The sequence below is a fragment of the Fenollaria massiliensis genome (genome assembly GCF_023347705.1).
Classification (GTDB): domain Bacteria; phylum Bacillota; class Clostridia; order Tissierellales; family Peptoniphilaceae; genus Fenollaria; species Fenollaria massiliensis.
Genome location: NZ_CP096649.1, coordinates 115,343 through 230,685 on the forward strand (window position 1 = coordinate 115,343; position 115,343 = coordinate 230,685).

118 protein-coding genes, 2 pseudogenes and 1 riboswitch (2 of these 121 running past the window's edge) are annotated in these 115,343 nt (G+C 35.0%); of the genes and pseudogenes, 105 read left to right on the forward strand and 15 right to left on the reverse strand.

From position 1 onward, the window contains the following. The 5 genes from M1R53_RS00480 to M1R53_RS00500 all read left to right on the forward strand — a co-directional run. Positions 1-140, forward strand: partial view of a Crp/Fnr family transcriptional regulator gene (locus M1R53_RS00480; protein WP_019214183.1) — the end only. It extends 553 nt beyond the left edge of the window; the window shows 140 of its 693 coding nt (coding positions 554-693); its start codon lies beyond the left edge, outside the window; its stop codon occupies positions 138-140. 64 nt (positions 141-204) lie between these two features. Continuing rightward, a complete protein-coding gene (locus M1R53_RS00485) occupies positions 205-1,641 on the forward strand; it encodes an MBOAT family O-acyltransferase (protein ID WP_249242684.1) in 1,437 nt (478 codons plus the stop codon). A 12-nt stretch (positions 1,642-1,653) separates the two neighbouring features. Beyond that, positions 1,654-2,598, forward strand: coding sequence for a hypothetical protein (locus tag M1R53_RS00490; protein WP_249242685.1), 945 nt, complete (start codon positions 1,654-1,656; stop codon positions 2,596-2,598). A gap of 12 nt (positions 2,599-2,610) precedes the next feature. Further along, on the forward strand, positions 2,611-2,886 hold the full coding sequence (locus M1R53_RS00495; RefSeq protein WP_249242686.1) for a hypothetical protein: 276 nt from the start codon (positions 2,611-2,613) through the stop codon (positions 2,884-2,886). 30 nt (positions 2,887-2,916) lie between these two features. Then, positions 2,917-3,345: a hypothetical protein gene (locus M1R53_RS00500; RefSeq protein ID WP_249242687.1), complete on the forward strand. Its 429-nt coding sequence runs from the start codon at positions 2,917-2,919 to the stop codon at positions 3,343-3,345. A 21-nt stretch (positions 3,346-3,366) separates the two neighbouring features. On the opposite strand, the gene M1R53_RS00505 is transcribed toward M1R53_RS00500, so the two are convergent. Further along, positions 3,367-3,624, reverse strand: a complete 258-nt coding sequence (locus M1R53_RS00505; RefSeq protein WP_019214188.1) for an AbrB/MazE/SpoVT family DNA-binding domain-containing protein — start codon at positions 3,622-3,624, stop codon at positions 3,367-3,369. A gap of 125 nt (positions 3,625-3,749) precedes the next feature. On the opposite strand from M1R53_RS00505, the gene M1R53_RS00510 reads away from it, so the two are divergent. From M1R53_RS00510 to M1R53_RS00580, 15 genes are all read left to right on the forward strand, one after another. Further along, complete coding sequence (locus M1R53_RS00510; protein WP_346428867.1) at positions 3,750-4,634, forward strand: radical SAM protein; 885 nt, start codon at positions 3,750-3,752, stop codon at positions 4,632-4,634. After that, positions 4,634-5,635: a [FeFe] hydrogenase H-cluster radical SAM maturase HydE gene (hydE, locus tag M1R53_RS00515; RefSeq protein ID WP_249242689.1), complete on the forward strand. Its 1,002-nt coding sequence runs from the start codon at positions 4,634-4,636 to the stop codon at positions 5,633-5,635. The genes M1R53_RS00510 and hydE overlap by 1 nt, the downstream gene beginning before the upstream one ends. Continuing rightward, on the forward strand, positions 5,628-7,055 hold the full coding sequence (gene hydG / locus M1R53_RS00520) for a [FeFe] hydrogenase H-cluster radical SAM maturase HydG (RefSeq protein ID WP_249242690.1): 1,428 nt from the start codon (positions 5,628-5,630) through the stop codon (positions 7,053-7,055). The genes hydE and hydG overlap by 8 nt, the downstream gene beginning before the upstream one ends. Continuing rightward, a complete protein-coding gene (gene hydF / locus M1R53_RS00525; RefSeq protein WP_249242691.1) occupies positions 7,052-8,170 on the forward strand; it encodes a [FeFe] hydrogenase H-cluster maturation GTPase HydF in 1,119 nt (372 codons plus the stop codon). Before hydG ends, hydF begins: the two co-directional genes overlap by 4 nt. Before the next feature lie 97 nt (positions 8,171-8,267). Beyond that, a riboswitch (adenosylcobalamin (AdoCbl) riboswitch) is annotated at positions 8,268-8,387 on the forward strand. A gap of 48 nt (positions 8,388-8,435) precedes the next feature. Further along, entirely contained in the window at positions 8,436-9,980 is a 1,545-nt protein-coding gene (locus M1R53_RS00530; protein ID WP_249242692.1) for an ABC transporter substrate-binding protein, read from the forward strand. A 33-nt stretch (positions 9,981-10,013) separates the two neighbouring features. Further along, positions 10,014-10,898 (forward strand): ABC transporter permease, encoded by an 885-nt coding sequence (locus M1R53_RS00535; RefSeq protein ID WP_249242693.1) that lies wholly within the window; start codon positions 10,014-10,016, stop codon positions 10,896-10,898. Beyond that, complete coding sequence (locus M1R53_RS00540) at positions 10,898-11,665, forward strand: ABC transporter permease (protein ID WP_019214195.1); 768 nt, start codon at positions 10,898-10,900, stop codon at positions 11,663-11,665. Before M1R53_RS00535 ends, M1R53_RS00540 begins: the two co-directional genes overlap by 1 nt. Further along, the gene (locus tag M1R53_RS00545) at positions 11,662-12,417 is read left to right on the forward strand and encodes an ATP-binding cassette domain-containing protein (protein ID WP_249242694.1); all 756 of its coding nucleotides are present in this window, start codon (positions 11,662-11,664) and stop codon (positions 12,415-12,417) included. Before M1R53_RS00540 ends, M1R53_RS00545 begins: the two co-directional genes overlap by 4 nt. Then, a complete protein-coding gene (locus tag M1R53_RS00550) occupies positions 12,395-13,069 on the forward strand; it encodes an ABC transporter ATP-binding protein (protein ID WP_249242695.1) in 675 nt (224 codons plus the stop codon). The genes M1R53_RS00545 and M1R53_RS00550 overlap by 23 nt, the downstream gene beginning before the upstream one ends. Before the next feature lie 566 nt (positions 13,070-13,635). Beyond that, a complete protein-coding gene (locus M1R53_RS00555) occupies positions 13,636-15,411 on the forward strand; it encodes an ABC transporter ATP-binding protein (RefSeq protein WP_249242696.1) in 1,776 nt (591 codons plus the stop codon). Beyond that, a complete protein-coding gene (locus M1R53_RS00560; protein ID WP_249242697.1) occupies positions 15,412-17,181 on the forward strand; it encodes an ABC transporter ATP-binding protein in 1,770 nt (589 codons plus the stop codon). A 479-nt stretch (positions 17,182-17,660) separates the two neighbouring features. Then, the gene (locus tag M1R53_RS00565) at positions 17,661-18,626 is read left to right on the forward strand and encodes a hypothetical protein (protein ID WP_249242698.1); all 966 of its coding nucleotides are present in this window, start codon (positions 17,661-17,663) and stop codon (positions 18,624-18,626) included. After that, on the forward strand, positions 18,616-20,010 hold the full coding sequence (locus M1R53_RS00570; RefSeq protein WP_249242699.1) for an SH3 domain-containing protein: 1,395 nt from the start codon (positions 18,616-18,618) through the stop codon (positions 20,008-20,010). Before M1R53_RS00565 ends, M1R53_RS00570 begins: the two co-directional genes overlap by 11 nt. 275 nt (positions 20,011-20,285) lie before the next feature. After that, positions 20,286-20,462, forward strand: a complete 177-nt coding sequence (locus tag M1R53_RS00575) for a type II toxin-antitoxin system HicA family toxin (protein WP_249242700.1) — start codon at positions 20,286-20,288, stop codon at positions 20,460-20,462. Between the two features lie 9 nt (positions 20,463-20,471). After that, positions 20,472-20,846: a type II toxin-antitoxin system HicB family antitoxin gene (locus tag M1R53_RS00580; RefSeq protein WP_249242701.1), complete on the forward strand. Its 375-nt coding sequence runs from the start codon at positions 20,472-20,474 to the stop codon at positions 20,844-20,846. 288 nt (positions 20,847-21,134) lie between these two features. Here M1R53_RS00580 and M1R53_RS00585 read toward each other — a convergent pair whose 3' ends face one another. The 3 genes from M1R53_RS00585 to M1R53_RS00595 all read right to left on the reverse strand — a co-directional run bounded on the left by M1R53_RS00585 (position 21,135) and on the right by M1R53_RS00595 (position 24,390). Continuing rightward, complete coding sequence (locus tag M1R53_RS00585) at positions 21,135-21,737, reverse strand: PH domain-containing protein (RefSeq protein WP_106018269.1); 603 nt, start codon at positions 21,735-21,737, stop codon at positions 21,135-21,137. Between the two features lie 202 nt (positions 21,738-21,939). Next, positions 21,940-22,284: a hypothetical protein gene (locus M1R53_RS00590; RefSeq protein WP_249242702.1), complete on the reverse strand. Its 345-nt coding sequence runs from the start codon at positions 22,282-22,284 to the stop codon at positions 21,940-21,942. Positions 22,285-22,488: 204 nt separating this feature from the next. Further along, positions 22,489-24,390, reverse strand: a complete 1,902-nt coding sequence (locus M1R53_RS00595; protein ID WP_249242703.1) for a sensor histidine kinase — start codon at positions 24,388-24,390, stop codon at positions 22,489-22,491. Positions 24,391-24,680: 290 nt separating this feature from the next. On the opposite strand from M1R53_RS00595, the gene kdpF reads away from it, so the two are divergent. From kdpF to M1R53_RS00625, 7 genes are all read left to right on the forward strand, one after another. Further along, the gene (kdpF, locus tag M1R53_RS07610; RefSeq protein ID WP_099321785.1) at positions 24,681-24,758 is read left to right on the forward strand and encodes a K(+)-transporting ATPase subunit F; all 78 of its coding nucleotides are present in this window, start codon (positions 24,681-24,683) and stop codon (positions 24,756-24,758) included. Positions 24,759-24,791: 33 nt separating this feature from the next. Then, positions 24,792-25,097 (forward strand): hypothetical protein, encoded by a 306-nt coding sequence (locus M1R53_RS00600; RefSeq protein ID WP_249242704.1) that lies wholly within the window; start codon positions 24,792-24,794, stop codon positions 25,095-25,097. A 25-nt stretch (positions 25,098-25,122) separates the two neighbouring features. Beyond that, positions 25,123-26,865, forward strand: a complete 1,743-nt coding sequence (locus tag M1R53_RS00605) for a potassium-transporting ATPase subunit KdpA (protein ID WP_249242705.1) — start codon at positions 25,123-25,125, stop codon at positions 26,863-26,865. A gap of 8 nt (positions 26,866-26,873) precedes the next feature. Further along, positions 26,874-28,928 carry a potassium-transporting ATPase subunit KdpB gene (gene kdpB, locus M1R53_RS00610; RefSeq protein ID WP_249242706.1) on the forward strand — a complete coding sequence of 685 codons (2,055 nt, stop codon included), beginning with the start codon at positions 26,874-26,876 and terminating at the stop codon, positions 28,926-28,928. An 18-nt stretch (positions 28,929-28,946) separates the two neighbouring features. After that, on the forward strand, positions 28,947-29,552 hold the full coding sequence (kdpC, locus tag M1R53_RS00615; RefSeq protein ID WP_249242707.1) for a potassium-transporting ATPase subunit KdpC: 606 nt from the start codon (positions 28,947-28,949) through the stop codon (positions 29,550-29,552). An 85-nt stretch (positions 29,553-29,637) separates the two neighbouring features. Beyond that, complete coding sequence (locus M1R53_RS00620; protein ID WP_249242708.1) at positions 29,638-30,372, forward strand: response regulator transcription factor; 735 nt, start codon at positions 29,638-29,640, stop codon at positions 30,370-30,372. After that, positions 30,359-32,284 carry an ATP-binding protein gene (locus M1R53_RS00625; RefSeq protein WP_249242709.1) on the forward strand — a complete coding sequence of 642 codons (1,926 nt, stop codon included), beginning with the start codon at positions 30,359-30,361 and terminating at the stop codon, positions 32,282-32,284. Before M1R53_RS00620 ends, M1R53_RS00625 begins: the two co-directional genes overlap by 14 nt. 214 nt (positions 32,285-32,498) lie before the next feature. On the opposite strand, the pseudogene M1R53_RS00630 reads toward M1R53_RS00625, so the two are convergent. Then, a pseudogene (locus M1R53_RS00630) lies at positions 32,499-33,017 on the reverse strand (IS30 family transposase); the annotation flags it as partial. 119 nt (positions 33,018-33,136) lie between these two features. Between M1R53_RS00630 and M1R53_RS00635 the strand changes: the two are divergent. The 12 genes and pseudogenes from M1R53_RS00635 (at position 33,137) to M1R53_RS00690 (ending at position 42,990) form a co-directional block, all read left to right on the forward strand. Then, complete coding sequence (locus M1R53_RS00635; protein ID WP_249242711.1) at positions 33,137-33,832, forward strand: ABC transporter ATP-binding protein; 696 nt, start codon at positions 33,137-33,139, stop codon at positions 33,830-33,832. Further along, positions 33,833-36,073, forward strand: coding sequence for an FtsX-like permease family protein (locus M1R53_RS00640; RefSeq protein ID WP_249242712.1), 2,241 nt, complete (start codon positions 33,833-33,835; stop codon positions 36,071-36,073). 308 nt (positions 36,074-36,381) lie between these two features. Next, positions 36,382-36,825 (forward strand): hypothetical protein, encoded by a 444-nt coding sequence (locus M1R53_RS00645; RefSeq protein WP_249242713.1) that lies wholly within the window; start codon positions 36,382-36,384, stop codon positions 36,823-36,825. A 14-nt stretch (positions 36,826-36,839) separates the two neighbouring features. Beyond that, complete coding sequence (locus tag M1R53_RS00650) at positions 36,840-37,283, forward strand: hypothetical protein (RefSeq protein ID WP_249242714.1); 444 nt, start codon at positions 36,840-36,842, stop codon at positions 37,281-37,283. A gap of 196 nt (positions 37,284-37,479) precedes the next feature. Continuing rightward, positions 37,480-37,605 (forward strand): annotated as a pseudogene (locus M1R53_RS07615) (type II toxin-antitoxin system HicB family antitoxin); the annotation flags it as partial. A 380-nt stretch (positions 37,606-37,985) separates the two neighbouring features. Further along, positions 37,986-38,417, forward strand: a complete 432-nt coding sequence (locus M1R53_RS00660) for a hypothetical protein (protein WP_249242715.1) — start codon at positions 37,986-37,988, stop codon at positions 38,415-38,417. Next, positions 38,357-38,704, forward strand: coding sequence for a nucleoside recognition domain-containing protein (locus M1R53_RS00665; RefSeq protein ID WP_249242716.1), 348 nt, complete (start codon positions 38,357-38,359; stop codon positions 38,702-38,704). The genes M1R53_RS00660 and M1R53_RS00665 overlap by 61 nt, the downstream gene beginning before the upstream one ends. 22 nt (positions 38,705-38,726) lie before the next feature. Then, positions 38,727-39,380 (forward strand): nucleoside recognition domain-containing protein, encoded by a 654-nt coding sequence (locus M1R53_RS00670; RefSeq protein ID WP_249242717.1) that lies wholly within the window; start codon positions 38,727-38,729, stop codon positions 39,378-39,380. A gap of 65 nt (positions 39,381-39,445) precedes the next feature. Next, positions 39,446-39,592: a hypothetical protein gene (locus M1R53_RS00675; protein ID WP_249242718.1), complete on the forward strand. Its 147-nt coding sequence runs from the start codon at positions 39,446-39,448 to the stop codon at positions 39,590-39,592. Positions 39,593-39,679: 87 nt separating this feature from the next. Further along, entirely contained in the window at positions 39,680-40,162 is a 483-nt protein-coding gene (locus M1R53_RS00680; protein WP_249242719.1) for a ferritin, read from the forward strand. Between the two features lie 163 nt (positions 40,163-40,325). Next, the gene (locus M1R53_RS00685) at positions 40,326-41,636 is read left to right on the forward strand and encodes a C1 family peptidase (protein WP_249242720.1); all 1,311 of its coding nucleotides are present in this window, start codon (positions 40,326-40,328) and stop codon (positions 41,634-41,636) included. Positions 41,637-41,646: 10 nt separating this feature from the next. Further along, positions 41,647-42,990, forward strand: coding sequence for a C1 family peptidase (locus M1R53_RS00690; RefSeq protein WP_249242721.1), 1,344 nt, complete (start codon positions 41,647-41,649; stop codon positions 42,988-42,990). A 671-nt stretch (positions 42,991-43,661) separates the two neighbouring features. On the opposite strand, the gene M1R53_RS00695 is transcribed toward M1R53_RS00690, so the two are convergent. From M1R53_RS00695 to M1R53_RS00710, 4 genes are read right to left on the reverse strand one after another with little or no spacing between them, the layout of a single operon-like run. Further along, positions 43,662-44,765 carry a helix-turn-helix domain-containing protein gene (locus M1R53_RS00695; protein WP_249242722.1) on the reverse strand — a complete coding sequence of 368 codons (1,104 nt, stop codon included), beginning with the start codon at positions 44,763-44,765 and terminating at the stop codon, positions 43,662-43,664. 13 nt (positions 44,766-44,778) lie between these two features. Next, the gene (locus M1R53_RS00700; protein WP_249242723.1) at positions 44,779-45,546 is read right to left on the reverse strand and encodes an ABC transporter permease; all 768 of its coding nucleotides are present in this window, start codon (positions 45,544-45,546) and stop codon (positions 44,779-44,781) included. Continuing rightward, positions 45,543-46,457 carry an ABC transporter ATP-binding protein gene (locus M1R53_RS00705; RefSeq protein WP_249242724.1) on the reverse strand — a complete coding sequence of 305 codons (915 nt, stop codon included), beginning with the start codon at positions 46,455-46,457 and terminating at the stop codon, positions 45,543-45,545. The genes M1R53_RS00700 and M1R53_RS00705 overlap by 4 nt, the downstream gene beginning before the upstream one ends. Next, complete coding sequence (locus M1R53_RS00710; RefSeq protein WP_249242725.1) at positions 46,457-46,660, reverse strand: PLDc N-terminal domain-containing protein; 204 nt, start codon at positions 46,658-46,660, stop codon at positions 46,457-46,459. Before M1R53_RS00710 ends, M1R53_RS00705 begins: the two co-directional genes overlap by 1 nt. A 1,203-nt stretch (positions 46,661-47,863) precedes the next feature. On the opposite strand from M1R53_RS00710, the gene M1R53_RS00715 reads away from it, so the two are divergent. The 4 genes from M1R53_RS00715 (at position 47,864) to M1R53_RS00730 (ending at position 50,044) form a co-directional block, all read left to right on the forward strand. Then, on the forward strand, positions 47,864-48,469 hold the full coding sequence (locus M1R53_RS00715) for a CadD family cadmium resistance transporter (RefSeq protein WP_019214217.1): 606 nt from the start codon (positions 47,864-47,866) through the stop codon (positions 48,467-48,469). Between the two features lie 246 nt (positions 48,470-48,715). Continuing rightward, entirely contained in the window at positions 48,716-49,033 is a 318-nt protein-coding gene (locus M1R53_RS00720; RefSeq protein ID WP_249242726.1) for a DUF6442 family protein, read from the forward strand. An 8-nt stretch (positions 49,034-49,041) separates the two neighbouring features. Then, positions 49,042-49,248: a helix-turn-helix transcriptional regulator gene (locus M1R53_RS00725; RefSeq protein ID WP_085839719.1), complete on the forward strand. Its 207-nt coding sequence runs from the start codon at positions 49,042-49,044 to the stop codon at positions 49,246-49,248. Positions 49,249-49,390: 142 nt separating this feature from the next. Further along, positions 49,391-50,044 (forward strand): Crp/Fnr family transcriptional regulator, encoded by a 654-nt coding sequence (locus M1R53_RS00730; RefSeq protein ID WP_249242727.1) that lies wholly within the window; start codon positions 49,391-49,393, stop codon positions 50,042-50,044. A gap of 57 nt (positions 50,045-50,101) precedes the next feature. On the opposite strand, the gene hcp is transcribed toward M1R53_RS00730, so the two are convergent. Then, positions 50,102-51,727: a hydroxylamine reductase gene (gene hcp, locus M1R53_RS00735; RefSeq protein ID WP_249242728.1), complete on the reverse strand. Its 1,626-nt coding sequence runs from the start codon at positions 51,725-51,727 to the stop codon at positions 50,102-50,104. Between the two features lie 489 nt (positions 51,728-52,216). Between hcp and M1R53_RS00740 the strand changes: the two genes are divergently transcribed. From M1R53_RS00740 to M1R53_RS00810, 15 genes are all read left to right on the forward strand, one after another. Next, positions 52,217-53,695 carry an amino acid adenylation domain-containing protein gene (locus tag M1R53_RS00740; protein WP_249242729.1) on the forward strand — a complete coding sequence of 493 codons (1,479 nt, stop codon included), beginning with the start codon at positions 52,217-52,219 and terminating at the stop codon, positions 53,693-53,695. Then, positions 53,676-54,404 (forward strand): GNAT family N-acetyltransferase, encoded by a 729-nt coding sequence (locus M1R53_RS00745; RefSeq protein ID WP_249242730.1) that lies wholly within the window; start codon positions 53,676-53,678, stop codon positions 54,402-54,404. The genes M1R53_RS00740 and M1R53_RS00745 overlap by 20 nt, the downstream gene beginning before the upstream one ends. Then, complete coding sequence (locus M1R53_RS00750; RefSeq protein ID WP_070599521.1) at positions 54,401-54,622, forward strand: acyl carrier protein; 222 nt, start codon at positions 54,401-54,403, stop codon at positions 54,620-54,622. The genes M1R53_RS00745 and M1R53_RS00750 overlap by 4 nt, the downstream gene beginning before the upstream one ends. A gap of 47 nt (positions 54,623-54,669) precedes the next feature. Then, positions 54,670-56,049, forward strand: coding sequence for an MBOAT family O-acyltransferase (locus tag M1R53_RS00755; protein WP_249242731.1), 1,380 nt, complete (start codon positions 54,670-54,672; stop codon positions 56,047-56,049). 8 nt (positions 56,050-56,057) lie between these two features. After that, positions 56,058-57,806: a polysaccharide deacetylase family protein gene (locus M1R53_RS00760; protein ID WP_249242732.1), complete on the forward strand. Its 1,749-nt coding sequence runs from the start codon at positions 56,058-56,060 to the stop codon at positions 57,804-57,806. Positions 57,807-57,819: 13 nt separating this feature from the next. Then, positions 57,820-58,449 (forward strand): 4'-phosphopantetheinyl transferase family protein, encoded by a 630-nt coding sequence (locus tag M1R53_RS00765; RefSeq protein ID WP_249242733.1) that lies wholly within the window; start codon positions 57,820-57,822, stop codon positions 58,447-58,449. A 102-nt stretch (positions 58,450-58,551) separates the two neighbouring features. Continuing rightward, a complete protein-coding gene (locus M1R53_RS00770) occupies positions 58,552-59,013 on the forward strand; it encodes a hypothetical protein (protein ID WP_249242734.1) in 462 nt (153 codons plus the stop codon). Positions 59,014-59,104: 91 nt separating this feature from the next. After that, the gene (locus tag M1R53_RS00775; protein WP_249242735.1) at positions 59,105-59,923 is read left to right on the forward strand and encodes a coiled-coil domain-containing protein; all 819 of its coding nucleotides are present in this window, start codon (positions 59,105-59,107) and stop codon (positions 59,921-59,923) included. After that, the gene (locus tag M1R53_RS00780) at positions 59,916-60,311 is read left to right on the forward strand and encodes an HIRAN domain-containing protein (protein WP_249242736.1); all 396 of its coding nucleotides are present in this window, start codon (positions 59,916-59,918) and stop codon (positions 60,309-60,311) included. The genes M1R53_RS00775 and M1R53_RS00780 overlap by 8 nt, the downstream gene beginning before the upstream one ends. Positions 60,312-60,336: 25 nt before the next feature. After that, positions 60,337-60,828: a methyltransferase family protein gene (locus tag M1R53_RS00785; RefSeq protein WP_249242737.1), complete on the forward strand. Its 492-nt coding sequence runs from the start codon at positions 60,337-60,339 to the stop codon at positions 60,826-60,828. Positions 60,829-61,085: 257 nt separating this feature from the next. Next, positions 61,086-61,619: a cysteine hydrolase family protein gene (locus tag M1R53_RS00790; RefSeq protein ID WP_249242738.1), complete on the forward strand. Its 534-nt coding sequence runs from the start codon at positions 61,086-61,088 to the stop codon at positions 61,617-61,619. Positions 61,620-61,742: 123 nt separating this feature from the next. Then, positions 61,743-63,437, forward strand: a complete 1,695-nt coding sequence (locus M1R53_RS00795) for a site-specific DNA-methyltransferase (protein WP_249242739.1) — start codon at positions 61,743-61,745, stop codon at positions 63,435-63,437. Then, positions 63,434-65,431 (forward strand): DEAD/DEAH box helicase, encoded by a 1,998-nt coding sequence (locus M1R53_RS00800; RefSeq protein WP_249242740.1) that lies wholly within the window; start codon positions 63,434-63,436, stop codon positions 65,429-65,431. Before M1R53_RS00795 ends, M1R53_RS00800 begins: the two co-directional genes overlap by 4 nt. Positions 65,432-65,732: 301 nt before the next feature. Continuing rightward, complete coding sequence (locus tag M1R53_RS00805; protein WP_249242741.1) at positions 65,733-66,647, forward strand: HamA C-terminal domain-containing protein; 915 nt, start codon at positions 65,733-65,735, stop codon at positions 66,645-66,647. Further along, complete coding sequence (locus tag M1R53_RS00810) at positions 66,644-69,217, forward strand: DEAD/DEAH box helicase (RefSeq protein ID WP_249242742.1); 2,574 nt, start codon at positions 66,644-66,646, stop codon at positions 69,215-69,217. The genes M1R53_RS00805 and M1R53_RS00810 overlap by 4 nt, the downstream gene beginning before the upstream one ends. A 60-nt stretch (positions 69,218-69,277) precedes the next feature. On the opposite strand, the gene M1R53_RS00815 is transcribed toward M1R53_RS00810, so the two are convergent. Then, positions 69,278-69,964 (reverse strand): phosphoribosylaminoimidazolesuccinocarboxamide synthase, encoded by a 687-nt coding sequence (locus M1R53_RS00815; protein WP_249242743.1) that lies wholly within the window; start codon positions 69,962-69,964, stop codon positions 69,278-69,280. A gap of 181 nt (positions 69,965-70,145) precedes the next feature. Here M1R53_RS00815 and M1R53_RS00820 point away from each other — a divergent pair, with 181 nt between their 5' ends. The 35 genes from M1R53_RS00820 to M1R53_RS00990 all read left to right on the forward strand — a co-directional run bounded on the left by M1R53_RS00820 (position 70,146) and on the right by M1R53_RS00990 (position 104,669). Then, the gene (locus tag M1R53_RS00820) at positions 70,146-71,084 is read left to right on the forward strand and encodes an ABC transporter ATP-binding protein (RefSeq protein WP_249242744.1); all 939 of its coding nucleotides are present in this window, start codon (positions 70,146-70,148) and stop codon (positions 71,082-71,084) included. 55 nt (positions 71,085-71,139) lie between these two features. Next, positions 71,140-72,183, forward strand: coding sequence for an ABC transporter permease (locus M1R53_RS00825; protein WP_249242745.1), 1,044 nt, complete (start codon positions 71,140-71,142; stop codon positions 72,181-72,183). Beyond that, a complete protein-coding gene (locus tag M1R53_RS00830; RefSeq protein ID WP_249242746.1) occupies positions 72,170-73,279 on the forward strand; it encodes an ABC transporter permease in 1,110 nt (369 codons plus the stop codon). The genes M1R53_RS00825 and M1R53_RS00830 overlap by 14 nt, the downstream gene beginning before the upstream one ends. A gap of 256 nt (positions 73,280-73,535) precedes the next feature. Further along, the gene (locus M1R53_RS00835) at positions 73,536-74,189 is read left to right on the forward strand and encodes an SIMPL domain-containing protein (RefSeq protein ID WP_249242747.1); all 654 of its coding nucleotides are present in this window, start codon (positions 73,536-73,538) and stop codon (positions 74,187-74,189) included. After that, the gene (locus M1R53_RS00840; protein WP_249242748.1) at positions 74,189-74,590 is read left to right on the forward strand and encodes a GNAT family N-acetyltransferase; all 402 of its coding nucleotides are present in this window, start codon (positions 74,189-74,191) and stop codon (positions 74,588-74,590) included. Before M1R53_RS00835 ends, M1R53_RS00840 begins: the two co-directional genes overlap by 1 nt. Positions 74,591-74,599: 9 nt before the next feature. Next, entirely contained in the window at positions 74,600-74,860 is a 261-nt protein-coding gene (locus tag M1R53_RS00845; RefSeq protein WP_249242749.1) for a hypothetical protein, read from the forward strand. Between the two features lie 200 nt (positions 74,861-75,060). Beyond that, a complete protein-coding gene (locus tag M1R53_RS00850) occupies positions 75,061-76,185 on the forward strand; it encodes an acyl-CoA dehydrogenase family protein (protein WP_249242750.1) in 1,125 nt (374 codons plus the stop codon). A gap of 8 nt (positions 76,186-76,193) precedes the next feature. Then, positions 76,194-77,018: a phosphate/phosphite/phosphonate ABC transporter substrate-binding protein gene (locus tag M1R53_RS00855; protein ID WP_249242751.1), complete on the forward strand. Its 825-nt coding sequence runs from the start codon at positions 76,194-76,196 to the stop codon at positions 77,016-77,018. Next, the gene (locus M1R53_RS00860) at positions 76,975-78,183 is read left to right on the forward strand and encodes a cobalamin-independent methionine synthase II family protein (RefSeq protein WP_283162602.1); all 1,209 of its coding nucleotides are present in this window, start codon (positions 76,975-76,977) and stop codon (positions 78,181-78,183) included. The genes M1R53_RS00855 and M1R53_RS00860 overlap by 44 nt, the downstream gene beginning before the upstream one ends. After that, positions 78,176-78,664: an OsmC family protein gene (locus M1R53_RS00865; protein WP_249242752.1), complete on the forward strand. Its 489-nt coding sequence runs from the start codon at positions 78,176-78,178 to the stop codon at positions 78,662-78,664. The genes M1R53_RS00860 and M1R53_RS00865 overlap by 8 nt, the downstream gene beginning before the upstream one ends. A gap of 149 nt (positions 78,665-78,813) precedes the next feature. Continuing rightward, positions 78,814-79,146: a carboxymuconolactone decarboxylase family protein gene (locus tag M1R53_RS00870; RefSeq protein WP_070599483.1), complete on the forward strand. Its 333-nt coding sequence runs from the start codon at positions 78,814-78,816 to the stop codon at positions 79,144-79,146. 289 nt (positions 79,147-79,435) lie between these two features. Further along, a complete protein-coding gene (locus M1R53_RS00875; RefSeq protein ID WP_249242753.1) occupies positions 79,436-79,906 on the forward strand; it encodes a glutathione peroxidase in 471 nt (156 codons plus the stop codon). A 403-nt stretch (positions 79,907-80,309) separates the two neighbouring features. Next, positions 80,310-81,623, forward strand: coding sequence for a DUF3798 domain-containing protein (locus M1R53_RS00880; RefSeq protein ID WP_249242754.1), 1,314 nt, complete (start codon positions 80,310-80,312; stop codon positions 81,621-81,623). Positions 81,624-81,694: 71 nt separating this feature from the next. Beyond that, positions 81,695-83,275: a sugar ABC transporter ATP-binding protein gene (locus tag M1R53_RS00885; RefSeq protein WP_249242755.1), complete on the forward strand. Its 1,581-nt coding sequence runs from the start codon at positions 81,695-81,697 to the stop codon at positions 83,273-83,275. 3 nt (positions 83,276-83,278) lie between these two features. Beyond that, positions 83,279-84,334: an ABC transporter permease subunit gene (locus tag M1R53_RS00890; RefSeq protein ID WP_249242756.1), complete on the forward strand. Its 1,056-nt coding sequence runs from the start codon at positions 83,279-83,281 to the stop codon at positions 84,332-84,334. Beyond that, positions 84,334-85,446: an ABC transporter permease subunit gene (locus M1R53_RS00895; protein WP_249242757.1), complete on the forward strand. Its 1,113-nt coding sequence runs from the start codon at positions 84,334-84,336 to the stop codon at positions 85,444-85,446. Before M1R53_RS00890 ends, M1R53_RS00895 begins: the two co-directional genes overlap by 1 nt. Before the next feature lie 309 nt (positions 85,447-85,755). After that, entirely contained in the window at positions 85,756-87,012 is a 1,257-nt protein-coding gene (locus tag M1R53_RS00900; protein WP_249242758.1) for an MFS transporter, read from the forward strand. Positions 87,013-87,099: 87 nt separating this feature from the next. Then, on the forward strand, positions 87,100-87,702 hold the full coding sequence (locus M1R53_RS00905; protein ID WP_249242759.1) for a DUF3793 family protein: 603 nt from the start codon (positions 87,100-87,102) through the stop codon (positions 87,700-87,702). Between the two features lie 79 nt (positions 87,703-87,781). After that, the gene (locus M1R53_RS00910) at positions 87,782-88,453 is read left to right on the forward strand and encodes a response regulator transcription factor (protein ID WP_249242760.1); all 672 of its coding nucleotides are present in this window, start codon (positions 87,782-87,784) and stop codon (positions 88,451-88,453) included. Beyond that, positions 88,450-89,739, forward strand: a complete 1,290-nt coding sequence (locus tag M1R53_RS00915) for a bifunctional folylpolyglutamate synthase/dihydrofolate synthase (RefSeq protein WP_249242761.1) — start codon at positions 88,450-88,452, stop codon at positions 89,737-89,739. Before M1R53_RS00910 ends, M1R53_RS00915 begins: the two co-directional genes overlap by 4 nt. Positions 89,740-89,775: 36 nt before the next feature. Then, a complete protein-coding gene (locus M1R53_RS00920; protein ID WP_249242762.1) occupies positions 89,776-90,300 on the forward strand; it encodes an NADPH-dependent FMN reductase in 525 nt (174 codons plus the stop codon). A gap of 141 nt (positions 90,301-90,441) precedes the next feature. Continuing rightward, positions 90,442-91,431 (forward strand): LCP family protein, encoded by a 990-nt coding sequence (locus M1R53_RS00925; RefSeq protein ID WP_249242763.1) that lies wholly within the window; start codon positions 90,442-90,444, stop codon positions 91,429-91,431. A gap of 351 nt (positions 91,432-91,782) precedes the next feature. After that, complete coding sequence (locus tag M1R53_RS00930) at positions 91,783-92,307, forward strand: ImmA/IrrE family metallo-endopeptidase (RefSeq protein WP_249242764.1); 525 nt, start codon at positions 91,783-91,785, stop codon at positions 92,305-92,307. Between the two features lie 56 nt (positions 92,308-92,363). Next, complete coding sequence (locus M1R53_RS00935; RefSeq protein ID WP_249242765.1) at positions 92,364-93,335, forward strand: helix-turn-helix transcriptional regulator; 972 nt, start codon at positions 92,364-92,366, stop codon at positions 93,333-93,335. A 14-nt stretch (positions 93,336-93,349) separates the two neighbouring features. Beyond that, positions 93,350-94,600, forward strand: a complete 1,251-nt coding sequence (locus tag M1R53_RS00940) for a PDDEXK-like family protein (protein ID WP_249242766.1) — start codon at positions 93,350-93,352, stop codon at positions 94,598-94,600. Positions 94,601-94,703: 103 nt separating this feature from the next. Further along, positions 94,704-96,407: a hypothetical protein gene (locus M1R53_RS00945; protein WP_249242767.1), complete on the forward strand. Its 1,704-nt coding sequence runs from the start codon at positions 94,704-94,706 to the stop codon at positions 96,405-96,407. A 108-nt stretch (positions 96,408-96,515) separates the two neighbouring features. Then, positions 96,516-98,636: an anaerobic ribonucleoside-triphosphate reductase gene (nrdD, locus tag M1R53_RS00950; protein ID WP_249242768.1), complete on the forward strand. Its 2,121-nt coding sequence runs from the start codon at positions 96,516-96,518 to the stop codon at positions 98,634-98,636. Next, a complete protein-coding gene (nrdG, locus tag M1R53_RS00955) occupies positions 98,636-99,145 on the forward strand; it encodes an anaerobic ribonucleoside-triphosphate reductase activating protein (RefSeq protein ID WP_249242769.1) in 510 nt (169 codons plus the stop codon). The genes nrdD and nrdG overlap by 1 nt, the downstream gene beginning before the upstream one ends. 90 nt (positions 99,146-99,235) lie before the next feature. Further along, positions 99,236-100,411, forward strand: a complete 1,176-nt coding sequence (locus M1R53_RS00960; RefSeq protein ID WP_249242770.1) for a carboxylate--amine ligase — start codon at positions 99,236-99,238, stop codon at positions 100,409-100,411. Positions 100,412-100,516: 105 nt separating this feature from the next. After that, positions 100,517-100,807, forward strand: coding sequence for a 30S ribosomal protein S6 (gene rpsF / locus M1R53_RS00965; protein WP_019214268.1), 291 nt, complete (start codon positions 100,517-100,519; stop codon positions 100,805-100,807). A gap of 11 nt (positions 100,808-100,818) precedes the next feature. Continuing rightward, entirely contained in the window at positions 100,819-101,274 is a 456-nt protein-coding gene (locus M1R53_RS00970) for a single-stranded DNA-binding protein (protein WP_019214269.1), read from the forward strand. A gap of 17 nt (positions 101,275-101,291) precedes the next feature. Further along, a complete protein-coding gene (gene rpsR / locus M1R53_RS00975) occupies positions 101,292-101,516 on the forward strand; it encodes a 30S ribosomal protein S18 (RefSeq protein ID WP_019214270.1) in 225 nt (74 codons plus the stop codon). Positions 101,517-102,184: 668 nt separating this feature from the next. Next, on the forward strand, positions 102,185-103,123 hold the full coding sequence (locus M1R53_RS00980) for a stalk domain-containing protein (protein WP_249242771.1): 939 nt from the start codon (positions 102,185-102,187) through the stop codon (positions 103,121-103,123). 180 nt (positions 103,124-103,303) lie between these two features. Continuing rightward, complete coding sequence (locus M1R53_RS00985) at positions 103,304-104,191, forward strand: stalk domain-containing protein (protein ID WP_249242772.1); 888 nt, start codon at positions 103,304-103,306, stop codon at positions 104,189-104,191. Between the two features lie 109 nt (positions 104,192-104,300). Beyond that, positions 104,301-104,669, forward strand: a complete 369-nt coding sequence (locus M1R53_RS00990) for a hypothetical protein (RefSeq protein WP_249242773.1) — start codon at positions 104,301-104,303, stop codon at positions 104,667-104,669. 55 nt (positions 104,670-104,724) lie between these two features. Here the strand turns inward: M1R53_RS00990 and M1R53_RS00995 are convergent, their stop codons facing one another. The 4 genes from M1R53_RS00995 to M1R53_RS01010 form a co-directional block, all read right to left on the reverse strand. Then, the gene (locus M1R53_RS00995) at positions 104,725-105,465 is read right to left on the reverse strand and encodes a hypothetical protein (RefSeq protein WP_249242774.1); all 741 of its coding nucleotides are present in this window, start codon (positions 105,463-105,465) and stop codon (positions 104,725-104,727) included. 128 nt (positions 105,466-105,593) lie between these two features. After that, positions 105,594-107,339: an NADH-dependent [FeFe] hydrogenase, group A6 gene (locus tag M1R53_RS01000; RefSeq protein ID WP_249242775.1), complete on the reverse strand. Its 1,746-nt coding sequence runs from the start codon at positions 107,337-107,339 to the stop codon at positions 105,594-105,596. Positions 107,340-107,348: 9 nt separating this feature from the next. Beyond that, positions 107,349-108,926 carry an NADH-ubiquinone oxidoreductase-F iron-sulfur binding region domain-containing protein gene (locus tag M1R53_RS01005; RefSeq protein WP_249242776.1) on the reverse strand — a complete coding sequence of 526 codons (1,578 nt, stop codon included), beginning with the start codon at positions 108,924-108,926 and terminating at the stop codon, positions 107,349-107,351. Between the two features lie 3 nt (positions 108,927-108,929). Beyond that, positions 108,930-109,412 carry an NADH-quinone oxidoreductase subunit NuoE family protein gene (locus M1R53_RS01010; RefSeq protein ID WP_249242777.1) on the reverse strand — a complete coding sequence of 161 codons (483 nt, stop codon included), beginning with the start codon at positions 109,410-109,412 and terminating at the stop codon, positions 108,930-108,932. Positions 109,413-109,982: 570 nt separating this feature from the next. Between M1R53_RS01010 and rpsJ the strand changes: the two genes are divergently transcribed. The 12 genes in view from rpsJ to rplN are tightly spaced (at most 49 nt apart) and all read left to right on the forward strand, a layout consistent with a single transcriptional unit that may run on beyond the window. Beyond that, entirely contained in the window at positions 109,983-110,297 is a 315-nt protein-coding gene (gene rpsJ / locus M1R53_RS01015; RefSeq protein ID WP_019214284.1) for a 30S ribosomal protein S10, read from the forward strand. A gap of 49 nt (positions 110,298-110,346) precedes the next feature. After that, entirely contained in the window at positions 110,347-110,973 is a 627-nt protein-coding gene (gene rplC / locus M1R53_RS01020) for a 50S ribosomal protein L3 (RefSeq protein WP_249242778.1), read from the forward strand. Positions 110,974-110,991: 18 nt separating this feature from the next. After that, positions 110,992-111,612, forward strand: coding sequence for a 50S ribosomal protein L4 (gene rplD / locus M1R53_RS01025; RefSeq protein WP_019214286.1), 621 nt, complete (start codon positions 110,992-110,994; stop codon positions 111,610-111,612). Beyond that, positions 111,609-111,908: a 50S ribosomal protein L23 gene (rplW, locus tag M1R53_RS01030; protein ID WP_242824751.1), complete on the forward strand. Its 300-nt coding sequence runs from the start codon at positions 111,609-111,611 to the stop codon at positions 111,906-111,908. Before rplD ends, rplW begins: the two co-directional genes overlap by 4 nt. A gap of 18 nt (positions 111,909-111,926) precedes the next feature. Further along, positions 111,927-112,760: a 50S ribosomal protein L2 gene (gene rplB / locus M1R53_RS01035; protein WP_019214288.1), complete on the forward strand. Its 834-nt coding sequence runs from the start codon at positions 111,927-111,929 to the stop codon at positions 112,758-112,760. Between the two features lie 10 nt (positions 112,761-112,770). Next, complete coding sequence (rpsS, locus tag M1R53_RS01040; protein ID WP_085839437.1) at positions 112,771-113,055, forward strand: 30S ribosomal protein S19; 285 nt, start codon at positions 112,771-112,773, stop codon at positions 113,053-113,055. 16 nt (positions 113,056-113,071) lie between these two features. Then, a complete protein-coding gene (gene rplV / locus M1R53_RS01045) occupies positions 113,072-113,407 on the forward strand; it encodes a 50S ribosomal protein L22 (RefSeq protein WP_019214290.1) in 336 nt (111 codons plus the stop codon). An 11-nt stretch (positions 113,408-113,418) separates the two neighbouring features. Further along, a complete protein-coding gene (gene rpsC, locus M1R53_RS01050) occupies positions 113,419-114,231 on the forward strand; it encodes a 30S ribosomal protein S3 (protein WP_019214291.1) in 813 nt (270 codons plus the stop codon). Between the two features lie 18 nt (positions 114,232-114,249). Continuing rightward, complete coding sequence (gene rplP, locus M1R53_RS01055) at positions 114,250-114,681, forward strand: 50S ribosomal protein L16 (protein ID WP_019214292.1); 432 nt, start codon at positions 114,250-114,252, stop codon at positions 114,679-114,681. Next, on the forward strand, positions 114,671-114,877 hold the full coding sequence (rpmC, locus tag M1R53_RS01060) for a 50S ribosomal protein L29 (protein ID WP_019214293.1): 207 nt from the start codon (positions 114,671-114,673) through the stop codon (positions 114,875-114,877). Before rplP ends, rpmC begins: the two co-directional genes overlap by 11 nt. 4 nt (positions 114,878-114,881) lie before the next feature. Beyond that, complete coding sequence (gene rpsQ / locus M1R53_RS01065; protein ID WP_019214294.1) at positions 114,882-115,136, forward strand: 30S ribosomal protein S17; 255 nt, start codon at positions 114,882-114,884, stop codon at positions 115,134-115,136. Between the two features lie 28 nt (positions 115,137-115,164). Then, on the forward strand, positions 115,165-115,343 hold the beginning of the coding sequence (gene rplN, locus M1R53_RS01070) for a 50S ribosomal protein L14 (RefSeq protein WP_019214295.1). The gene runs 190 nt beyond the window's last position; 179 of the gene's 369 nt are visible here — the first part of the coding sequence; its start codon is at positions 115,165-115,167; its stop codon lies off the right edge, out of view.

Sequence of the window (115,343 nt, forward strand, 5' to 3'; positions counted from 1 at the left end):
AGATGGGCTCTTTCACAGGACTTACGCGCGAAACTATCTCGAGAAAGCTTAGCCAATTTCAAGATGAGGGCATAATCACGCTCGAACGTAACAAGATTATTATTAACGATATTAGAAAACTTTCAGACAAAACTATATGATGAACTTGGACAAAGGCGCGTAAATAGAGGTCTTTGTCCATTTTAAATATTTAGGAGAATATATATGCTATTTAATTCAGCTGGCTACCTTGTGTTTTTCACAATCGTTTGCCTAGTTTATTTCATATTGCCAAAGAAAGTCAAGAGAGGCTTTTTGCTCTTGGCAAGCTATTTCTTTTATTCGTGCTGGAACCTTAAGTACTCACTACTAATGCTCTTTAGCACAGTAGCGACATACTTAACAGCCATCGCCATGGACATGGCAGGAGCGAAACAAAAGAAAAAGCTCTATCTCGGTCTTTGTTTCTTTGTCAATTTGGCGATACTCTTCGTCTTTAAGTACTACGGCTTTACAGTTAATTTTTTAAATAAAATACTTGGCCTTGTTGGCGCGAGTGTCAATCTGCCCGTAATAAACGTTTTACTTCCAGTCGGCATTTCATTCTACACATTTCAAGCGCTTGGCTACATCGTCGATGTTTATAGAGGCGAGATCAAGGCTGAGAGAAATTTTATCAATTACGCTCTCTTCGTCTCATTCTTCCCGCAATTAGTCGCTGGACCTATAGAGAGATCAAAAAATCTTTTAACGCAAATAGATAACTTAGGACACAGACGTTATGAAAACCTATCAAAAGGACTTTTATACATACTTTGGGGCTTTTTCCTAAAGCTTGTCATTGCAGATAGGGCAGCAATCTTTGTAAATCAAGTCTACGACAGCTACCAAGGCTACTCATACGTATTTTTATGCTACGCCGCTTTACTCTTCGCGGTGCAAATTTATTGCGATTTTTATTCATATTCAATCATCGCAAAGGGCTCTGCCAAAATTTTGGGCTACGATCTTATGGATAATTTTAAAGCGCCATATCTTTCAAAATCAATCACAGAATTTTGGAGACGCTGGCACATCTCGCTATCTACTTGGTTTAAGGACTATTTATACATCCCTTTAGGGGGGAATAGAAAAGGCACTTTCAGAAAGCATTTAAACGTTTTGATAGTTTTTTTGGTGAGCGGTCTTTGGCACGGAGCGAACTACACCTTTGTTCTTTGGGGGCTGATTCATGGCATTTTCAACATTTTGGAAGATAGTTTTAAAGGCATCACAAAAAATATTAGCAATAATTTAATTTATAAAAATATTCGCAGGCTTATAACTTTTGTCGTTGCAGTCATAAGTTTTGTAATTTTCAGAAGCAAAAATATTGGTGCGGCAAAGGCCTTTATACTTGGCATACTTAAGAGGCAGGCAGGGACTTTGGATGCGTCCATCGCCTTTCCATACGAAGACACAGTCATCTTGCTCATTGCGATAGCCATGCTTATAGTAATTGACATACTTATTTACAATAAAGTGAACATGGTTGAAAGAATTGAAAAGAGAAGCCTGATTATAAGATGGCCGATATATATATTTTTACTAGTAGTAATACTAATTTTTGGCATATATGGACCGGGCTACAGCGAAGCGCAGTTCATTTATTTCCAATTCTAAAAGGTGAGAGAGATGAAATACATTAAGAGAATTTTAAAAATCGCGGGCTTTGTCATAATTCTGAGCCTTGTGCTTTCAAAATTAAATATCATCTTCATCAGAAAATCCGATGTGAAGCCTTGGGACATGATTAACAAGATTTCGGGATATTTCAACGAGGACAAGCCTTATGACGTCATCTTCTTTGGTACTTCACACGCGTATTGCTCTTTTGATACAGAAGATTTGGCGGAACATGTCGTTAGCTCATACATTTTAGCAAGCCAAAAGCAGCCACTTGAGGCGACATACTACTACATCAAAGAAGCGATTAAGAGGTCAAAGCCAAAGGCCATCTACGTTGACGTGCTCGATGCCTTGGCGATGAATGATGTAGATGAAGGAAGCGTCCACACTTACACTGACTACTTCCCCATGGGTATAAATAAGGCGCTGATGATTAAAGACAGCCTTCCTCCTGAGGAATGGGCGGAGAATGTGATGCCTTTAATCAAGTATCACACAAGATGGAGGGCGCTTGAAGAAAAAGATTACAAGGCCAAGTGGAAGGACTATCACGATGACTTAAATGGTTTTGTGAAGCTCGAGCGTCAGAGCAAAGAATTTGTTAAAAATCCTGAGCTAAGCAAGGAAAACCTTGATAATATCACAAAAGCACGCGATAAGGACTTTAGAGAGAAAAAGTACGCCGTAATAAAAAGGATAAATGATCTTGCAAAGAAAAATGGCGTTGAAGTGCATTTTATAAAGACGCCGATTTTTACAAAGGATGTCTACGATGAGAACATCGCTGCACTTGAGAGCTACGCTCATAGTATAGGCGCGGACTTTATAGATTTTACCAAAGTGATGGGTGAGGAGCTAGGCTTTGATGATTATTATGATGCGTCGCATTTGAATAGTGAGGGAGCAAAAAAGTTTACTGGATACTTTATTAAAAATGTTCTGAATAAATAGGAGGTTTTATCTATGTGGTTCGCATTTGGAATTTTGGCAGTAATATTTGCCATATTAAATTTAGTTTTTGCATTTAAGGGGAAAGAGGCAAAATATTTTAGATTTATGAGCATGGCCCTAACTATACTTACTTTGTGGGTGGCTCTTAAAGAGGAGCTTAATCTATTCTTTATAAAGGATTTAACTGCACTTGAAGACACTGCTCCAACATTGATAAATGGCCTTTTTGTTTGTGCAGCAGGATCGATTATTATCAACAGCGTATCTTTATTTAAAGAGAAGAAATAATTTGGGTAAATATATATAGAGGTGAAAACCATGGATAAGGAAAAGGAAATAAAAGAAGCAAAGGCCGCTGCGGTCGAGGTCTTGTTAAGGCTTGATGAGGCGGTGAAGTCTCTTGATGGTGCGTCAAAGATGAGCATGATTGATATCTTTGGAGGCGCCTTCTTCAGCGTGATTAAGAGAAAGCACATACAAGAAGCGAACCTTAGTATAAAGGAAGCTGGCATATATCTAAAGAGCCTTAATAAGGAGCTCGGCGACATTGGCATGAGGCTTCCTGAAGAGATAAGCGACACCTTGGGAGATAATATTGCGGACATATACTTTGATAATATCTTTACCGATGTAAGAGTTGCAAAAGAGATAAAAGATAAGCTTGTTGAGGTCAAGAGCTTTAGAACAATGATAGAAAATTTAATAATGAAGCTTGATAAGGAGCTTGATGAAATAAAAGAATGCTAGAGATGTCTCTAGCATTTTATATTACTTGTCAAGTTCTTCAAACAAGGCATCTATCGAGTCAAAGACAGGCCTTTCACCATTATCAATACTTGCCTTTATCTCTTCAACTGAGGCCTTTAGTTCATCTATTACATTTTTTGGGTAGACTTCAAGCGGGATCAAAACTATTCTGCCACTTTCTTCGATAATTTCAAATTTATCTCCTTGATTTAAATTCATCAAACTCACTATTTCCTTAGGTATAGTCACTTGCGACTTAGCTTTTAACTCAACTAACATAGTCTTACCTCCTTAGTTAGAATTTCTTACTTTCTGATTATATTATATATTTTTACAAAGCTTATGTCAATACATATTTATTGACAATAATCCTTCATTAGTTATATAATATTCATGGTGATATGATGTATATATGTAATTTATGTCCGCGCAAGTGCGGCATAGACAGAGACGAAAAACTTGGTGTTTGCAAAATGAAGAATGAACTTGCAGTTTCAAAGGCAAGTGTTCATGTCTTTGAAGAGCCTGTCATCTCGGGCACACGCGGTTCGGGAACAGTTTTTTTCGCAGGATGCAATCTATCTTGCGTCTTCTGCCAAAATTATGAAATTTCTCAAAATAAGGACGCTATATTTAAGTACATAAGCAAAGAAAGGCTCGTAGAAATATTTTTCGAGCTAAAAGCAAAGGGTGTTCACAATATCAATTTGGTCTCGCCAATGCACTTTAGTCATCTTATCAAGGACGCCATCATTCTGGCGAAGGAAAAGGGCTTTGATCTGCCATTCGTCTACAACACAAACAGCTACGAGCTTAAAGAGGCAATCAAAAATCTGGATGGTCTCATCGACATCTACTTAGCAGATTTCAAATACTTTTCAGACACTTATGCCAATGAGTTTTCACACGCGCCTAATTATAGGAAGTATGCTCTTGAGGCCATTGACGAGATGCACAGACAAGTCCCTGAAGTAATTATCGAGGACGGGATAATGAAGAAAGGAGTCATTATAAGACTACTTTTGCTACCAAATTTATATTTCGATGCAAAAAAGATAGTTCGTCTTCTTTATGGTAAATATGGCGATAGCGTGATATTTTCACTGATGAATCAATATCAACCCATGCACATGGCGAAAAATTATAAGAAGATCAATAGGACTGTTAGCGACCTAGAGTACGATAGCTTCGTAGACTATGCGGCGGACCTTGGCATATCGAAGGCCTTCGTTCAAGATAAGCAAGATGGCAAGAATTACACGCCAAACTTTGATTTGGAGGGGGTTTAATGCTTTTTTCTGATAAGGAGCTTAGAGAAATACTTTTTTGTGAGGATGAAAAATTTTTAGAAGAGCTTTATGAAAAGGCACGTGAAACGTCCAAAGCCACTTTCTCGAACAAGATTTACATAAGGGCTTTGATCGAATTTTCAAACTATTGCAAGGAAGGCTGCTACTACTGCGGCATAAACAGGAATAAATCTTCTGTTCACAGATTTCGCTTAACTAAGGAAGAGATATATTCTGCTGCTGAGTCGGCTTATGAAGCAGGTTTTAGAACCTTTGTTCTACAAGGCGGGGAAGATACTCATTTCACGGACGAAATTTTTTCTGAAATTATTTCTCATTTAAAGAAAAACTATGATGCAGCCATCACTTTATCCTTAGGAGTGAGAAGCTATGAGTCTTACAAGATGTTTAAAGACGCTGGTGCAGATAGATTTTTATTAAGGCATGAAACAGCCGATAGCGATATATTTCAAAAACTTCATCCAGCTGATCAAAGTTTAGAGCGTAGACTCAAAGCCATCTACGACTTAAAGGCGCTTGGCTACCAAGTAGGAACGGGTTTTATGGTCGGAGCGCCATTTACAAATATAGAGAGCTTTATAAAAGATATAAAATTAATTAGAGAGATAGACCCAGCCATGATAGGCATGGGGCCCTTCATCCCATCTAAGGAAACGCGCTTTGAGTCTTGTCCAGCCGGAACGCTTGAAATGACACGCAAACTACTCGCAATACTTAGACTTGAGCATCCTAAAGCACTAATACCATCGACGACAGCTTTAAATACTATTGTTGAAAATGGCAGAAAATTGGGTATATTATCAGGGGCGAATGTAATCATGCCAAACGTGTCACCAAAGTTTGCTCGCGAGAGCTATAACCTATATGACGGCAAGAAGTCATCAGGCCTTGAGGCAATCGAGGGCGTTCGCGAACTAAACGAGTATTTGAAAGAATTTGGATATGAGATTGAATTTACGAGAGGAGACTATAATGTATAAATACGATGTTAATTCTGAAAAAGCAGATGAATTTATAAATCACGAGGAAATTCTTGCCTCTCTTGAGTACGGCAGAAAAAATAAGCACAACAGAGAGCTGATAAAGGCTGCGATTGAGAAGGCGAAGGAAGTCAAAGGACTTTCGCACAGAGAAGCATTTCTTTTGTTATCATCTGAAGAAGAGGACTTAAACGAAGAAGTTTACAAGCTTGCAAATGATATCAAGCGTAAATTTTATGGCAATAGGATAGTTCTATTCGCACCGCTATATTTGTCAAACTACTGTGTCAATGGCTGTGTTTATTGCCCATATCATCTAAAGAACAAAACTATTCACAGAAGAAAATTGACTCAAGAAGAGATAAAAAATGAAGTAATCGCTCTTCAAGACATGGGTCACAAGAGACTTGCGCTTGAAACAGGCGAGGACCCTGTCAATAACCCAATCGAGTACATACTTGAGTCTATCAAGACCATTTACTCCGTTCATCACAAAGCTGGAGACATAAGAAGGGTCAATGTTAATATTGCAGCGACTACCATTGAAAATTACAAAAAATTAAAGGATGTCGGCATAGGAACATATATTTTATTTCAAGAGACATATCATAGAAAAAATTATGAAGCACTTCACCCAACAGGACCAAAGCATGACTACGCTTATCACACAGAGGCCATGGACAGGGCGCAATTAGGCGGCATCGACGATGTTGGCTGCGGCGTTTTATTTGGACTAAATAATTACGAATACGATTTCGTGGGTCTTTTGATGCATGCAGAGCACCTTGAAGCGCGCTTTGGCGTTGGACCGCACACAATTAGCGTGCCAAGAATCAGACCAGCGGACGACATAGATCCAGAATCTTTTGAAAATGGAATTTCAGACGATATATTTAAGAAGATAGTTGCCTGCATCAGAGTATCAGTACCATACACAGGCATGATTATCTCAACGAGAGAGTCAGTAGAGACTAGAGCAAGGATTATCGATTTTGGTATAAGCCAAATTAGTGGTGGCTCAAAAACATCAGTTGGCGGTTACGCACACGAAGAGGAAGAGTCCTCAGCTGATACAGAGCAGTTCTTCACATCAGACCAAAGAACACTTGATGAAGTAGTTTCATGGCTGATGGATACAAATCACATACCATCATTCTGCACAGCTTGTTACAGAGCAGGCAGAACAGGCGATAGATTCATGAGCCTTGTTAAAGCCGGACAAATCGGCAACATTTGCCAACCAAACGCGCTTATGACACTTAAAGAATATTTAATAGATTACGCATCGCCAGAGACAAGAAAAAAAGGCGAAGCACTTATCGAAAGAGAAATAAATAACATTGGCAAGGAAAAAGTTAAAGAGATAGTTAGAGACAATCTTAAAAAGATTGAAAATGGCGAGAGAGACTTCAGACTATGATGGCGCGTTCATTGCAAAAGCACATTGTCATCGCAGGCAGAGTAAATGCAGGCAAATCAACGCTTTTTAACTCCATCATGGGCTCAGATGCTGCCATAGTCTCAAGCAAACGAGGCACGACGACAGATGCAGTTCGTAAATCCATCGAAGTGCCGGGACTTGGACCAGTCGTATTCATTGATACAGCTGGATTTGGCGATGACACAGACCTTTCAGATGAGAGACTAAAAAAGACACGCGCCGAATTTTCTAAAGCCGATGCCTTTATATATATCGATGATAATGATGATGAGGCTATTTTAAAAGAGCTAGAAAAGTACAATAAGCCAGTCATCAAAGTTATTATGGCGATCGATAGAGACGTAAGCTATGATAATGAAGATGCAATCGTTTATAGAGATGATAGCTCACGCGAAGAAATTTTTACAGCGCTTAAAAAAGTTTTAGATACAAAAGAAGAATCATTATTAGATGGCGTTGTAGATGGCAAAGCGACCATCATCATGGTTATGCCGCAAGATGCAGCAGCACCAAAGGGAAGACTGATAAAAGCGCAAGTTGAAGCCATAAGAGAAGCACTCGACAAGGGCATGACAAGCATAGTCGTGGGTGATGAAGACCTTGAGAGCGTGAGAGATAGATTTCACGGCGCAGACCTTGTGATCTGCGACTCAAGAGTTTTTAAAAAAGTTTATGACGTTTTTGGCGGAATAACAAAAGTCACTTCATTTTCGGTACTTTTTTCAAAAATGAAAGGCGATATAGATTATTTCATCGAATCAGTGAAAAAATTCGATAATTTTAAGGGCGACGAAAAGATTTTAATAGCCGAGGCTTGTACACATCCACCCATTAACGAAGATATCGGAACCGTGAAAATACCTGCCATGCTTAAGAAACGCTTCGGCGATGGCTTGAAATTTACATTTACAAGAGCCGACGATTTTGAAGATATAGATGATTTTGACATGATCATACATTGCGGAGCTTGTATGTTTAACAGGGCACATGTAATGAGCAGGGTGGCTATGGCTAAAGAAAAAAATGTGCCGATGACGAATTATGGGGTTACGATTGCTTACCTAAACGATATTTTGGATAAAATACAATATTAATTTTAAATAGATACATTTCGTTTGCGATGTATCTATTTCTATTTATACAATCACATTTTAATTGACTAAATGCGTGAAATGTAGTACAATTGATACAGATAGAATATAACAAGGAAGTGGGTTAGAGTCCTACACAGTGCCGCTACGGTATTTGCGATTAGCATAAGTCCGATACTTGTACTTTAGTTTTGCTCCGGTTCAGAGCAAGGCTAGTTTTTTAGCACAGTTATTTCTATACTATAGTATATTAAAGGAGAAAGATTTTATGAAAAAACTTATTTTCTTAGTAGTCATATTGTCACTAGTGTTCACATATGGCTGCAAATCAAATGAAAAGCCAGCTGAAGTTAGCGACAATGCTAACGCTAGCGAAAAAACAGAAACAACTGAAAAGTCTGATGTTAAAGAGATAACTGTTGGTCAAACTTGGGTTATTACAAGTGATGACCCACTTGATGGAGCAAACGGTTGGAGCATCACAAACCATGGTATCAGCGAGTACGTTTACACTCTTCAAGCTGATGGTACCTTAAAATCAAGATTTGTTAAATCAATCGAGGCTCAAGACGAGACTCACTTTACTGCTGAATTAAACGAAGGCGTTAAGTTCGCTGATGGCAGTGAGGTTGATGCTAAGGCATTTTGTGAAGCAATGAATATGATCATGGAAAACAATGAATTTGCTCGCGCTTCTGCTGGTAAGATCGTTTTCACTCCAGTTGAAGACTACAAAGTAGAGATACTTACTGAGCTACCTACAGTTAATCTTGAATCAATTTTCGCTGAGTGGACTAACGTTATGTTCAAGAAAGATGGTGACAAATACATCTTCACAGGCGCTTACAAGATTAAAGAGCTTAAACCAGGCGCTGAAGTAGTTTTAGAGAGAAACGAATATTACGACGGTTTTGAAAATAGACCTGAAACAGTTATTATCAAGGCTTTTAAGGACGGAAACGCACTTAAGCTTGCTTATGAAAGCGGTGAAGTGGACCTAGCTTTCGGCCTTACAAACGATGTGGCTGTCGGTTTAAAGGACAAGGGCTTCAAAGCGCTTGATTACAATGCTGGATACCAATACTACTGCTTCTTAAATCTTAAGAGAGATCACTTAAACGACCTTCACTTCAGAAAGGCACTTGACCTTCTTGTTAATAGACAAGAGATCATAGATGCACTTGGCGGAGGAGACATGCCTACAGGACTATTTGCCAAGAACTTCAGCTTTAACGGCGATCAAAAATTAACTTTTGATGTAGACAAGGCTAAGGAAGAATTTAAGGCTGCTGGCTACACTTATGAAGGCGACAAGCTTATGGATAAAAACGGTAATCCTGTTAAATTAACTATATTAACATACTCTGCTAAACCAGATTTACCAGTTATTGGCCAAGTACTTGTATCTGATCTAGAACAAGTGGGCATAGAAGCAAGCGTTTCACTAGCTGACAGCATCGACGAAGAAGCTGCTAAGGGCAATCACGATATATTATTATACGCTCAAAACCCAACAGCAAGCGGCAACCCACACTATTTCTTCGCTCAACACTTTAAGACAGATGCTGTTAAGAACCACAGCTACTATGCTAATGCTGAAGTTGATAAATTAATCGACGAACTTGGAGTAACAGCTGATATTGCTAAGAGAGACGAGCTTTCAAAAGAAATTCAAACAAAGATCTATGAAGATCTTCCAATACTATACACAGTTGATCCGCACTGGTTTGTAATGCTTTCTGATAATATTAAGAATTATGAAATCTGGAACGGAGACTTTTTTGTAACAAACCCAACACTAACAGTTAGATAAATGAAAGTCATAAACTTTTTTTGCAAATGGCTTTTGATATTCATAGTAGGTTCACTGATCGCCTTTGGCATCGTTAGGCTTATGAGCGGCGATCCAGTTATGATGGCGCTTAGCGAGAGAAACCTCCCTGCGACTGAAGAAAATATTAGCTATTTGAAAAAAGAATTTGGCCTTGATAAATCACTTAGCATGCAGTATTTTGAGTGGATAAGTGATTTTATCAAAGGCGATTGGGGCAAGAGCTACATGACAGACGTCGATTTGAAGCCTGAAATATTAAGGAGAGCTCCTGTTTCACTTATGCTTGGCTTATTAGGGCTAATATATGCGAGTATATTAGCCTTTTGGCTAGGCTATTTGTCGAGCCTTAAAGATGGCTTTTTTGATAAATTCACAAGGGCACTTGCTCTTTTCACTCAAACCGTTCCAGTTTTTATACTTATTATTCTCTTTGTGTACTTCTTTGGCGTGAAATACAGATTCATCAGGTTCTTCAAAACTGGCTCAATCGCAAGCCTAGCAGTTGGAACGTTTTTTGTAGGTCTTCCACTTATTGGACCTATGTCCAGAACGGTTAGGATATATTTTTTAGAAGTGATGAAAAAACCATTCTTCCGTTTTTATATTGAAAGAGGCTACAAAAGAGAAAAGGCTCTTTTAAAGTACTGCTACCACGAGCCCTTACAAGGCCTTTCCGGTTTACTTATCAGTCAAAGTGCTTACGTGATAGGCGCCAGCTCAGTTGTAGAGTTTGCTTTATCAATACAAGGACTATCGACATTCTTGATCGAGTCCATCGCCCACAGAGATTATCTAATCATACAAACATATATCATGATGATAATTATATGGATGTTCTTTGTACACTTAATTTTTAGTGTATTTTCGAAATTTGTGATAAAGAGGGGAAGCGCATAATGAAAAAGATGATAATATCAGTAGTCATAATACTTTTGGTAGCGATAGTCCTCACAATAATCCCGACACAAAACCCAAAATTCGTTGACATCAAAAATAAATTCTTGCCGCCATCGGCTGAACACTTCATGGGCACAGACCACTTGGGTAGAGATATATTCTCGCTTATGGCACAAGGCTTTTTAAGAACCTTATGCGTTGTTTTGATAGCGAGCGCCGTCTCATACGCAGCTGGACTTGCACTTGGCATAGTAGCTGGCTTTTATGGCGGAGCTGCTTTAAGCGTCATACGTTTTTTAACGGACTTAACCTTAATCATACCAACCTTTATAGTTGCTTTGATCGCGTCAATCATCTTCTCGGACACGGTTCTAGCCGTTGGTCTTGCACTAGGCTTTTCAAATATAGGTTTCTTCGCAAACCAAAGCTATAAACTTAGCGAAATTATTCTTAGAGACCCTTATGTTGATACGCTTAGAATGCTGCAAGCACCAAACTCATACATCATGAGAAAGTTTTTGCTGCCAGAGCTTCTAGCGCCAAGCTTAAATCTTATGGGCAACAAAGCCTCAAATCATATACTAGCTTACGCTTCACTAACATTTATCGGTTTAGGCGCAGATATCACAGCGCCGGATTTTGGAACCATGCTATATCAGTACAGAGGCTACATCATTGACAAACCGCTTATAGTTTTGTGGCCAGCACTTGGCATATTTTTCCTAAGCTTAATTTTTCACTACACATTTGATGAGGTGAACGTATGATTGAGCTAAGAAATTATTCAGTGAGCATAGCTGGCAAATCCATAATCAAAGATATAAACCTTTTAATTGAAGATGGCAAGTCCATGAGCGTGATTGGTGTTTCAGGAGCAGGTAAGAGCGTGACCTTCAGGTCAGCACTTGGCTTGATTTATAATGCGCAAATAGATGGCGAGATATATTACAAAGGTGAAAGAGTAAAAACTTTAAAAGATAAACTCAAAAATGAAATCGGTTATATCACGCAAGACGTACAAAACTCGCTAAATCCATACATCAAAGTCATTGATCAGATGACGAGCGATTTAGTTTTTGCGAAAGGAATTTCAAAAGCAGAGGCAAAAGAGAAGGCACTTGAGTCCTTGGAAGCGATTGGAATCAGTAAAGACAAGGCAAAGAAGTACCCAGATGAGTTTTCAGGCGGCATGCAGCAAAGAGTTGTCATCGCCATGATATTAAACAGAGGGCCAGAGCTTTTGATTGCGGACGAAATTTCGAGCGCGCTTGACAGAGAATCGACCGATATGGCCATAAATATGATTAAAAATCACATGGACAAAAACAAGATGAGCCTTATCTATATCACACATAACCCTTTTGACGGCATAGCGCTAACAGATAGGATCTGTGTTTTTAAAGATGGTAGAATCATTGAGAATAGAGCGTCAGACGAGATTTTTGAAAGCGAAGAAGAGAATACGAAATTACTTTTAGATGCGGCAGGGAAAATATATGGAAAAAATTTTAGAGATTAAAAATTTAAAAAAGACATTTAAAATGTCAGACGCACCGACCATTTCCGATTTAAATTTAGATTTATATGAGAATGAATTTTTAGGCATCATCGGCCCATCAGGTAGCGGCAAGACAACCCTTCTTAGGCTCATAGCTGGTCTCATAGTTCTTGACAAAGGTGAAATTCTCTACAAGGGACGCGATTTGCCCATAGTTGGCGATAAAAGAAGGAACCTCGATGATTTTCCAGTACAGCTAATATTTCAAAACGCCGTCTCATCCTTCGATGCGAAAAAAACTATACTAGCTAGCTTTAAAGAGGCGCTTCACTTTTCTAAAAAAGATTTTAACGAAGAAGAGCTTGAAAAACTCATGGATGACTTCGAACTTGATAGAAGCTCTTTACAAAAGCTTCCAAATGAATTATCAGGCGGCATGATTAGCCGTGCTCAAATAATTAGGGCACTACTAACACAGCCAAAGGTTTTACTAGCAGACGAGATTACATCGCCACTTGATGTTAATCTGAAGCTCAAGATCACAGAGCTACTTGATGCGTATAGAAAAACACATGGGATGAGCATTATACTTGTGAGTCATGATGTGGAGCTATTGGAACATGTCTGCGACCGAATTGTGGATATCAACAATATAATGGTTAGAGCTAATTAATTCTTATCAAAATCGCGACTGAGGCTCGTTCGTTTTGTTGACAATGCTCGAGTATTACATATACACTCCGCTTGTCAAAAAACTCCACTTCGCCTCATTCATCGATTTTGCTTGAAGAATGACTTAAGCTTAAAACTTATGTTTTAAGCTTAAGTCTTAATTGACACGGAGTAAAAAAGTTCTTTTAAATTATAAATTCTGTAGATGAGAAGAGAAAAAACACTTTATTAGTCCAATCATCGCATTTTATCTGCGAAATTTAGTTTGAGCGATTTTGTGTAATCTTACAAAAACCGCTTCGCCTTATCCATCATAGCGCAAAGGTTCTCGTCCGTATGGACGAGGTTCTTCTTCTGCTTGAAGAATGACTTAAACTTAAAATTGAAATTTTAAGCTTAAGTCTTAGTTGACACGTGGTAAAAATTTAATTTTATAAATATTTTAGTGGATATATATCGTTTGATGTGTATCCATTTTTTTATTGCGCCGTTCGAATGCGAATCATTTTGACAAGTGTGATAATAAGTAGTATAATAAATATTATTGTGGCAAAATGAGGTGATACAATGAAAAAATATTCTCTAGTTAAAAAATACATACAGCCATACATATTTATTTATTTTTTAGCATTTTTATTTGAAATTCTATCGAGCGCACTGCAAATGCTTATACCTATAATCTTAGGTACAACTATTGACAGCATCATAGGCAGTGAAGAGCCGACTAATAAAATCATGATGGGCTTTATAAAACTTTTAGGCGGCAGAGACTTAGTGAGGGAGCGTCTTGGACTCATTGCCGCGGCCTTCATTGCAGTTAGTTTTTTAATTGCTCTACTAAATTTCTTAAGGCCATACATTAGTGGCAAGGCGACTTACACTATCAGTAAAGGCATTCGTGACAATATCTTCAAGAAGATTTCGTCACTAAGCATTAAGGACATGGCATCGATCACAACTGGTGACATGCTTCAAAGGGCGTCGAGCGACATCACTCAATTCGAAATAATTATCTCAACTACCATGATGGCACTACTAGGAAATATCTCCTACATCGTCATCTCTTTAATCACGCTATTTACAATTAATGCGAAGCTTGCACTTGCATCCATATCCTTGATGCCCTTCCTTCTCATAGGAACATATCTTTTTGATAGAAGCGTGGTCAAGGTCTTCGACGAGTTCGAGCAGTCGGAGGCGAGACTAACTTCGACTGTGCAAGAAAATTTATCCTCATACAAAGTTGTTAGAGCATTTTTCAAGCAAAAGCACGAGATTGAGAAATTTGAAGATGCCAGCATGGATCTTGCGAACAAGGACTACAAGATCATGAAGTATTTCGCATACTTTTGGTCAGTAGCTGAATTTCTTTGCTTCTTGCAAATAGCTTTGATTGCGATATTTGGGGTTCTTATGCACAAAAATGGAGCTGTTTCCGTTGGTGAGTTTACAGCAGTCTTTGCTGTTGCCTTGAATATGGTTTGGGTTGTCTTAGGAACAGGCAGAATGCTTTCAAGATTTACAAGAGTAACTGTTGCCATCAGACGTTTCGACGAAGTTTTACAGATGGACTCTGAAGACCTTGACAAGGGCATCAAAGACATGAACATCAAGGGAGCTATAGACTTTGACAAGGTGTCTTTCACTTATGATGGGGTACATGATGCAGTTAAGGACCTATCCTTTAGCATAGGTGCTGGCAAGACACTTGGAGTGCTTGGGCTTACTGGTTCTGGCAAGTCTACTCTAGTTTCGCTTATACCAAGGCTTATGGAATACGATGGATCCATTAAGGTGGATGGAATAGAGCTAAATACTATATCTAAGCGCAAGATAAGAGAGAATATTTCTATAATTCTTCAAGAACCATATCTATTTAACAAGACCATAAAAGAAAATATTGCATATAGATGGCCAGATGCGAGCGACGAAGAAATCATCAAAGCGGCTAAAATTGCTGATATTCACGATGACATCATGAATTTTCCTGATGGCTACGACACAATTGTCGGAGAGAGGGGCGTGAGCCTATCGGGCGGACAAAAGCAAAGGCTTGCCATAGCAAGAACCATACTTGTTCACACGCCTATAATCATCTTTGATGACGCGCTTTCTGCAGTTGACACGCAAACAGACATCAACATAAGGACTGCACTTAGTCAAAGCGAAGAGACTCAAACGAAGATCATCATCTCGCACAGAATCTCAACTCTTATGAACGCTGACAAGATCATCGTTATGAAGAGGGGCGAGAAGGTCCAAGAGGGCACTCATGATGAACTTATACGTGAGGATGGCCTTTACAAAACTATCTATGAGATACAAAACATCGAGGTGGACTAGATGAAGATAAGTTTATTTAATTTAGTGAAAAAATTTAAGATTGAAGCTGCCATAGTTTCGGTGCTTAACTTAATTTATGCAGTGCTTCTTGCGTTTTGGCCACTTTTAACAAAGTTTATCATCGATAACTACATCTACAAAAGTGATATGGAAAGCTTTCCGAAATTTATCGTCATCATGCTGCTTTTTGTTGTGATGATATCATTAACCGAGCTATCATATTGCTTTATGGCAGGAAAATTTGAAAAAAAGATTATACTTTACTTAAGAAGTGAGACATTTTTGAAGACGCAAAAACTATCAGCCAAGTACATGGATACGCACCAAGTTGGTTGGATGGTCTCAAGACTTGTTCATGACACGATGTCAATCAAGGAATCGGTTGCGTGGAACCTCTTCGATATGGCAGATGGTTTATCGAGGCTAGTCATCATATTTATAACTATGTACTTACTTAATGCAAGGCTAAGTCTTTATGTTCTAGCAAGTATGCCATTCATAGCCATATTTACCTACATTTTCCAAGATAAGATGATGAAGGCACAAAAGGAGATAAAGGCAGCATCGTCAGACCTTACAAGCAAGCTAAATGAAGACATACAAGGACAAAAAACTATCAAGACCCTTCTTAGAGAAAAGGAAAATCTTGAAGAGTTCAAAGAAATATCAAAAAGATACGAAAGACGCAGCAAACACTCAGTTACGCTTCAAAGTCTATATATTCCGTCCTTAACATTCTTAGGCTCAATCGCCACAGCTTTTATTCTTAAAGATGGTGGGGTAGCAGCCATAGCAGGCACTTTGACAGTGGGTACGCTCTTTGCTATGGTTCAGTACTCAACTGAGATTTACGAGCCCATTAGGCAAGTTGCCTCGGTTTTGAAAGAGCTTATATCGATGCAAGCGTCAATGGACAGGGTCAACAGCATTTTAGAAGCAGATGTCGATGTCTACGACACGAAAGAGATAGAGGCCATCTATGGCGATGCGCTTGATGCGCCTAAAAAGTCGCTTCCTGCGATGAAGGGCGAGATTGAGTTTAAAGATGTGTATTTTGCATATAAAGATGATGACTATATATTAAAGGATTTTTCTCTAAAAATAAAAGATGGCGAAAGACTTGCTCTAGTTGGAGAAACTGGAGGAGGTAAGTCGACCATCATTAACATAGCATCAAGATTTTACGAACCAACAAAGGGCGAGGTTTTTATCGATGGCATTAATTATAAAGAGATGCCGCTTAAGTGGGTGCAAATGAATTTGGGCTATGTTTTGCAAACGCCGTACCTTTTTAGAGGAAGTATACGCGATAATATTTTATATGGCAGAGATGATGCGACAGAAGAGGAGATGCTAAGGGCAGCTGAAGTTGTTGGGCTAGATGAGATTGTAAAGTCATTCAAAGACGGCTACGATACAGACGTCGGTGAAGGCGGAGGAAAATTATCACAAGGCGAAAAGCAATTAGTGAGCTTTGCAAGAGCCTTGATCAAGGACCCAGCAATACTCATACTAGATGAGGCGACATCATCAGTCGATACTTATCAAGAAAAAAGAATACAAGACGCAATCGAAAAACTTCTTGAGGGAAGAACCTCAATCACCGTTGCTCATAGATTATCGACCATAGTTACTAGCGATAGAATTTTATATATACATCAAGGACGTATAGCTGAGATGGGTACGCATAAAGAGCTAATCGCAAAAAAAGGTATGTATTATCAGTTGTATAGGAATCAATACATCGAATCTCAATTGGAAAATATATAATTTTTTGTTCAAATGTGCCCTTGGGCTCGTTCTTTCCTCAGCAATGCTCACGTACCATTAGTACGCTGCGCTTGCTTCGTCAGTCCACTTCGCCCAATCATCACATTTGCTCCAAAAAATTTGTTTGTGCAGATACATTGACGAGGATAAATATTCTATGACAATAGTGAGAAAAGTGATTTTCACGAGCGCAGTCCTCGGAATAAACTGAATTAATTTCGTAATTTGCAGAGAAATCAAGATGATTTTGCGTTGTACAGAATTTTTTGGAGTGAGGTGTGCAATCGCACTCCGCAGCGACAAAATAATTCGAAACTAGCAAAAGGGCTTGATTTAATGCAAATTTAATGCAGCTACTTAAATAGTAGCTGCATTTTTTATAATTATCATACCATAATCAAAAATTCAAATACAATTGCAATATTTATCTAAATATTGTATAATTAAGATGTAGAAAAATATTTTAAGGAGGACTTATTATGGAAGGAAGAAGAAGACCTAGAAAGTCATTATTAATGTACGACAAAGTGCTATTTTTCAGCGCACTTTTATTATTCGCCTTCACTTTAATTTTTGCACTTGATTGGATTATTAGTGGAGCAGCTATGAACAATGCAGATGGTTTTGACGTTTTAGATAAGGTAGCCGGCTTTGGAAAAAGAACAGGTATATACTTTATATTTATCGTTATAACATTTGTAACAACTACACTTGCATTCATTTACACTATGCTTTTAAGAAGAGGTATGAGAAGAAATGCCAAGACACTTGACAACGTTATGATAGGTTTTGGACTATTATTCACATTCATAGACTTCTTCGCAATGAGCAAAATGAGAAAGATTTTAAAAGTATTTGCAGATCCATTGAAATCATGGAGCGATATCGCTAGAATGGGTCTAGGCGATACTGATATTGAAAACTACAAGCCTATATTTGGAGTTATCATCGGCATTTTAGCCTTAATTACACTTTGCATAGGATGTATACTTCTTTATAGAAAGATATTCTTAAGAGTTAGACCAAAAGATGTATCAAGACAAATCAATGCAGTTGGTAGAGGTGTTTCAAACGCTGCCAACGCTGTAAAAGAAACAGCTCAAAACGCAGCAGAAGACTTAAGAAATCCTGACAATGTTGAAGATTATAATACAAGAAGACCAGCTCCAAAGGAATACATTGACGACGACTACGGTGTATACGATGAAGCGCCAAGAGCACCAAGAAGACCTAGACCACAACGTGATGCTGAGTATGATGATTACTACGATGAAAGACCAGCTAGACCGCAAAGACCTGTAAGACAACAAAGACCAGATGCACCTCAAAGACCACAAAGACCAGCTAGACCAGATGCGCCTCAAAGACCACAAAGACCAGATGCACCAAGAAGACCAAGACCACAAAACGAAAATCTTGATGAAGGTAACGGCTATGACGAATAAAGATAATAATAGAGAGTACAGGGAAAATAGAGGCCCTAGAAAAATAAATAAAAAAGATAATTACGACGAGTATAACGATTATAACGAGTATAACGACAACAACGAGTATAACGATAACAATTATAATGATAATTATGATGATGGATATGATGATAATTATGATTATGATGACAATTATGACGACAACTACGACGACGGCTATGACGATGGCTACGATGATTACGATGACTATGGACCAGCATACAGAGCAAAACCTGTCAATAAAAAGCCTATAATCCTAGGCGTAGCAGCACTAGTACTTGTTCTTATCGCGATATTTGTAGTTCCAAAGATAATTTATGCACTAAAACCAGATGCTCTTGTCTCAAGCAAAAACATGGACATAAGTATTGAAGTTAAAGGCTTTGACGGCCACGCTGTAGCGACTGGCTCACTTAACGGCATGCCTGAAATTACTGAGTCTAAGCTAAAAGACAAGGATTATGAAATTTTAGATAGCATCAGCTATGGCGAAATTACATTTGATAAGAGTGAAAATCTTAAGAATGGCGATAAAATCATTGCCAAAGTTAAACTTGCTTCTGATAAATTCAAAATTAAATTTGATAATGACACTATAGAAAAAGAAATGACTGTTGAAGGACTTGCTGAACTTGTTAATAGTTTTGGCGAGCTTCCAAGCGATTTTCTTGATAGACTTGACAAGAGAGCTAATAAGAGCATCTACGATTCACTATATAAGCCAGATGGACTTAAGATAGAAAGACTTGCTCTAATGGAAAAAGCTATGGACGAGGCTGAAATTTATGAAGTAAGTAATTCTTACGATGCCAAATCAAAATACAGATTACTAGGAATTTATCAAGCAAGTTTCAATGAAAGCGACTGGTGGAGTGGCACTAAGACAAGAAAGACTCGTTACTACATCATGGATAGCTACGATTTTGAAAAAGCTAACGGAAAAGTTATATCAGAATTCTATTTCGATGGTTACTATGACAATTACGATGAACTAGTTAACAATCTTGGCTTTAAAGGCTATGCGCTTTTAGACGAAAAACAAGCAAATGCTGAGCCAAAAAAGAGTGATGATAAAGATGAAGATGCTGACGAAGATAAAGATAAAGATGATGAAAAAGACGACGAAAAAGACGAGGAAGAAACAAGCGATATCGGAAAAACATTTCACGTTAAAAACGAAGGCAATCTAAGAGAAGATTATTCGCTAGATGCAGATGTTATAGTTAAGCTTTCAGACGGAGCAGAAGTAACTGTCAAAGATGAAAAGCATACTGATGACGGAAGAACTTGGTATTTAGTTGATGCGGTTGACGTGGATGGAGCTTCTTACTCGGGATGGATTAGTAGCCGTGTTCTAAAGTAATTTTAATTTTGCGTTAAAGTCGCGCCTAAGGCTCGTTCGCTCTTCTGCAATGCTCGAGTACTTGTACGTACACTCCGCTTGCCTCAGAGCTCCACATCGCCTTATCCATCGACTTTTCCAGCAAAATCTGTGAATAAACAAATTTTGTGAGTAAATCGAATCGATTAAAATACAATAAACAATTTATTGAAGAGACCTTAATTGGTCTCTTTTTTTGTGAAAACTATTGACAAGTATGCGCATACACGTACACAATATAAGTAAGGGAGGATTACATGAAAGATAGAGAGCTTTTAAACAAATTTTTAAAGAATGGCTGGGAACTTAGACGAATAACTGGAAGTTACCACCATTTATTTAAAGATGGCAAGAGAGAAACACTGTCTGTTCATAACAGAGAGATCAACCCAAAGCTAGCCAAGAAGATTATTGATATGTATGATTTAAAATAGGAGGTAAATATGATTTTTTATTATCCATTGCTTATACACGACGATGATGGTTATTGGGGAGAGTTTCCAGACGTAGAGGGCTGTCATGCGCAAGGAGATACTATAGATGAAATTATTGAAGATGCAACTTTAGCTTTAGAACTGCATTTGTCTGAGATGCTTAAAGATGGCGAAAAACTTAATTCGCCAAGCGATATTAAATCTATCAAGACTGATAAAAATACTTTTTTAAGTTTAATTAGAGCGGATGTTAATCTTAATAAAGACAATAAATCTGTTAGAAAAACACTAACCATACCATCTTGGTTAAATGATAGAGCTGTTGAGATGAATATTAATTTTTCGAAGACATTACAGGAAGCACTAACAAGAAAAATCATTTAATTTATTAAAGAGACCTTAATTGGTCTCTTTTTTGTGTGATAATTTGTCAAAATACAATTTAGAAATCAAACTAAAAATAGTAAAAGAATATTTAGAAGGTAACATAGGATACGCATCACCTGTCAACTCTTTCTTATAACCTATTATTTATTCTTATTTATTAATAAAATAACACAAAGAAGGCTCTATTAAAATATAATATTACAGAAATTTCCCTCATTAATCAAAAGTCACTGAAAAAATTCTGAAATGAAAATTTTCTCAGTGACCTTTTTGTTGTCTTTTAAGTTATCTTTTATATTTTGTGTTGTAGCCTTCATTCTCTTTTGGCCTATAGGCGTTAGGATAGGCTTGATCTGTTGCAACATCGAGAGATACTTTTTTAAGAAGTTTGTAGACATCGTAGGGATCTTCAATGGAAATAAATTTATTTGCGTCAGCCTTAAAGCTGTAAGATGAATTTCCCCCTTCGCCATTATAAACTAAGATAATTGTGCCAAGTCCCTTGATGTTTTCCATAAAGTTTACATCTACTTTTAAGTTTGTAAGCTCTCTGTGCTCATAATTATTTACATCTCTTCCAAAAATGCCCTGACTGATGTAAACTCTCTTATCTGTAATTGCATATTCTATAGTCCCATAATTTAAAACCCTGTAAATCGGCATTAAAATCGCAAACCAGACAGGAAAAAGATGAATTATAAAGAAAATTATAAAAAATCCTTGTATAAAATTAAATTCTCTTAGAAAAGTAGAAATAAAAAAGAAGTCAAAGATCCCCCAGATTAATGCAATTAAATAAATGCTTGGGTTGCCTACAATATAAAGAAAGGCATTGGGTTTTCCTCGCCACAATATATTTTCATTGTCGTCAATAATTTTTTCAATCATAATTTCCTCCATTGCTTTCTATTTATAAAGATAAAGCATTCTTGTCTAATATTTTATCACAAATATACCTGTGAAAAAATATTTGAATGGCTGAATCTCCACTCATATCTGTAAATTTTTCTTTACATTTATTTGAATTAAAATTTTAAAAATCTATAAAAATTTAGTAACATAATTTTTGCTAATACCAAGCAACTACACGTTAATCTTTGTAATTATTAGTTTCAAGAAATTCTTCAAGTTTAGATAGAGCTTTTTCTGCATATACATAACCACCATAATCTTTATCAGGATTACAAATGTACAATTCTTCAGTATACGGCTCTTCGCCATTTTCAACTCGCATCTTATTAATACTATACCTCGTACCATTAAGTTCTGATCCAATTATTTCTCTATAGAAATCATTTTCCGAGCTTTCTTTAAGGAAAACTTTTCTTTCTTTTAAATCTGCGACGATTACACCCAGAAATTCAGTTTTCCCTTCCGGGTAATACTCATAAACAACTTCCTCATTTGAAAATGAAATCTTCTTTAAAATAACCATTGTATACCTCTATTTATATTATAATCAAAATTACCAGCTGAGCTGGTAGTTTTGATTTGCCCATTTATATATTGATTATGAAATGATCTTAATACTTTATTATTTGTTCATTAGTTCGGACATAAAAATACCCCCATAATATAGCAAAGTATTCAATAGAAAGATTATGAAGTTATAATATTAAATTTTATTAAGGTTTATATATCAAGACTTATTTTCCAATGAATCAATTGCCAGAGCGATCTCGTTTAGCATGGCTATAAGCAGAGATTTATCATTTACTGACAATTGACTACCGATACTTTTATCTGACATATCTATGCCGACAACGCCATAGACTGCACTATTTTTTCTAATGGCAAAATATAAGCCATTAGCATTAGTTAGAGTATTTGTGCCTGCACCAGCACTATCATTATTTAAAAATACCCATTTTGCTACAGTTTTCTCGGAGTCTTGCAAATATATTTCTTTCATATTTGCGACGTTTTTTGGGTTATAAATTATTGGCGACAAAAGCGAGCTTTTGAAAACAGGATAAAATATTATTACCTTGTTTAGGAGCTTATATAGTTGATAGCAGGTTTCATACATTACTTCATCATAGTTTTTGCTTAGCTGTAATCTCTGGCTTGTTTTAAGCAGAACTTCTAAGCTGTGTGACTGCTGAGTTGTTAGTATATTTTCTTTTTTTAGTCTATTTTGCATTAGACTTATGAAAAAAGAAACTATGCTCATTATTATAAATATCATTAGATATTCTTTTGAGTAAATCCTCAAAGAATAATATGGTGGTATAAATATAAAATCTATAATAAATATATTTAGCAAGAGAGCAAGCATATTGTATATAGGGTGTTTTGTTGTGTATCCAACTATGCAGGATGATAATGTATAAAGCAAAACTATGTTAGTTGTATTAAAATCGAAAATAAATAAGGCATAAGATAGTATAGTTGTAGCTAACAGTATGAGCAAAGTTACTATCAGATCTTCTCTATCAAAATGCACAAATTCATCTAGCCTTATATTTTTTTTCTTATACTCACTGTTAGCATCAGGAATTATGAATATATCAAGATTTGGAGCATACTTAGTAATCTCATCAATTATAGTTGTTTTATTCAAAAATGATATTTTCTGTGAGGATCTTCCCAAGACAAGCTTTGATACTCCACTAAGTTTTGCATATTGGCTAATTTGAAATGATATATCATCACCATAAGAAGAAACGATATTAGCTTTTAGATGTTTAGCCAAGTCTATATTTTTTTGTAAGTTATTTTTTTCTGTATTAGAAAAATTTTTGCTTTCAGATGTTTCTACATATAGGGCACTAAACTCTGCATGGAAAGAGTTAGCCATCCTATAAGCAGTTCTGATTGCTTTTTGGTTAGTAGGTGATGGGCTAAGACACACTAGTATATGTTCTTTTAAAAATGGTTTATTTTTATCGTCAGAATACAAATTTATTTTGTCAGCACATCTTCTTAAGGCTATCTCCCTAAGTGATACCAGGTTATCAATTGTAAAAAAATTTTCCAAAGCTTTTTTTGACTGCGCATTCTTATATATTTTTCCTTCTTTCAATCTTTCGATAAGCTGTTCTACTTCGATATCAATTATTTTTATATGATCAGCATTATCAAATACATAATCAGGTACACGTTCATTTACTTTTATTCTTGAAATTGACTCAACTATATCATGAAGACTTTCTAGATGCTGAACGTTCAAAGTTGTATATACATCTATTCCGGCTCTTAGCAATTCTTCTACATCTTGGTATCTTTTTTTGTGTCTGCTTCCTGGTGCATTTGTATGGGCAAGCTCATCTACTAATATGATGTCAGGTTTTCTATCTAGGGCCTTATCTATATCCAGTTCATTAAAAATATGATCTTTATAGTTTATTTTTTTATAGTCTATTATATCTAGACCATTCATTAATGCTAGAGTATCTTTTCTATCATGAAGTTCTACATAACCAACAACCACATCTATGCCTTCTAGGTACTTTTCGTGGGCAACTTCTAGCATATTGTATGTCTTGCCGACACCTGCACAGTATCCGAAGAAGATTGTCAATTCACCTTTTTTTTCCATAAAATTATCCTTCTTTATTTATTTATTTCTGATTTTATTTTACTATATATATTTAAAAAAAAGTCAAAATTAGTGAATTTTAATACAATTTTAATATCTATGGTGTATATTTTAAAACCATTTTAAGGTAAAAGCTGGTATATTATACATATAGTTAGAGAATAGGAGGAGTGATTAATGTTAGACCTTATTATGATAGCTATAATTATCATTTCATTTTTAATATTAAAATTATTTGTCCATTGGATAGATAAAAAAATTACAAGTAATTAATTATTGTGGAGGTTTATATGTTACTATTATTAATTGTTATTTTGGGGGTTTTATGCTATTTGTTTTATGCACTGATTAACCCTGAGAAATTTTAAATATAGTTTTGGGAGATAAGTATGGAGGAAATTATGAATTTAACTAAATGTGATTTTAATAATTGTTTGAATGATTTTTGTTCCTTAATAAAATTAGAAATTGATTTGGGAAACCTTGACGAATGTTTAGAATTGGTAAAAGATAAAATGAAAGAATATCCACATAGTCCAGTTCCTCACAATTTGTTAGGTATTTTGATGGAAATAAGAGGAGACCATGAATTGGCTATGAACCACTTCAGGGCTGCTTGGGCATTAGACCCTTGCTATGAACCTGCTAGTAAAAATTTGGAAAATTTAGCAATATATGGCACAAATAAAAAATATATATTTTCGTAAGAAAATTGTGTAAGTAGGAGAGATTATGTTACAAATATTATTAACATTACTAATATTCTTAGTCATTATATTTCCATGTGGAAATTACTTATATAAAATGACTAACAATAAAAAAACATTCGCTGATCCTTTATTTGATAAAGTGGATTCAGGAATTTTTAAAATTTTAAAGATTGAAAAAAGTGATATGGACTGGAAAGAATATGCATTGTCATTGATTCTTTTAAATGCGTGTTTGGTTCTACTTTCATATCTAGTTCTTAGAATTCAATCTATAGGGATATTTAATCCAAATAAAATAGGCCCTATGGAGGAAACTTTAACTTTTAATACAATTATTTCTTTTATGACTAATACTAACTTGCAACACTATGCTGGTGAATCAGGCTTGTCATATTTTTCTCAAATGTTTGTGATTATTATGATGATGTTCACTTCAGCAGCTAGTGGATATGCAGCTTGCGTAGCAATGATAAGAGGAATACTTGGAGAGAAGATGGGAAACTTCTTTGTAGATTTTATAAAAATCATAACAAGATTTTTATTACCAGCATCTATTATTGTTGGATTATTATTGGTGTCTCAAGGAGTTATCCAAAACTTTAATTCTAATATTTTAATTAAAACTATTGAGGGCAAAAACCAAGAACTTGGTGCTGGTCCTGTAGCTGCTTTGGAAGCAATTAAACATTTGGGTACTAATGGCGGAGGATTTTTCGGAGCCAATTCATCAACTCCTTTTGAAAACCCTAATATTATTTCAAATATTATAGAATTAATTACTATGATGTTATTGCCAGGATCATGTATTTTCATTTTTGGAAAGATGGCACATGATAAGTTTATTAAAAAATCAGCAAGTGGAAATGAACAAATATCAGAGCATACAGATAAAGCTATGGCTAAGAAAGTTTGGCTGGGCAAAGAAGGCCAATCAATATTTATTGCCATGTCCATATTATTTGTAATAGGCTTAGGTGTTTGCTATCATAATGAGCTTAATGGTGTAAATGGGGCAAGTCTTTCTGGAATATCTCACAATATGGGAAATATGGAAGGAAAAGAGATGCGTTTTGGCATTGCCCAATCTTCATTATTTACAACAGTTACAACGTCATTTACTACTGGTACTGTTAACAATATGCATGATACACTTACACCTTTGGGTGGCCTAGTTCCTTTGCTTCACATGATGTTAAATGTTGTATTTGGTGGAGCAGGTGTAGGACTTATGAATATGTTAATCTATGCTATCTTAGCAGTATTTATATGCGGTCTTATGATTGGTAAGACACCGGAATATCTAGGTAAAAAAATTGAAGGTAATGAGATGAAACTTGCAGCTTTATCAATTATCATTCACCCACTTTTGATTCTAGGTTTTTCTGCACTAGCAGTTAGTATAAATCCTGGACTTGAGGGTATTACTAATCCAGGATTCCACGGACTAAGTCAAATACTATACGAATATTCTTCATCAGCAGCGAATAATGGCTCTGGTTTTGAAGGTTTGGTTGACAATACAATCTTTTGGAATATAACTTGTGGATTAGTAATGTTTTTTGGAAGATATTTAGCTATTATTATCCAGCTAGCAATAGCAGGAAATCTTTCTAAAAAAATAGATATCAATGAAACTGCTGGAACATTAAAAACTAATAACTTAACTTTTTCAATTATTTTAGTAATAATTGTTTATATATTTGCAGCACTAACATTTTTGCCAGTACTAGCTTTAGGGCCAATAGCAGAATGGTTGGTACTATAGGAGGAAATATGGTTAATAAGAAAACAAAATTTGTAAGTAAAGATATAATGAAGACTTCTATTAAAGGGGCATTCTTAAAATTAAATCCTAAGTATATGATAAAAAACCCTGTAATGTTTGTAGTAGAAATTGGATTTATAATTTGTCTATTACTTGCTTTTTTCCCAAATTTGATATATGATGGAAGCGACAATGCAAGTAAATATAATATGCTTGTTTCCATTATTTTGTTTATAACTTTACTATTTGCAAATTTCGCCGAATCCGTAGCTGAAGGTAGGGGAAAGGCACAAGCAGAGACATTGAAAAAAACAAAAAAGGATACTAAGGCTAGAAAAATTTTAGATGATGGAAAAGAAATTGAAATCTCTAGTAATGACCTAAAAAAAGGAGACGTAGTTTTAGTAAAAGTAGGCGAAATAATCCCTAATGACGGTGAAATAATTGAAGGTATAGCAAGTATTGATGAATCTGCAATCACTGGTGAATCCGCACCAGTAACTAAAGAAAGTGGAGGAGATTTTTCTTCAGTGACGGGAGGTACACTTGTTGTATCAGACTGGATTAAAGTTCGTATAAGCTCAGATCCTGGTGAATCATTTTTGGATAAGATGATATCTCTTGTAGAAGGAGCCTCTAGACAAAAAACACCAAATGAGATTGCTCTAAATACCTTGTTGGTTTCCTTAACTATTATATTTTTGATAGTTATCATAACACTATATCCAATAGCTAACTATTCTAATGTAAAAATTTCAGTTTCTACATTGATAGCTTTAATGGTTTGCCTAATCCCTACTACAATTGGTGCATTACTTAGCGCAATCGGTATAGCTGGTATGGATAGGGTTACTAGATTCAATGTCATAGCAATGTCAGGCAAGGCTGTAGAAGCTTGTGGTGATGTTGATACAATGATTCTAGACAAAACAGGAACAATAACCTTTGGAAATAGGTTAGCTAGTGATTTTATAAATGTCGATGGAATCGACAAATCAGATTTAATAGAATATTCCATGATATCATCACTAAAAGATGACACCCCTGAAGGTAAATCTACAGTCGAACTTGCAAAAAAATTGGGTTCTAAAGTTAATCCAGCAGATTACGAAGATGCGTCTTTTGTAGAATTTACTGCTTCAAGCAAGATGAGTGGTATTGATTTAAAAAATGGTGTCATGATACGCAAGGGATCTGGAGAATCCATCATAAAATTTGTCACAGAAAAAGGTGGGAGTGTACCAGGTGATTTGCAAGCAAAAGTAGAAGGTATATCTAAACTAGGAGGAACACCACTAGTAGTTTGTGTAGACAATGTAATCTATGGAATAATCTATTTAAAAGACACCGTAAAACCAGGACTAAGACAAAGATTTGAAAGACTTAGAAAAATAGGAATCAAAACTATAATGTGTACTGGAGATAACCCTCTTACTGCAGCTACAATTGCAGCAGAAGCTGGTATTGACGGCTATATAGCAGAATGTAAACCTGAGGATAAGATAGAAGCCATAAAGAAAGAACAAGCCCTAGGTAAAATTGTAGCCATGACAGGAGATGGAACCAACGACGCTCCAGCCCTAGCTCAAGCTGATGTTGGTATTGCAATGAATTCTGGTACAAGTTCAGCAAAAGAAGCAGCAAACATGGTTGATTTGGATTCAGATCCAACCAAAATATTGGAAGTTATAGAGATTGGTAAACAGCTACTTATAACAAGAGGTTCTTTGACAACATTTTCTATTGCCAATGATATTGCTAAATATTTTGCTATAATACCAGCTATATTTACTCTTGCTATACCTCAAATGAAAGTATTGAACATTATGGGATTGAATAGTCCATCAAGTGCTATTATTTCAGCACTAATATTTAATGCAATTATTATTCCTTGTCTAATTCCTTTGGCAATGAAGGGTGTTAAATATGAACCGATGTCAGCTTCAAAAATGTTAGGAAAGAATATGTTGATTTATGGACTTGGTGGAGTGATTTGTCCTTTTATTGGTATAAAACTAATAGATATATTAGTTTTTCCTTTACTTGGAATGTTAGGAATTTAAGGAGTTTAAGGAGTTATAATGAGAAATATTAAAAAATATAAACAAGTTTTTTTTGTTACAATATTTGCATTTATCGTCTGTGGTATTATATATCCACTTTTAATGACGGTACTTGCACAAATTATCTTTCCAAAACAAGCTAATGGAAGTTTAATAAAGATGGGAGATGAAGTAGTTGGCTCAGAATTAATAGGTCAAGATTTTACTGATCCAAAATTATTTCATTCGAGACCATCAGCTGTTAACTACAATGTCTATGAAGATGGAGACAAGTATGATGGATTAGCTTCTGGTAGTAAAAACTTAGCAGTAAGTAACCCTAACCTAAAGAAAAGAATTAACGAAGATATAGATAAGTTTATTAAAGAAAATCCTACGGTATCAAAAGAAGATATCCCTGAAGACATCATAAGCCAATCAGGCTCAGGTCTCGATCCACACATTTCTGTCAAAGCAGCTCAATTACAAGTTGATAGAGTAGCAAAAAATACAAATCTCTCTAAAGAAAACTTAGAACAACTGATAAAACAAAATACTAGTGAAAAAGCTTTGGGAATCTTTGGCGAACAAACTGTAAATGTATTGAAACTAAACATAGACTTAGTAAGTGAAATGAAAAAATAATATTGTAATATAAGGCCTCAGGTAATCATAACTTGAGGCCTAGGATGATTTGACCAATATTTTGCTATAAAGAAGGTAAGTATATATGAATGAAAATATAAAAATATTAATTGTAGAAGATGACAGAGCTGTGAGAAACTTGATATCAACAACATTGCAGATAAATGATTATGAATATGACCTAGCGATTGATGGTAAAAATGCTCTACAGCTAATGACTTCAAATAAATATGACATAGTTTTTATTGACTTGGGATTGCCTGACATTGATGGAATAGAAATAATAAAAAAATTCAGAGATTTTTCGACTACTCCAATTATAGTAATTAGCGCTAGGACCAATGATGAAGATAAAATAGAAGCCTTGGACGCAGGGGCAGATGATTTTTTGACCAAGCCATTTAATGTTGATGAACTTCTTGCAAGAGTTAGGTCAACCTTAAGAAGAATAAACTATGCTGAAAATAATAGTGTTGAAGACAAAATTTCATTTGAAAATGGAGATATAAGAATAGATTATCCTTCGAGAAGCGTATTTATTAAAGGTGAAGAAATACATTTAATGCCAATAGAATATAGTTTATTATGTTTATTAGCAGAAAATGTTGGCAAGGTTCTCACACATCAATACATCCTAAAAAACATTTGGGTCAATTACCTAGCATCTGATCTCTCTTCTTTGAGAGTGTATATGACCTCTCTTAGAAAAAAGATAGAAAAATTAACTGACGATAAGTATATCCAAACTCATGTTGGAGTTGGCTACAAGATGATTAGAATCAATAAATTGGGGGAAGATGAAATAAATGGATTTAATTGATAGAGATTTGATATTAGTATGTATATCTGAATCCCAATCTAATAGTCAGGTAATAAAAGAAGCCAATGAAATAGCTCAAAATGAAAAAGCTAAACTAATTGCTCTATATGTATCTGATAGAGATAAGTTTCAGGAAAAAAAGGACAATGACTACCTACAAGACAATTTAAGTCTAGCGGAAAACATGGGGGCCATGGTTGAGATTATATATGATGACGATATAGCAAGCCAAATAGTAAACTTTGCAAAACTATATAAAGTAAAAAAAATTGTAATAGGAAAAAACCGAAATGATTTTAAGCTATTATCTTTAAATACCAGCATATATGATCAAGTGGTAAAAAAATCTGACAGAATAGATATTTACGCTGTTCCAATAAATGATAAGGTCAAAACTTATGGATTTAAAGAAAACAAAAATATATCAAAAGATTTGTTAATTGCTTTTATAATACTAGCAATCAGCACTCTAATAGGTTATATATTTTATGATTTTGGCTATAGTGATGCAAATATAATAATGATCTATATACTAGGTGTATTTTTTATTGCCCTTGTAACTTATGATGAATTAGTGAGTTTTATTTCATCTGTAATATGCGTATTAGCCTTTAATTATTGTTTTACTAAGCCAACTTTAAGTTTATCAGTATCTAATCCTGAATATATTATTACTTTTTTAGTCTTATTAATAGTATCATTTTTGACAAGTAAGCTAGCAAGCAAGATAAGAAAAAATGCAAAGAACTCATCAAATATGACATATATAACAAAGCTTTTGTTAGAAACAAATCAACTTTTACAGACTAAAATATCCAAACACGAAATCATAGAAACAGGCTGTAATCAATTATCAAACCTACTAAATAGAAATATAGTTTATTACGATATAGTAGATGGGAAAATTCAGGATCCACTAATTTTCAAGGATGATTTTAGGGATGCTGATAAAGAATTTCTCAAAGAATTAGAAATAGTAAAGTGGGTATTTGCCAAAAACAAAAGTGCAGGTGCTGGCACAGAATATTTGCCAGATGCCAAGTACTTATATTATGCAATCAGATTTAATACAAGTGTGTATGGGGTTATAGGTATACATTTGGGTAAAGATAGGCTAGATTCCGTAGAAAATAAAATTTTACTAGCAATCCTTGGAGATATGTCTTTGGCTTTAGAGAAAGAAAAAATTTTAAAAGATAAAAACGAAGCTAATTTGAGAATAAAAGATGAACAATTGAAAACAAATCTTTTAAGATCAATCTCCCATGACTTAAGAACGCCCCTAACAACTATTTATGGAAATTCTGATATACTACTTAATAATTCGGAAAACTTAACAGAAACAATGAAATTAGGGCTATATAGAGATATTTATGATGATTCACGGTGGCTACTGAATCTTATAGAAAATTTACTTTCAGTAACTAGAGTTGAAGAAGGTAAAAGCAAACTAAAAATAGAGCCACAAATGGTTGAAGAAGTCATAGAAGAAGCCCTAAAGCATGTAAGCAGAGATAAAAAAAATCACAATATAACTGTTGATATAGATGATGACTACCTAATGGCTGATATGGATGTGAGGTTAATAATACAAGTCATCATAAACCTTGTAGATAATGCTATAAAATATACTTTTGAAGGGTCAAGTATCAATATAAGAGCCTACCAAGATGCAAACAAAGTCATAATCCAAGTGGCAGATAATGGAAAAGGAATTGAGGATACCGATAAGAAAAAAATATTCCAAAAATTCTATTCGGCTAATAACAAAATCATCGATAGCAAGAGGAGTATAGGTCTAGGCTTATATCTTTGTAGGATTATAGTTAAGGCCCATGGTGGCGAAATAAGTGTAACGGATAATATACCAAGTGGATCTGTATTTACTATGGTTTTGAAAGCTAGCCAATAAACGATAAACTATGTTTTATACTTTGTACAAATATAAAAGAATTATAATATGATACAATTAAAAAGAGCTACCAAATTAAATAAGGTGACCCGGGTCTGTAAACAAATTTGTGTATCAACCTTAATCCTGATAAAAAGGTTCTATAATAAATCGTGTTGGTAGAAGTAGATGAAACTTCTGTCAGCACGATTTTTTAGTGAGATAATTTGTCAAATCAAGTGCAACATTCACATAAATACTCATCAAATAACTCTTGAGGTGTTTTATAGTTAATGCATTTTCTTGGTCTGTTATTGAGAAGTTTAAGAACATTTTGAACTTCTCTTTCGTTTGTCTTAGATAAATCCATATGTTTAGGATAAAACTCTCTTAATAAACCGTTAGAATTTTCATTTGTTCCTTTCTGCCAAGCACAATACGGATCTACAAAGTACATTTTAGTATTTAATTCTTCTTCAATTCTTTTCCATCCAGCAAATTCTTTTCCTCGATCACAAGTTATTGTTTTTACAGCTCCTTCTGGCAAGTCTTTTAATAATTCTATGATAGCATTAGTAACGGTTTCTTCTTTTCGATCTGGAATTAATTTAACTAGATATAGTCTTGTCTTTCTCTCTGCAAGAGAAACAAAACAATATTTGCTTTTTAAAGTATAGTTGTTTATTTTACCTGAAACAACTGTATCTGCCTCCCAATGTCCGAATGCATTTTGTTTATACACTTCCTTAGGCCTTTTGTGTAGAAAATTAAAATACTTAAAAAAGTTAGTTGACGCTAACCAAAAATTGTGCTATTATTATCTTGAAAGGTTATTTCAATAATTATAATACTATATTGAAATGAGGTGTTTATATGATAAAAATTTCAAATTTGCATAAGTACTACGGCACAAAAGACAATAGGGTGGAGGTATTAAAGGGCATAGATCTTGAACTTGAAGATGGCAAGATCATCTGCGTCTTAGGTCCATCTGGCTCTGGCAAGTCAACTTTATTAAATATTTTAGGTGGGATCGAAACTATTGACGAAGGCGATGTCAATGTATTTGATAAGGATCTTAAATCTATGTCAAAGAAGGCACTTGAAAATTACAGGCGCGATTACCTTGGTTTTGTTTTTCAATTCTATAATCTAATAAGCGACCTTAATCTTCTTGAGAATGTTCAAGTGGGTGAGTATCTATCGAAGGAGCCGCTTGATATAGACGAGCTTCTAAAGGACTTAGGACTTGATGAGCACAAGTACAAGTACCCAAACGAAATTTCTGGTGGTCAAGCGCAAAGAGCATCCATTGCAAGAGCTATGATTAAGAGCCCGAAATTACTTATCTGCGATGAACCAACTGGAGCACTTGATTATGAGAGCGCAAAAGATGTTTTGTGTTTAATCGAAAAACTTAATCAAAAATACGGCGCCACAGTCATCATCGCGAGCCACAACACACAAATTGCCAAGATGAGCGACGTAATTTTGTCCTTGCATAACGGCAGCATCAAAAGCGTAGAGAGAAATACAGAGAAAATCTCTGCAAAGGAAGTGACTTGGTAAATGAGATGCCCTATTAATAAACGTATTTACAGGCAGTTTAAATACAAGCCTTTAAAAGTCATACCCATCTTGCTAGCACTTACTTTTATAGTTGTCTTCGCATCGTCATTCTTCATTTCACAAGAATCAGTTGAAAAGCTTTATAATAAGCAAATAATTAATGGAAAAGTTGAAGATGGCGAGTTTGAAGCAATTTATGAGCTTAGCGATGAGGCAAAAGATGAGATAAAAGATTTTGGCGTAAAACTTTATGAAAATTATTATTTTGAAGAAGAAGTAGCTAGTGGTAAAGTTTTAAGAATTTTTAAAAATAGAAAAGATATAAACGAAGCACAAATATTTGAAGGTGCTTTGCCTAAAAAAGATGATGAGATAAACATCTCTGCTAATTATGCTAGAAATAATAAAATAAATATTGGTGATGAAATCACTATACAAAATAAAAAATTTAAAGTGTCTTCACTAGCATCCTTCCCTGATTACTCCTCAGCACTTAGAAATAGAAACGACTTGACCATGGACACAGGTCACTTCGGCATAGCGACTATATCTGAAGAAGCTTTTGACGATATGAAGGACGCTAAAGTGAAATATCTTTATTCTTATCATACAGATGAGGCTTTAAATAAAAAAGATGCGAGAGAAAAATTAAAAGATATAGTCAAGATAGTTAACAAGGATAATCTTGTGGTTGACGCTGTCACACGCTTTGACAACAAGTGCATCACCTACATTGCAGATGACATGAGCGGCGACGTACCTACAATGAGCATAGTTACAGCACTTCTCTTCATTGCAATCGCTTTCATTTCGAGCGCAGAAGTTAAATCCATCATCGAAGAAGAAGCGCCAATCATCGGAACTTTGCTTGCTTCAGGCTATAAAAAGAGAGAACTTCTTTTAAATTACATGGCAATGCCACTATTCATAGTAATAATTGCGTCAATAGCGGGAAATGCGATAAGTTATCTTCGTGTGTATAAAATATATGCAAATGTTTATTATCAATCCTATGATTTACCAGTATTTGAGCCATATATCACACTTCGCTCCTTCTTGATAACATCAATTATGCCACTAGTTTTGTATCTTGTGATCAACTACATCATCATAGCAAAGAGTCTTAAGATGAGACCAGTTGATTTCTTGAGAAAAAACTTTAAAAAGGCAAAAACAAGAAGTAGATTTAAGCTAAAAAATATGAATTTTATAAATAAATTTAAATTAAGAGTTATATTTGCAAATAAATTTAGCTACGTTTCCTTGCTTTTTGGCGTTTTTATAGCAAATTTATTACTCATCTTTGGCGTTTCAGCCAAACCCATATTTACAAAATATGCTGATGATATGCAAAATCAGATGAAATACGCACACACCTACATTGTCAAGAGCGATATGGATGATTTAGATGCGAGCAAGATAAGCTTAGTTAGCGTTGAGCTAGTCGATAGAGATGAGGAAAAAGTCCAAACTTATGGCATAGACACTGATACAAAATATGATGAGATTGATGTAAAAAGCCTTAAAGCTGATGAAGTAGTTATCAGCCTTGGTCTTTCAAAGAGATTTAACTATGAAATAGGCGATAAAATCAAGATTAGAGAGCCATACAATACAGAAGAAAAATATCTTGTTGTCAAGGACATAGATAAGACCAATAATTATTTCCAAATTTTTACAAAAAGAGAGATTTTAAATAAAATTATCGGTAAAGACAGTGATTATTACAACGCTTATCTTAGCGATAAAGAGCTAAAAATTACTAAAGAAAATCTACTTACACATATAGACAGAAAAGAAATGTCAAGATTCATGAGACACTTTTTAGATTCATTCTCAGCAGTTTTCATCATGATTCAGCTCGTTGCCGTAGCATTCTTCTTTATATTGATACTCATGGTAACAGAGCTCATCATAGACAAAGCCAAACTCAATATGACCTATCTAAAAGTTTTTGGATATAAAGATAAAGAAGTCGCGAAATTTTATGTAAATACAAGCTTTGCCATGCTAATAATATTTCAAATAATACTAATTCCAATCCTAGATAAACTCGTTAAATATTTTTATTTTATAGCAATGCAAAAATTTGACGCATATTTAGAAGTAACAGTACCAGTGAGAGTTTTTGTAACAAGCTATTTGATGACAGTTGTAGTCTTTATACTTTGTCAATGGATTGAGAGAAGGAAGATTAAAAGGATTGATATGGTGAAGGAGCTGAAAACTATAGCAGGATAATTATATAAGAGACCTTAAGTGGTCTCTTTTTATTAGGAAGTCTTTATCATCGCCACCATATCCATATCAGAAAAGAGGATTAACACAGGTAAATAAGAAAGAGTTAGAGGTATAAAATTCGAATAAAATTAAAATAATAGTATGATACTAAACGAATTTTTGAGTGAAGAAATATGAATAAATATTGCGTGCATGGTGAAAAAATAATATTGACATTTTGTATATAAAGATATATAATTTATACGTAATTTTGTGCTTAAAATTAGATATACGTTAGTATCATTATTGTACTTTAAGGACGGTTGATTTTGGAGAAAATATATAGAAGAAGCCTAGTTGCGTTTATTTATAATTTAATAATAATGATTTTTGGAGCGCTTGTTGCATTTTTAATTTCCGGAGTAATTGGAGGATATAAAGTTGCAATTATTATATCTTCTATCATCATTATTTTGGTTGTAATAAGTATATTTAGGCAATTGAGAACTAAAATAATTATAAATGGAAATGATTTATCGATAAACGATGGGAAAAAGGAATTTAACTATAATCTAAATGAAGTTCATATTTCTTCAGAACAAAGAAACAATGACTCGTTTTTCTTATATATTTATACAGAAGATGGTAATAAGGAAATGTTTGATTTATCTTCGCTAGGAAAAAGAAAATATAATGAACTTATTGGAGATTTAGGAGTGGTTGGAGTAAAAAGCAAAACAATTAAGTTAAATGATGTTAATAAAAATAATTAAAAAGGAGAATGAAAATGGAGAAATATTTAGAAGCATTTTTTTCAATGGGGGTATATGCCTATGTTGTGATTGCAATTTTTATATTAGCGTCTGTTTTTTCGTTTGTGTCAATTAAAATGAACAAAAATGCCTTGACTAAATGGTTAGCTGTACATCCTAATGCGGTGAAAATTGAGCTTTCTTCCGGAAATAATGTAATCACTCAAAAACAATTATATGCTAGAGTAATCAGTGGTGAAGCTGCTATTTTTAATGAAAAAGCAAAGTATATAGTTTGTGCAGATCCAGGAGATATTGTTTTAGAAGTAACTTACACATATACTAGACCTGGAGTGTTACATAAAAATGTTACTACAACATGGGGACCTGCAAAAGTGGAGCTTAATGTTGAAAGAGGAAAAGACTATTTACTAAGTTTTGATAAGAAAGAAGAACAATTTAAGTTATCTAGTAAATAATTATTTGATTGACTTGAGTTGAAGAAATAGCTATCGTTCAAAAATTTTGTATTAAAGATAGTTATCATTTAATATTATGTATCGGTTTAATTAACAGCAAATCAAACAGGTTTGCTGTTTTTTGCTGTTCAAAATAAGGCGTCAATAAATAAGAAAAGGTACTTGACAAAACGCTTCATGGGGAGAGTTTCCAGACGTAGAGGGCTGTCATGCTCAAGGCGATACTATAGATGAAATTATTGAAGATGCTACTTTAGCTTTAGAGATGCATTTATCTGAGATGCTTAAAGATGGTGAAAACTTAATCCGCCAAGCGATATAAAATCAATTAAAACTGATAAAAATTCTTTTGTGAGTATAATTAGAGCAGATGTCAACCTTAACAAAGGCAATAAATCTGTTAGAAAAACACTTACCATTCCATCTTGGTTAAATGACAGAGCCGGAGAGATGAATATTAATTTTTAAGAGACCAATTAAGGTCTCTTTTTTATATGAAAATTTTATATTAACATGCAATACTATAAATAAAATTTATAAATTCTTGTTATAAGAATATATTTGCGAAATACTATTGACATTTACAAGTTAGCGGTGTATAATTTAATAGTTAGCATAGACTAACAATATCATTTTCAAAAAGATGATGATGACTCTGAATCAATCATCACAAGTGAAAGATATAAAAACATTCAAAAGGATATGAAAGGAATTGTTAAAAAGTCAAGCGAAAAGAAGCTTACTTTATCTGACAAGATTGACAGAATTGTTACAAACAGATTCCTAGCTATCCCAATATTCTTGGCTATTATGTGGTTTATATATTATGTATCAATCTCTACCCTAGGAGATTATTGCATAGGCTTCATCGAAACTACTTTTGAAAACATTGGCGATTTCATAACTACAAAGCTTCCTGAATTAGGTGCTTCTGAACTTGTTACATCGCTAGTAAACGACGGTATCGTTCAACCTATAGGTTCGATATTTACATTTGTTCCGCAACTAATGCTACTTTTCTTCTTCCTTTCTTTATTAGAAGACTCAGGTATATGGCGAGAGTTGCCTTTATCATGGACAAATTATTTAGAAAATTCGGCCTATCTGGTAAGAGTTTCATACCTATGCTTATAAGTACAGGCTGTTCAATCCCTGGCGTTATGGCTACTAGAACCATTGAGTCTGATGCAGACAGACGTATGACTATACTATTAACACCATTTATTCCATGTGGAGCAAAATTACCAATATTCGCTATGTTTATATCCCTAGTATTCAATAACGCATCTTGGATCGCTCCACTTATCTATCTTATTTCAATGGTGGTTGTTATTATAGCAGACATAATTTTAAAACGCACTAATAGATTTAAAGGCGACCCTGCTCCTTTCGTTATGAAACTTTTCACATGTGAGTACTAGCATTTAAAACGTTGTTATTCACATGTGGGAAAAGAGCAGAAGCTTCATCATCAAAGCCGGAGCAGTTATCTTACTTGCTTGCTTAACACTTTTGTTCTTACAAAGCTTTAGCTTTAGACTTGAGTTCTTAGGAGACGCAATCGAAGACTCAATGCTAGCTAAGATCGGTAGTGCATTAAGATACATTTTCGTTCCTCTAGGTTTTGGTGATTCGTGGGCACCAGCTGTTGCTTCTATAACTGGCCTTGTTGCGAAGGAAGTTGTAGTTGCTACATTTGCAACTGTTGGTTCCAAGGCACCTATCTACTTCAGCTACGTTAGCGCTTTTGCATTCATTATCTTTACAATGCTTGCAGCCCCTTGTTTTGCAGCTATCGGTGCAATGAAAAGAGAGCTTGGTAACACTAAGGACACCTTATTCACAGCAGGCTTCCAAACAGGACTTGCTTATGTCTTAGCATTAATCGTTAACCAAGTTGGTAACTTGATCTTCTGCGGTACTAAGCTTACTGAAAAAGTTATGTTTGACTACGGTGCCGCTGAAGAGGCCTCAGAAGCAATTGATGTTAAGGGTAATCTAATTCTTTATGTATTACTTGCTTTAGTAGTAGTTGCAGTTGTTGGAGCAATTATCGCAAGGATTGAGCAAAGACAAAAATATAAGAAGGTGTCTTAATTAGTCCAGTTGATATAATTATAGTTGCTCTTGTTTTATTTTTTGCTTTCTTGGGTATAAAGAGAGTGAAAAATTCAATAAAACACGGCACATGCACTTGCTGTTCAGAGAAATGCGAGTGCGAAAAGAAAAACGCAGAGCTTCAAAAAGGCTACGAAGAGTGGCTTAAGAAGAAAAATGAAAAAAGAAGCTTAATTAAATATCATATATGAAGAGCCGGTTTGAGCCGGCTTTCTTCATATAATTATTTTGTTGTTCGGCCGTATAATTAAAAAATCTTTTGAAAGAGGGAAAAAGAAATGAAGAAAGAAGTATTAAACGCATTAAACGAACAAATTAACTTTGAGTTATACTCAGGTTATATTTATCTAAACCTTTCCATCGCTATGGAAAGAGAAAACTACAAAGGTTATGCAAAATGGCTTGCTAATCACTACAAAGAAGAATTAGCTCATGCTGATCAATTCATCGAGTTTATTCAAAAACGTGATGCAAAACCAGAATTAATGCCTATCGAAATGAAGAAATTTGATGTAAAAGAACCTTTAGAAGTAGCTAAGATCATCTTAGATCATGAAAAGAAAGTAACTGAAAGAATTTACAAGATTCATGACGTTGCTAAGAAGAGCGATGACTATGCAACTGAAATCTTTATGCATCAATTTATCAATGAACAAATCGAAGAAGAAGAACTTGCTCTTGATATCGTAGATAATTTCACACTTGCGGGCGATAACATCGCAGCAAAGATTACTATAGACAGAGAACTAGGATCTAAATAGTTTTATTTATACGGCTGGATATATAGGGGGGACTTATGGTCCCTCCATTTTTAAAATCGAATATCCAAAATCGTTCTTTTATGTAAATTTCTTGCAAAAATTATCTTAAAGAGTTATAATTATTACGAGAGATGAAATATTTTTATATATAAAGGAGGACAATATGCAAAAATCAATTACAAAAGATGTTCTTGCTAAGTTCAAAAAGTCTTATGATGAAGATTTTAGCAAGGCAGCACAAAATATGATAGCATCTGCTGGCATTATGGACGCTTCCATAAATTATGCAAAGCTTAACAAAAACCCAGATGTTTTCAAAAAAACTATTAAGATAGGTAAGATGACTAACCAAAGACAATCTGGCAGATGCTGGATGTTTGCTGGTCTTAACACTATCAGAGTAAATATGATGAAGAAGTTTAAGCTTGGTGATATTGAATTTTCACACAAGTATCTATACTTCTTCGATAAGCTTGAAAGAGCTAATCAATATCTTGAAGACGTTATCGCACTTAAGGATAAAGATCTTGACGATAGGCTAAATAGAGGCGTTGTCTTCTATGCTGCTGATGACGGAGCTTGGTGGACAACATTTGCAAGACTAATCAGCAAATATGGTATAGTACCTGAATATGTTTATCCAGATACAGCTGATGTTATGAGAACTGACAGTTTAATCTTTGTTTTAGACAAAAGATTAAAGATAGCTGCTAAAGACATTAGAAATGCAAAGACTGATGAAGAGATAGACGAGATTAAAGACAAGGCACTTAAAGATGTTTACAAGATCACAGCCATCGCTTTAGGTGTACCTCCAAAGAGATTCGACCTTATCCTAAGAGACAAAGATAACGAACTTATTGAGAGAAGAAATATCACAGCTATTGATTTCTACAGAGAATTTATGGATGATGATATGAATGAATACGTTGAATTAGGTAACTATCCTGGCAAGGGCAAGGAAGAAAACAAGGTTTATGAAAGAGATTTCATTCAACAAAGACTTGGCGGTTCACTAAAGTATCTTAACGTTTCAATGCAAAGAATGAAGGACATAGTCCTATCTATGCTTGATGAAGACGAAGTTATATGGTTTGCATGTGACGTAGGTAAGGACTCATTCGTATCACGTGACGGCGACGGAACTGGTCACCTTGTATATAATTTACTTGACAGAGACAGTTTATTTAATATTGACACAAAGCAAACAAAGGTAGAACGTATGGAAACTGAAGAAAGCGCTGCCACTCACGCCATGGTTATAGTTGGCTACGACAGAACTGATGAAGGACTTAAATTTAGAGTAGAAAACTCTTGGGGCGAAAAAGCAGGCATCAGAGGCTACCTAGTTATGGACGAAGCTTGGTTTGATAACTACGCCTTCGAAATCATTCCAAAGAAAAAATACCTAAACGCACAAGAGCTTGCAGCACTTGATGAAGAAGCAATCAAGCTAATGCCATGGGAGCTATAGGAGGTAGAAGATGAGACAATTAAGCACAGATAAATTATATGAATTAGAAAAAGAATTTTTAGATGACAAGAAAAATATCGTTGCAATGAACGCTGCAGTTCAAAGCGGTATCAGAAAAGTAGCGACAGACATTAACAAAATTAAAGAAAATCCATATAAGTTTAATATTGATATCAATAACGGTGATGTATGTAACCAAAAAGCATCAGGCAGATGCTGGATGTTTGCTTCACTAAACTTTATGAGAAATGTCATCATTAAAAAATATAAATTAGAAAATTTTGAATTATCACAAAGCTATCCATTCTTCTTTGATAAATTAGAAAGAAGTAACTACTACTTCGAAACAGTTATCGAAAAGGCAGATGAACCGATAGAAGATAGAGTAATGCAATATCTTATGGGCGACCCACTATGTGATGGCGGCCAATGGGATATGTTTGTAAACATTGTTAATAAATATGGTCTTGTGCCAAAATATGTTTATCCAGAAACAATCGCTTCATCAAATACAAGGGAGCTAAATAAGTACCTTTCAAAGATACTTAGAAAAAATACAGTTACTTTAAGAGAAGCAATTAAAGAAGGAAAGAGCAAACAAGAAGTAAATGCACTTAAAGAAGCTGCTCTACAAGACGTATTTAATGTGTTAACAGCAACACTTGGCAAGCTTCCAGAAACATTTGATTTCATTGCACATGACAAAGACGACAAACTTATCGAAGAAAAGAATTTAACACCACAATCTTTCTTCAAAAAATATGTTGGACTAAATCTTGACGATTTCGTTTCAATCACAAACGCACCAACAAAGGATAAGCCATTCAACAAGACATTCACAATCAAATACCTTGGCAACATCGTTGAAGGCAAAGAAGTTAAGCACCTTAACCTAAAAGTTGAAGACCTAAAGAAAGCCATCATTAAGCAATTGCAAGACGGTATGCCAGTTTGGTTCGGCTGCGACGTAGGTAAAGATATGTATAGAGGCGAAAAAGACGACAAGAGAGCAACACTTGCTAAAGACGTCATAGATTACGAAACACTATTCGACATCGATCTAGAAATTTCTAAAGAAGATGGTCTTGATTATGGCTACTCACTAATGACACACGCCATGACATTTACAGGCGTTGAAATGGATGGCACTAAGCCAGTCAGATTCAAAGTCGAAAACTCATGGGGCGACGACTTCGGCTACAAAGGCCACTTCGTTATGAGTGATGCATGGTTCGATAGCTTTGTATATCAAGCCGTAGTTAATAAGAAGTACTTGACTAAGAAAGAACAAAGTGATTACGAGGCTAAACCGGTTGTATTAAAGCCTTGGGATCCGATGGGATCATTAGCATAAAATTTTGCGTTAAAATTGCATCTTGCGCTCGTTCCTTCCTTAGCAATGCTCACGTACCATTAGTACGCTGCGCTTGCTTCGTTGGTCCACTTCGCGCAATATATCAATTTTTCCAGCAAAATTAGTACAGAAACTATTCGTTGACACTATATAAAATAGCAAAATATATTTTTAGAGATCAAAGTTAATCTTTGGTCTCTTTTTCGTGCAAACTTTGTTGAGTGACGGATCGTTTACACGATAAAAAATTGATTAAAATAATTTTAGATAGCAAAGATAATTTTTGCTCTCTTTTTTGCTTCGTCGGCCCACTTCGCTCAATTATATCAGTGCGAAGCACTAAGGTTCTCGCACATTTATGTGCGAGGTTCTTCTTTTTCGTGCAAACTCTGTTTGGCGATGATTCGTTGACACGATATAAAATTTTAATAAAAATACCATTAGAGAGCAAAGATAATTTTTGCTCTCTCTTTTGCTGTGTCTGTCCGCTTCGTACAATCAATACGTTTGACAGCGGGCCTATAACTGTTTGCTTATTGTTACAATTTAATGCTTAAGTTTATAGGTTGATTATTTCTCTTTTGCACATACCTAAGATATAGGCGTTAAAAGATACCTGTATTATATACGGTACAGGTATCTTTGTTTCTGATTAATTTACAGTTGAAAAACTATAGAGAATATATTTCTCTAACCTTATCAACTAATGATTTTACCATTCCTTCAGAAATAATTCCTTTAAAACTTTCATTATTCGCTATTGTTTCCAAGTAAAAGCTAACAATCATATCGTCACTTCTATTTGGATTAGTTGATAACAATAAATTTTCATCAAGCCATTCATCTATTTGATTAAAATACTCATCGCCTCTTATCTTAAACGTTTTTTCCTTGCTCTCTATTAGTAGGTTGAGTAATTTTTCTACATATTGACTAGCAAGTTTGAGATTATTATCGTCAATATAGTGCGTTGCTAAGGATAAATAGAAGTTTAAAACGATGGAAACATTAATCTGGGTAAGATTAAAAGTTTCTATTAAATCCTCCACTCTTTCCAAGGTTTCGACCCAATCCTCATCATGCAAACTGCTCTTCATCATAAGAAGAGTGATTAAATCAGTTATGTTCTTATAAATCATTATTTGTAGTTTTTGATCTACTTCATCTTCCTTCTTTGTTTTTAAATAAGCTGAAGCCACTAAACAATCTTTTGATATAGATAGCATGTCCGAAGATGGCAAAACATTTAATGCTTCTTCCGATTTTCCTAAACTAATTAAACAGGCTGCCCTCAAGCTCAATGATTGTTCTTTTAATATAGAATCTTTAGAATGCTCGCACACTCTTTTTAGTATATTATTTGCGTATTCTAGATATTCCTCTTTTTTTACATCATCAGTTGCTAAATCACAATGGTTCAAAATAAACAAAGCCGTATAGTATAGTAGTTCAAAACAAGAATAGTATTGTTTAATTTTAATTTTTATATCTTCCAGGATACAATCCATATCTGTATCAGTGACACGATTTTCTAAGTCTATATAAAATTTTTGAATTTGAACTGAAGATAAATCTGGATCATATCCTATTAATTCATCCACACTTATATTAAAGAAAGTGGCAAGTTTTGGTAGAAGTAAAATATCCGGATGGCTTTGACCTGTCTCCCATTTTGATACGGAAGCCTTTGTTACCATCATGAATTCTGCTAATTCTTCCTGAGTTATGCCTCTTTCTTTTCGCTTCTGAAGAATATTTTCTCCAATTTTTAACATGATATTTTACATCCTAACTGATTTGCTTTTTGTTTATTACAGCAATCGAAATTACAATGCACAATATAAGCAAAATACTGCCTGTAATAATCGGTACATAGTAGTCATCATATCCTATTCCTTTTATAAGGTTCACAGGCTTTCCTATCAATGCAATAGGCATGTATTTAACAATTTCATCTCGAATAGATAATATAAGTTGAATCACAATCCCAGCAGACGTTAATATTAATGTACCTATAACATTTCCTGAAATCACTCCAGCTAATATCTCTAACGATATTAAAAATAATCCAAATATAAAAGGAAGCAAGGCTGCCATAAGTATATTTCTAATAGGAAATGAAATCCCGAAAAAGTACTTTGTGTAGAAATAAGTTAGTATAAATGAGCAAAAGTAAGCAATAAACCACAAAATAAAATTATAAAAAATCTTCGATAGCACGACTTGATACCTTGGCAGTCCCTTAGATAATAAATTAGTCAAGGTTCCCTTTTGGAATTCATTCGCCATTTGAGTGCTTAATATAATTGCTAATCCAAACATACCTATTTGACTAATGTTTTTAAAGAATTGTGTCCAAGAGTCAATTTCTGATGGCGGTGCTACGTTAATATCTATATTTCCTGTAGCTATGGATTGAAGTATCATGGGAGTTAATTTTGCTGTCAGAGGACTTATTAACCCGATGAGCAAGAACAGGATAAAGGTAGAAATCATTTTTTTAGTCCTGGCACCTTCAATAGCTTCTTTCTTTAATAGAGATAAAAATATTCTCATGCTTTCGTCACCTCCATAAAAATATTTTCTAATGTAGGTTCTTCTATTTTTATTTCTATAGGAAATATGTTTAACTTATATAGCTCATATAAAATATCAATATCTTTTAGTTGATTCTCTTCGTCTGTTAAGTATAAAGTATCTCCTTTTTCATTTGTTACCAGATTTGAAAATTTATCTAGTGACTTAAATGCCTTTAGTTCTTTGTCAGACTTAAATCTGATTTTAATTGTGTTTTTCCTCTTTATATTTTTTAGTTCATCTATCGAACCTTCTAGTACATTTTTCCCTTTATCAAGAACCACAACATGATCACAGATTGCTTCAACATCCGATAAAATATGTGTGGAAAAAATAACAGTCGTAGAGTCTTTTATCTTTAATATGATGTCTAATATCTCTTTTCTTCCTAGTGGATCTAGGGCAGATGTGGGTTCATCACATATTAATAATTTGGGACTATTTAACAAGGCTTGGGCAATACCCAAGCGCTGTTTCATACCTCTAGAATAACCACTAATTCTTTTATTGACATCTCTTAATCCCACCAATTCTAAAAGTTCCACACTCTTGTTTTCGATTTCATTTTTACTAAGACCAGTTATAGCCCCACATAGATTCAAATATTCCTTTGCTGTCATATAACCGTAAAATTCAGGAACATCTGGAAGATACCCTATAAATTTATTGGTTTTTGACTGACCAAAGCTTACTTCTTCTCCAAAAACTTTAATGGAACCTTCATCCTTTTTCAAAAATCCTAGAATCATTTTCATTGTCGTAGTTTTTCCGGCACCATTTTTGCCTAAAAAACCAAAGATTGTGTTTTCAGGAATCGACATGGATAATCCATTAATAATCGTATTTTTACCAAAGGATTTATGAAGATTTTCAATTTTTAATGCTTCCATTATTCTTCCTCCCTACCTATTGTTAAGTATAGGATAGGTCCAATAATTTGGATAAAAATAACTATTAAAATCCACATAGTTCTGCTTCCAAATTTATATCTATCGTGTTTTAAAACATGACTTAAGGAATAAATCATAAGTCCAATTTCTAAAATAATAATAGGTATAAGTATCGGCAAATATTCTCTAATAATATCTGTCATTTTTAACCCCCCTTTATTTATATATATTATATCATTTTACTTAATCAACCGTCAAGAAACTATTAATTAACTTATTTTATTTTTATCAACTGAAAAGAAACTCTACTTTGTTTTATTATATATAAAAATAGCCTGCACAAAAATAAATTGTATTCAAACTTTTGCGCTATGTTGGATAAGAGGAAGATTACGAGCGACTGACGGAGGTGTACATATTAGTACTTCACTAGGAAGAAGCGAGCAATCTGTAAGATTAACTAAATCTGTGATAACGTCGTTCCATATTTTTTTGATATCTGAAAATAAAGCCTAAATAGCAAATTGAACTTCATCCTTCTCGGTCAGTCCACTTCGCCCAATCATATCAATGCGAAGCATCAAGGTTCTCGCACTTTAGTGAGAGGTTCTTCTTTTGCCTACAGAATTAAATTACATCGATGAACAACTTAGCCCATTCATATCACATGGAAGCCGTCGCAGTCTTGTCAAGAAAATAAGATGATGGGTCATAAGACTGTTGAAACCAATGGCTTTTAGGATTTCAGAAGAAATCTTAAAAGTCATTTTTCTATTTGAAAAATACCTTGTGAGAACATTTTAAGTGTAGATTATTGTAGGGTGTGTAGACACTATGTATATTTTAGGGGGAGTTAACAGGATGGACCAGGACTTGACAAGTAAAATAATCAGTAAAATATTGGATATAACAGCTTTTATGAAAGCTTAAGATTACATAAAAATACCAGAGAAGGTAAATATTGAAGTCTTTGCAAGGCTATCAGATAAAGAAAGAGATATCTATGAGAACTTAAAACAAACGAAGACCTTAAAGAATGGAATCAAGGTAAAATTCCTGTAGCCATTACTCATCCAGCATCTGCTGGTCATGGACTTAATCTACAAGCTGGATATGATTAGTACACAGTTCAGAAAAGAGTGAATGAGATGGTTCAATATTAAATAAATGATGTTTGGCATATCTAATTTTATATAATTTCAATCTCTATAGTTTGCGTGGATATCTATCAGCATACTTGACAAAATCCGACTGTTATAGTATACTATAGCTAATATTAAAAGGAAAGGTGGGAAAATTGTGAAGTTATTTCTTCAAGTGTCTCCATTGGCAACTGCCAAGGCACAATGTATTTGCAGTCAATTTTTGATTGTCTAAAAAAATTAAACATTTTGAAAGGAGAAATAATGGAAACAATAGTATCCGCTTTATTAGTTTTTGTCTCTACATCAATTGACTACTTAGTTGTTTTGACTATTTTATTCGCCAGTCAAGGCAAGAAAGGTTTGAAATCAATTTATGCAGGACAGTATTTAGGTACAGGACTGCTTGTTCTGGTTAGTCTTATTGCCGCTTACTTTTTAAATTTTATTCCACAAGATTGGATTATCGGACTCCTTGGTCTAATTCCACTAGGTCTTGGTATAAGATCAATTTTTGTGGATGAAGATATTGATGAAGAAGATATCGAGGGAAAAATTACCAGAGATGGATCAAAAATCTTAGCATTTACAAGCTTAACAGTGGCAATGGGTGGAGATAATTTAGGAATTTATATTCCCTATTTTACAGGAAAGAGTTTGATTGAGATTAGTATAAGTTTAGTAATATTTGCGTTAGGTATTTTAGTTCTATGCAAATTATCTCAAAATCTCGCCTCAATTTCTGCTATCGGAGAAACTGTAGAAAAGTACGAAAAAATAATTGTACCAGTCGTGTTTATTGGACTCGGTCTCTATATATTGATTGAAAATGGAACGATTAATTATCTCATTTCCCTAATCACAAGTTAATAGTTATTTTTATATTTCAGACCTATTAAAGGAAATCTTTAGTAGGTCTTTTTTTGTTTACTTAAAATTCTCTTATCTGTCCAAAGAAATATGAGAAGGAAGAATTGTGTAGGATGTTAAAAATAAGTGTTAAAATTCTCCTTTAAAACCTGAAATATTTATTAAAAACTATTGCCAAGTTTACTTGGCATATGTTACAATATAAATACCAAGTAAACTTGGCAAAAGAAAAAAAGGAGGACATATATGAACAGAGATGAAATTTTAGCAAGAAGTCGTCAAGAGTATAAACATAACGATGAGATGATGCTTGACGTTTTTAAAAAAGCAGGTGAAGTTTCTAGCCAAATCGGGTTGGCTGTTGCTGTCATACTATTCGGAATTGAAGCTTTTTTCTACAATTCTTATAATTATGGAATACTATGTATTTATTTTAGTATTGAGGCATCGAAAAATCTTGTAATGTATGCAAAACTAAAAGAGAAAAAGCAATTGTTAATGGGATTGCTTATGTCGGTTGTAGGAATTGCCTTATTTGTAGCTAACATTATAACATTGAAGTAGTGATAATCATGGATGATAAACTAGTTTTAAAAAATTATTTAAAGAAAGTTAGAAAAGAAAAAGGCTATTCACAGCAGCAGTTAGCTGACGAAGTTGGTGTTTCAAGAAATACTATTAGCTCAATTGAAACTGGTCAATTTTGTCCAAGTGCTAAGTTAGCTTTGATACTTTGCATTGCTTTAGAAAAGAAATTTGAAGATCTTTTCTATTTTTAGACAAATTTAGTTAAAGTAAAATCTCCCTACAGAAGACAATATAGTTTTTTGAAGGGAGATTTTATATTTAAGTGTTAGAGAGTATTTATGGGTATATAGTTAATATAATATTATGAATTATATTGATTACGAGGGAGGATATATGATAGATATTTTGAAAAAATCGTTGCTATTTAAAGGCATGAAAAGTGAAGAAATTGAAGATTACCTAAACTTCGCAAAGGCCAGCGTGAAAAATTTTAAGCGTGGAGAGAGTGTATTCATTGCTGGTGATTATGTAAAGGAGCTTTATATCTTACTATCTGGCGAGGTTACTGTTGAGAACATCACTCAGAGCGGTAAAAAAACTATAGTCAATGTCTTTGATAAGCCTGGTACTGTATTTGCTGAGGTGTATCTTTTTATAGATGAACCTTTGCATCACTATGCTAGCGCTACTAAAGACACTTCGCTTCTTATTATAAAGAAAGATTTTATTGTAAGTCAAGAAGATAATTATAAGATGATAATAAATAATATCATTAGCATACTTGCAAACAAAGCCTACTACCTAAACAAGAAGCTTATGATATGCACGGCTAAGTCTATTCGTAACAAGATTATCAATTACCTTCTGATTATTGACGAGGGAGGCTTTATTAAGCTGCCATTTAACAAGACTGCCTTTGCAGAATTTTTAAGTGTACCAAGGCCATCTCTATCAAGAGAGCTGTCGCAGATGAAAGCTGAGGGGCTTATCGAAGAAAGGAATAATAAAATATATTTTTCTAGAACAAAGCTAGAAGATTTATTATAGAAAAAAACCATTGAACAGAGTTTATCTGAACAATGGTTTTCTTTTTGTTAAATATTCTTATGCGAAGAACTTTGCTAGATCTTCATCAACACTTGAGTTTGGAGCTATGCCAAATTTTTCTACTAATATATTAACTACATTGTCGCTTAAGAAAGCTGGTAGTGTTGGTCCAAGGTGTATGTTTTTTACGCCAAGTGAAAGCAGTGCAAGTAAGACTATGACAGCTTTTTGCTCGTACCATGCGATATTGTAGACTATAGGTAAGTCATTGATATCATCAAGGCCAAAGGCATCCTTAAGTGCTAGCGCTATCATTGCTAAGCTGTAAGAGTCGTTACATTGACCTGCATCCAATACTCTTGGTATACCTGCTATGTCTCCGAGATTAAGCTTGTTGTAGCGATATTTTGCGCAGCCAGCAGTTAGTATTACAGTATCCTTTGGAAGTTTTTCTGCAAATTCTGTGTAGTAGCTTCTTCCTTTTTGTCTTCCATCGCAGCCGCCCATGACAACAAATCTTTTGATTGCTCCTGATTTAACTGCATCTACAACTTTGTCTTTAAGTGCAAGAACTTGATTGTGTGCAAAGCCACCTACTAGTTCGCCTTCTTCGATTTGAACAGGCGCCTTGCATTTTTTAGCGTGTTCAATGATTTCTGTAAAATCTTTGTGACCGTTTTCATCAGCTACGATGTGCTTGCATCCTGGGAAGCCAGCGGCTCCTGTTGTGTATATCCTATCTATATAATCAGTTTTTGGTGGCACTATGCAGTTAGTCGTAAATAGTACTGGTCCATTAAACTTTTCAAACTCTTCTTTTTGCATCCACCAGCTATTGCCATAATTACCTATGAAGTGCTTGTACTTTTTAAACTTCGGATAGTAGTGTGCAGGTAGCATCTCTGAGTGAGTGTAAACATCAACACCGCTTCCTTCTGTTTGCTCTAAAAGCATCTCAATATCCTTTAAGTCGTGGCCGGATATAAGTATACCAGGCTTATCACTAACGCCGATATTAACTTTTGTGATCTCTGGGTTACCATAAGTTTCAGTGTTTGCCTTATCAAGCAGAGCCATGGCCTTAACGCCGTATTCACCAGTTTTCAATACTGTTTCATATAGCTCGTCAATTGGAATTTCTACATCTATAAATCTTGCAAGTGTTTCTTGGATAAAGATATCAATACTTTCATCATCATAATTAAGAGTGTTAGCGTGCTTCATATACGCACTCATACCCTTGATACCGTATGTTGCTAGCTCCTTTAGTGATCTTTGATCTTCATCTTTAGTTACTAAAACACCGACTATTTCTGCTAAAGCCATAAGCTTAGCTCTGTCCTTGTCAGAGTAAAGACTTAGCTTGCGTAGCTTAGATTTATCATTTAATTTAGCTAGTAGTTCATCCTTAGCTTCAATAGTTTTTACGACTTGATCAAGTATCATGTCTAAGTCAAAATTTGCATTGGTAATGGTGATGAACATGTTGTAAGTAACCATGTGATTGTACTTTTTATCTATAGTGTAGTTTTCACCTCTAAGATTATTTAAAACATCACAAAGTAGTTTAGTAGTATAAACAAGTAGGTCTTGCGCGCTGGCAACATCCGCCTTTTTACCGCAGACACCAGCCTTAGTGCAGCCTTTGTTGTTTAAAGTTTCTTGACATTGGTAACAAAACATAATTTTCCTCCTTTAATTTTTCATTTTCTATTTTGTCTATATTGTATACTTAAGAAAGTCTTCTTTCTGTAACATATCTTACACTATAAAAAAATTTTAGAATAATACTTATAAAATATTAATATCTTTTTGTGCTTGAATTTTTTCTTCTAATTATCTAGCAAAGCAAAAAATTGATTTTGAAAAAACTATGTAATTGGTTTTTATCAGATCAAAACTAACTTTTGCACATCGAAAAGTGTTTTCCTTCGCTTGCTCGTCTACAAAAACTGATAATTTCTAAGCTTGTTCACCTGTGAGCCCATATCCGTTCGCTTCGCTCAGCTAGATGGTCTCACGGGCGGCTCACTTCGCAAAGAAATTAAAACAGTTTTTTCCGAAGGCTGCGCTCGTGAAAATCACTTTTCTCACTATTGATTAGATCGAGCGCGAAAGTTCTAATTATTGACAATCATCACATCTTGTGGTACTATAATTATGAGGTGTAATATGCTATTCATCGATCAACTAGACCGTATAACAAGTGAATATCCTGACAAAGTAGCCATCGTTGACAAAGAGAAGTCCATCACTTTTAGTGAGCTTCGCGCGAGGGCTATTAGTCTTGCAAGTGAGATACATAAAATTCATCCACAAACGAAGCGTCCCATCATGGTTGAGACTGACAGGCTACTTGAGACTATAATCTCTTTCTTCGCGGTTCTTTACAGCGGCAACTTTTACGTGCCCATCGATGCCGCTATGCCTCGTGAGAGGATTGAGACTATCAAAAAGCGTCTTGAGAGCACTTTAGGCATTTATCATACGAAGAATATTTTCGAAGATTATGCTCTTCAATATGATTATAAGCATGATTATGGCTGTGACGAGGCGGCTCTTGAAGCGATTAGAGCTAAGATGATAGACGCGGACCCTGTTTATGTTTTATTCACATCTGGTACAACTGGCGAGCCAAAGGGCGTTGTTATCAGTAATTTCATGCTCGTGGACTTACAAGATTGGCTAGAGAAGACTTTGAAAATAAACGAAAACGATAGGCTTGCAAATCAAACGCCGCTCTTTTTTGATGCGTCGCTTAAGGAGCTTTGCCTATTTACGAAGACTGGAGCGACTTTATACTTAATGGGTCCGAAGGACTTTTTATTTCCAGTCAAGGTAATTGAATACTTAAACGAAAATAAAATTACGGCTATACTATGGTCGGTGTCGGCGCTTAATATTCTTGCAAATTCAAATGTTTTTGATATAGATAAACCAAAATACTTAAGGCTAGTCACTTTTGCTGGCGAGCAAATGAGCGCGCAAAAGCTGAACATCTGGCGCAAAGCTGCAGAGGCTGAGTACTTTAACCTATATGGACCGACTGAAGCGACTTGCGACTGCTGCTATTACAAGGTTGATAGGGATTTTCAAGATGATGAGATCATCCCCATTGGCAAGGCTTGTGAGAATATGGAGGTCATGATACTTGATGGCGACAAGGAAGCTGACGAGGGCGAGCTTGTTATCAGGGGTAGAGGCGTTTCTTATGGCTACTACAATAAGCTTGATCAAACTGAGAAAGCCTTCGTGCAAAACCCACTAAACAAGGCTTATAGAGAGATTGTTTACAGGAGCGGCGACTTTGTTAGAAGAAATAAGTTTGGCGAGATAGAATTTTTGGCAAGGAAGGACAATCAGGTTAAGGTCTTTGGCCACAGAATCGAGCTAGACGAGATAGAAAGACAGGTCTACGCTATGGGCATACACGAGGCGAGCGCTGTTTTTGATAAAGAAAATGAAATCATAATTTTGTTTTACTCTGGAAAGGAATTTTCGAGGAAGGAGTTTAAGGACTTTATACTTGAAAGGCTGCCAAAGTACATGCTTCCATCGAAGTTTGTGCACATGGATGCTCTTCCTAAGACGCAAAACACTAAGATTGATAAGAAGAGGCTTTTAGAAATTTATGAGAGTGGAGAAGTTTAATAGAGTAGAGGAGCTTGAGATTTTAAAATCTTATGAGGGCTCCATCACAAACGATTACATGAATACTTCGCTATATGAAGCCAATATAGCTAGGCTCTACTACATAAAAGGCGATAGGAATTTCTATGTCCTAATCAAAAGAGAAGGCTATTACAAGCTTTATTATTATATAAATGATATCAATGAAAAATTTGATGCGAAAGGCACTTTTGTGAGCGAAATCGTTTCTAAACAAATGGATGAGACGCTTGAAAATATTGGCTTTGAGCTATACAAGACAAGAGTGAGACTGCGCCTAAATCATAAGGAGCCTTATGAATCAAAGCGAGTTAAGTACATTGACGACGCAGAATTTATTTATGGTGCGTTACAAAGCTTTGATGAATACTCAGGCGAAAGGCTTAGCATGGATGAGGTTAAGGAGCGTATAGCGAAAAAACTTTTCATAGGCATTGACGGCGCTGGTTTTATCGAGTTTAGCACGGATGCGTTTAAGGACAGTATCGAGCACTTCTACATAGACCCAGCTAAGAGGGACGAGGGACTTGGCACAGAGATCTTGCGCCATTATCTTGGATGCGTTTCTAAGAAAAAACGCGTCAATGTGTGGACAGATGAAGGCTCGAGAGCGATAAAACTATACCATAAATATGGCTTTAAAGAGGACGGGCTTAGGTCCTACGTATATATTTGGAGGGAAAACCAATGAAAGAAAAAATAAAAGAAATCATCGAAGACGTCACTGGTGAAGCGGTTGAGGACACAACTGAAATCATCGAAGAAGGCATACTTGACTCTTTCGACATAGTGACTTTAGTCATAGAATTAAACGACGCTTTTGGCGTTAAAATACAAGTTTCCGAGCTATTGCCAGAAAATTTCGCAAACGTTTTGGCGATAGAGAAACTAATTAAATCATTGCAATGAGTTTTACAAGCTTCACTTTCATAGTATTTTTACTATGTTCCTTTATTGTGTTTAAAGCTACTAAGTACAAGTGGCAGGCGCTTTTACTCATCTCTTTAGCTTATTATGCAAGCTTTAGTGTAAAGGCCTTTGTCTACTTAATCTTTGTAATTTTAAGCACTTATTTTTCTGCCATTTATCTAGAAAAGCATAAGAATAAGCTCGTTTTGACTCTTGCACTCATCTTAAATTTTGGCATGCTAAGCCTAGTTAAGTTCACGAGTGTCAATATCTTCGAGAACTTCATTCCGCTTGGCATTTCCTTTTACATCTTCATGGCGACTGGCTATGTGATTGACGTTTACAGAGCAAAGTACGAAGCGCAAAAAAACATTTTCAAATACTCGCTCTTCGTTTCATTCTTCCCGCAAATGATGCAAGGACCTATTTCGCGCTACGATGATATATCCCATGGCCTTTACAATGATGATAGTAGTGCCACAGACATTTCTTATGGTCTTATGCTCATACTTTATGGCTTCTTTAAAAAGCTTGTCATTGCCGATAGGGCAGCGGTTTTTGTGAATAAAGTTTTTACTGAGCCAGATTTATATTCGGGCATTTTCGTTTTTATTGCAATTATATTTTATTCAATTCAAATTTACTGTGATTTCTCAGGCGGTATCGACGTCGCAAGAGGCGCAGCCTATTTATTTGGCGTGAAGCTCGACCGAAACTTCAAAAGGCCATTCTTCGCGACAAGCCTTGCGGATTTTTGGAGACGCTGGCACACAAGCCTTGGCTCGTGGATGAAAGACTACGTTTTCTACAGTTTATCGCTATCAAAGGCCTTCGTCTTTATCAACAAACAGTCAAGAAAGCACCTTGGCCGCAAATTTGGTAAGTACTTAACACTAAGCATAGCAAGCTTTGTTGTTTACTTCATCATAGGTATATGGCATGGCGCTGGTCTAAACTTTTTGGCCTTCGGTCTATATAACGGTACTATAATTAGTTTGGGACTAATTTTTGAAGATAGATTTAAAGCCTTCAGAAACAAGATTGGCTTAAAAGATACATCACTTACTTATAGAATAACGAAAATATTTTCAACGCTTATGATAGTCTTTGTAGGCAGGTACTTTACAAGATCTGCTGGCCTTAGGACAGCGCTTCACATGATGAAGAAAACCCTTGTCGATAGAGGCTTCAGACACGCAGCGACTGGTCTAAGCAGGCTTGATTACGCCGTTATACTTATTTCGCTTATCATAGTCTTCATCGTTTCACTCGCTGAAGAGAAAGAAATCGACGTTAAAGAGAAAGTTCTTAAGCTAAAACCAATCTATTTATTCACAGGACTACTTATATTTATGGCCTTTGTCGCATACTTTGGCGTATTTGCGAGCGGCTTTACAAAAGTAGACTTTATCTATAGAAATTATTAGGTGATTATATGAAAGAGAAAAAATTCATCACAATATTTTTTGTATGCATCTTAATCCTTGCTGTGATTGTAGCTATTTTAAATGTGGTGGCTGACCCATTTAATGTCTTTGGTGATAGATTTACTAAGTGGTATACTTATGATTTTACACAAAACCCAAGAACAGCCAAGATTGAGTACATCAAGGGAAAAGATTACAAGAATTTCATTTTGGGCGCAAGTGGCGCTTCATCCATTCCAACAGCTGAGCTTGAGAAATATACTGGCAAAAAGTATTTTAATCTATTTTCTTATGGCGCGGACCTTTATGTTGTTGAAAAGAATTTAAATTATATTTTGAAAAATTATGAGGTGGAGTCAGTAATACTGCCGCTTTCGATACCATCGGCGCTTAGGTACAACGTAGAGAGGACTTCACTAAACTACTACATGAATCCAGATGTTTCTGGCGAGAGCAAAATTTTGTTTTATTTAAAATATCTTTTTGCTAATCCAAGAAATGCGATTGAAAAATTTAAAGCCATGGGCAAGAGATCGCTCGTTCAAGAGAGCTTCGACGTCTTCAGCCTTGATGGTTCTTACGACAAGAGCCAAAGGGACATCGAGTACATCGGTAGTGAGGAGGATTACAAGGCAGAGAAAGGCTTTAATAAGGACTACACTAAGCTTAAGATGGCTCATGCAAATGATGCGCTTGAAGCAATTCGCCGCATGAAAAAAGCCTGCGACGATGCTGGAGTCGAGCTAACCATGTTTTTATGCCCTATGTATAAGGACGAGTTGGCGAGATATGACAAAGCAGAGGTCGAGAGCTACTACAAGGGACTCGCAGAGATCAGCCCTTTCTGGGACTTCACAGGAACTGAGTACGAGAACGATCCGAGATTTTTCTACGACCCAGCTCACTTCAGAAACGCCCTTGGCAAGATGATGCTCGAGACCATCTACGCTGGTCGCAAGGACTTTGGTCGCTACGTAGACAAGGTAGAGGTGCCTCTATATACAGATGCAAAGCCAGATGCGAGAGAGTTTTACATCTTCGAGCTGCACCACATAGACAAGGATCCGAAAAACGCTTACATCATCACAAAAGAAAAGTTTGAGAGCGTTTTGAAATATTTAAAAGAAAATAATATTGCCACAGTCTCATTTAGAGATTTATATAACTATGTTAATGGCGATGCAGATCTCCCTCAAAAGTTTTGCATTATCACCTTTGACGATGGTTATAGATCAAACTACACCGAAGCCTATCCATTATTAAAAAAATATGGCTTGAAAGCGACAATATTCCCAGTTGGCAAGACCATGGGGCTAAATAAATATCCAGATACAGATAAAGATATCTACGAGCACTTTAGCGCGGCCGAGGCAAAAGAGATGTCAGATGTGATTGAGTTTGGCTCACACACATACTGGATGCATCAGGCATATCCTAGTGATAAATACACGTTCAGAAGGACTGCGAAGAGACTTCCGGGCGAGAGCGAAGATACTTATGTCAAAGCCTTTAAAGAGGATACTGCCAAGTACAAGGCGCTTTATAAAGAATTTGCGGACGGCGAACCACTGGTATTTGCTTATCCAGAGGGTGACTTCGACGGTCTAAGCGAGCTGATTGCTGAAGAAGTCGGCTACAAAGTCACTTTAGGCGTTAAGCCGGGCAAAAATTACATCGTAAAGGGACTTCCTGAAACGCTTAAAAAGCTTAAGAGAATCAATATAGATGAAAAAACAGATATTAGTGAATACGAGTAAAAGATTTAGGCTAATGGAACTCACTTCACCAAAAGATTTAAGCAATGTAAATTTGGCTGAGCCAGTAATTTTCAAATTGTCCATGGATTTAGTAAATATAGATGATTTTCAAAAGCACTTAAGCCAAGCTAATTTAGAAAATTTACAAAAGATCAAAGACGAGAGAGAAAAAATCCGCTTTATAAAGACGAGAGGCCTAGTCAATATGCTTTTTTCACTAGAAAATAGTGAAGCGGATCCTATTTGGCAGCTAAATGAATATGGCAAGCCATATATAGCTGGCTGGGACAAAGACTTTAGCATCTCACATAGCACAGAATTTTCAGTTGTGGGAGTGGCAAGTGAAGCAATTGGAGTAGATATAGAAGATAATGGCCGCGATATTGATTTAGAAAAGTTTAAAAGAACAAAATTTTTGAACTTCGATGGGGGCGCTTATAATAATAAAGAAGAATTTCTTATGCGCTTCACAGCCCTTGAAGCCTATCTAAAATACATCGGCAAAGGCTTTCATAAAGATGCAGGGAAGATTAGCGTAAGGAAAGTTAATGATGCCATAGTGATTGACGATGGCGAACTAATTAAAGCAGAAGTGATTAAGAGTGGCGGCTATACCATTAGCATAGTTATGAATAAAAAATAAAACCTCTCGAAATCGATAGGTTTAGAAAAAAATTTAACCGTGTGTAATTCTACACGTTTAGATAAAAAACAATTAAAAGGGAAATAAAAAAGAAGGTAAATTATGGACAGAAAAAAAGTAAAAGAATTATTTGATAAATACACAAAAAAACTGCGTATAGTGCCTGAGTGGGACATAAGGCTTGAGTTTGTCGAAGATCCTGAATGGAAAAAGACGGGCGATTTCAAGATAGACCCGACAGACAAAAAGGCGGTGCTTATGCTAAACGCAGTAAATCCAAAAGACGAGAACATCGAAGAAACCATAGTTCATGAGCTAATGCACATAAAAATGTATCCCTTGGATCAAGTTTGTGAATCGGTGATTATAAATATGTTTGACGAAGGGAGCAAGGCACAAAACTTTGCTTATCAAGAGTTTTTCACAGCGCTTGAGGTGACAATCGAAGAGCTCGCAAAGTGCTTCCTTTATGAGTTTGGCGAGAACAAAGAGCTTTCATACGGAAGGATGAGTAAGATTAAGTCCTTCAATGAGCTTTATGATGGACTAAATAGTATTGAATAAAAAATTTGGCTCTTTACTTATTAAGTAGAGAGCTTTTCTTTGCCTTGAAAATTATTATCTCTAGTGATATAATTAACTAAAGAGGTGGACTATGGCGGAGATTATGGAGTTCAAGGGCAAAATTGAACTAAAGGACGATATAAAGGCGCTTAGAAATGAGCTTGTAAGGCTCGTTGAGGAGCGCGACAATTTAATATACACAACTTGTCCAAACATCAAGATGAGATACATGCTTAAGGCAGGATATCTTGAATACAAACTGTATGAATTAAGCCTTAATTATCAAAGACTAAAAAGAAAAAAGGAGCTCATTCAAGCGAAGGTCTATAGAGAGGAAAAAGTCAGTGTTATAGAGATAGACGAGATTCTTGACAAAGAGTTTGAAAAATATAAGGAAGATCTTGAAGAAAAGCTAAACGAAGTGAACGAGTCAATCAAGAGAAGCGAGGGCGAATTTTTATCTGATGTCGAGAGCGAAGACCTTAAGGATATGTACAGAAAAGTCGTTAAAAAGCTCCATCCAGACCTTAATCCAGAAGTAACTGAGGCTGAGAAAGAACTTTTTGTAAGAGCGGTCGAAGCGTATAAAGCGGGTGACGTCGCTAGCATGAAGCTTATCTATGTAGTTTCTGGAGCTGATGAAGAGAAAAAAGATGATGACACTAAGCTAAAAACACTCTTGGATATGGCTGAGGAAAAGGCTCGTCTTGAAAAGCTTATTGAAAATATTAAAAAGAACATGGATGAGATCAAGAGCCGCTTCCCATATACACTTAAGATTTATCTTGATGATGATGCTCTTATGAAGAAAAAACAGGATGAGCTTAATGAATCGATAAAAGATTATGAAAATGCAATAAAGGATTTAGATGAGGCTATAGCAAAACTATTGGAGGAGAAAGATGAGTGATTTAGTTAAAAAAGATGATGGCGGCGGCCTTTTAGGTGTTTTGCATGGCACAGGCGGTCTTGTGGTGCCAAAGCCATTCGAGCGCGAAATATATCTATTTACCACGCATGTCGCAGGAACAACGCACATTGACAATATTTTCGATATAGAAAAGCATTTGAATATTGACGATAAATTATTATTTTTCAGAGAAGACAATCCTCATGATGAAAAGGCCATACGCGTAGAAACACTTCAAAAAGAAAAGATTGGTTATGTGCCAAGAGGCGATAACGCAGTATTCTCAAGGCTTATGGACGCTGGCAAAGAGCTTTACGCAAGGATTAAGGATAAAGAGACCGTTGATGAATGGCTTAGGATTGAGATAGACATATATTTAAAAGACTAGCATACATAAAATAAGGAGGATTAAAATGAAAGATACAGAAAAAAGTATGCCAGTTTTTGGCGTTGGACCGATTTTTGTGATAACAACAGTTTTAGTCACTGTTATCTCAGTCGTTTTGAATAGAAGAGGCGCACTTGTCAATGGCAAAATCATAGGCGAAACATGGATCTTCACTGCACTTGAGATAATTTTTATAGCGCTAGGCGCATATCTATGGTTAGCCTCAGTCATCGGTTCAAAAATAAATAAAAATGCAAAAGAGGGTAAACTCATTACAACAGGTGTCTATGGCATAGTCAGAAACCCAGTTTATTCAGCATTTCTAGCTATATCCACAGGAGTAATCATAGGCGAGAGAAATGCAGCACTCTTTGTAGTACCACTAGTTTTATGGATGTTTTTAACAATACTTATGAAAAATACAGAGGAGAAGTGGCTTTATCAAAATTTTGGCGAAGAATATCTAGAGTATAAAAGAAGTGTCAATAGAGTGATACCTTGGTTTAGAAAGAAATAAAAATGAAAAACGGGTAAATGAAGCGGCACAAAAAATTATAAGTGCAAATTATGACTATATAAGCATATTTGGCGAGATGGCACCTCTTTGGGAAAAAGCTATAGAGAAGTTTAATGATTATAATTTAAAGGTTTTATACGATGAATATAGAAGAGTAAATGAAAATATTTGATTTTAAAACTGGTATCCATTTTTTATAGGTTATAAGGAGTATAACGTTATATAATATAAATAAGTAAAAGGAGGTCATATCAATTATGAACGCATTAATTGTATTAGATGTACAAAAAGGAATTTTAAAGAAAAAAGATTTCTCAAACACTTTAAAAAATATTAGCTTGTTAATAAATGATTTTAAGAGTAAAGGCGATATCGTACTCTTAACACAACATTTTTCGGACGATAGCGATAGTCCGTTTTATAAAGCTTCCAGCGATGTAGAATTGTTAGATGAATTTAGAGAAGCTGCTGATTATGTTATACCAAAATCATCATGTAATACATTTCATAATACAAATCTTCAAGAAATATTAAGTGAAAACAAAGTATCAAAGGTTTATATCTGTGGTTTTAACACAGAATATTGTTGTTTATTTATTAGTATATTGTCTTCTGATAGAGGTTATGAAACAGTATTTGTAGAGGATGCCTGTGGAACTTTTGGGGATGAGGAAATATATGAAATGCCAGGACTAGATGTAAATGATTTTATTGGTTCTATTCTTAATTGGTCAGGAGAAGTAGAAGTATTATATACAGATGAATACTTCAATGGCGTAAGCGAAGAATGAAATTATAGTAAATAGAAACATGATGATAGATGTCAAGATATAAAAGTACTTGGCATCTATTTTTATAAGTTAAAAAGAATATTATGTGATATAATTAAATAAAGGATGATAGGAGGGTTAATTATGAGCAATTTATCTCAAGAAAAAAGAAAAGAAATGCTTGAATATATTAACAAGCTTAAAGAAATACACAAAGACGATGAAAGCATTATAGCACTTGAAAAGATAGAGACAGCATTAACAGAAAAGAAATATGGACTAGTTTGGGAAGAACACGAAGAAGAAGTAGATAAAAAACTTGTTCATAATATACCAGTCTTTACAGAAGTAGAAGAAAGAAAGATAATTGCTGATGAAAACGAAGGATTTAATTTTCTTTTAGAAGGAGATAATCTTCACTCACTAAGACTTTTAGAAAAAACTCATAAGGGAAATATAGATGTAATTTATATTGATCCGCCGTATAATACTGGGAATAAAGATTTTATTTATGATGATAATTATATTGGAAGTGAAGATGGATACAAACACTCTAAATGGTTATCGTTTATGAATGAAAGATTAAGGATAGCTAAAAATTTGTTATCTGATCAAGGCGTTATTTTTATTTCAATTGATGATAATGAACAAGCACAACTAAAATTATTATGTGATGATATTTTTGGCGAAAAAAATTTTATAGGTAATTTACCTAGAGTAACAAAAAAATCAGGCAAAGATCATTCGGTTGGAGTGGCTAAAAATCATGATTATACAATTGTATATGCTAAAGATAGGGACAATGCTTCTTTTACTGGTATACCAGCAGAAGATACAGACTATCCTTTTAAAGATGAATACTATGATCAAAGGGGTGGATATAAATTAAATCAAACTCTGGATTACAATTCTCTTTGGTATAATCCTAATATGGACTTCCCAATCGAAGTTAAAGGAGAGTTATTTTATCCTGGTGGAAGTCAAGACTTGCATGATAAAAGACATTCAGGCAAACACAATCCTAAAGACTGGGTCTGGAGATGGAGTCTTGAAAAATTTAAGTTTGGATTAGAGAATGGTTTTATTGAAATTAAGGAAGGCAAAGAGAGAAGTAGAATATATACAAAAACATATGCTAATGCAACAATATCTAAAAAACGTCCATATACAATAGAATATATTGAGCGCGAAACGAAGCTTTCCTCTATAGCGCTAGTTGATAATATATTTTCTAATGATAATGCAAAAAAAGAAATAACCAAACTAGGTTTAGAAAAATTTGGATTTCCTAAACCCACATCACTAATAGTGCAATTAATTTTAACAATAAAATATGCACATAACATTCTTGACTTTTTTGCTGGCTCTGGAACTACCGGACATGCAGTTATGCAGCTAAATAAAGAAGACGGCGGAAAGAGAAAATATATTTTATGTACTAACAACGAAAATAAAATTTGTGAAGAAGTAACTTATAAAAGGCTTCAAAACATACAAGAGGAATTACCGCATAATCTTAAGTATTTTAAAACAGATTTCATACCGAAATTTACAGAAGAAGAGGATATACTATCATTTAGGCTACTTGATCATATAAAAGAGATGGTAGAACTAGAAAACATGTGTGAAATTGATGGAGTGAACAGGGTTATAGTGCTTACTGATGAAGAGCTTAAAGAAAAACTAGAGACTATTAAAGAAGGAGCTTATCTATATATCCCAGCATATATATTGTTAACAAACGAAACTAAGAAAATTTTTGAAGAGAAAAAACTTAATTTAGTAGAAATACCAGAGTATTACTTTATGGATGAGTTAAGAGAGGCGAAGGAAATATGATTTTAAATTTATTTGACTTTCAAAGCGACGCTAAAAATTATTTGCTTGACAAGGTTAACGATCCAAGTTCTAAGCAAAGAATTATCGTTAAGAGCCCAACAGGATCGGGAAAAACTGTTATACTTATATCTTTTATAGAAGACTATCTATTATATAAAGATTCGAATAAAATATTTATTTGGTTAACACCGGGCAAGGGAGATTTAGAGGAACAATCCAAGGAAAAGATGGAAGCGATTTTGCCTAACGCTAAGACCGCAAACATTAGTGATGCTTTATTGCAAGGCTTTAAACCTGGACACACATATTTTATTAACTGGGAAATGATAACTAATAAAACAAATAATGCGCTAAAAGATAGTGAGAAGAAAAATCTATATGAAAGGATAGCTGAAGCTCATAGGGAGCAGTATTCATTTATAACTATAATCGACGAAGAGCACTTAAATAATACGGCTAAAGCTGATGATGTTTTGACTGCTTTTAATGCAGAAAAAGAGATTAGAGTGTCGGCTACTACTAAAAAGAACCCTATGGCTGAATACTATGAAATACCTGAGGAAGAAGTAATTAATTCTGGTTTAATCACAAAGGCTCTATACATTAATCCTGATATAGACATAGAGCAAGTTGATGACCTTGAGAGTGAAGCCTTTTATCTTTTACAAAAAGCTGATGATAAAAGAAAAGAAATTAAAAATGAATATATAAAGAACAATGAAGATATAAACCCACTTGTTATAATACAGTTCCCAGATATGTCAACTAGAATGATTGAATCAGTTGAGGAAATGCTTGATGGACTTGGATATAACTATAAAAATAAATTAGTAGCTAAATGGTTAAGTGAAAGTCAAATAAACACATATAATTTGGAAGAAAATAATGCTCAGCCGAACTTTCTTATCATGAAGCAAGCGATATCAACAGGATGGGACTGTCCTAGAGCAAAAATACTAGTTAAACTTCGTGAGAATGTGAGTGAAAATTTTGAGATACAAACCCTTGGAAGAATAAGAAGAATGCCTAAAGCTAAGCATTATGAAAACGATTTGCTTGATTATTGTTTCTTATATACATTTGATGAAAAATATAAGGAAAGAGTTCTTCAAGGCGGCAACTCGTATGAAGTTAAGAGATTATTCTTAAAGGATAAATGTAAGAATTTTGAATTAATAAAACAAGTTAGGAACAAAGATTACAATGCCATTGACGAGGTGCTAATTAGAGACAGAGCTCATGATTATTTTGTCAATAAATATAAGCTTGGCAATGTAAAAGAAGATAATAAGAAAGCTATGGAGGCTTCGGGATATATATTTGGCACTTTAATTTACAGTACATTTAGGTCTGGAAAATTCCAACAACTTAAAGATATTCAAAATATGAAACTTGGCGAACATAAGCAAATATCTTATGAAGTTTCAACAACTGATCATGGTATTGACTGTTTACATGCAGTAGACATGATTAAAAAAGTAACTGGAGTTCCTTCAAAAAAGATGAGGGCTATATTACAGTACTTATTCTACACAAATATGAGATATAATAAAAAGCTTTTAAATTTATCTAATCGCGAGTGGTATGCTTTTATGATTAACAATGCCTATAAACTTCGTGATGATTTTCAAGAGCTAGCAGCAGGAACTGATAAGAACTATATTGAATATCTTGAGGCAAAGACAAGTGTTTGGAAATTACCTGTTGAAGACTTTTATAAGTACGCTCCATATGAAACAGATATTGAAGTTTACGAAAAGAACGCATATAAAGATTATACCACTGCTATGACGGCTTCTAATTTTAGGTCTGAACCAGAACAGCTTTTTGAAAATTACTTAGAAAATAATGATAAAGTTGATTGGTATTATAAAAACGGAGATACAGGACAACAATATTTATCAGTTTTATATGGCAATAACCTAGATAAAGAATATCTTTTTTATCCAGACTATATTGTGAAGATGAAAAACGGAGATATTTGGATAATTTAGACAAAAGGCGGAGAAAGCAAAGGTAAGAGCAAAAATATTGATGAACAAATAGAAAATAAATTTAAAGCATTTAAATATTATGCTGAAGAATTAAGAAAAATTAAATGGGGTTTTGTAAGAGACAAAGATACAAGACTGTTTATCAACAACACAGTTTATACAGAAGATATGAGCAGTGAGCATTGGCATAGATTAGAAGATGAATTTTAGGATAGGTGATTAAGATAGAAGATATTAAATTTAAATTTAATGCACTAACACCAGAAACATTAGATGAAAATAAAAATCAAGGAGTGATATATTGGAAATTTGTTCAAACTCAAAAGATGTAGTTAAAATATTTAAAAATATTAAAGATATATCAATAAGTAACAATCCAGATGATGGGAACGTAAATATCTTCATGTGTCCAATAAATGCTAGAAAATTTGATTATAATAAGATTTCTTCGGTATTAGTAGACGCTGTTATTGACTATGCATTATCTAAAAGAACTATAAAGTGTTATAAAGGAAAGTATGGGACTCTATCACAGCAAGCACGCTCTAAACTTAGAAAACATATTGAAAATAATGGCGAATTAGGAGAACTTCTTTTATTTTGTTTTTTAGAAGGCCATTTAGGTGCTCCTAAAATATTAACAAAATTAGAAATGAAAACTTCTAATAATATGTATGTAAATGGATCAGATGGAGTTCACCTTCTTAAGATTAACAATGACAGGTATAAAATTATTTTTGGAGAATCTAAACTATATAATAATTTATTGAGAGCTTTAAGAAATGCGTTTGAATCTATATATCAATTTGTTAGAGAAGTCAATTCTTCTGGAGAGTATAAAAGTGGTATTATATTTGAAAAATCATTAATATCCTCTAATATTGAAAATGGAGATTTTAGCAAAAAAGATAAAGAAATTTTAGAATCAATCATTTATCCGTCGCGTGGAGATGCAAGTCTCAACATAGATGATGCGTTTTCTATTTTTATCGGATATGAAGTAGATATATCAAAAGAGACTAAAGATTGTAGCGATGAACAATTTTATGAAGTTGTTAAAGAAAAAATATTATCAGAATTAAAAGAAATAGAACATATATTATACGATAAAATTTGCAATAAAAAATTGTTAGGCCATTCATTCTATGTTTATATCGTTCCTTTTACAGATATAGATAATACAAGAAAAAATATATTAGAGGATATTTTAAAATGAATAATTTTATTACTGAGCTATCAGAAAAGGCATTTAATGACGAATATTTAATTAGTTTAATATATAATTTAGAGAAAAATTATTGTAATAAATTGTTAGACAAAGAATTTATAATAAAGCTAACAGAAGAAGAACTTTATGATTTAATGAGGTTTTCAGATATATTATGTAGGTCATCTAAAGATGAACATAAAAATTTATCATTAAAGATAGTAAGTCTTATATATGAGTTTAAAGAACTTTTAGAGGATGAATTTATAAAATTAAGTATTATAAATGTTTTAACTAAATTAGGGAATTTTCCTTCATTGAATCTAATCAGGATGAAAAATGAGAACACAGGAGTAGACGAAATAGATTTGGACTTAATAATTAAAAGTGTATATAACATGTCTCCAATTGGGAAAATTTTTACTGATGAACAACTTAAAGTGTTTAATGAACTAAAAACAAACAATCATTTTAGCGTTTCTGGAAGTACATCATTTGGGAAATCGTTTATTTTTGAAGCATTTACTAAATATTTAATAGAAGAACACAATAAGTCAGATAATATAGCATTCATTGTTCCAACAAAAGCACTTATAAATCAGGTGTCGAATAAAATTAGACACTTAGTTAAAGAAGATGGCTATAAAGTTATTAGTTCTCCTGAAATACCTAAGGTTTTACAAGATTTAGATAAAAAATATATTTTTGTATTTACACCTGAAAGATTAATTTCTTATCTTTCAAAGTTATCTAATCCTAAAATAGACTACTTATTTGTTGATGAAGCTCATAAATTATTAAATGATAAAGATACTAGAACCCCTTTAATGTATCATGCCTTGGTTTTAGCAAGAAGAAAAAGCGTGAATATTTTCTTTGCCGCGCCAAATATACCAAATCCTTCTGTTTTTTTGGAACTAGTTAATAATACAACTGAGGAGAGCTATGAAGTTAAAACTGAGTCAGTAGCTCAAAATAGATTTGTTATTAATTGCTATAATGATTGCGCTTATATGATTAGTGATTTTGGAGAGGATATTTACTTGCCAAAATTAAAGTTTAGCGACAATGTTATAAATAATTTGAGTGTTGTTTTAAATACATTTTCAAATGATAGACAGAGTATAGTTTACTGCAATAGTAAATATAAAACAATAATAACTGCCACTCAATATGCAAATATTTTAGATGAAGTAGACGATGATGATGTTAATGATTTAATAAAAATGATTGAAGAAAAGGTTCATGAGCAATACTATCTTAGATTTTGTTTGAAACGAGGAGTAGCGTATCACTTTGGCGGCATTCCTGAAGAAATAAAAGCAAGGGTTGAAGAGCTATATAAAAAAGGTTCTATAAGAATAATATTTTGCACATCTACACTATTAGAAGGAGTTAATTTGCCTGCAAAAAACATTTTTATTTTAAGTGAGAATATAGGTCTTACAAAAATGAGCGATGTTGATTTCTGGAACTTAGCGGGAAGAGCAGGCAGATTAAGTAAGGATTTATCTGGCAATATATTTTGTGTTAATATTTATAACCAACATGGTTACTGGAAAGATCCGGAAAGTTTAGATATTCTTAGACAAAAAAACATACAAAATATTAAACCAGTTATACTTAGAGATAATAATAAAAACCTATATAAGAATATAGCTAATTATTACATGAATAAAGCTTATACTAACAAAAAATTATCTGAAACTGATAAAAAAATCATTGAAATGTATGGTAACATATTATTATATCATGACACTGTAAATAGCGATTCTATTTTAAAAGATAAGTTTATTGATACAAGTAAAAACTCGCTAGAAGTTTTAAAGAAAATTAGAACTAATAATTCTGTTCCAAGTGATATATTAGCTGAAAGCATAAATATTAAAATTTCTGCTCAAAATAGTGTTTTTAATGGTCCTAAAAACCCTTTACCTACAGATACATCATATGAAGGGTGCTATGAAGTTTTAAAAATATTATGTGATCAATATGATTGGTTGACAAATGAGAGCAAGGGAAACAATCCAATGATAAAGAGTTATGAGCAACTATCATATTATGCGATTTTATTGGAAGGGTGGATAAACGATAAACAACTAAATTATTTAATTAAAAAGACGATTGATTATTATTATAATAATGGAGACAGTAAATACATTTACTTGAATAAAAATGAAGGCAGATATTACGATAAGTTTGACAAGACAAATGCTTATCATATTAATAGTCTTATCAATGCCTTAATTATAGATTTAGAAAACAATATAAAATATAAGATTAAGGCTTATGTTAGCAATTATCAATCAATATTAATTTCAAATAATATTGATTGTGCTTGTGATTGGGAGAAATATATTGATTATGGCACTACTAATCCGAAATTAATAGACATACAGAACCTCGGATTCTCAAGAAATATTGCTAGATTTTTATCTGAAAAATTTAATAATTTATTTAAAGTTACTGAAGGTGAGATTACAGGTATTGAATCTGAACAATTAAAATCTAGCATAAATAAAGAAATTTTTCCAAACGAATATAAAGAGCTAAGTGATTTGTTTGATTGGGACGATTGATTCACAAAAAAAGGCTACCTTTATGGCAGCCTTTTTCTTATCTCTTCAATTCAACTCAATCTATTTAACGTCTTCTAGCAATATCTTTTCCAATTTTAGCGGCTCTACGTACTCATCTCCTTTATATGCACGCATATTGCCGCCTGATATTTCATCTATCAAAGCGACTTTACCATCGACCATGCCGAACTCGAATTTTATGTCGTACAGCTCAAGGTCTTTTTTTGCTAGTTCTTCTTTTACGAACTCGCCTATCTTTTTAGCAAGGCCAACTAGTTCGTCGTACTCAGCTCCTGTCATTATGCCTAAGATTTCTAGTGCATCTTTTGTAATTAGTGGGTCGTTTCTGTCGTCGTCTTTTAGTGTGATTTCAACGTATGAAGGTAGTTTCATGCCGCTTTCTGCGTATTGGCCGTAGCGTCTAATGAAGGAGCCAACTGCTCTGTATCTCACGATGACTTCAACGCCGTCACCAAAAACTTTTGCTTTTCTAACTACTGCTTCGTTTTTCTCTGGATCTGCTGAAACGAAGTGTGTGTTTAGTCCTTTTGCGTTTAGTTTTTCGTAGAAGAATTTTGTTAATAGGCATGCGCTGTGTCCTGCGCCTTCCATTGTTAAGCCGACTTGATTTTGACCTGGGTCGAATACGCCGTCTTTGCCTGTTACGTCGTCTTTAAATTTTAATAAAACTTCTTTCTCGTTTAATTCGTAAACGTCTTTTGTTTTTCCTTGGTATATCTTTTTCAAAACCATTACCCCCAATCTTGCCTATATTGTATGACTTATATCTGATATTGTCAAGCGATATGGGCCTCTTTATGATAATATTATTCGTCTTAGACATATTTACATGCGTTTTACATAATTTTTATACTATTTTAATGGTTTTGGTGATATAATTATATCAATGGTAATATAGGAGGTAATTATGGATACTGTTATAGAGGTTAGGGGTCTTGTTAAAAAATACAAGGAGCTCACTGCTGTGGACAATTTGGATTTGGACGTAAAAAAGGGCGAGATACTTGGTCTTCTTGGTCCCAATGGTAGTGGTAAATCGACGACTATAAACTGCATTTTGTCTCTTCTTAAGAAGGATGCGGGCACTGTGAAGATTTTTGGCGAGGAGATGAGCGCTGATGCATACGATATTAAAAGAAGGATAGGCGTTGTTTTTCAAGATGTGGCTGTTTATGATGAGCTAAGTGTTTACGAGAACATCGACTACTTCTGCGGTCTATACATTATTGATAAGGCTGAGAGGAAGGCGCTTGTAGAGAGGGCGATTGACCTTGTTAGTCTTAATGATTTTGTTAAATTTAAGCCGAAAAAGCTATCTGGCGGTCTACTAAGAAGGCTTAATATTGCTTGCGGCATTGCTCACAGACCTGAGATTATCATTCTTGACGAGCCGACTGTAGCAGTCGATCCTCAATCAAGAAACAATATCTTGGAAGGGATCAAAAAGCTTAACGATGAGGGCTCAACCATCATTTACACTTCGCACTATATGGACGAGGTTGACTTTTTGTGTGATGATATAGTCATCATTGATAAGGGCAAGGTTATTGCAAAGGGCACTTCTGAGGAGCTTAAAGACATGATCACTATGAATGAAAAGATATCTTTTACTTCGAAGGAGCTAAATGATGATGTAATCACTAAGATTAAGACTCTTGACAATTTGCTTAGCTACGAGAACAAGGACGGCTCTGTTAAATTAAGCTTTGACCATGGCGATGGCTACTTAATGAATTTAATCAAGCTTCTTGATGAGAACAAAATTCACTACAGCTCTCTAAATGTTGAAAAGCCAAGTCTTAATGACGTTTTCTTGGAATTAACTGGCAAAGATTTGAGGGATTAGTATGTGGCTGCACTCATTTAAAAATACATTTAGATACCTTTTAAGGCAGAGGGCAATGTTATTTTGGGCTTTAATATTTCCTATAGTTCTAGGCATATTCTTTAAGCTTGCCTTTGGCAATATAACTGAGATGGATAAGTTCAAGACCATAGACGTGGCTGTGAATGAAAACCTTATGAAGGATGAGAATTTTAAACGTTTTATGAAAGAGATGGAGGACGAGGAATATTTCCATGTGACTGAAGCGAAAGACAAGGATGTTTTGGACGAAAAAGATGCTCCTAAGGCCTACATCGAATCAATGGACAAGATTTACACTAAGAAGTCTGGCATATCTGAGACCATGGTTGAGACCATAATGAACGTTTACTCACAAAAGTTCTCCATGATAGCTAGGATAATGCAAAAGGATCCGACTACTGATTTAAGTAAAATTGTGGGTGTGGATGATCATATAAAAGATGTTTCGCGTAAAAATATGGATATGACAAACACTTTTTTCTACACGCTTCTTGGTATGACGGCAATCTATGGCTACATGTGGGGTATGTTTGTCATTTATCAATACGAAGCAAATCTATCGACTAATGCAAAGCGTAATGCAATTTCGCCAACAAAGAAGAGCACTATGCTATCGGCATCGCTTTTGGTCAGCTGGATTATTAACTTCGTTATAATATTGATATTTATTGTTTATTTAAAATATGGTCTCGGCATTGACTTTGGCGGTAGAGCCCTTCCACTTATTGTGCTTAGCGCACTAGCGTCACTAAGTGGTGTTGCCTTTGGCGTCTTGCTTGGCGTTTCAAATAAGGCAAGTTTAGACACGAAGATTGGTTTAGGCATCGCCATAACTATGCTTATGTCATTTTTAGCTGGTATGATGGTATCGGACTTAAAGATAATTATCGCTGAGAAGGCACCCATCATCAACAAGTTAAATCCAGTTGCAATAGTGACTGATGCGGTTTATTCGTTATACTACTACGATTCGATGGCAAGGTTTAATTGGGATATGATTAATCTAGCTTTGATTACTTTGTTATTCGTAGTGGCTTCACTATTTTTCATGAGAGGTAAAGAGTATGAAAGTCTTTAAAAATTATTTCAAAATAGTATGGGCTCACAAGACAGCCATAATTCTTTATACGATTATTTTTGCCGTCATAATGAGTTTTAGTACAAAGGGTACAAAAGAGGTCTCTTATAAAAGTATTGATGTAAGAATATATTTAAAAGATAACGCTAACACAAGCCTTTCTAAAGCACTTTGTGATTATTTAAATACTAACGCAAAACCTATAGACATGGACGAGTCTTTGGTAGAAGACAAGCTTTTCTACGCCAATATTAGCTGTGCGCTTGAAATACCTAAGGACTTTGATCAAACGAAGAAAGTTTTATATAAGGCGGCACCAGATGAGATGTACGGCATGAGCGTTAAGCAGAAGATCAATATCTACTTAAGTCAAGTAGCTGCATACGAGGCGGCAGGTTTTAGTGAGGACGATGCCATTAAGTATACTAAAGAAGATTTGGCTAATAAATTTGATGTTGAGATAAAAGAAGGCAGCGTCGATACTAAGAGAGATAATTCACGCATTTACTTTAACTTCCTAAATTATGTTTTACTCGCACAAGCAATCATGGTTGTAGCGACCATAGTCAAAGTTTATAGGAAAAAGCCTATATTAATGAGAAATCTTGTATCGCCTATGCCAAGAGCGAAGATTAATCTTCAAATGATGCTCGGTCATATGGTTACGGGACTATTCTTATGGCTATTGTATATGGTACTTTTCGTGCTTATGTATAAGTACGACTTTACTAAGACGCACATCAATCTTATGATGCTTAACTCATTTATATTTACGATTACAGTAGTAGCTATGTCAGTCATGATAGCAAATCTAATTAAGAGCGAAAATGCCATCTCAGGCGTGATGAATGTAGTTTCACTCGGCTCGTCATTCTTGTGCGGTGCCTTTGCTCCGCAAGAGCTGCTTGGTGATACAGCCTTGACATTAGGAAGAGTTTTTCCAGGTTTTTACTACATTCAGAGTAACGACATGCTTATGGAGAAGCCAGAGTTTAGCACTATGCTTCCGAATGTATTAATAATGGTGGGTTTTGCAATTGTATTTATAGTGGTGAGTATAGTAGCAAGACCAAAAGCAAATGACAATATAAACTAATTTCACAATAAAATGCGCCCTTGAGCTCGTTCCTTCCTCAGCAATGCTCGAGTACCCGTACGTACACTGCGCTTGCCTCGTCGGTCCACGTCGCTCAATCATCACATTTTATTCGTGAAATTATGCGTATATAAGAGATTGAAGAGATATAAGAGAAAAAATTTCGCTTTCAATAAAATATTTTAGCGTTCACATGAATATTGTGGACGCTATTGTTTTGTGGTATAATTAATATATATTAATGGAGGAAAATAATATGAAAACTTTAAAAGTAACAGGAAAAGGAAGATTATCACTACATCCAGATACCATTGTCGTAAGCTTCAAATCAAGTGCAGTTTACGCTGACTATGCAGAAACCATTGCTATGGCGAGCAAGGCGACTAAGGACTTAAAGGCTGTCATTGCAAAGGCGGGTGTCGATAGCGAGCTTCTAAAGACTACTAACTTGGACGTAAGTCCAGAGTATGATACTTGGTACGATGACAATAACCATAGACATGAAAAGTTTATTGGCTACAAGTACACTCATAACTCAAAGATCAAGATTGATAATGACAACAAGATTTTAGGCAAGCTTTTATATGAGGTGAGCGCTTCGCCACTTGATGTGAGATTTGATATAAGCTACACTGTTAAAGATATTGAAAAGTCGAAGAACGATTTACTTAGAGAGGCTATCAAGGATGCAAAGGAAAAGGCACAAATCCTTAGCGAAGAGGCAGGTGTTAAGCTAAAAAGTGTTGTAGACATCAACTACTCTTGGGGCGAGATTGAGATATATTCTGAGCCGCTAAGTTTAATGGATAGCCAAATCTGTGCTGCACCATTGAAATCATTCGATATTGACATAGATGCTGATGACATCGATGTCAATGACTCAGTAACAGTAGTTTGGGAGATAGAATAGTGAAGCTAATAGAAATAGATGAAAGCTATTTATCACAAATAAAGGTTCTTTACGAAGAATCTGGCTGGAGCGCTTATTTAGGTGATGACGAAAAACTTAAAAATGCGATAAAAAATTCTTTGCTAACGCTTGGATATATGGATGGAGAAGAGCTTCTAGGCTTTGTAAGATGCGTAGGAGACGCTGAACACGTGGTTTTAGTGCAAGATCTTATCGTTAAGAAGGATTATAGACGCAAGGGTCTAGCGAAAAAGCTTATGAAGGAAGTTTTTGAAAAGTACAAGGACGTTCGCTGGATACAAGTTAATACCGATGGCGCAGATGAAGTGGCTAATGCCTTCTACAGAGCCATCGGCATGAAAGATATAAGTGAAGCGGGCGTAGTTAGCTATTTTATATAGGATGGCAAAATGTCTATAATACTAGAAATTTTATACTTCATAAGCCTTTTCACATTTAAATTTGGCTCAGATAGTAAACTTATGTTTATTATACCATTAATATTGTTTAGCATATTGGGCCTTACTGAATTTATTGTGTGGGCAAATAAAAAATTTGATCAAAATGACAAGACAAGCAAAATAATATTAGTTTTTTATCTCTCAGCGACCATGCTAATGATATTTATCAATGTAACATTGGTCGCGATGATTTTAAGTCCAAGAACTTAAATATTTTTAGGGTTAGACTATCGGTCTAGCTCTTTTTTTATACAGCTTATATAATGTTAAAATATCAGAGAAAAATATATATAAAAAAATCTTATACAAACGGCTGAAACTATTGAAAAATCTTATTTGTAATGGGATCACTCTTGTGATATACTTAAGTCGATAGTGATATCGACATAAACACGAAAGGGAGGGTTTATATGAATTCATTTGAAAGAGCAAGGGAATTTGCAAAGAAATACATTGATCCCGTTGCTAAACAATTAGACGAAGAAGCAAAATTTCCAAAGGAAATTTTTGATAAACTAGGAGAAGAAGGTTTCTTTAAGATAATGATACCTAAGGAAATGGGCGGTGAAGGCGGTACTATAAAGGACCACTCACAAATCTGTATGGCTCTTGCTGAAAGCTGCGCATCTGTTGGTTTATGCTACATGATGCATAACGTAGCACTTATGTGTATCTTAGCTAATGGCAATGATGAGCTTAAAAACAAGATTGTTAAAGAAATTCTAGAAGATAAAAAATTATGTGCACTTGCATACAGCGAATTTGGCACAGGAACTCACTTCTATATCCCAGAAATGGGTATTGAACACAAAGAAAACTCTTGTGTATTAAACGGTTCTAAGTCAATGGTTACTTCAGCTGAATACGCTAGCTACTACTTAGTATTAGTGCCTTCTAAAAAAGAGGGAGAAATCGATAACTGGGTAGTTCCTATAGATAAAAAAGGCGTTCATTTTGAAATGAAAGCTTGGAACGGTATGGGTATGAGAAGCAACGCATCTTGTCCAATGCTTCTTAAGGACGTTGAACTTGAAAATATGTATAGAATTGGCGAATGGGGTAGCGGTCAAGCACAAGTATTCTCAGTTGTTGCGCCATACTTCATCTTAGGTCTAGCAAGTGTTTACTCAGGTCTAGGCAAAGCCATCTCTACAGCAGCTAACGAACACGCTATGAAGAGAAAATATCCTTCAGGACAATCTCTTGCAAACATTGAAACAGTTCAAATACATTTAGCTAAGATTTACAACAGAACTCATGCAGCAGAAGCATTTACAAAGCTTGCAGCTGAAAAGGCTGAAAGAGGCGACGCTGATGCAGTTGTTGACATCATCGCAGCTAGAGTTAACGCAAGTGAAGCAGCTATTGAGACATCTATCGATGCAATGAGAGTTGCTGGCGGTAAGGGCTATAACAAACAAAACCCTATAGAAAAATACATGAGAGACGCATACGCAAGTCAAATCATGGCACCATCAGTAGACGTGCTTACAATTTGGCTTGGTAAATTGATCACAGATCAACCAATACCATAGGAGGAAAGATGACTGATAAGATAAGAGTTGGAGCAGTTCTTTATGATCCAAAGGTTAGTATCATTTGGGATATGATCCACAAATTTTTTGAAGAAAGAGGCATGGAAGTTGAAGGCGTTTACTTCAAAGACTATGACTTACAAGTAGATGCTGTTGTTAACGGCGATATAGATATCGCTTGGAACTCACCTTTAGCTTGGCTTCAAACTCAAATCAGGACTCACGGAAAAAGTGAAAATGGTCCTATGAGAGACACAGATAGAGACAGAAAGACTATCTGCCTAGTTAGAAAAGACTCAGGCATTAAGTCTTTTGAAGATCTTAAGGGCAAAAAGATAGGCTTCGGCGCATTTGACAGCCCTCAAGCAAGACTTATACCTATCTATTATTTAAAAACTAAAGGCTTAGAATATGGCAAAGATTATGAAGAAGTAAGATTCGACAAGGGCGTTGGTCTTAACGGTGACCACGTTGGCGGCGAGCTTGACGCTGTGAAAGCACTTGAAGCAGGAGATGTAGACTGCGCTTTCACTATTGACCTAAACTTCAACGCTTGGTCAAAGGACGGAACTATCGATGCAAACGCTTTAGAAGTTTTAGGCGAAACACCTCACTTCGATCACTGCATATTCTCAGCTCGCGTGGGCTTCCCATCAGAAGACTTCAAAGCTTGGGCTAAAATTCTTCTTCAAATGGATTACAATGATCCAGAACACAAGAAAATCATGGACCTTGAAGGCCTTACTGAATGGGTTGAAGGCAGAACTACTGGCTTCGAACAAATAACTAATGCCGATAAGTATCTTGACTTTTTCGGCAAGTATCGTGACTAGGGCATTCTCCACTTCACTTATAGGAAGCATGCCAAGAAATGAAGATATATTAAGAGCCCTTAGAAAGAGATCTAAGGGTTCTCTAAGTGAAGAGGATTTTATTAAGTTAATAGATGCTGAGGAAGAAGCCGTTGTTCGCATGCAAGAAAAACACGGCATCAGTTACGTCACATCAGGCGAATTATCAAGAGATAACTACGTTTCATTTATATCGACAAAGTTAAATGGCGTTAAAATGATGTCCATGTCTGAGATGCTTGAGTATATCGATGATAAAAAAGCATTTGAGCAAATACTTTCTATACTTGACGTTCCAGCCATAAGCATAAAGAACGCTATATGTACAGGAAAAGTCTCTCGTAAGACCAATATCGTTTGTGACGAGTTAAAGAGACTAAAGGCAAGAACTGATCACAAGGTAAAAATCACTTTGCCAGGACCTTATCTAGTAACTCGTTCAATGTGGCTATATAACTTATCTAGCAAGGCTTATGGCTCAAAGGAAGAGCTTGGTGAAGATGTTATCAAGATTTATAAGGAAGAGATAGAAGAGCTTCAAAAGATAGGCGTAGACATAATTCAATTTGACGAACCAGTTTTAACAGAAGTCGTATTTACCGAAGGAAAGCCACGTACTTTCATGTGTGCAGCACTTTCAGAAAAGAAAGATCCGACAGAGGAGCTAAAATTTGCAACTCACTTAATTAAGTCATGTATGAGCCATATCGATAGAACTAAGTCGATACGCGCACTTCACGTCTGCCGTGGCAACTGGTCCAAGGACGAGTCCATACTACTAGAAGGACCATATACACCACTAATCAAATTATTTGAAGACATAGATACAGACGCGCTATTCCTTGAATTTTCAACAAAGAGAGCGGGCGAGCTAAAAAGTTTATTTGCTTCAGACAAAATTAGAGAAAATTATATCCTAGGTCTTGGAGTCATAAACCCAAGAACTGACGAGATTGAATCACATGTAGATATGGTCAAGAGAGCCGAAGAAGCGCTTGGCTACATCGATAAAGAAAGATTATTCTTAAACCCAGACTGCGGTTTCGCTACTTTTGCAAATAGACCTGTATCAACACTTGAAATAATTGACAAAAAATTAGCGGAGCTAGAAAAAGCAGTTAAAGAATTGAAGGAAAAATATGAGTAGCTACGGTAATTTCAATAGCACGGAAGAGATGAGCCGCTTTAATTTTACGATGAGAGCGACATCGAACGACATCAAAACTGTTAACAGCTACGGCGACATGGCCTTTATATCTACAGACCAAGAGCTGCCATACGATAACGAGAAAAAAGAATTATCGTCCGTGGAGATATTTTTGGCTGGAATTTTGGAGTCGATGATGCTCACAATCATTAGAGAAGCCAAAATTAAGAAGCTTTCACTAGATGAGATAGAAGCAAAGGCAGAAGTAAAGACGACTAACCCACTTCGCACGCTAAAAGTAGTTGGCGTTGATGATGCACCGCGCATAGACGAGATTAAAATCAAAGTGTATTACTATATAGACGATATCACAAAAGAAGAAGCTGATAAATTTATGAGAGATGCTTTGGATATGGATATGGTTTATAGCGGAGTGAAAAAAGGGTTTAACATAAGTATAGAATTTATATATGAACTATAGAAATCAAAATAGTAGGGGTAGATACTCTCTACTATTTTTTTATCTTATAATACACGGCAAAACTATAAATATATTCAATATCAAAGCCATTTGCTAATGGGTAATATATAATCGAAGATATTTCAAAAAATATAAAGGGAGGTAATATTATGGATTACAAAAAAGAAAGAGAATTAAACGGAGAATTAAGCAAGGAGCTTATCAATTCATCACCAGAAATCATGAAAGCCTTTGGTGATTTACACGCTGTTTACACAAAAGAAAGCGCTGCTACACTCATTGAAAAAGAAATGGTTGCTCTAGGCATCTCAATCACAATCAAGTGCATACCATGTATGCTAGCTCACATCACAAGCTTTAAAAAAGCAGGCGGCACAAGAGAACAACTTGTTGACGTTATCAAAACTTGTATCTTGATGAATGGCGGTCCAGGAACTGCGTATGGAGCAAAAGCATTGGCAATGTATGATGAATTAGACTAAATTTCGCGTTAATTTTTGTTAAAATTAGCCCTTGAGCTCGTTCGCGCTCTGGCAATGCTCGAGTATGCTAAATACGCTCCGCTTGCCAAAAAACTCCACTTCGTCCCATCCATCAAACTGCTCTGCGAAATTACTGTAAAATTTATTCGTGAAATTACTGTATAGTGAATAAATTAATTTAGCTTTTATAAAATGTAAAAAAAGTCTTGTGGCAAGTCCATAAGACTTTTTCTTTATAAATGGGTATATATAATATAAAGGACAATTACTTATATATAAGGAGGTAAAAATGTTTTACGATTATAAAGTTAAGAAGATATCTGGTGAAGATGTATCCATGTCAGAGTACAAAGGCAAAGTAGTGCTCATAGTTAACACAGCGAGCAAGTGCGGTTTTACTAAGCAATACGAAGGTCTTGAAGAACTCTATGAAAAATATAAGGACCAAGGTTTTGTCATCTTAGGCTTTCCATGCAACCAATTTGGATCGCAGGAGCCAGGCGGCAATGAAGAGATAAAAAATTTCTGCTCTTCTGCATTTAGTGTGACTTTTCCTATGATGTCAAAGATTGATGTCAATGGCGATGACGCTGATCCATTATACAAATTTTTGAAAAAAGAAAAGGGCGGCATCTTAGGCGACGATATCAAATGGAATTTCACAAAGTTTTTGATAGATAGAGAAGGAAACGTTGTCGATAGATTTGCTTCACAAAAAACACCAAAGGCACTAGAAAAAGAAGTAGAAAAACTATTGTAGAGAAAGATTATAATCTATGTAGCACTCATATATATGGGTGCTATATTTTTATGAAAAGCCTTATATCATCTTAGCACTTTTCTTGCTTAAGTAGGTAAATACATTGCAAGTGGGTGACTCATATATTGCATATGATACTCATAAAGTAGTGTTGTATGCACATATTTGCAAATTTTTATATAAAAATTTCAAAAAGACTTGTATTTTATAACATAAGGTGCTATAATATATAAAAGAGCTTCCACTTGATAAAGTGTAACATAGCTATCGTGACTACAAGAAACACCGTTAGGCTATTCAAGCTAAGGGAGTTATCTCACGAGATTAGGGCTCTTTGAATTATAACTTAAGATCCTTTGAAATTATCTTAAGCTAAGAGGACATTAAAGTACGAGGAGGTTTTATGATGAAAAGAGTACTTGCGATGTTAATCGCGCTAATTATGATGTTTTCTCTAGTAGCATGTAACAAAAACGATGCACCTGCTACTGACGCTAACAAGACTGAAGGCGAAAAAACTACTGAAGCTACTGATGGCGAAGCTAAAGACGGCGAAGCTAAAGACGGCGAAGCTACTGAAGCTAGTGATTTTCACATCGGTGTTGTAACTGGTACTGTATCACAATCTGAAGACGAACAACGTGGTTGTGAAGCTATGATTAAAAAGTACGGAGACGCTAAGGAAGGTGGACTTATAGTTCACAAGAACTATCCTGATAACTTCTCTGCTGAACAAGAAACAACTATCCAACAAATAGTTTCTCTTGCTGACGACCCTAAACTAAAAGTTATCGTTGTTAACCAAGGTGTTCCTGGAACTGCAGCAGCATTTAAGCAAGTTAAGGAAAGACGTCCTGACATCTACTGCTTCGTATCTAACTCTCAAGAAGACCCTAACCTTATCGAAAGCGCAGCTGACCTAGTTATCGACCCAGATAACGTTACTCGTGGATATTTAATCCCACTAGCTGCTCAAAAGATGGGCGCTAAGAAATTCGTTCACGTTTCTTTCCCAAGACATATGTCAATCGAACTATTGTCTTTAAGAAAAGATATAATGGAAGCAACTTGTGATAAGATCGGTATGGAATTTGCTATGGAAACTGCACCGGACCCAACAAGTGATATCGGTATTCCAGGCGCACAAAACTTTATTTTGGAACAAATGCCAGCTTGGGTACAAAAATATGGTAAAGACACAGCATTCTTTGCAACAAACGATGCTCATACTGAGCCAATGCTTTTAAAAATCTCTGAATTAGGCGCATTATTCGTAGAACAAGACTTACCATCTCCAATACTTGGTTATCCAGGAGCTCTAGGACTTGACCTTAAAGACGCTGCCGGAGATTTCCCTAAGATTGTAGAAAAAGAAGAAGAAGTATTATCTAAGAAGAACCCAGGTAGAATGGGTACTTGGACTTATTCATACGGTTTCTCAACTACTCAAGCTCTAATCGAACTTGGTAAGAGAATGGTTGAATCTGGTAAAGACATGATGAACACTGACGATGTTGCAGCTGTATTATCTGACATGACTCCAGGTGCTGCTTGGAAGGCTACTGTTTACAAAGACAGAACAAGCATGGAAGAAAGAAAGAATCACTTACTAGTACTACAAGACACTTATGTATTTGGTAAAGGTTTCTTAAAGATGACTGATGAAGAAGTTCCTGATATCTATAAGATGCTAGAAGATTATCAATCTAAGAAATAGACATATTTGATTAATGGACGGAGCGGCTTCATTGCTGCTCCGTTTAACATTATTGGAAGGCGAGGTTTTTTATGGGCGAAATATTAGAGTTTAGAAATGTAGGAAAAAGCTTCTCCGGTAATCACGTTTTAAAGGATGTTTCATTCAAACTTAAAGAAGGAGAGATCCTAGGACTTGTAGGAGAAAATGGTGCTGGTAAATCGACCATGATGAACATACTCTTTGGTATGAGTTTCATTAAAGAGACTGGTGGCTATGAAGGAGATGTTCTTATCGATGGCGAAAAGGTTAATTTTAAAAACCCTATAGACGCATTAAATGCTGGTATCGGTATGGTGCATCAAGAGTTTTCATTAATTCCAGAGTTTACTGCAACAGAAAATATATTGTTAAATCGTGAAATCACTAAAAAGAATCCAATCTCTGCTGTATTTGGCAAACAATTGGAAACATTAGAGAGATCTACGATGGAGGAGAAGGCTAAAGAAGCTATAGAAAAGCTTGGTGTTGACATAAACACAAAGACGCTAGCAAAAGATATGCCAGTTGGTCACAAGCAATTTTTGGAGATAGCTAGAGAGCTTTCTAAAGAAAAAGTAAAAATTATTATCATGGACGAGCCGACTGCGGTACTAACTGAGTCGGAAGCAGATATACTTATCGATGCGATGAAGAGACTTGCAAAAAAAGGTATAGCCATCATCTTCATCTCACACAGACTTCGTGAAATAATCGACGTTTGTGATCAAGTCATAGTTCTTCGTGACGGAGAAATTATAAAAGATACTGAAAATAAAGACCTTAATATCATGGAGATAGCAAGCTGGATGGTCGGTCGTGATATGTCAAAGAAGGAACAAACTAAAGAGCTAAGAGAAGTTGGCGATGAGACTATAATGAAGGTTGAACACCTTTATGTAGATATGCCAGGTGAGTCGGTTCGTGATGTTTCCTTCGAGGTTAAAAAAGGCGAAATACTTGGCGTATGCGGTCTAGCTGGTCAAGGTAAACTTGGTATTCCGAACGGAATCATGGGTCTATATCCATCGGGCGGAACTGTTACCTATGAAGGCGAGATGCTAGATATAAATCATACAAAGGAAGTCTTAAAGAAAAATTTAGCCTTTGTATCAGAGGATCGTCGTGGTGTTGGACTTCTTCTTGATGAAGGAATTGACTGGAACATAGCCTTCGATGCTATGATGGTTAACGATAGATTCACTAAGAAGGTCGGACCATTTAAGTTTAGAGATGACAAGGCGATGAAAGAAGCCGCTCTTAAATACATTGACGAGCTTGAAATAAGGACTCAAGGTCCAAGTGAAAAAGCAAAGAACTTATCAGGTGGTAACCAACAAAAGGTATGTTTGGCAAAGGCATTTGCACTTGAGCCAAAATTCTTATTTGTATCAGAACCAACTCGTGGTATAGATATCGGTGCGAAATCACTTGTACTTGAAGCACTTAGAAAGTATAACAGAGAGCATGAAACATCTATAGTCATCATATCAAGTGAACTTGAAGAGTTAAGAAGCATAGCTGACAGAATACTTGTTATATTCGAAGGAAAAGTTTTTGGAGAGCTATTGCCTACAGATCCGGTAGAGTACTTTGGACTAATGATGGCCGGAACAAAACCGGAGGAGGTGTAGAATATGAGAGAAGAAAGTTTTGTTAAAAGAGTCGGACTTCCTAGAATAATTATTTTCTTTTTCATAGTAGGACTTTTCATAGTTGGATCCTTTATAGGCGTTGACTTAAAAAGATCATTTATAGACGTTCTAACACGTTTCGGTATGAACGCAATACTAGTATTATCAATGATACCTATGATACAAGCGGGCTGCGGACTTAACTTCGGTTTGCCAGTTGGACTTATAGGTGGTATGCTAGGAGCAGTTTTATCACTTGAATTAAGATTAACAGGCATAGGCGGCGTAACATTCGCACTTGGTCTAGGAATGCTTTTCGGAGCAATCTTTGGCTGGGTTTATGGTCTAATCTTAAATAGAGTAAAAGGCGACGAAATGATTATCGCAACATACGTTGGTTTCTCATTCATCGCACTAATGAATATATTTTGGGTAGTACTTCCATTTAGAAATCCAGAATCAGTTATGGGTTTCAATGGTGAAGGTTTAAGAACAACTATATCTTTAAAGGCATATTGGGAGAAAGCCTTCTCTCGTATACTTGGTATAGAGCTTGATACAGCAAGTGAATTAGGAGACAAATTACTTATACCAGTAGGTATGTTTATAGTTTTTGCAATATTTGCATATTTAGTTTATCTTTTCTTTAAATCTAAAAAAGGTACTACAATGACAGCTGTTGGCTCAAACGAAAACTACGCAAGAGCAGCAGGTGCACACATCAACAAGACAAGGATGCTAGCAGTAATCCTTTCATGCGCATTAGGTGCAGCCGGTATGGTTATCTATGAACAAAGTTACGGCTTCGTTCAAATGTATAACGCACCACAATTCTTCGCTTTCCCAAGCGTTGCAGCCATACTACTTGGCGGTGCATCCATTAAAAAAGCTAATATAAAGAACGTTTTAATAGGTACACTACTTTTCCAAGGTATATTAACAATGACACCAACAGTTATTAACACAGCAATAAAGGTTGATATATCAGAAGTTTTAAGACTTATCATATCAAACGGACTTATACTATTTGCCTTAACACGTAAGGAGGGTGGAAAATAATGAAAAAGCGTAATAAATTCTTTACAGTAAATGAATACACCGTTCCTGTGATGTTTATCATCATATGCGCGATAGGTATAGTTTTTAGTAGATTCACACCACAATTTTTGGTTTCACAAGTAGTTATAAGATTTGCAAGAAACGCATTTTTGGTACTTTCACTACTAATACCTATAGTTGCCGGTCTAGGCATAAACTTTGGTATGGTACTAGGAGCCATGGCAGGACAAATTGCACTTATATTCGTTGAAAACTGGGGTATTACAGGCCTACCAGCAATTATAATTGCTTCACTTGTATCCATCCCTATCTCAATTATACTTGGTTTATTCGCAGGTGGCGTATTAAACAAAGCAAAATCAAGAGAAATGATCACATCCATGATACTTGGATACTTCATGACAGGTGTTTATCAATTCTTTGTATTATATATTTTTGGTGGAGTAATTCCATTCGCTAACAAGAGCTTAATTTTATCACGTGGTTACGGCGTTAGAAACGCAATCGACCTACAAAGTCAAAAAGGACTTGATAAACTATTTGATAGAATCATTGGTCAAGACATATCAGTTCTAGGTATTCAATTACCAATAGCAACATTCATAGTTATCGTACTAGCTTGTCTTTTCATAGTTTGGTTTAGAAAAACAAAATTAGGACAAGACATGAGAGCCGTTGGAGCCGATATGAAGATAGCCGAAGACGCAGGTATAAACGTTGACAAGACAAGACTTAAAGCCATCGTCATCTCAACAGTTATGGCATCATTCGGACAAATTATCTATCTACAAAACATCGGTAACTTAAACACATATAACGGTGCAGACCAAACAGCACTATATGCAGCAGCAGCCTTACTAATAGGCGGCGCGAGCGTATCGAAGGCGACAATCAAAAACGCTCTTGTTGGTACAGTACTTTTCCACTTGATGTTTATAGTAATGCCTACAGCAGGCGCAAACATCACAGGTAACTCAATGATAGGTGAGTACCTAAGAACATTCATCTCATACGCAGTCGTTACAGTTACACTTATACTTCACTCTATAAGAAGAAAGAGCGAAGCAATTGAAGAGATGGAAAAATTAAAAACAGAAGAGGCTAAAAAGTAATTTCTTCTTTAAAACCATATAAAGAACAAGGCGTTCACTTAGGTGAACGCTTTGTTTTTTTGTGTAAAATATATTTTTTGCTATATATATATATTTGAATAAGAATTGTTTTTTGATTACGATTTTATTTTATATAAATATCTTTTGCTAAAATTTTTTGCTTGGATTAATATTTTGAAGGATTATAAACATTTTATCTACCTTAATTGTTGAGCGAAAATATTATCAACATAAAAACTCTTGACATATTAGTTAGCATGTGCTAACATGTAATCAATATTAATGTTTTTAAAGAAAGGAGGCTTATTAATGAAGCTTTCTATGAAAAATTTACTTAAAAACAAAAGTTATTTAAGCTATTTTTTCGCGAGCGCTTTGTCGATGGGCTCGTCAAATATTTTGCAATTTGCTTTGGCTTTATACATCTTGGATATGACTGGCTCGCCCTTGATTTATGCCTCTATACTTTCTATAATCATAATTCCGAGGATAATACTGACACCCATAGCTGGCGTTTTAGGCGACAGGCTAAGACGTATAGATATAATGAAGGTTTTAAACTTTGCCCAGGCTCTTCTTATGCTAATATATGCGATATTTGCAATTTTTTACAAAAACATTTCTCTTATTGCGGTTTACGCTCTTGTAATTCTTCTTGAGATGATTGAGGTCTTTTATAATGCGGCGGAAAATTCAATACTCGCTGAGATTATTGATCAAGATCTTATGGAGGAAGCTGTCGCTTTTTCAAAGGTGGATGATGGCATTGTCTATGTGACTACACCTATGCTTGCGGCATTTATCTACAAGCAATTTGCTTTGAGTGGATCTTTTATTTTGGTTTGCGCTTTGATGAGTTTAACATTTATTTTAAATTTCTTTATAAAAACGCCTTTTGCGGTCAAGGTCAATCACGACGGAAAAAATTCTTTTAAAAGCTATTTTACAGATTTTAAAGATGGTCTACTTGAGCTAAGCAAAAATAAATTCGCTAAAGTCTTTGTCGTTGTAGCTCCTTTAATAAATTTTTCTTTTGACGCAGTTTGCTCGGTAATTATAACTTATGTTTTTTTAGAAGTCTTTAAGCTTGATGAATATGTTTATGGTGTCTATAGAACGATAACTTCATTAGTGAGCATAACTCTGCCATTTATCATACTTCCTGTAGTTAAAAAATTTAAGCCTTTAAAATTATTGAAGTATGCTTCTTTATCTATAGCCACATGCATCTTTTTAATGGGAGCCGCTGTTTACTACGGCAGCTTGGATTTGGAAAATAATGCAATTATTAGCGTTATCTTAATAACTATTTTTGACTGCTTAATAATTAGCTCAGTTATGCCTCTTAATATAGCGACACAGGTTTTCTTTCAAAAGAATGTCAAGGATGAGTACAGAAGCAGGATTTTATCAGTACTTAGAATGCTTGTTCTATCGTCAATACCTCTTGGCAATATGTTCTATGGATTTTTAGCAAATACATTTGAGGCTTATATATGTATATTCGTTGGCAGTTTAGCTGTTTTTATAACATATCCACTTATTTTATATCTATCGAGAGAATAAAAACTCTTGACATATTAGTTAGCATGTGCTAATATATCATCAAGAGGTTAGTTAAAGCTAACTAATAAAAATGAAAGGAAGAGATTCATGCGAGAAGCTAAATTCGAGCAAATCCTTGCAAATCACTGCGCCCCTGTGCTTATGGGGACTAAGCTTGCAAATTTAATATCTGTATCTAAGATGGATTTTGCAAGTAATGAAGAATTTCTTTCTAATTACAAAAGTCTTTTAAAGCCTTATGGCATAGCGATTGAAAAGCTTTGTGAGTGTGATGAGAGGATGCAGCTTTTTGTATATAACGAAGAAAGGCTTGCTAGGTACCTTAAAAAATCAAGAATTGCTAAGTTTTTAAGCGACTACGGATACGAGTCAAGCGATTTAGATGTTTGTATATCGGTTCTTAAATCTAAGCTTAGGCACTTTGAGTTTCCTCACGAAATTGGTATATTTTTAGGATTTCCTCTTGACGATGTTATTGGCTTTATTGAAAATCAAGGCCAAAACTACGTTTATTGCCGTTATTGGAAGGTTTATACAAGGCTTGAGAGCACTAAGCGCACCTTTGATTTTTATGACGAGCTAAGGACCTTTGTTAAAACAAAACTCATGGAGGGCTATACCATTGAAAAGCTTATGCGTGAGGTTTATCAAAGCAAAATTGGTTTACACAATTTAATAAATGCGTATTAATACTTAGTGGATAGATATCTATCCACTTTTTTCTTGCTATTATCCCGATTTCATTATATAATTAAGATGAGGTGTTCTTATGATATTAATAGTTGAAGACGATAAAGACATAAACAATTTAATTAAGGAGCTCTTAAGTGAGCGCGGTTTTGAGACGAAACAAGTATTTGACGGTGCTGAAGCGGTTGACTACCTAAAGAATAACGAGGTGGATTTAATGCTTCTTGACCTTATGATGCCTAAATTAATGGGTGAGGACGTGATTAATTACGCGAGATCCATGAACATGAAGATGCCAATCATAGTTTTATCGGCAAAGATTGACAAGGCGACTAAACTTGGCTGCCTTGACCTCGGCTGCGATGACTTCATCACGAAGCCATTCGACACTGACGAGCTTATCAGCCGTGTTAGAGCTCAGCTAAGACGTTCAAACGCTTACAATAGGCTTGGCGAGAAGGCTGTGCACTTCGAGGACTTTTATCTTGATAACGATAACAACGTTATTAGTTTTAAAGAAGTGCCTCTTAATTTAACTCGCATGGAGTATAAGCTATTAAGACTTTTAATTGAAAATCCGAAAAAAGTTTTCACCAAGGAAAATCTTTATAGTTCAGTTTGGGAGGACGATATCTACTCAGACAACACCATCAACGTACACATATCAAACCTCAGAAATAAGCTAAAGGAGATTGACCCGGACCATAAATACATCAAAACTGTTTGGTCCATAGGTTATATATTGAAATGATAAATTATTTTGAAAAATCAAGCGAGATACTTGATGGGCTTTATGGCGCGACTAAACACAAGCGCGATATGACTAGCAATGAGAACATGAAGAGGCTCATAGAAATTTTTGGCGTTGACCTAAGTAAGTTAAATGTGATTCATGTTGCAGGAACTGTTGGCAAGGGTTCATTTTGTATAATACTTGACAATATTTTAAGAGAGGCAAATCTTAAGACAGGCATTTTCGTTGGACCTTCGATTGAAGGTATGAACGACAGAATCCGTATCAATGGCGATTTTATTCCGCCAGAAAAATTTTATCATTATTTAAAAACCATAGTTGATAAAATTAATGAGCTTGAGATAAATTGCATTTATTTTGAAATAGTTACACTCATCGCCCTTATGTACTTTGCTGATGAAGGCGTAGATTTCGCCATCTTCGAGGTGGGTGTTGGTGGTCTTTATGACTCGACTAATTGTTTTTTACAAAAATCAGCTGATGTCATTATGAAGATAGATTATGACCATCAAAATGTACTTGGCAACACTTTAGAAGAGATTGCCTTCAATAAAGCCGGCATCATTATGCCATTTGACACGGTTTACGTCTACCCTCAAGGGGACAATGTTATTGATGTCATTAAGGACGAAGCAAAAAAAGTTGACGCCAAGGTAAAAGTTTTGGATGATAAATCCCTGCGCATAGGAAAAACTGGCACAGAGACTGAATTTTCATATGATGGCGAGGACTATAGCGTAAGCCTAGCTGGCGAATTTCAAGCAAAAAACGCAGCCATGGCAGTATGGGTGGCAAAAGATCTTAATGATAGATTTAGACTCGATATAAGTGATGAGGCCATAAAAAAAGGACTTAGCGAAGTTAAGTGGCCATGCCGCATAGAGACTGTTAAGAAAGACCCATACATCATCATCGATGGTGCACACAACGAGGCGAGCGCTGCAGAGCTTAAGAAATATTTGCTTGGACTTAATAAAAAAGTAATCATGATTACATCGTTTTTGAAAGATAAAGATTATAGAAAAGTTTTCGAGACTTTTGAGGGACTAAACGCAGAATTTATCGTGACTAGCCTTGTTTTCAAGGGCAGAGATTTTGAGTTCGAAAAACTTGAGGAGGCCATCGGGGACAAGGACGGCATATACTTTATTAAGGATAACAAAGAGGCCTACAAGAAAGCACTTGAGCTATATACAGAGGATGCACTCATAGTTGTAGCAGGTTCACTCTATCTTGCGAGCGTATTCAGAGACTTGATTTTGGGACTTAAGCATTATAATTAAGATTTTTGGGTATATAGTTTAAGAAGGAGTGATGAAATGAAATTAGTATTTTTAATAGGCTCACAAAGAGAGGGCTCACTGAATAAACTATTAGCAAAAGAAATAGAAAAAGAATTTGATGATTACGATATCGTAGAATATTATCCAAACGATTTTAAAATGTTTAATGGGGATCTTGAAAAACCTGAAGAAGACTGGATTAAGGAGATTAGAGAAAATATCAGAGAAGCAGAAGGCATTATCATCGCTTCACCTGAGTATAACTACTCAATTCCAGGTACAGTCAAGAACATGATTGACTGGCTATCAAGACCAAACGAAGAAGGAAAATACCTTATCGGCGGCAAAAATTTTGCCATAGTTGGAGTCACAATGGGGCTTGACGGAACAAGACTTGCACAAAAAGAACTCATAGCAATACTTCACCAACTAAGAGCAAATATCGATGCAAGTAATTTCATAGCTGTACCATTTGCCGATGTAGAAGGAAAATTTATTCAAGAAAATAAAGAAAGAATCAAAAATTTCGCAGATAAATTTAAAAAATTTATAGCAAAATAAATTTATATCATCATGAGCCGTTTATGCGGCTCTATTTTTATGGAAAAATTAAAGAATTAACAAAATTTTAACAAATTTGCAAAGCCTATTGAAAAATCTCTTCCCATGTATTATAATATGAGAAGTAAAAGGAGTTTGATTATGAAAAAGAAATTTATAATATCTTTCATAGTTGCTTTCTTGGCCTTTAGCTTTGTATTTTACAAGGCGCAAACCAAGATCGATAACGGAGAATTAAAAGATGATAATATAGAAGAAAACGAAGTAGATGAAACGTCTGAAGAGAACAAAGAAACAGAAGAGGAGCTAAACCCAATATTCCCAGACGATCAGAAAGTACTTAAAGAAGAGCACGGCAACGAGCTTTGCTTCTTACTTATGGGTATAGACAAAAGAGATGCCGGTCAAAAAGAGATGAGAGGACAAAGATCAGACACAATGATGCTTTGCAAAGTAAACTTCGACGACGGCACAATCAGGATGCTAAGCCTTCCTCGTGATAGTATAGTAAAAATTAGAGGTAAAGATGATAAATTAACACACGCTCACTCGTATGGCGGACCAGCGTTAACACTTAAAACAGTTAGAGACTGGCTTAAGCTTGATGTGCGCTACTACGTAAGAGTTGACTATAAGGCAGTAGAGGAGCTAGTTGGTATCGTTGGCGGAGTTGAATTCGATGTGCCAGTTGACATGAAATACCATGACACAACAAAAGGAAATGAACTACACATCAATATTAAAAAAGGTATGCAAACAATTACCAAAGATAACGTCGTTGGTCTACTAAGATTTAGAAAAGGCTATCCAAACCAAGACTATGGCAGACAAAAAACACAACAAGAGTTTATGAAGGCACTTGCTAAAAAAGTCCTAAGACCTGAAAATATATTAAAGATAGGTTCAATTTGGAACACAATCAATAAAAACGTTAAGACAAATATCCCGGGAGGCACAATCGCTACATCCATCTTGCAAGTTGGTATAGGTAGAGTTCACTCAGATAATATGGAGACCGCTTCACTTATGGGTACAAGCACTAATTTACGCGGAATGAGCGCCTTGACAATACCTAAGAAAGAGATTGATGAGAAGGTGTATCCGTGGTTTGGAGATTACCGCTTCAAATAAATTCTTGTCTAAATCGCGCCTGGCGCTCGTAACGCTCGCTTACGTCCTGCGGAGTACTTCTATGTACACCTCGGACGTGCGCTCACTAAACTTCGCTCCATGCATCGATTTATTTCAAGAATTTGTGAATAAAGATGGTTTGGATCAAATCGATTAACTTTGCATAGCGTAAAGGTTTTAGGACGTATAGTCCTAAGTTCTTCAATTGGTATGGCGAAAATGATCAGTAAACAAAAAAGATCTTAATCAAACTAATTAAATAATTTTATAAAAGAAGGCTGTCTGCCTTCTTTTTTTATGCTATACAAAAAATTGCACTTAGTCTTTTATATAATTTATTTAGGTGATTTTATGTGTTTAACAAGACCCTTATCAAGAAAAAGGATAAGATGGCTCGCGAACAATTTAAGAAAAGCATTCAATTTACAAGACGAAATTTATTTACCCATAGTTTTAATTTTAGAGGATCTAGCGCGAGAGGGCTGTTTTAATCTTGAGCTCGTATCCATAAGCAAGATGCCACAAGCCTTTGGAGAGTATATTCCGAGTGAAAAAATATTAAGAATAAGAGAGGACATATATCTAGATGCTGAAAGCGGCGATGGATTTGCACGCTCAACTTGTGCTCATGAGCTTGGTCACTTTATTATGGGTCACGGTGAAGAGCCAATAAAATTTCCAAGACATGCAAATAGCACAGCAATAATAAAGCCATACGAAGATTCTGAGTGGCAAGCAAATGCTTTTGCTGGAGAGCTTTTAGTTCCAAAACATTTAGTGGACGGCTTAAATCCAAGGGAAGTTTCTGAGAAATGCGATGTGACTAGGTCGATGGCTAAGTATCAATTGTATGTATATGAACGAGAAAACTTTTAATTATGCAAATATTTGTACAGCGTTTGTGATATAATATAAGCATAAGGAGGCACGTTATGGCAAACTCAAGATTAAATGCATTATACGTATTAAAAATTTTATATGATTACTCTGACGAGGACCACATCTTGTCAAATTCAGACATAGCAAAGAAAATTGAAAAAATTTATGGACAAAGCCTTGACAGAAGAACTATATCTAGCGCAATAAATGATCTTCAGGATTTTGGTATATATATATCGACTTATCTTGACAACAGGAGCGGCTACTACTTAGAGACGAGGGAACTTGAAGAGAGTGAGGCAAGACTATTGATTGACGCTATTTTCTCTCTTTCATACATTAGTGAGGCTCAAAGCAAGGATATAATCAAGAAGTTTCTTGAAACGCAGTCCATTTATAAAAGAAGTATGAGCCGTTATATTAACAAGATCGAGCGCTCATCTGATATGAAGTCTACGAACAAGGAAGTTTTTCTAAATGTAGAATTAATTAACGAGGCTATTGACAAAGCTAAAAAAATTAAATTTACTTATCTTGAATATGGTCTTGACAAGAAATTGCATCCAAGGCGCGATAAGCCTTATATAGTGAGTCCACACGAGATGCTTGCGATGAACCAAAAGTATTATTTGGCGGCGAGTGCCGAGGGACACGAGGATGTCGTTTTATTTAGGATGGATTTCATTGATGGCATAGAAATTTTGGCTGATACGAAACTTAAAATAAAAGACTATGAGCTTGACAGGCTCATCAAAAAAGCGACTTATGCCTTTATTGGTGAGGCTGAGAGGATTGTTATGCGCTGCGACAAGGGTGTACTTGGCTATGTCATTGATGAGTTTGGCCTTGATATCAATATTAGAGATGAAAGTGAAAAATATTTCATCGCAGATTTTAGGGCACCAAGTAATGGAATTGAGTATTGGGCACTGCAGTTTTTGCCTTATGTTGAAGTTCTTGAGCCAAAGGAGCTTAGAGAGAATATTATTGATAGCATAAAAGCAAATTTGTATAAAGATAATTAAAGGGAGTTGATTAAATGAGTATAATTGATGAGCGAAAAGATATTTTATACAATCTTAAACTAATTTATGATAGGCACAAAATTTTGGACGATAGCAAAAGTGATTTCAACATATTCCAAACTATAGCTAATCCATATGATGAGATGAATTTACACTCTAAATTTATTTATACTATATTAAATGAAAAGAAATATGGATATGAGTTTTTGCTTAGTTTTTTAAAAAATATTGGACTAGACTTAGTGGATATTGATAAATCAAGCGTAAAGATTGAAAGAGAAAAAGCAGGAGCTGATGGCAGGCTAGACCTTTATATCGAGTTCAAAGCAAATGATGAGCTTTATAGCATTGCGATTGAAAATAAAATTTATGCTGGCGACCAAAATAAGCAGCTCGATCGGTATTTAGATTATTTAGACGCGATTAACAAAGGAAAGGAAAAGTATCTTTATTATTTAACTTTGGATGGACACGACCCAAGCAGTGAAAGCTGCTCTAATTTGAGTAAGGTCATAAACATATCTTACAGTGAAAATATTTTGAATTGGATAGGCGAAGCTATAAGCATATCGGCGAAGGAAGCTAAGCTTAGAGAGGCTTTGGTTCAATATGAGGAACTTCTTGAAAAAATTTGTGGAAAGGATATAGATTATACTATGGAAATAAAAGATTATATACTTAAAAATGCTGATAATTATGATTTTGTAAAAAGTATAGGACCTGGCTTAACTGAGGCAAGGATTGAGCTACAAGATAAGTTTTGGAAGAGACTAGAAGCTAGACTTGAAGAGCATTTGTCAAGAGAATATGGTTTGGATATGAGTAAGGTTGACAAAACAAAAGAAATAGGGACATCAAATAAATGGTATTCTCTTAATTTAATAAAAAAGAAAAGTAGATATTTTGGTTTAATATATAATTTAGGGAACTTTAAAAATTTAGGAGATTTATATTTAAAGGTTGAAATTGAAAGAAATTTAATTTTTGGGATTAGAAATGTTGAATCGCATATTGAAAATACTTTAGAATACAGTAATATGCTTGATATTTTTAAACAAAACAATTTTATACTTACATCTCACGATTCGTGGTTATCTTATAAGCATGTTAAAGATTTAAAAGGAAATAGATTTGATTTATATGATATAGACAAAGACTTTGCTGAAACCATTATGTACGATGAAAAATTAGATGCACTTATATCTTCATGCATAGAGCAAATTGATGAACTTTTAAAGCTAGTTAATGAATTAGAAAAAAATTAGAAAAAGACGAAGTCTTCAAGTTTATCTAGAAGTCTTTTTGCTGTACATATATTTGTACGGCATCTTTTGTATAATATATATATAAGAACAAAGGAGGTTTACTATGGATATTAAGAAAATGATTTATGATGCGGCTAATGAGAAGTATCCAAACTGTGAATATGTTTATAAAAGACTAGAAAAAGAGATAAAATATTTTGAAGAGAGCGGATTTTTGAACGAATTAGAAAAAATTATTGAGCTAAAAAATATTATTAATATTGATAACATTCTAATCACGTATGCACCTTTCTTGTCATTTTATTTACTTGATTTAATGATTTTCAATCCTCTTCCTGCTCATTATTATGATGAGAAAAGTAAAGAAGTGATCTTTGATAAAAATGTTTTATATGCACCTGACCTTGAAAAAAGAGAAGGATACATAAGGGACGGCTACTATGTAGATGAAGATTATGTTTTATCTAGGCCCATAAAGACACCTATGTATATTTATACAAAAAATAAGGAGCTTGTTTTAAATTATTTGAATAAAAATTTTGATATTATTGAAAAAAATTCTAATTATATTGATTATAAAAAGTCTGCACTTAATATAGAAAAGCCAAGTAAATCTTATTTGTTTGAACATTTTGAGTTGTTTTTTAGAGAAGACTATGAGATAGCGAGTGAAAAAAATTTATTCAAAGCTATAGACCTAGAAGATTTTATGAATTTTCTTAAAGGGCCTTTTCATAAGATGAAGTACTTTGATACAATTAATGAATTTGGATATAAAAAGTGTTCAGTCATTGGCTTAAATAAAATTATAAGTAAACCTAGTACTTTTGAAGATGCTCTATATTTTGCCCTTAGAGCAAATTCAAATATTGATTACAATAAATTACTTTCTTATGATTTTGACTTAAGAAAATTTCCTGCATCAAGAGAAGATTTATATAATTATTTTATAAACCATGGATATGACAGTAAAGCAGCCTACGATATTACTTACAAACTTAGTCTTCATAATGAATTAGATATAAATATTGAAGATGATGATATGAAAAAATTTATTGACGCCATAAGATATCTTAGTGAAAGCTACATTGCCATATCTGATATGATTACTAAATACAAATTCTCTAAGATTGATGCAGAAAATAAAATTAAAGAGCAAAACAAAGTTTTTGAAAAACATAGAAAGAAATATGATGAATTTTGCGAAGATGGCATAGTTAGTGGACTTGATTATATTATGTCAAATTATAAAATTTGCTATATTTTAAAGGAAACTAATTCTAGAACTGGCTTTGATCTTGCAAAATTTGTTCGTGAAGGCTGCTGTGGAGCGACTTGGAACAATATTTCTCGCTGGACGGCGGGTCTCGTTTTTAATAAAGAATTTGATGATGTATCTAGCATAAACAAAGACGATAGGATAAAATATTTAGCGCCAATAGCTGCCATAAATCTAAAAAAGACACCAGGCTCAGCAAGTTCTAACAATAAAATTATTAGTAGTTTCGCTCGAGATGATAAAGCTTATATCCTTGACGAGCTTAAGGCCATAGACCCAGAGATAATTATTTGCTGTGGTACTGGCGATATATTTATAGAAGAAATTCTTGATAAAAAATCAAGCGACTTTGAAAATGTAGAAAATAACGATGATCTATTTTATTATTGGCACAATGACAAGCTAATAATTAAGTACAGGCACCCTCAGTGGCGAAGAAAAACATCAAAATATCTTTTTGAAAATCTTGTTCCATATCTAAAAAAATTATTGATAATAAAAAATACTTCACTACAAGAAAAATTATGAAGAAATCTTAATAATTTAATCCAAATTTACTATTGCCAATCGCCACTATATGTAGTATAATAATATTTGCGAACGGGAGAAGCAATCAAAATATTGTGGAGGTATAAGATGTATATATTCAAGAGAAGCGGCGAAAAAGTGCCATTTGACGAATCTAAGATTGTTGCAGCTATTAAAAAAGCGATGAATTCTTCAACTGGGGTATATGAAGAAGGTCTTGCTGAAAAGATAGCTGATGAAATTAAAAGGGAAGCTGTTGTGGCTGAGAGACCTCTTTCGATTTATGATATCGAAGACAAGGTTTACTACAAGCTTATCGAGAACAAAAATCCGGCTACTGCTAGAAGTTATGAAAATTACAAGGCTGTTCAAGCTTTTAAAAGAAAGATTAACACTACTGACGAGAGCATTATCGGTCTTCTTGATAGAAAAAACAGTGACTTAATGAAGGAAAACTCTAATAAAAATGCTCACATCGCATCTACTCAAAGGGATTTGATTGCTGGCGAAGTATCTAAGGACATTGCTAGAAGACTTATGATTGATGATGACCTTCTTCAAGCGCACGATGAAGGCTCCATACATTTGCATGATATGGACTACATCATTCAACCAATGTTTAACTGCTGCCTTGTTAATATGAAGGACATGCTTGACAACGGCACTGTTGTTAATGGTAAATTGATTGAAAGCCCAAGATCTTTCCAAGTTGCCTGCAATGTTATGACACAAATCATTGCTCAAATCGCATCAAACCAATATGGTGGCCAATCCATTGACATAAAATGCCTTGCGAAGTACTTAAGACGCAGCTACGAGAAGAATTTGAAGCTTGCTAAGGAAATGTTTGATGATGAGGCAAAGCAAGATGAACTAGCAAGAAAACTTACTCAAAGGGATCTTGAAAGCGGCATACAAACTATACAATATCAAATAAATACTCTTATGACATCCAACGGTCAAGCGCCTTTCGTTACTCTTTTCATGCACATGGAAGATGATTTCGAATATGCTGATGAGCTTGCGATGATTATCGAAGAGATTTTAAAGCAAAGAATTCAAGGCATCAAGAACGAATGCGGTGTTTATGTAACACCAGCTTTTCCAAAGCTTGTATATGTACTTGATGAAAATAATATTCACAAGGACTCAAAGTACTATTATTTAACTCAAACTGCTATAAAATGTACTGCTAAGAGGATGTATCCTGACTACATCTCTGCTAAAAAGATGAGAGAAAATTATGAAGGCAATGTTTTTGCGCCTATGGGCTGCAGAGCGTTTTTATCGCCATGGAAGGATAAGGACGGCAATTACAAATTTGACGGCAGATTCAACATGGGTGTTGTTTCTCTAAATTTACCGCAAATAGCTATAGTTAGCGGCGGCGACGAAGATAAATTTTTTGAAATTCTTGACAAGAGGCTTGACCTTTGCAGAAAGGCTTGTCTACTTAGATACGATATATTAAAGAATGTTACAAGCGATTCATCTCCAATTCACTGGAGACACGGCGCTATCGCAAGACTTGAAGAGCACGAGCCAATCAGACCACTTCTTGAGAATGGTTATGCGACTGTAACTTTAGGATATATAGGTCTATATGAAGCGACTTATTTAGTTCGCCACACTACTCATACTGACGAGCACGCAACTGATTTTGCTCTAAAAGTTATGAGAACTATGAATGAAAAATTAAATTCTTGGAAGAAGGAAGATGGCCTTGGTTATGCGCTTTATGGCACTCCTGCTGAAAGTCTTTGCTATAGATTTGCTAAGAAGGACCTTGAAAGATTTGGAGAAATTAAAAATGTAACTGACAAGGGCTACTACACAAACTCCTTCCACGTTGATGTTAGAGAAAATATATCTGTATTTGATAAATTTAAGTTTGAGGCTCAGTTCCAAACACTTTCAAAGGGTGGATGTATCAGTTACGCTGAAATACCTAACATGGGTCATAACTTAGAAGCGCTTGAAACTATAGTTAACTATATCTATGACAATATTCAATATGCAGAATTCAATACAAAATCAGACTATTGCCACGTTTGCGGTTATGACGGCGAAATCATAATCAATGATCATAACGAATGGGAATGCCCACAATGTCACAACAAGGACCAAGCTAAGATGAATGTAACAAGAAGGACATGCGGCTACCTTGGCGAAAACTTCTGGAATGAAGGCAAAACTAAGGAGATAAAGCAAAGGGTACTTCACATATAATGAATTACGCGCAAATTAGGAAGTACGACATAGCGAACGGTCCAGGCGTTAGAACGACTATATTCTTGACGGGTTGTACTTTAAATTGCAAGAACTGTTTCAATAAAGAGTATCAAAACTTTCATTTCGGAAAAGTTTTTGATGAAAAAGCCTTCGATGAGGTCATGGACTGCTTAAGTGATGCAAATATCAGTGGTTTATCGGTTTTAGGCGGCGAGCCCTTCGATAACCTTGAGGGTCTTAAGGAATTCATCTCAAAAGTTAGAGCAAATTGCGAAAAAGATATTTGGATTTACTCCGGCTACACTTTTGAAGAGCTTTTAGAAAAGGACGGCGCTATGGACGTCTTGAAGAATATAGATGTTTTGGTGGACGGACGCTTCGTCGAAGACCTAAAAGATTTGAAGCTAAAGTTCAGAGGCTCCTCTAATCAAAGAATTATCGATATGAAGAGGACACTTGAAGAAGATGAAATTTTACTCATGGATAAATATATGAAAGAAGATTGATTATTCAGTCTTCTTTTTTTATGCCAAAGCGTTGACAAAGCGAGGTCTATGGTGTAGACTAAATATATAATTAGATTTGGAGGTAAATTTATGAAATATAACGCTATAATTCTTGGAACTGATCACAATTCATACTCAGTTGCAAGAAGTTTTTTTGAAGCATATAATGAAAAGCCAATAGTTGTCGGAGCGGCTCTGCTTGTGCCTTTCGTTGCAAGCACCATCACCGATATACACATAGTTAAGGATTTTTCAAGCGATGATGATGTTTTTGTAAATACATTAAATAAAATTGCAAAAGAAAGAGAAGAAGAGGACTTTATCTTCTTCGCACCAACTGAGCACTATGTCGATTTACTTGTAAGGAACGAGGATAAATTCGATTTCAAGGCGCATATACCATATCCAGATCCAAAAGAGGCTGAAAAACTCATACTAAAGTCTGAATTTTATAAAATTCTTGAAAATATTGGCGTTGCCTATCCAAAAACTTTTATAGCGAATAAAAATAATTATCAAAGCGTTAATATCGAAGGCGAAGCATTTTTAAAAGCTGATGAATACAACGACTTCATTGAGTCAAACGCTACCAATATACAAAAAGGCTATCATGCGATGAAGAAAGACGAGACGCTAGCTATACTTGAAGAGATTTACAAGAGTAATTACACAGGCTCCATCATAGTTCAAGACTATATTCATGGCGGTCAAGGAACTGAGTACTCGCTTAATGGCTATAGAGCGCACGATGGCAAGGTATCAATGGTCTTAGCAAGAAATTTACTCTCTGATATGAGGCCGATGTGGGTCGGTAATCATTTGGTTCAAGTTGATCATTTCGATGAAGAGATGTTTAATACAGCGGAAAAAATTGTTTCCAGCCTTGATTACAAGGGACTATTTAATTTTGATTTCAAAAAAGATTCAAAAACAGGCAAAATTTATACGCTTGAGATGAATATTAGGCAAGGCAGAACTTTTTATTACGCTACACTTGGCGGAGTAAATTTAATGAAAATTGCCATTGACGACATGATACTAGGTAAATCGGTGAGCGAAAGGACAAAAAGAGCCTTCATGCTCACAGCCATTGACAAAGATATTTGCAGGGAGCATCTTGATAAAGAACTATTAAACGAATTCGATAAAAAAGAAAGGCTTGAGAACACTGCCATTCATATAGTAAATGAGAGGGATGCTGCGCCTGAAAGGGTAGAGAGGGTCAGAAATGCGCTTAAACGTCAAGCGGATGATTTATATAAATAATCTTTATAAAAAATTCTTGACAAATGGGGAAAATTATTATATACTAACAAGGTAACCTTGCTCTTTATTTATTAAAGAGCCATAAGTCCAAAAGGAGGTGGAAAGATGAAAAAATATGAAGCAATGTATGTTTTTTATCCTGAAACAAGTGAGGAAGCTAGAAATAAATTCCTTGATAGGATAAAATCAGTTATCGAAGCACAAGAAGGTAAAGTAACTAACACTGATGATTGGGGCCTAAGAAAATTAGCATACCAAATCAAATTTAAAACTGAAGGCTACTACTTCTTAATGAACTTTGAAGCAGAAGAAGCTGTAATTCTAGAACTTACAAGAATTGCAAGAATCACTGACGTTTTACTACGTCACATGATAGTAACAGACGAAGATAAATAAGAGGTGAAGAGATGAACGTATGTAGTTTAATCGGAAGATTAACAAGAGATCCTGAGCTAAGATACACACCTAACACAAATCAAGCAGTTATCACATTTACTATAGCTGTTGATAAGGGTTTATCAAGAGAAAAAAGAGAAGAAATGGAAGCAAAGAACATGCCAACAGCAGACTTTATTTCCATCGTAGCTTGGGGTAGAACTGCAGAGAATATCAGTAATTATGTTTCAAAGGGCAACATGGTTGGAGTAACAGGTAGGATTCAATCTAGAACATACGAAGCTAAAGACGGTACAAAAAGATATGTAACAGAAGTCATAGCTTCATCAGTAGAATTTCTAGAAAGAAGAAACATTACCTCACAATCTCCAAACCAATCACACGAAGATTACTTCAGTAGCGACGAAGATTTTTCAAACGTTGACGAAGGCTTTGCTCCTGGAAGCAATAGGGATATTCCATTTTAATTAAAGGAGGGAATATAATGCAAAGAAGATTCAGACCTAGAAAAAAAGTATGTGCTTTCTGCCAAGAAAAGAATGAACACATAGATTATAAAGATGTAGCAAAACTAAGAAAATACATCACAGAAAAAGGTAAAATCTTACCAAGAAGAATAACAGGCACTTGCGCTAAACACCAAAGAGAAATCACAACAGCTATTAAAAGAGCAAGACAAGTGGCTTTACTACCATATACTCAAGACTAAAAAAATTTCTGTGCTTTTTTGCCTAAATCGCGGCTTAGGCTCGTTCGAAATTTTCTTCGCTCCACGTACCTTGAGTACGGGATCGCTTGAAAATTTCTGCACATCGCCTAATCCATCGATTTAATCTAAAAAATCAGGCGAAATTTTTGTGCTTACGAAATCACGGTATAGCAAAATAAAGAAATTTTTGGTATTTATTGAATAAATATTATTAAAGGCTTTCACTTTGGTGAGAGCTTTTTTGATGTGCACGCAAATCCATCGTAGTGCGAAGCACCAAGGTTCCCGGGTACCCGCCCGATGCGAAGCATCGTGGAAGGGTGGGGTTCTTCTTTTCTTTGCAAAATTGCGGTATAGCGAAATAAATAAATTATTAAAAGCTTTCATTTATTTGGAAGCTTTTTTTGATGGGAAACGCAAATCCATCGTAGCGCAAAGGTTCTCGGCTGTTTACAGGCGAGGTTCTTCTTTAATCTAAAAAATCAGGTGAAATTTTTTGTGTGCTTTTGCAAAATAAAGAAATTATTAAAGGCTTTCACTTTAGTGAGAGCTTTTTTAACGCTTTATTACAAATTTGTTAAATATTAAGAAAAACCATTTATTTACACTTGCGTGGGTATATAATATATATAAGTAAAGTAATAAAAAGTGATAAAAGGAGGTTTATTATGAAAAAGTTTTTATCATTTGTTCTAGTATTTGTGCTAGTTTTGTCAATGTCTATGAACATTTCCATGGCTAAGTTTGATGAGACTGGCGCTAAGGAAATTGAATTTCCTCTTGATGTGGAGCCTAAAGATTATAGCGTAAGGATAGGTAAGAAAGAATATCCAATTAAAAACGCAACTATACTATTTGTTAACGGTGAGCTTCTTCCAAAGGTAGAGATTCTTCTTGAAGATGATATGCCTCTTATTCCTATAAGGGCACTTTCTGAGAAACTTGGCTACAAGATTGATTGGAAGGCTAATGAGAGAAAAGTTATATTATCTAAAGATAATTCTAATATTGAGCTTTTTATAGGTAAAAATACTGCTCGTGTTGCTGATAAAGACTATAAGATGGACAAATTAGTTAAGGTTATAAATAATACAACATATATTCCACTAAGCTTTATAGATAATGCTATGGGACTTGAAGTTGTTGATACTAAGGAGATGGAGGGTTTATATCCTAAGTATTACGAGACTCAAATGCCATTATCACCTGAAAAAACTATAGTTACTTCTATGAGAAATATCTTTATTGACGAAAAGCATGAGTATTTGGATAAATCTACTGGAGAAGAAACTATGAAGCTTGTACAAAAGAAGTGCACAGAAGGCCTTAAGAACTTTGAAAAGAGCATGAGAGAACGCATTGAAAAATCTAAGGAAATTCAAGAACGTTTTGATGGAGTTTTTAAAGACATTAAAAGGGAAATAGATAGAATGATTTATTTGGGAGAAATTTCAAAATTTTACAAATACACTATAGGTGTTTATGATATTTATTATGACAGAACAGATGGCAAGATTTATTTTGAGATACCTTCATCAGGTACAATTATTAAGGAAATGGATGTGAATGATCCAGATTTGTATACGGCGATATTTGTAGCTGGCTAGTGTTTTTGTGCTAAAAGAAATTTTGAATATAGAATTTATTAAAGGCTTTCACTTAGGTGAGAGCTTTTTAATGCTTTATTACAAATTTGTTAAAAATCACGAAAATCCATTTAATTTTGCTTGCGTGGGTATATAATATATATAAGTAAAGTAATAAAAAGTGATAAAAGGAGGTTTATTATGAAAAAGTTTTTATCATTTCTTTTAGTATTTGTGCTAGTTTTGTCAATGTCTGTGAACATTTCTATGGCGAAGCTTCTTGAAGGGGAGATAGTAGGGTTTGCAACTGATGTAGGACCAGAAGATGCAACCATAAGTCTAGCTGACAAAACTTATCCTGTTAAGAATGGCACTGTTTTATTTATAAACGGTGAAGTAATTCCTGAAGCTGAGGTAATTATGGAGGACGGCAAGGCCATGCTACCTTTAAGGCTTATTGCTGAAAAGCTTGGCTACGAACTTGGCTGGAACGGCGCTGAGAAAAAGGTTACGCTTAAAAAAGCTGATAAGAGCATTGATATTGCTACTACTAAAAATGAAATGGCTAAGCTTATCAAGGATACTACTTATGTGACTTGCGATTTTGTAGAAAAGAATCTTGCTGAAAGTGCTCTAGTGACTGAAAGGCTTGGCGATGACTTCAAAGAATTCTACGACACTAATATGGCTATAACTCAAGATAAGACTATTGAAAGAAGCCTTAGAAATGTCATCATCGATGAAAAGCACGAGTATAAGGACAATCTAAGCTCGGATGACGCGATGAAGCTAGTTAAGGAGAAATGTCTTGAAGGTCTAAAGAATTTTGCAAAGACTTTGAAGGAAAAAGTTAAGGACGAACCAAATAGGTTTGACGATGACATAAAGTTAATCGAAAAAGATATCAATAGAATGATCTACATCGGCGAAGTTTCTAAGTTTTACAGATACACAATAGGACCTTACGATGTTTTATATGACAGAACAGATGGCAAAATCTACTTCCAAATATATTCAGCAGAAAGTTTAATTAAGGAAATGGATGTGAATGATCCGGATTTGTATATGGGTATTTTTATCGTAGGATAAAGATTAAAATAAGCTCCATTAATTTGGAGCTTTTTTCACGTCTACACAATTTGCAAAAATGATTTTTTAGTATTATAATATAAGTAAGTTTATTAGGTGGGGTGTTATAATGACGGACCTTAATAAAACAAAGTTAAAAAGCAAAGTAACTAGGATATATAATTACACCGTACTAGGCATATATGCTTTGGTTTTGCTAGCGTATATAGTTTTTAAGCTTATGGGTGCTGATGAAAAGACGGGCAGTATCATCCTTAATGCTGTGCTACTAAGCTTATTATTTGCGTTAGTGGGACTAATATTTATCCCGAAAAATACTCTTACATGGATAAACATTATCTTGCCTGTAGTAATAAATGCACCATACTTCTTATGTCTTATAGCTGTTACACACGGTTTGGATTGGATAGGCGTTGCATCTTACTACTTTGAGCGTGTAATTAGCTCACCAATAAATTTAATAAAAGCATTTTTCTAATTTGCGCATAAAAATGCAGCTACATATCATATCATGTAGCTGTATTAATTTTTTTCTAATTACTTGTGGATATATTATCTATGGCTATTCTATCTGAAATATCGCTTAAGTCTATCGGGCTTGAGCTTGACTGTGGCATATCGTCGAAGCTGCCTTCCCAGACTGATTTTATTTGAACGTTTAAGTTCTCATCTTCTAGTTCGAAGCTTATATCGTCAATGCTGCTATCACCGGTACCTGAGGACACACAAAAGTAGGATAATGTATCTTTACTTTCGCTTAGGCCGATGTCGCCTCTAAAGCCGCCTGCTCTAGCTACTCCTATTGGCACAATCTCATCTGAGCTTAGCTCTTTTGTAAAGTCTTTGTTTGGATAATAAAACTTGATGTCTGACATACCATAGTCATAGTCTTGATAAACTAAAAGTAGTGGGTAGTCTAAATTGTTTAGCTTTACAAGTGAATATGTGTAAGTGCAATTAAATCCGTCATCTTTTGTGGCTGGATTAAACTTCTCTGGGCTCATATTGTCCAAAACACTTGTGTATACTTGCTTTACTTTTTCAAGATTCTCATCTTCTTGAGCTAATGCGTTTTCTTCAGCATCTTTACTTTCTTCATTGTCTTCGCTTTCTTCATCATCTTTGCTTTCTTCATTATCTTCGCTTGATTTATCGTTTGCACTCTCTGTAAGATTCTTATCTTCAAGTGTAGTTTCTTGTTCTGATGAACATGCTGTTAGGCTTAAGAGAAATGTAAGGCTAATTAGAAGAGCTATCATTGTTTTTTTCATCATAAGGTCTACTCCTTTTCATAGATATTTTTATATATCAATTCTAGCATATTTTTCTTTGTTTTACAATAATTTTGTATAGTGAAAACCCTCTTCACCACGTGGCAAAGAGGGCATATCTTTATATTAAATTACATCTTTGGATCGGCTTCGTAATGTGTGTGTAGTAGCTCGTGTGCCAATTCGCCGCCAACTTCGCCAAGGTATTCTTTATAAAGTTGTATGATTTTTGGATTGGCGTGTGATTTTCTAATTTTTTTGTTTTCGTCTATATTGTAGATGGCTTTGGCTCTCTTCTTAAGTATTGAGATGTCGCCGTTATGAAGCGGTTGACCGCCTCCGCCTATACATCCGCCTGGACAAGCCATAACTTCTATCGCATCATATTCTTTTTCGCCCGACTTAACCATGTTTAGTAGTTTTCTTGTATTACCAAGGCCATTGGCAACGGCGATTCTGATTTCTCTTCCATCTATATCAACTGTTGCTTCTTTGATGCCGTTAAGGCCTCTAAGTGCAGTAAATTCAATCTCTTTAAGCTCTTTTCCTGTTATAGTTTCATAAGCTGTTCTGCATGTTGCCTCGATAACGCCGCCTGTAGCGCCAAAGATTGCGCCTGCGCCTGTTGATTCGCCCATTGGATCGTCGAATTCTTCGTCAGCCAAGTCTTTAAAGCTTAGTCCTGCTTCTTTGATCATCGCGCCAAGCTCGTTAGTTGTGATAACTATATCAACGTCGCTGTGGCCCTTGCTCTTAAGCTCGTCTCTTGCTGATTCGTATTTTTTAGCAAGGCATGGCATTACTGATACGACTACCATATCCTTAGGATCTATGCCAAGTTTTTGAGCAAGATAAGTTTTTGCTATGGCTCCAAACATTTCGTGAGGGCTCTTGCATGATGATGGTATATCAATCATATCTGAGAACTGTTGTTCCATGAAGTTTACCCAACCAGGGCAGCAGCTTGTAAGTATAGGCATTTTGCCTCCCTTTGTAAGTCTTTCTACGAACTCATGTGCTTCTTCAACTATAGTTAGGTCGGCTGCAAAGTTTGTATCGAAGACTTGATCAAAGCCTAATTTTTTAAGTGCACTAACCATCTTACCAGTAACTATAGTGCCCGGCTGCATACCAAATATTTCGCCTAGGGCAACTCTAACTGCTGGAGCTGTTTGAACAACAACGTATTTCTTCGGATCGGCAAGTGCCTTCCATACTTTTCTTGTGTAGCTCATACCATGAAGTGCGCCTGTAGGGCAGACTGTAACGCATTGTCCACAGAATGTACATGTTGTTTCGAACATACTTCTGTTAAATGTTGATCCAACGTGGCAGTCAAAACCACGGCCAATCTCAGCAAGTGCACCAACTGTTTGTACTTCGTTACACATTGTCTCGCATCTTCTGCAAAGTATGCACTTTTCCGGTTCTCTAACCATAGATAAGCTTCTGTCATCTACAGGTATATGTCTTCTTTCGCCTTGGTAAGGTATCTCTCTAATACCAAGGTCTTGTGCCAATTTTTGAAGTTGGCAGTTTAAGTTTTTATCACAAGTTAAGCAGCTGTTTGGATGGTCCGATAAAAGCAGCTCAACAATAGTCCTTCTCGCATTTATAGCAAGAGGTGATTCGGTTTTTATATCCATGCCTTCTTTAACAGGTGTTGCACACGCTGGAAGAAGTTTGCCGCTTTTTGCGTCTTCTACCATACAAACCCTGCATGAAGCAAGTTTATTTACAAATTTTATATCATGTAATTCCATATGACAAAGTGTAGGTATCCTTACGCCAATGGTTTTAGCAGCGTCAAGTATTGAAGTTCTGCCTTCAACAGTGACATCAACGCCGTTAATTTTTAAGTTTGTTATCTTAGCCATAAGTACCTCCTATACCAATACTACTGCCTTAACTGGGCAGACGTTCTTGCAATTGCCGCACTTGATACACTTAGCTGTGTCAATAATGTGTTTTTCCTTAACTTTTCCTTCAATACAGTTAACAGGGCAGTTTCTAGCACATTTTGTACATCCGATGCACTTGTCAGTAATAAAGTAGTTAAGTAGGTTTTTGCACTTCTTAGCTGGGCAAGTCTTGTTCTCACCAACGTGAGCCATGTATTCGTCTCTAAAGTATGTTAATGTTGAAAGTATTGGATTTGGAGACGATTGACCAAGTCCACATAGTGATGATTTGCTCACGATTATGGATAAATCCTCTAATTTTTCTATATCTTCTTCACTACCATTGCCTGAAGTTAATTTTTCAAGTAGCTCAAGAAGCCTTTTGTTACCAATTCTACAAGGTGTACATTTACCGCATGATTCATCAACAGAGAACTCTAGGAAGAATCTTGAAACGTCTACCATGCAGTCGTCCTCGTCCATAACAACCATACCGCCAGAGCCCATGATTGAGCCTATAGCCTTAAGAGATGCAAAGTCGACCTTTGTATCAAAAAGTCTCTCTGGTATACAGCCGCCTGATGGTCCACCAGTTTGAACAGCTTTAGCTTTTTTACCGCCTTGAATACCTCCGCCTATGTCAAAAACTATCTCTCTAATAGTAGTTCCCATAGGTACCTCAACAAGTCCTGAGTTAGCAACCTTACCAACAAGTGAGAAAACCTTAGTTCCTGACGAATCTTCAGTGCCGATGGATCTGAACCAGTCTGCGCCATGATCAATAATTTGAGCGATGTTAGCAAAAGTTTCAACATTGTTGATAACAGTTGGCTTGCCCCAAAGACCTCTCTCAGTAGTTCTGTACTCTTTATTTCTTGGCATACCACGCTTTCCTTCGATAGATTCCATAAGAGCAGTACCTTCACCGCACACGAAAGCACCTGCACCTAGACGAAGCTCGATTTGGAAAGAAAAGTCAGTTCCTAAAATATTATCACCAAGTAAATTGTTTTCATTTGCCTTTTTTATAGCAACTTTTAGGCTTTCAACAGCCTTTGGATACTCAGCTCTAACGTAGATAAAGCCCTTTTGAGCACCAACAGCATAAGCGCAGATGGCCATGCCCTCTAAAACGCTGTGCGGATCTTTTTCCAAAACAGACCTATCCATGTAGGCACCTGGGTCACCTTCGTCAGCGTTACAAATTATATATTTTATACCTTCTGGTTGAAGAAAAGCTGCTTCCCATTTTCTTCCTGTAGGGAAACCCGCTCCACCACGGCCTCTTAGACCAGAAGTCTTTACTTCATTTATTAAATCTTCTCTTTTCATATTAAGCGCCTTCTCAAGAGAGAAATATCCGCCTAATGCTATGTATTCGTCTAAAGACGATGAGTCTATTATGTCACAGTTTTTTAAAACTATACGGTGCTGTTTTTCGAAAAATTCACCTTTTTTAGTAATCTTGTCACCGTCAATATTAAAAGAGCCGTCTTTTTTAAGTCTATCAAGAAGAAGATCCTTAGTTTTCTTTTGAATTTCTAATAGATTTTCCTTATTCATATACTACTCCTTATACTTATTAATAATTTCAGTGACTTGACTTTCACTAACGTGGTCATAAACGTCGTCACCAACAGTTACAACAGGTGCCAAAGCACATTCACCAACGCATCTAGTCTCAACGATAGAGAAAAGTCCATCAGCTGTTGCCTCGCCCTTAGCTACATTTAACTCCTTCAAGAAGTCATCCAAAAGCTTGTCGGCTCCCTTAACGTAGCAGGCAGTACCTAAGCAGATGCATATAGAATGCTTTCCTCTAGGTTTAAAAGTGAATTGACTGTAAAACGATGCAACGCCGTAAATTTCGCTGCTATGTTTATTAAGCTTCAAAGCCATAAAGTCTACAATCTCTTCAGGTATGTATCCAAAGAGTCTTTGTGCTTCTTGAAGAACAGGCATAACAGCGCCTTTATCGTTCTTTTTTCCTTCTACAAACTCTAAGAACTCATCAAATTTAGCACGATCTTTGTTAAAACAAAAAGCCATAATTTACCTCCTTTATATTTGCATATTATTAATAATATTTTATAATAAAAACGATTTTTTGTCAACGAGATAATTACTATATTAAAGCATTTGGATAAAAACTTAATAAATATATTTTTTATTACACATAAGATAATAATTTTCGTTATTAAAAATAATTATTAAAAATATTAATACTTATTTAATAAAATTATAAAATAATTTATATCAAAGCATAGATATGAAAATAAATTTATTTTATAAAAAAATTATTGCCTTATATATAAAGAAGAGAAAAAAATATAAAAAAATAAAAAATAATTAAAAAATAATTAAAAAAACCCTTGACAGACAAGAGCTTATTATGTATAATATATGAGTGCTTAAATCAAATGGCTATGACTAAGAAAGGTTGCGCATCATGTTTTTTGTTGCGTGATGTGGTAATTTCCCTAGTTTCATGCAAGTCTACTCGAGACTGAAGTAGGCGATTGATTGGCATATTTTATTTACGCTTAGAGAAAACGCACGGATGCGTGTGTAAGAGTTGACTCTCTAAGAAGTAAAAAAATATTACATGGAGGTAATCAAATGTCAAGCAAAAAACAAAAAATCAGAATTAGACTTAAAGCTTACGATCACACACTACTAGATCAATCAGCTCAAAGAATTGTTGAAGCTGCTAAAAAGACAGGTTGTAAGGTATCAGGACCAGTTCCACTACCAACAGAAAAACAAATCGTAACAATTTTAAGATCAGTTCACGTTAACAAAGATTCAAGAGAGCAATTCGAACAAAGAACTCACAAGAGACTAATCGATATCCTTGAACCAAATGACAAAACTGTAGATGCACTAATGAAGATGAACGTGCCTGCAGGTGTAGATATAGAAATAAAACTATAATCTATAAGATTTTATTTAAAATCCGCTGTAAATTATGGAGGTGCAGTTAATGAACGGAATTTTAGCAAAGAAAATTGGAATGACACAAGTTTTCGAAGAAACAGGAAACTTAGTTCCAGTTACAGTTCTTCAAGCCGGACCTATGGTAGTTGTTCAAAAGAAAACTGTTGAAACAGACGGTTACAACGCTATAGTAGTTGGTTTTGGAGAAATCAATGAAAAGAATGTAAACAAACCTCGTAAGGGTCAATTCAAAAAAGCTAACGCTAGCTACAAAAGATACCTTAGAGAGTTTAAAGTAGAAGATGTAGAAAAATACAACTTAGGTGATGAAATCACAGTTGAAATCATGGACGGCGTTGAATTTGTAGACGTTATCGGAACATCAAAAGGTAAAGGTACTCAAGGTGTTATAAAAAGACACGGCTTCGGTAGAGGTAGAGAATCACACGGTTCAAAATTCCACAGAATGCCAGGTGGTATGGGTGCTGCAACATGGCCAGGAAAAGTATTTAAGGGCCATAGAATGATGGGCCGCATGGGTAATGAAAGAGTAACTGTTCAAAACCTAAAAGTAGTAAGAGTAGATAAAGAAAACGGAATTATCCTAATCAAAGGTGCTGTACCAGGACCAAAGAAAGGTTTAATTACTGTTAGAAAAGCAATAAAGAAATAGCGCTAAAGGAGGATTAAAATGCCAAGTTATAAAGTTTTAAACATGGAAGGTAAAGAACTTGAGACAATTGAATTAAATGATGACATCTTTAATCAAGAAGATAACCCTCATCTTATTTACCAAGTAGTAGTTAATCATTTAGCGAACAAACGTCAAGGAACTCAAAGCACTTTAACAAGAGCTGAAGTTAGAGGCGGCGGAAGAAAACCTTGGAAACAAAAAGGTACAGGTAGAGCAAGACAAGGAAGTACAAGAAGTCCTCAATGGAAGGGCGGCGGAGTTGTATTTGCACCAAAGCCAAGAAGCTATGGATACAAACTTCCTAAGAAGTTAAAGAGATTAGCTTTAAAGGTAGCTCTTTCAAACAAAGTTCGTGATAATGAGCTTATTATAGTAGATGATATAAAATTACAAGAAGTTAAGACAAAATACGCTTTTAAAGCACTACAAAATCTTAACGCAAAGAAAGCATATATAGTTACTAAAGATAACGACAAAGACACACAAAGAGCTTTTAGAAATATACCATTCACAATGATTAGTGAAGCAAGAAACATAAACGTATATGATATAGTAAGACATGACAATATGATACTTACAAAAGCTTCTTTAGAAACTATCGAGGAGGTGTTCAAATAATGCTTAATCCACATGATATAATCATAAAACCCATAGTTACAGAAAAGTCTATGAGCGATATGGAAGAAGGTAAGTACACTTTCAAAGTAGACAGAAGAATCAATAAATCTGAAATCAAAAAAGCAATTGAAAACGTTTTTGGTGTAAAGGTTGAAAAAGTAAACACAATGAACATGCAAGGTAAGTTAAAAAGACAAGGCGCACACGAAGGTAGAAGACCAAACTGGAAAAAAGCCATTGTTACACTTAAGGAAGATTCAAAGAGAATTGAATTCTTTGAAGGCATGTCAAATTAGTGATAGGAGGGAAATTTAATGGCTATTAAAACATATAAACCAACTACTCCGTCCAGAAGAATGATGGCATCACCTGCTTTTGAGCTTATCACAAGAGCTAAACCAGAAAAGTCACTTGTAGAAAGCATTAAGAAAAACTCAGGTAGAAACAACACTGGTAGAATCACATCTCGTCACAGAGGCGGGGGAGCTAAGAAGATATACAGAATTATCGACTTTAAGAGAAATAAAATAGGCGTTGTTGGAACAGTAGCTCACATCGAGTACGATCCAAACAGAACAGCAAACATCGCACTAATTCAATACGAAGACGGCGAAAAGAGATACATCCTTCATCCAGTAGGATTAAATGTTGGAGATAAAATCGAAGCAGGAGAACATGTCGATATCAAAGTAGGTAACGCACTTAAATTAAGAGACATCCCAGTAGGTACACTAATCCACAACATTGAAATGAAACCAGAAAAAGGCGGACAACTAGCAAGAAGCGCTGGTTCATACGCACAACTTATGGGTAAAGAAGGTAACTACGCACAATTAAGATTGCCATCAGGCGAGATGAGAGTTGTTTTACTAGACTGTATGGCAACAATCGGCCAAGTAGGTAACCTTGACCACGAACTAGTTAACATGGGTAAAGCTGGTAAGAAGAGATTAACAGGAAGACGCCCTCACGTAAGAGGTTCAGCGATGAACCCAGTAGACCATCCACATGGTGGTGGTGAAGGTAGAGCACCAATAGGTAGACCATCACCAATGACACCTTGGGGTAAACCTGCTCTAGGACTTAAGACTAGAAAGAAAAAGAAACATTCTGATAAGTATATAATCAGAAGAAGAAACGACAAGTAGGAGGGTTTAAATGGCAAGATCGATTAAAAAAGGACCTTTCGTAGACGAACACTTAATGAAAAAAGTTGAAGCTATGAATGAAGCTAACGATAAAAAAGTTATAAAAACATGGTCAAGACGTTCAACAATCTTCCCAGAATTCATAGGACACACAATAGCAGTATATGACGGTAGAAAACACGTTCCTGTATATATAACAGAAGATATGGTGGGACATAAACTTGGAGAGTTCGTTTTAACAAGAACTTTCAGAGGCCATGTTGCTAAAGGCGACAAAAAAGCAGCTGTAAAATAATAGAAGGAGGATATAAATGGAAGCAAAAGCAATAGCTAAATATATTAGAATATCTCCTAGAAAAGTTCACTTTATATGCAACGAAATTAGGGGAAAACATATTGATGAAGCTCTTTCTATTTTAAAGTTTACACCAAAGAAAGGCGCAAGAGAACTATTAGCAGTACTTGAATCTGCAATAGCAAACGCTACAAACAATTTTGACTTAGATAGAGACAAACTATATGTTAAGGATGCACAAGCAACTGATGGACCAAGAATGAAAAGATACAGACCAAAGGCTCACGGTTCAGCTTATCCAATACTAAAGAGAACTGCACACTTATCAGTTGTAGTATCAGACGAGAAATAAGGAGGTAAGAAATGGGCCAAAAAGTAAATCCACACGGACTAAGAGTCGGAGTTATAAAAGATTGGAGCTCAAATTGGTATGCCGACAAGAAAAGTTTCTCTGATAATTTAGTAGAAGACTATAAGATAAGAGAATATTTGAAAAAAGAGCTTTACCAAGCAGGAGTTTCAAAATTAAAAATCGAAAGAACAAGAAAGAAAATTAAAGTTACTATATATACAGCAAAACCTGGTATCGTAATCGGTAGAGGCGGAGAAGGTATAGAAGCACTTAAGAAAAAAATCGAAAGACTTACTACAAAGACAGTTTTAGTAAACGTTGAAGAAGTAAGAAAGCCAGACTTAGATGCTCAACTAGTAGCAGAAAACATTGCGTTCCAACTAGAAAGAAGAATCACATTCAGAAGAGCAATGAAAGGCGCTATCCAAAGAACAATGAAAGAAGGAGCAAAGGGTATCAAAACTCAAGTTTCCGGAAGACTTGGTGGAGCCGACATGGCTAGAAGCGAAGGTTATTCAGAAGGAACAATACCTCTACAAACACTTAGAGCAGATATTGACTATGGTTTTGCAGAAGCAAACACAACATACGGCAAGATCGGCGTAAAGGTTTGGTTATATAAAGGAGAAGTACTTCCAGAAGTAACTGACGAAAGAAAGAAAAACTTTAAAAAGAGAAGTCAAGACGACAAAAAGAAAGACTTCAAAAAGAGAAGAAGAAATAACAACCAAAATACAGGCTTTAAAGACAGAAAAAATAACAATAACAGAAGAGGCTTTAAGCCAGAAGCTAACGAAGCACAAAACGCTAATAACGAAAATTAGTAAGGAGGAAAACATACTATGTTAATGCCTAAAAGAGTAAAGCATCGTAGAGTTCATAGAGGCAGAATGAAAGGTAAAGCATATTCAGGTAACACAATTACTTACGGAGAATATGGCCTACAAGCACTAGAACCAACATGGATGACAGCAAACCAAATAGAAGCTGCTCGTCGTGCGATGACAAGATATATAAAAAGAGGTGGAAATGTTTGGATTAAAGTATTTCCAGACAAACCAGTAACAAAGAAACCTGCAGAAGTACGTATGGGTTCCGGTAAAGGTGCTCCAGAGTATTGGGTTGCAGTAGTAAAACCAGGTAGAGTATTATTTGAAATGGGTGGAGTTTCAGAAGAAATAGCAAGAGAAGCACTAAGACTTGCAGCAATGAAACTTCCTATAAAAACTAAATTTGTAGTTCGTGAAGAAGGTGGTGAAGCTAATGAAGGTTAAAGAAATACGTGATTTAACAACAGAAGAACTAAATCAAAAAGAAAAAGAGCTTAAAAAAGAACTATTTAACCTAAGATTCCAATTAGCTACCGGACAATTAGAAAACCCAAAGACAATTTCTCAAGTTAAAAAAGACATTGCTAGAGTGAAAACAATTGTCAGAGAAAGAGAACTTTCTCAAGTAAAGGAGGCTTAAATCAATGGAAAGAAATCTTAGAAAAGTTAGAACAGGTACAGTAGTTTCTGATAAGATGGAAAAGACAATAACTGTTGCAGTTGAAACAAAAGTTAGTCATCCTATATATAAGAAGAGAGTTAACAGAACTACTAAATTTAAGGCTCACGATGAAAACAACGAAGCAAGAGTTGGCGATTTTGTAAAGATTATGGAAACAAGACCACTATCTAAGACAAAAAGATGGAGACTCGTAGAAATTATAGAAAAAGCAAAATAGTCCTTTTATAGGAAGGGAGGTTAATAAATTGATACAATCTGAATCAAGAATGAGAGTAGCTGATAACTCCGGAGCCAGAGAGGTACTAGTAATTAAAGTCTTAGGTGGCAGTAAAAGAAAGTATGCCGGAGTGGGCGATATAGTGGTTTGCACAGTTAAAAATGCAACACCAGGAGGCGTTGTTAAAAAAGGAGACGTTGTTAAAGC

Excerpts from the sequence above, each read along its gene's own strand:
- M1R53_RS00620 (WP_249242708.1), top strand. The coding sequence starts at position 29,638 with ATGAATGAAAATATAAAAATATTAATTGTAGAAGATGACAGAGCTGTG.
- M1R53_RS00665 (WP_249242716.1), top strand. The coding sequence starts at position 38,357 with ATGGACAAATTATTTAGAAAATTCGGCCTATCTGGTAAGAGTTTCATA.
- kdpF (WP_099321785.1), top strand. The coding sequence starts at position 24,681 with ATGTTACTATTATTAATTGTTATTTTGGGGGTTTTATGCTATTTGTTT.
- M1R53_RS00770 (WP_249242734.1), top strand. The coding sequence starts at position 58,552 with ATGGACAGAAAAAAAGTAAAAGAATTATTTGATAAATACACAAAAAAA.
- M1R53_RS00905 (WP_249242759.1), top strand. The coding sequence starts at position 87,100 with ATGCGAGAAGCTAAATTCGAGCAAATCCTTGCAAATCACTGCGCCCCT.
- M1R53_RS00700 (WP_249242723.1), bottom strand. The coding sequence starts at position 45,546 with ATGAGAATATTTTTATCTCTATTAAAGAAAGAAGCTATTGAAGGTGCC.
- M1R53_RS00895 (WP_249242757.1), top strand. The coding sequence starts at position 84,334 with ATGAAAAAGCGTAATAAATTCTTTACAGTAAATGAATACACCGTTCCT.
- M1R53_RS00985 (WP_249242772.1), top strand. The coding sequence starts at position 103,304 with ATGAAAAAGTTTTTATCATTTCTTTTAGTATTTGTGCTAGTTTTGTCA.
- hydF (WP_249242691.1), top strand. The coding sequence starts at position 7,052 with ATGATGGCGCGTTCATTGCAAAAGCACATTGTCATCGCAGGCAGAGTA.
- M1R53_RS00660 (WP_249242715.1), top strand. The coding sequence starts at position 37,986 with ATGAAAGGAATTGTTAAAAAGTCAAGCGAAAAGAAGCTTACTTTATCT.
- M1R53_RS00915 (WP_249242761.1), top strand. The coding sequence starts at position 88,450 with ATGATAAATTATTTTGAAAAATCAAGCGAGATACTTGATGGGCTTTAT.
- M1R53_RS00870 (WP_070599483.1), top strand. The coding sequence starts at position 78,814 with ATGGATTACAAAAAAGAAAGAGAATTAAACGGAGAATTAAGCAAGGAG.
- rpsC (WP_019214291.1), top strand. The coding sequence starts at position 113,419 with ATGGGCCAAAAAGTAAATCCACACGGACTAAGAGTCGGAGTTATAAAA.
- M1R53_RS00850 (WP_249242750.1), top strand. The coding sequence starts at position 75,061 with ATGAATTCATTTGAAAGAGCAAGGGAATTTGCAAAGAAATACATTGAT.
- M1R53_RS00795 (WP_249242739.1), top strand. The coding sequence starts at position 61,743 with ATGAGCAATTTATCTCAAGAAAAAAGAAAAGAAATGCTTGAATATATT.
- M1R53_RS00550 (WP_249242695.1), top strand. The coding sequence starts at position 12,395 with ATGGAAAAAATTTTAGAGATTAAAAATTTAAAAAAGACATTTAAAATG.
- M1R53_RS00980 (WP_249242771.1), top strand. The coding sequence starts at position 102,185 with ATGAAAAAGTTTTTATCATTTGTTCTAGTATTTGTGCTAGTTTTGTCA.
- rpsQ (WP_019214294.1), top strand. The coding sequence starts at position 114,882 with ATGGAAAGAAATCTTAGAAAAGTTAGAACAGGTACAGTAGTTTCTGAT.
- hydE (WP_249242689.1), top strand. The coding sequence starts at position 4,634 with ATGCTTTTTTCTGATAAGGAGCTTAGAGAAATACTTTTTTGTGAGGAT.
- M1R53_RS00490 (WP_249242685.1), top strand. The coding sequence starts at position 1,654 with ATGAAATACATTAAGAGAATTTTAAAAATCGCGGGCTTTGTCATAATT.
- M1R53_RS00750 (WP_070599521.1), top strand. The coding sequence starts at position 54,401 with ATGAAAGAAAAAATAAAAGAAATCATCGAAGACGTCACTGGTGAAGCG.
- M1R53_RS00780 (WP_249242736.1), top strand. The coding sequence starts at position 59,916 with ATGAGTGATTTAGTTAAAAAAGATGATGGCGGCGGCCTTTTAGGTGTT.
- M1R53_RS00695 (WP_249242722.1), bottom strand. The coding sequence starts at position 44,765 with ATGTTAAAAATTGGAGAAAATATTCTTCAGAAGCGAAAAGAAAGAGGC.
- M1R53_RS00710 (WP_249242725.1), bottom strand. The coding sequence starts at position 46,660 with ATGACAGATATTATTAGAGAATATTTGCCGATACTTATACCTATTATT.
- rpsS (WP_085839437.1), top strand. The coding sequence starts at position 112,771 with ATGGCAAGATCGATTAAAAAAGGACCTTTCGTAGACGAACACTTAATG.
- M1R53_RS01005 (WP_249242776.1), bottom strand. The coding sequence starts at position 108,926 with ATGAATAAGGAAAATCTATTAGAAATTCAAAAGAAAACTAAGGATCTT.
- rpsF (WP_019214268.1), top strand. The coding sequence starts at position 100,517 with ATGAAAAAATATGAAGCAATGTATGTTTTTTATCCTGAAACAAGTGAG.
- M1R53_RS00595 (WP_249242703.1), bottom strand. The coding sequence starts at position 24,390 with ATGGAAAAAAAAGGTGAATTGACAATCTTCTTCGGATACTGTGCAGGT.
- rplV (WP_019214290.1), top strand. The coding sequence starts at position 113,072 with ATGGAAGCAAAAGCAATAGCTAAATATATTAGAATATCTCCTAGAAAA.
- M1R53_RS00585 (WP_106018269.1), bottom strand. The coding sequence starts at position 21,737 with ATGATTGAAAAAATTATTGACGACAATGAAAATATATTGTGGCGAGGA.
- rplP (WP_019214292.1), top strand. The coding sequence starts at position 114,250 with ATGTTAATGCCTAAAAGAGTAAAGCATCGTAGAGTTCATAGAGGCAGA.
- M1R53_RS00825 (WP_249242745.1), top strand. The coding sequence starts at position 71,140 with ATGTTATTTTGGGCTTTAATATTTCCTATAGTTCTAGGCATATTCTTT.
- M1R53_RS00865 (WP_249242752.1), top strand. The coding sequence starts at position 78,176 with ATGAGTAGCTACGGTAATTTCAATAGCACGGAAGAGATGAGCCGCTTT.
- M1R53_RS00890 (WP_249242756.1), top strand. The coding sequence starts at position 83,279 with ATGAGAGAAGAAAGTTTTGTTAAAAGAGTCGGACTTCCTAGAATAATT.
- M1R53_RS00540 (WP_019214195.1), top strand. The coding sequence starts at position 10,898 with ATGAAAAAGATGATAATATCAGTAGTCATAATACTTTTGGTAGCGATA.
- M1R53_RS00605 (WP_249242705.1), top strand. The coding sequence starts at position 25,123 with ATGTTACAAATATTATTAACATTACTAATATTCTTAGTCATTATATTT.
- M1R53_RS00960 (WP_249242770.1), top strand. The coding sequence starts at position 99,236 with ATGAAATATAACGCTATAATTCTTGGAACTGATCACAATTCATACTCA.
- kdpB (WP_249242706.1), top strand. The coding sequence starts at position 26,874 with ATGGTTAATAAGAAAACAAAATTTGTAAGTAAAGATATAATGAAGACT.
- M1R53_RS00745 (WP_249242730.1), top strand. The coding sequence starts at position 53,676 with ATGAGAGTGGAGAAGTTTAATAGAGTAGAGGAGCTTGAGATTTTAAAA.
- M1R53_RS00730 (WP_249242727.1), top strand. The coding sequence starts at position 49,391 with ATGATAGATATTTTGAAAAAATCGTTGCTATTTAAAGGCATGAAAAGT.
- M1R53_RS00935 (WP_249242765.1), top strand. The coding sequence starts at position 92,364 with ATGGCAAACTCAAGATTAAATGCATTATACGTATTAAAAATTTTATAT.
- M1R53_RS00875 (WP_249242753.1), top strand. The coding sequence starts at position 79,436 with ATGTTTTACGATTATAAAGTTAAGAAGATATCTGGTGAAGATGTATCC.
- M1R53_RS00575 (WP_249242700.1), top strand. The coding sequence starts at position 20,286 with ATGAAAGATAGAGAGCTTTTAAACAAATTTTTAAAGAATGGCTGGGAA.
- M1R53_RS00790 (WP_249242738.1), top strand. The coding sequence starts at position 61,086 with ATGAACGCATTAATTGTATTAGATGTACAAAAAGGAATTTTAAAGAAA.
- M1R53_RS00560 (WP_249242697.1), top strand. The coding sequence starts at position 15,412 with ATGAAGATAAGTTTATTTAATTTAGTGAAAAAATTTAAGATTGAAGCT.
- M1R53_RS00505 (WP_019214188.1), bottom strand. The coding sequence starts at position 3,624 with ATGTTAGTTGAGTTAAAAGCTAAGTCGCAAGTGACTATACCTAAGGAA.
- M1R53_RS00580 (WP_249242701.1), top strand. The coding sequence starts at position 20,472 with ATGATTTTTTATTATCCATTGCTTATACACGACGATGATGGTTATTGG.
- M1R53_RS00775 (WP_249242735.1), top strand. The coding sequence starts at position 59,105 with ATGGCGGAGATTATGGAGTTCAAGGGCAAAATTGAACTAAAGGACGAT.
- M1R53_RS00545 (WP_249242694.1), top strand. The coding sequence starts at position 11,662 with ATGATTGAGCTAAGAAATTATTCAGTGAGCATAGCTGGCAAATCCATA.
- rplB (WP_019214288.1), top strand. The coding sequence starts at position 111,927 with ATGGCTATTAAAACATATAAACCAACTACTCCGTCCAGAAGAATGATG.
- M1R53_RS00970 (WP_019214269.1), top strand. The coding sequence starts at position 100,819 with ATGAACGTATGTAGTTTAATCGGAAGATTAACAAGAGATCCTGAGCTA.
- M1R53_RS00900 (WP_249242758.1), top strand. The coding sequence starts at position 85,756 with ATGAAGCTTTCTATGAAAAATTTACTTAAAAACAAAAGTTATTTAAGC.
- M1R53_RS00765 (WP_249242733.1), top strand. The coding sequence starts at position 57,820 with ATGGAACTCACTTCACCAAAAGATTTAAGCAATGTAAATTTGGCTGAG.
- M1R53_RS00835 (WP_249242747.1), top strand. The coding sequence starts at position 73,536 with ATGAAAACTTTAAAAGTAACAGGAAAAGGAAGATTATCACTACATCCA.
- M1R53_RS00940 (WP_249242766.1), top strand. The coding sequence starts at position 93,350 with ATGAGTATAATTGATGAGCGAAAAGATATTTTATACAATCTTAAACTA.
- M1R53_RS00600 (WP_249242704.1), top strand. The coding sequence starts at position 24,792 with ATGAATTTAACTAAATGTGATTTTAATAATTGTTTGAATGATTTTTGT.
- M1R53_RS00670 (WP_249242717.1), top strand. The coding sequence starts at position 38,727 with ATGTGGGAAAAGAGCAGAAGCTTCATCATCAAAGCCGGAGCAGTTATC.
- M1R53_RS00555 (WP_249242696.1), top strand. The coding sequence starts at position 13,636 with ATGAAAAAATATTCTCTAGTTAAAAAATACATACAGCCATACATATTT.
- M1R53_RS00530 (WP_249242692.1), top strand. The coding sequence starts at position 8,436 with ATGAAAAAACTTATTTTCTTAGTAGTCATATTGTCACTAGTGTTCACA.
- M1R53_RS00740 (WP_249242729.1), top strand. The coding sequence starts at position 52,217 with ATGCTATTCATCGATCAACTAGACCGTATAACAAGTGAATATCCTGAC.
- M1R53_RS00925 (WP_249242763.1), top strand. The coding sequence starts at position 90,442 with ATGAAAAAGAAATTTATAATATCTTTCATAGTTGCTTTCTTGGCCTTT.
- nrdD (WP_249242768.1), top strand. The coding sequence starts at position 96,516 with ATGTATATATTCAAGAGAAGCGGCGAAAAAGTGCCATTTGACGAATCT.
- M1R53_RS00485 (WP_249242684.1), top strand. The coding sequence starts at position 205 with ATGCTATTTAATTCAGCTGGCTACCTTGTGTTTTTCACAATCGTTTGC.
- M1R53_RS00800 (WP_249242740.1), top strand. The coding sequence starts at position 63,434 with ATGATTTTAAATTTATTTGACTTTCAAAGCGACGCTAAAAATTATTTG.
- M1R53_RS00565 (WP_249242698.1), top strand. The coding sequence starts at position 17,661 with ATGGAAGGAAGAAGAAGACCTAGAAAGTCATTATTAATGTACGACAAA.
- M1R53_RS00705 (WP_249242724.1), bottom strand. The coding sequence starts at position 46,457 with ATGGAAGCATTAAAAATTGAAAATCTTCATAAATCCTTTGGTAAAAAT.
- M1R53_RS00845 (WP_249242749.1), top strand. The coding sequence starts at position 74,600 with ATGTCTATAATACTAGAAATTTTATACTTCATAAGCCTTTTCACATTT.
- M1R53_RS00725 (WP_085839719.1), top strand. The coding sequence starts at position 49,042 with ATGGATGATAAACTAGTTTTAAAAAATTATTTAAAGAAAGTTAGAAAA.
- M1R53_RS00500 (WP_249242687.1), top strand. The coding sequence starts at position 2,917 with ATGGATAAGGAAAAGGAAATAAAAGAAGCAAAGGCCGCTGCGGTCGAG.
- rplC (WP_249242778.1), top strand. The coding sequence starts at position 110,347 with ATGAACGGAATTTTAGCAAAGAAAATTGGAATGACACAAGTTTTCGAA.
- rpsJ (WP_019214284.1), top strand. The coding sequence starts at position 109,983 with ATGTCAAGCAAAAAACAAAAAATCAGAATTAGACTTAAAGCTTACGAT.
- M1R53_RS00810 (WP_249242742.1), top strand. The coding sequence starts at position 66,644 with ATGAATAATTTTATTACTGAGCTATCAGAAAAGGCATTTAATGACGAA.
- M1R53_RS00885 (WP_249242755.1), top strand. The coding sequence starts at position 81,695 with ATGGGCGAAATATTAGAGTTTAGAAATGTAGGAAAAAGCTTCTCCGGT.
- M1R53_RS00650 (WP_249242714.1), top strand. The coding sequence starts at position 36,840 with ATGGAGAAATATTTAGAAGCATTTTTTTCAATGGGGGTATATGCCTAT.
- M1R53_RS00715 (WP_019214217.1), top strand. The coding sequence starts at position 47,864 with ATGGAAACAATAGTATCCGCTTTATTAGTTTTTGTCTCTACATCAATT.
- M1R53_RS00760 (WP_249242732.1), top strand. The coding sequence starts at position 56,058 with ATGAAAGAGAAAAAATTCATCACAATATTTTTTGTATGCATCTTAATC.
- hydG (WP_249242690.1), top strand. The coding sequence starts at position 5,628 with ATGTATAAATACGATGTTAATTCTGAAAAAGCAGATGAATTTATAAAT.
- M1R53_RS00680 (WP_249242719.1), top strand. The coding sequence starts at position 39,680 with ATGAAGAAAGAAGTATTAAACGCATTAAACGAACAAATTAACTTTGAG.
- M1R53_RS00785 (WP_249242737.1), top strand. The coding sequence starts at position 60,337 with ATGAAAGATACAGAAAAAAGTATGCCAGTTTTTGGCGTTGGACCGATT.
- M1R53_RS00720 (WP_249242726.1), top strand. The coding sequence starts at position 48,716 with ATGAACAGAGATGAAATTTTAGCAAGAAGTCGTCAAGAGTATAAACAT.
- M1R53_RS00930 (WP_249242764.1), top strand. The coding sequence starts at position 91,783 with ATGTGTTTAACAAGACCCTTATCAAGAAAAAGGATAAGATGGCTCGCG.
- M1R53_RS00860 (WP_283162602.1), top strand. The coding sequence starts at position 76,975 with ATGCCGATAAGTATCTTGACTTTTTCGGCAAGTATCGTGACTAGGGCA.
- M1R53_RS00640 (WP_249242712.1), top strand. The coding sequence starts at position 33,833 with ATGAGATGCCCTATTAATAAACGTATTTACAGGCAGTTTAAATACAAG.
- M1R53_RS00830 (WP_249242746.1), top strand. The coding sequence starts at position 72,170 with ATGAAAGTCTTTAAAAATTATTTCAAAATAGTATGGGCTCACAAGACA.
- M1R53_RS00590 (WP_249242702.1), bottom strand. The coding sequence starts at position 22,284 with ATGGTTATTTTAAAGAAGATTTCATTTTCAAATGAGGAAGTTGTTTAT.
- M1R53_RS00995 (WP_249242774.1), bottom strand. The coding sequence starts at position 105,465 with ATGATGAAAAAAACAATGATAGCTCTTCTAATTAGCCTTACATTTCTC.
- M1R53_RS01010 (WP_249242777.1), bottom strand. The coding sequence starts at position 109,412 with ATGGCTTTTTGTTTTAACAAAGATCGTGCTAAATTTGATGAGTTCTTA.
- M1R53_RS00910 (WP_249242760.1), top strand. The coding sequence starts at position 87,782 with ATGATATTAATAGTTGAAGACGATAAAGACATAAACAATTTAATTAAG.
- M1R53_RS00510 (WP_346428867.1), top strand. The coding sequence starts at position 3,750 with ATGTATATATGTAATTTATGTCCGCGCAAGTGCGGCATAGACAGAGAC.
- M1R53_RS00920 (WP_249242762.1), top strand. The coding sequence starts at position 89,776 with ATGAAATTAGTATTTTTAATAGGCTCACAAAGAGAGGGCTCACTGAAT.
- M1R53_RS01000 (WP_249242775.1), bottom strand. The coding sequence starts at position 107,339 with ATGGCTAAGATAACAAACTTAAAAATTAACGGCGTTGATGTCACTGTT.
- hcp (WP_249242728.1), bottom strand. The coding sequence starts at position 51,727 with ATGTTTTGTTACCAATGTCAAGAAACTTTAAACAACAAAGGCTGCACT.
- M1R53_RS00625 (WP_249242709.1), top strand. The coding sequence starts at position 30,359 with ATGGATTTAATTGATAGAGATTTGATATTAGTATGTATATCTGAATCC.
- M1R53_RS00685 (WP_249242720.1), top strand. The coding sequence starts at position 40,326 with ATGCAAAAATCAATTACAAAAGATGTTCTTGCTAAGTTCAAAAAGTCT.
- M1R53_RS00635 (WP_249242711.1), top strand. The coding sequence starts at position 33,137 with ATGATAAAAATTTCAAATTTGCATAAGTACTACGGCACAAAAGACAAT.
- M1R53_RS00495 (WP_249242686.1), top strand. The coding sequence starts at position 2,611 with ATGTGGTTCGCATTTGGAATTTTGGCAGTAATATTTGCCATATTAAAT.
- M1R53_RS00570 (WP_249242699.1), top strand. The coding sequence starts at position 18,616 with ATGACGAATAAAGATAATAATAGAGAGTACAGGGAAAATAGAGGCCCT.
- rplD (WP_019214286.1), top strand. The coding sequence starts at position 110,992 with ATGCCAAGTTATAAAGTTTTAAACATGGAAGGTAAAGAACTTGAGACA.
- nrdG (WP_249242769.1), top strand. The coding sequence starts at position 98,636 with ATGAATTACGCGCAAATTAGGAAGTACGACATAGCGAACGGTCCAGGC.
- M1R53_RS00855 (WP_249242751.1), top strand. The coding sequence starts at position 76,194 with ATGACTGATAAGATAAGAGTTGGAGCAGTTCTTTATGATCCAAAGGTT.
- M1R53_RS00990 (WP_249242773.1), top strand. The coding sequence starts at position 104,301 with ATGACGGACCTTAATAAAACAAAGTTAAAAAGCAAAGTAACTAGGATA.
- M1R53_RS00880 (WP_249242754.1), top strand. The coding sequence starts at position 80,310 with ATGATGAAAAGAGTACTTGCGATGTTAATCGCGCTAATTATGATGTTT.
- M1R53_RS00945 (WP_249242767.1), top strand. The coding sequence starts at position 94,704 with ATGGATATTAAGAAAATGATTTATGATGCGGCTAATGAGAAGTATCCA.
- M1R53_RS00820 (WP_249242744.1), top strand. The coding sequence starts at position 70,146 with ATGGATACTGTTATAGAGGTTAGGGGTCTTGTTAAAAAATACAAGGAG.
- kdpC (WP_249242707.1), top strand. The coding sequence starts at position 28,947 with ATGAGAAATATTAAAAAATATAAACAAGTTTTTTTTGTTACAATATTT.
- rpmC (WP_019214293.1), top strand. The coding sequence starts at position 114,671 with ATGAAGGTTAAAGAAATACGTGATTTAACAACAGAAGAACTAAATCAA.
- M1R53_RS00690 (WP_249242721.1), top strand. The coding sequence starts at position 41,647 with ATGAGACAATTAAGCACAGATAAATTATATGAATTAGAAAAAGAATTT.
- rpsR (WP_019214270.1), top strand. The coding sequence starts at position 101,292 with ATGCAAAGAAGATTCAGACCTAGAAAAAAAGTATGTGCTTTCTGCCAA.